Source organism: Alkalidesulfovibrio alkalitolerans DSM 16529 (assembly GCF_000422245.1).
Taxonomy (GTDB): Bacteria; Desulfobacterota; Desulfovibrionia; order Desulfovibrionales; family Desulfovibrionaceae; genus Alkalidesulfovibrio; species Alkalidesulfovibrio alkalitolerans.
In genome coordinates this window covers 56028-169203 of sequence record NZ_ATHI01000028.1, presented here as the reverse complement: position 1 = coordinate 169203, position 113176 = coordinate 56028, and the positions used below count along the sequence as shown (strand labels likewise).

Below are 113176 nucleotides of genomic sequence, written 5' to 3'. Positions count from 1 at the left end.
CGGGGCTGCCGCTCGCGCCCGAACGATTTCTCCCCTGGGGAGTCCGTCTGGCCGAACTCATGGAAGAACTCATGCGCCACGGCCTGCCGCCGAAAGACCTCTTCCTGGGCGAGGACGACGCCCTGCCCGAGGCGCAGGCGCTCCTGGGCCATCTGCGCGCCATCTACGACGCCTACGTCGAAGCCCTGGGCGAACACGGCCTGACCACGCCCGGCAACGACTGCCGCATCGCGCTCTCTCGCCTCGACGACCTTCCCGGGCTGCAGGGCGACGCCCCTCTCCTGGCGGCCGGATTCCACGCCCTGACCGGGGCTGAGGACAGACTGCTCAACGCGCTGTGGCGACGCGGCGCGGCCCGCATCCTGTGGCATGCCGACCCCGGCGTCGCGCACGGAGACGGCCACTGGAGCCTTCAGGAACTTGTTCGCTGGCGCGAGCGCTGGGGCGCAGACGCGGTGCTGCTCGAACCGGCGAAACCGCAGACGCATGCCGTCCCAAAAGTGCGCTTCATGGAGGCCTACGACCGGCACTCCCAACTCCTGGCCCTGCGCCGGGAACTCGAACGCCTGCCCGAGGATCAGGCCGCCGCCGTGGTCGTGCCCGATACAGGCCTGCTGCCGCCCGTCCTGCATCACCTTCCCGAGCGCGACTGCAACATCTCCATGGGCTACCCCCTGGCCCGCGCAAGCCTGTGGCAACTCGTGGAGATCATCCTCGCGCTCCAGGAAGAGGCCCGGGACGAGACGCCTCGCCGCTACCCATGGCGGAGGCTGGCGGCCTTGGCGCGCCATCCTTACCTGAAGATGCTCGGGATCGAAGAAGACGTCCGCCTGCGTCCGGTTTTACGCCAGTGGGAAAAATCCCTGCGCCAGGGAGGCGGCTTCGTCGATCCCCGCTCCTTCATTCCCGACTATCAGGCGCTGGGACTCGGTGATGCGGCCGCAGCGCTCGAAGCCTTGCGTCGCGCGGTGCTTTCCCGTTGCATCGACGGTTTCGCGAACGTGCGCACCCTGTCCGATCTGGGCCGCGCCCTGGCCGGACTCGTCGATCTCCTGGTGACGCACGGGGAAGGACTGTGGCGCGATTATCTGCTCGACGCGGAGTGCCTGTGCCGCCTGCGCGACGCGGTGCTGCCGGAACTGATGCGCTCACGCCTGGCCGAAACGACGCTGCCCGCGCCCGTGCTTTTCGCCATCCTGCGCCAAATCACTGCGCTTGAACGCGTGCCCTTCGAACCCGAACCCATCACCGGACTGCAAGTCGTGGGCATGCTGGAGACGCGACTGCTGCACTTCGGCCAAGTCTATCTGCTCGACGCCACGGAAGAGCGCCTTCCAGGCACGCCCGAACACGACCCCCTGCTGCCCGACTCCCTGCGCGCCCTCCTCGGCCTGCCCGACATCGCCGCACGCGACTCCGTGGCCGCAGCGACCTTCTTTCGACTCCTGGCCGGGGCCAAGGAAGTCGTGCTCCTCTACCGGCAGGGCGAGACCAAGGGCGTGCTCGATACCGCGCCGGTGCGCAGCCGCTTCGTGGAGATGCTGCTCTGGGAGGAGGAGAAGCGGCGCGGCCGCCTCATCGAGCCGGGCGAGCCGCCGCTTGAGCGTGTCACCTTGCCGCTTTCGCCCATCCCTCGCGACGTGGGGGCCGTGGCGAAGACCGAGGCAGTGCGCGAAGCGCTGTGGCGACGGCTGCTCGCGCACGGCCTTTCGGCCACGGCCCTGGACGCCTACATGCGCTGTCCAAAGTCCTTCTTCCTGCGCCAGGTCTGCCGTCTGACCCCGCCCGAGGAAGCAGTGGGCGACGCCGATCCGGCCGCCCTGGGCGACCTCGTCCACCGGGTGCTGAAGGATTTCCTCACGCCGTATCTCGGGCAGGAGGTAACGCTTTCCGAGCTTTCCGGCGAGGAACTCGGCGAACGGTTCGCCCTCGCCTTGAAAGCCGAGGAATTTTACGCCGTCATGCCCTACGACGCCCGCGTCATCCTGGAGCGCACCGGCAGGGTGCGCCTGGGGCGCTTTTTGGCGCGGCAACCACGCGCGACCATCCTGGCTTTGGAGGAAAAGCTGTCGCTGGACGTGCCCCATGACGGCCGGATCATAACCGTGCACGGCATCATCGACCGCCTGGACAGACGCGAGGCGGGCCTGGTGGTGGCCGACTACAAGACCGGCAAGCCGCGCACGGCCAGGACAGGCCTTTGGGAAGCGCCCGACCTGTGGGGGGCGGTGGAGACCTGGACGCCGGATTCGGCCGTGGAACGCGACCCCTTGCCGCGTCTGGCCGAAATGGCCCGCTCGCTGCAGTTGCCGCTGTACATGACGCTTTGCCGAAAAGAGCACGGCGAGCCGCCGGTTGACGGGCTCCTCATCGCCCTGGGGCAGGACGGCAAGGAAATCTCCTATTTCCCGGCGAAGTTCTCCATGGCGGCACGCGAGCGCGTGGTCACGGAACAGATGCCCTTGTTGCTCGGCTTCTTGCTCCGTCATCTTCTTGAAACGCCGGTCTTTTCGCCGTATCCAGGCGACATCTGCCGGTACTGCGACGTGCGTGGCCCCTGCGGGGCCTGAAAGATCGTTGGCGACTTCCACCTTAATTACCGCCAAGGAGGCCGTATGAGAGTGTCTGAAGGAAGCATCGGCCGGATATTCGTCATCCGCCTGGAAGACGGCGACAAGCTGCCCGACTCCCTGGAAGAGTTCGCCCGGGAGAAGAATCTCTCCTCGGGGCTGTGTCTGCTGCTCGGCGGCGCGGGCGACGGCACCCTCGTCACCGGCCCGGTGGACGGCGAGGCCAAAAAGATCATCCCCATCCTGCACGCCCTGGGCGAAGTGCACGAACTGGCCGCCGTGGGGACCATCTTTCCCGACGCCCAAGGCGCGCCCAGGCTGCACATGCACGGCAGCTTCGGACGCGGCAACACGGCCCGCGTGGGTTGCGTGAGGCGCGGGGTGGACATCTGGCGTCTGGCGGAATGCGTGGTCGTGGAGATACTGGGCACGAACATGCGCCGCGTGGTCGATCCCGCGTTCGGCTTCGAAGTGCTTTCGCCGGAATAGCGCTCAATTCTCGACGTATTTGGCAGGAAATGTCATGCAAAACGTCACGAACTTGTTCTTGAAACGAACAAAGTATGAGCGTTGCCGATTCATCAAGCACTCAATGATACGCAACCGTTTGCCAAGGCGACGCTTCTTCATGTGAAAAAACATTCTTGGCTCAAGCTGTAGCCATGGAGCCCTCTTCTGGGTATAGGAGCTAACGTACCCAAAGATTCTGTTTGCAAGGAGGGCCTCATGCGTATGCAGACGAGCCTTGGCCGCACTGTCCTTCCTCTCCTGGGCGGTCCATTTATGGACGCCGGAGAGGCCCGTTCCATTCGACCCTGTCCGGCCTGTGCGGTGGACGCCGTGGACGGCCTGGGCTGCTACGGCGCGCGCATCCGCATGACGGGCAACGCCTTCAGGCCCGGCGACAGGCTCCTGCTGCACGGATTCAGAAATCAATCCACGGGCGAAGAAAACGCCGTACGGGCCGAGGTCGTGCGCTGCGCGGACGATCTGGTCTGGCTGGCTTTCGACGAGGAACTGCCGGACGCGTTCCTGCCGATGCAGGATCTCATGGTCTCGCAGCTTCTGCCGCTTTGCCCCGGCATATAAGCCACCTGTCGGCCTACTTTTTCTTGTTTGCGACCGCTCCCTCATCCGGGGAGGAGTGTCCGGCCGTGCTGGGGTCGCGCTTGTCGCGCGCCTTGGGATGCGCCTTATCGTAAGTCTGCATCAGATGCTGCAGATTGAGGTGCGTGTAACGCTGGGTGGTGCTCAACCGCTCGTGGCCGAGCAGTTCCTGCACGCTACGTAGATCGGCCCCTGCTTCGAGCATGTGCGTGGCGAAGCTGTGGCGCAGAGTGTGCGGGCTTATGCGCTGCGGCAGCCCGGCCAGCCCGGCCAGATTCTGGACGATGCGCGCCGCCTGACGCCGATCCAGCCTGCCTCCGCGAAGCCCGAGAAACAGCGCCCGTTCCTTCGCATCGCCAAGCAACGCGCCGCGCTGTCCCACATACCGCGCAAGCCGCGACAGTGCAGTCCGGCCGAGCGGCGCAAGCCGTTCCTTGCCGCCCTTGCCCATGACGCGCACGAAACCCGACGCTGGATCGAAATCGTCGATGTCCAACGAAAGCGCCTCGCTCACGCGAAGGCCCGCGCCGTAAAGCATCTCGGCCAAGGCAAGATCGCGGAGTCCTTCCGGATCGGGCGAGAGCTTCGCCTCCAGAAGGGCCAGGGCCTGATCCACGTTCAGGGCCTTGGGGTGCCGCTTGTCCTGCTTGGGGTTGCGCAAGCCCGCCATGGGGCTTGCGGCGAGCGTGTCCTGCCGCACGAGGAAGTCGAAGAAGCCGCGCAGGCTCGAAAGCTTGCGGGCCACGGAGCTTTTCTTGACGCCCGCGCGGTGAAGCCCGGCCAGAAAACCCCGCACGTGGTCCTTGCCCACCGACTCGGGGACGTCGAGGTCGACTCCAAGCCTCTCCAGATGCTCCGCGAACTGCTCCACGTCCTTGCCATAGGCCCTGCAGGTGGCCTCGGCATAGCCCTTTTCCACCGCCAAATGGTCAAGGTAGCGCGCAAGCAGCCCTGCCCCGCGCCGGTCACTTTCCATCGGTTCCGGAGCATCCATTGATGTCGGGCGAACCCTCTCGTCGGTCGAGGACATAGCAGCTCTTGGGGTTTTCCTTGGCCTTTTTCTTGAGCGCGCCGGCGATGGCCGAGGCCTCGCCAAAGTGCTTGAGACGTCCGTCAAGGTTGAAGACAACGGCGATGGACACGGCCATCAGCGGGAAGTCGCGTACCTGCCCTTGCCTGTCCGTGGAGCGGATGAAACCTTGGGCGCGGTCGTCGTTGTCGTAAAAAAGAGGCACGATGTCGTCGAAACTCTTGATGATCCGCTTGCATGCTTCCTCCACGACGCCTGGAGGAGTGATGAAGACGAAATCGTCGCCGCCCACGTGCCCCACGAAGGTCTTGGCCTGGGCGAATCCGCGAATGGTGTTGACGATGACCCGCGCGGCCATGAGCAGCACCTCGTCTCCGCGGGAGAATCCATACTTGTCGTTGAAGGACTTGAAATAATCCAGATCGACGTAGGCCAGGGCGAAATCCTCCTGGCGGTCGATGAGTTCCTGGATGCGCTGGATGATGCTCGTGTTGCCCGGCAGCTTGGTCAGGGGATTGGCGTCCATGCCGCGCATGGCTCGCGAGAGCGTCAGGCACACGCGGCCGCGTACATCGTCCGCCTGGTAGGGGGCGACCAGGAAATCGTCGCACTCGATGCGCCCGAAATCCACGCCTTGCGCCAGATCCTCGGGCTTGAGGCAGACGATGACGGGCAACTGGCGGTAGACGTTCTCGCTCTTGACCAGCGCGGCGACCTCAAGCCCCGAGAGGTCGGGCAAGTCCTTGTCCACGATCAGAAGGTCCGGGGGTTCGTTGAAAAGGGTCTCGATGGCGGAGCGGCCCCGTTCGAAGAAGACCCATTCCATGTCCCCCGAACTCCAAAGCGATTGCAGAAGGATGCGCAGCCCGGCGTCGGAGGAGATGCAAAAGACCCGCTGACGCCGTTGGAATTTGCATGCTGCGGGGGTCATCATGCGGGCCTCAGGCGAAGTTCAGGTCGGCGACGTCCACGAGCTCGCGTCCCAGTTGGTCCATGATCTCTTCGAGATCCTGCGTCCGCAGCTTGAGCTGCTTGAGCGCCTCGGGCTTGAGCACGGGTACCTGATCGTCGCCACCCGAGCCGAACTCGAAGACCCTGACCAGGAAGTCGCCGATATGCACCACAGCGGCTATGTCTGGATAGAGTTGCGCGAGTTGGGGCTTATGATGGTAGGACATGCCTTCCTTGAGATTGGGCGGCAGGTGCCAGTTGTCCGAAAGCCAAGCGTTGATGCGGTCGTGGCCAAAACCCATGACGTCGCGCTCGGCTTCGAAATAGGACAAATCCTTGCTCGCCACGGTCTCCACCACGGCTCGCTCCATCTCGGGAAGCTGCACGGAGAGAACCACCTTGCCCAGGTCGTGCAGGAGTCCGGCCACGGAGTATTCCTCCGGGTCCTTGAAGCCCGCCTTGCGGGCAATGCAACTGCACGCCAGGGAGCAACCCACGCTGTGCTCCCAAAGGCCCTCCATGGACTTGACCATCATGTCGAAGACTGAGGTCGAGATGATGATGCCCCGGATGACGTTAATGCCCAAAAGCACAAGCGCGTGCTGCACCGTGCCGATGCGTCCCGGAAAGCCGTAGATGGGCGAGTTGACCATCTTCAAGACCTTGGCCGAGAGCACTTGGTCCGTGGAGATGAGCTTGGCGATGTCCTCGATGGAGGATTCGGGGTTGTCCAAAAGCTCGGTGACCTTGTCCAACACCTTGGGCAGCGTGGGCAGGCTCTTGACTTCGAGGACGATATCGCGGGTTTCGCTCTTCAGATCGTCGGCCACGTCGTCCTCGTCATTTCTGGCCGTTGCCGGTCCCATTTTTTTCCGCCGCCCGGGCTGCACCTTCGGCGGCTGCACGCAACTCGAAATAACGGGTCAGAAATTTCTTCACGCGCATCATCCATTCGTCATTCCCGTGCCTGCGAAAAAGATGGTCCAGCCTCTTGAGCCGTGTCGCGGCCGAGGTATCGGCGCCGATGCCCTCCAGAACCACGGGATTGCCTTCCACGGTGACGGCATCCACCTTCATGTTCTCAAGGCGGTAGATCAGGGAATCCGTGAGTTCCGCACCCTCGGCCACGATGACGATGCCGCCGTCCTTAAGGACCGGCTTGGCCAACTTCATGCCGGGCGCGGCAAGCTTGAGGGGTATCTTTTGCATGGCGTCGCGGGTTGTGAAAGGAGACGAAACATTCGTCCCGCATCTATGCCCGAGAATAATACATGCCCGGCCATTGCTTCACAAGCCCTGTGATCTCCAGCTCCATGAGCAACGCGCTGACCGAGGCCGTCTCGGCCCCGAGCCCGCGGATTACGGCGTCGATGTGCAGCCGTTCGCATCCGCCCAGCAGGTCGAGCACGGCCCGCGCCTCGCCGGAGATATCTGCCGGGATCTCGGTCTGTGCGGGGGACGCGGCGACAGACGCAGCCGCTGGCAGACCCTTACTTGATCCGCTCGCCTTGGCGAAGACCCTGGCCCGTTGCGCGTCCTCTCCCGCGCCCGGCCTCGGGGACTGTGCGGTTTGCCCTCCGGGTGCCGGAGACGCCGTGCCGGTTGCGGCCTCTGGCCGGTTGGCGGCAGGCGCTTCCGCCGCCCTGGCGAGGCGCGTCTCATCGAGCAGCAGATGGGCCAGATGATAGCGCAGGGCGCGCAGAATGCATTCCGCGCCGCTCACGGGGTGCGCGCCATGGGCAATGAGCTCGTTGCAGCCGGTGAAGGTGGGATCGTCGATGCGACCGGGCAAGGCGAAGACCTCCCTGCCCTGCTCCATGCCCTGGCGGGCCGTGATCAGGCTGCCGCTGCCCGGAGCGGCCTCCACGACCCAGACTCCGAGCGCGAGCCCAGCAATGATGCGGTTGCGCACGGGGAAATGCCCCGCCTTGGGCATGGTTCCCGGCGCGAACTCCGAGACCACCAGGCCCCGATCACACAAGGCCCTGTACAAATCGGCGTTGGTCTCGGGATAGATGCGGTCGAGCCCTGAGCCGAGCACGGCGATGGAGCCGCCCACTCCAGCCAACCCGCCCAGATGGGCCTGCCTGTCGATGCCGTAGGCCATGCCCGAGACGATGCAAAGCCCCGAGGCGGAAAGCTCGCCGCAGATGCGGCGGGCGACCTGCAATCCATAGCGCGAGCACATGCGGGCGCCGACCACGGCCAACGAAGGGGCGCACAGGAGCGACACGTCGCCGTCGTAATAGAGGATTGCGGGTGGATCGCTCATCTCCCGCAGCCGTTCTGGATAGCGCGCCTCAGTGAGCACCGTGCGGCGCATGCCTCTGGCCTTGGCGGCCTCGTATTCATCGTTCGCGCCGTCGCGCCAAACGCGCGAAGTGAACGCTGCGGCCACGGCGGGCCGGGCGAGTTTTCGCTCGGGCCATTCGACGGCCTTGCGCGCAGCCTCGACAAAGCTGCCATAGTTCTGCGCCAAGACAGCGCAGGTCGCAGGGCCGACTCCTGGCGTATGCCGCAAGGCGAGCGCGGCCCGGTATTCGTCGTGCGCGTCGAAACTCATGGGCCGGTAAGTCTGACCGTCCGCGTTACTGTGGCAACTGCCGCAACATGGCCTTGGCCTTGGTCGCGGAGTCGGCCTTCGGGTACTCGTCGAGCACGGCTTGCAGGTAGAAGCGGGCGTTGGGGATATCGCCAAGCTTCTCGTAAGCATAGCCGATCTTGAGCAGCGCGTCCGGGGCCTTGGGATGTTTGGGGTGTTTCTCCAGCACCTCTCGGAAGGTCAGGATGGACTGAGCGTAGCGCTTCTCGCCGTAATACGTTTCACCGAGCCAGTAGAGGGCATTGGGCGCAAGACCGCTGTCGGGATGGCGCTCCAGGAAGTTGGTCAGGATTTCCCGGCCCGAGGCGTAGTTCTCGCCCATAACCTGACGCACGCCCTGCTCGTAGAGGGCTTGCTCGTCCACGGCGGTCAGCCTGGGAGCAGGCGCTGGTTCGACGGATGGAGCAGGAGGCGTCACGGGCGTGGCGGGCAGCGTCGGCGCTTCAGGCTGCGGTGCGGGCGCGGCGGAAATCGCTCCCACGTCCGCCGCAAGGCGCATCCGCTCCTCAAGACGGCTTACGCGTTCTTCCAACACGGCGAGTCTGGCAGCGGTGTCCTTCTCCATACGCTGCAGGTCGGCGTCTTGGCGGCGCTGCTCTTCCTGAAACTGGAGAAAGCCGTCCTCGATATTACGCAGACGCCATTCCTCACTTCCAGGGGCGTCGTTTTTCGCGGCGGCGCATCCGCCGAGCATGGCAAGCATGGCAAACACAATCAGCACCCGGGGCATGCGTCTCCTCCCGCTGTCGCAAATTTTCACGGCCATGACCGCTAGTAGGGATAGGCGTAATCGCCTCACGAATCAAGTGCACACGGTCACACGCGCTGCCGATGAACGGTTTATCCCTTGCGCGGCGCGGCCTTTTGAGGCAGAACACCCCCCGTAACGCTGACACCAGAACCGGAGGCCGGGCATGCCCTTCTCCACTGCCGACATGCTGCTCGCGGCCAATGCGCTGCCCCTGTCCTTCAACCTGATCCTGTGCCTTGCGGCCGTTGCGCTGCCTGCCATGGCGGGCATCAACGAGCTGAGTGCGCATTCGCGCAGGCAAGTCTTCGCCAGGAGATCCGCCCAACAAACCTCGCCGCTGGGGCTTGTCCTCATTGGCTATACGAGTTTAGTGGCGGGTGGCGCGGCCTACATGATCGCCACCCGCAGCGGAGGCGACCTTCTGGAGGCGTTCGCCCTGCCCGCGCTCGCTCCTCTGGGCGCGTGGATACTGCTGGCAGTGATCCACGCCGTGACCTGGAAGTCCACGAAGGGTCAGCCTGTCGCCCATGCGTTCCTGGGCCTGCTGGCTGGGGCGAGCGGCCTTGTCGGCGTGCACGCCGTGGCGGCGCTGGCCCGGGCCTCGCTTGGTCCAGTGCATGCTGGATCGGATGGCGGCCCCGATGTGGGAATACTTTTGGCGCCAGCGATTGCCGATGCACACTGGCCGATCCTGGCACACCTGACCCTGGTGGCCTTTGCGGGTGCGGCGGCAATCTCCATCATCTGGCTCTTCCTGCGCCGCAACAAAGACGACTGGGGGCGCGACTATTATGTCTTCGCCATGCGGCTCGCATCGAGTCGGGCAAGCCTCGCCCTGTTCGCCGCCATCTGCGTGCAAGGCTGGCTCGTGGCCTCCCTGAAAAACGTTCCTCCCGCCATCCTGATGCGAAACGACATCGGCCTACCCTGGGCAGCAGGGCTCGTGCTCGGCGCAGTGGCGGCCTGGCTTTTCTTCAGACTGTCGCGCAGCGAACACCCTATGCGGGGCAAGGCCTCGGCTGCCGCAGCCATCGTCTGCTTGTGGCTTATGGTCGCAGGCGAGATATTCTCCCTGCTCCGCTATCTCCTGCTCATGTTCTGACCAACGAGATTCTGGCAACGAAAAAGCCCGGTGCAGCTTCTAGCGCGCCGGGCTTTTTCGTGAACATCGAACAGGACGAGCGGGACTACCGCGCGGTCTGGGCCGCGATGCCGTAAACCTCGTGCGGATCGAGGATCAGGACCACCGAGCCGTCGCCCATGATCGTCGCGCCGGAGATGCCCTTGAGGTCGAAGTCAGCCAGATAGGCCCCAAGCGGCTTGATGACGATCTCTTGGCGCTCCAGGAGCCTGTCCACGACCATGCCGAGTCTGCGGTCGTTGTCCTGGAGGATGACCATGGGCAGAATGGAGCGCTTTTCGCCCGTACGCTCAATGCCGAGCATCTCGGCCAATTCCACGACGCCGATGACTTCGCCGCGAAGCTCCAACGCCTTGCGCTTGTTCACGTCCGTAAGGCGGCGGGCCTCGATTTTCGTGGTCTCAGAGACCGCGTCGAGCGGGATGGCGAAGGTCTCTTTGCCGACCTTGACCATGAGCGCGTCGATAATGGCCAAGGTGAGCGGCAACGAGAGCGTGATCTTGGTGCCCTTGCCCACCTCGGAGGAGATGGCCACATTGCCCTTGAGATTCTTGATGTTCGAGCGGACCACGTCCATGCCCACCCCGCGTCCGGAAATGTCGGTGACCGACTCGGCAGAGGAGAAGCCCGGCGCAAACACCAGTTCGATCGCCTCACGATCATCGAGCAGCGCTGCCTGTTCGGCGGTGATCACACCCTTGCGCACTGCCACCTGCCGCATCTTCTCTGGATCGATGCCCCGGCCGTCATCCTCGACTTCGATGGCCACGGAATTTCCCTTGTGATAGGCGCGCAGATAGACGTGGCCGGTCGGGCTCTTTCCATTGGCCACACGCTCTTCCTCGCCCTCCAGGCCATGGTCCATGGAATTGCGGATCATGTGCACCAAGGGATCGCCGATCACCTCGACCACGCTCTTGTCGAGTTCGGTGTCCTCACCTTCCATGAACAGTTCGACGTTCTTGCCGGTCTTGCGGGAGATGTCGCGCACCAGACGAGGGAAGCGGGAGAACACCGTGCCCACCGGGACCATGCGGACGTTCATGATTGTGTCCTGAAGATCGTCGGAGATGCGGTTCATGGCGTCCGTGGTCTCGATGAGGCTCTGGGCCACCTCCTGGACGTCCACCTGCCCATCTTCCAGCGAACGGGCGAGCATGGCGAAACGGTTGCGGTTGATGATCAACTCGCCGATGAGGTTCATGAGGTGGTCAAGTTTTTCGTGGTCCACACGGATGGTAGACGAAGACTTGGGCGCGGCCGCGCCCTTGGTTGCCGCAGCCTGCTCGTCCGCATCCGATTTGGAAGCCTGGGGCCGTGGAGCCTGCGGTTTCGTCTCTTTAGACGTGATTTTCTTCTCGGGTTCGGGTGCGGGTCCTGCGGCAGCCCTCTTCTCTATCTTCCGCTCGGACTCGACATCGGGTTCTGGAGCGGATGTTTTCACGGCTGCGGTTTCGAGGGCGGGAACCTCGGGCAATGTCTCTTCCAGTTTTTCCCCAGTTAACTCAGAAATCTTGGCCTTGAGCATGTCCGCAAGGATGTCGCACTCCTGGTCCAGGATATCGATCATAAGGCCGAAATCCAGATCGGACTTGCGTGCCTGATCGACCAACCCGGCGGTCCTTTCGGCCGTGACCCGGATGTCTTCAAAGCCCATGTATCCGGCCGAATTCTGCACCGTGATCAGGCTGCGATACAGGCCGTCCACAAAGTCGGTGTTCGAGCTGTCATTGCGCAGGGTGTTCAACGCCAGAGCCATGTTCTCGATCTGCTGCTGGTTGGCCTGGGCGAAAATGTGCACATCTTCGGGATCGAACCCTTGGGCGGCAGCAGGAAGCGGGGCAATCTCGGCCTGCGGCGTTTCTTCGGGCTGAGGCTCCGGCTCGGCGGGCAGGATATCTTCGATGGTCAGCGTCTCGGCCGCGCCGTTCAGGAATTCGCCGGTTTCGGCCGCAATCTGTAGTTTGCGAACGATGAGCCGTGTGTCGGAGGGCGTCACGGAGGTGACCTGGGTGTCGATACCGCCGATGAGTTCGTCGATGGCGTCCACAGCCGCCAGAAGAAGATCGATCATGGGTTGCGACGGGGCGAGTTCCCCCTTGCGCACGCGGTTCAGGAGCGTCTCGGCCTCGTGAGTCAGGGCGTTCAATTCCTTGTAGCCGATGATCCCGCTGTTGCCCTTCAAATTGTGAAAATAACGGAAGATGTCGTTGACCAGATCCGAGCCGCTGTCCGGATCCTTTTCCAATTCCACCAATGCCCCGTTGACATTCTCGACGATCTCACGCGCTTCTTCCATGAAGTCAGCAAGGTGCCCCTCGCCGATGACGGTGAGCTTGTACGTTTCGGCTTCGTAGGGTGGCAGATCGGGCAGCGGCTCGGCAGCGGAAGCTTTCGGAGCCGGGGCTTCGTTCAAGCCGGACATATCGTCGTCTGACTGCTCGAAGGGCGCTTCAGGCCGCGCCGCAGTCGCCGGGGAGGTGACAGCGCTGGCGAGCAAGGCTTCGATGTGGGTCACGATGGGCTTGACGTCGATATCGCCCTCTGTTCCAGCGCTTTCGAGGCTTTCGATCATCACGCGCAAGGCATCCGTGGCGGAAAGGATGACGTCCATCATTTCCGTGGTCACGGAAAATTTTCCGTTGCGAAGCTCATCGAGAATATTTTCGGCCTTGTGAGCCAGACTGTTGATCTTGTTGAGCCCCAGAAAGCCGGACGCACCCTTCAGGGAGTGCATAGGGCGAAATATGTCGTTCAAGAGTCCGAGGTTGTCGGGAGCCTTCTCCAGTTCGAGCAGGTTCGGCTCGATGGTCTCAAGATGTTCCTTCGCCTCGACAATGAAGTCCGCGAAAATTTCAGGATCCATGAAATCCTGGCTCATTGAGGCTCCCTATGGGGTTTCGTGCCCGTTCATTTGCATATGCCTTGCCTACCAGGGCAACTCCTCGCACTTCTATCCTCGTCTGAAAAACTTGTCATCCCGGCGTGATGGCGATTGGCTACCGGAATGCTCCGGCATTGGCGCCTAGCCGAGCAACATCTTCACGTTTTTGACCAGTTTCTCGGGCTGCGCAGGCTTGACCATGTACAGGTTGGCTCCGAGGTTGAGGCCCATCTGGATGTCCTTTTCCTGTCCTTCGGTGGAAAGCACTATGATCGGGATATCCCGGTAGGCCTCCTGCTCGCGTACGCTGCGGATGAAGGTGAATCCGTCCATGCGAGGCATGTTCACGTCCGAGATGATGAGATCGAACTCGCTCGAATAGAGCTTTTCGAGACCGTCGAGTCCATCCTCGGCCGTAATCACCCGAAAGCCTTCCTTCTTCATGATGAAGGCCACGAGATTGCGCACGGTTTTGGAGTCGTCCACGATGAGGATGTTCTTGGACATGGCACCCCTCCCTATTTGGCCAGAACCCGCGCCACGAGTCGGTCGACCGAGATGATGTTGATGAGCCTGTCGTCCTTTTTCAAGATGCCCGCAAGATGATCGGCCCTGATGCCCACGCGGGCCTCGATGCCCCACTCGATCTCCGGCTGCGTCGCCCTGTACATGGTCACTACCGAAGTCACGATCATGCCCATCTGCAGCCCTTTGTGGCCGCAGACAATGATGAAGCGATCGCCCGAGACGTCGCCACCCATGCCGAGGAGGGCGCGCAGGGAGATGAGCGGCGTGACCCTGCCCCGCAGATTGATGACACCCTCCACGAACGACGGTGCGGCTGGAAGCCTCGTGGGGGGCACGGCACGGATGACTTCCTGGATGGTGATGATGGGTACGGCGAATTCCTGCTCGTCCACGCGAAAGCTGACGAGCTGCAATTCCGTTTCACGTTTGAGTTGATCGTCCAGGCCGGGGTCTTCGATATCCGTCACTTGCTTTCTGGCTGTGGAGGCGGCAACGGGCGCGACGAATCCCCCCACACTATCCGCGTCGCGTGGATCGTATCGTTTCAAGGACGAAACGTCGGGCGCGCCCGCCATGCCCAGGTATTTTTCCACGAAGGCCTGTTCGGCCGCCGTCAGTCCGCCTTGGCCTTTGTCGGCCTCGGGCGGCCGCACGCTTTCTTCGAGGTATTCTTCGGGTGTCTTCATGATTCCATGATTTCCTTGGCCAGAAGCGTATATTCGAGCGCCCCCCTGGCCGATGGGTCCACGTCGAAAATGACCTTGCCGCGGGCCGATGCCTCGCGGAATTTGGTGTCCACGCCGATTACCGTGGCGAACATGTTCCCCTTAAGCTTTCCGCGCACCAAGTGCAGCACCCTGCGGCAGGCACCCGCTCGTCTATCGAACATCGTCGCCAAAGCCTTGTAGCGCACCGGCTCGGGCATGACCCGGTTGATGGTACGCACCGTGTCGAAAATGAGCCGTAATCCGTGCAAAGCCAGAAAATCGGTCTGTACCGGAATTATCAAAAGATCGCAGGCAACCAAGGCGTTGACCAGCAGCACACCCACGTGCGGCGGACAATCAAGGAGCACGTAGTCGTATCGGTCGCCCACATCCTTCAAAGCTTCCTTGAGGATCAGCCCCTTGTTGGGTCTGTCTCGCGTATCGACTTCCAATTCGGAAAGACGGATGTGACCGGGAACCACATCCATGCCCGAATCCTCGTGCCGCACCACGATTTTGTCCCATATCGCCGGATCGTGAGTTTTTTCGGCAAACAGGTCGTGCAGCGTATGCGCGGTCTCTTCCGGAAAGAAGGCCATGTGGATGGAGGCGTTGGCATGCGGATCGAGATCCATGATCAGCACGCGCTTTCCAAGCCGCGAAAGCGCCGCACCCAGCGTAAGGGCCGTGGTGGTCTTGCCTACCCCGCCCTTTTGATTGGCGATCGCCAGCACCTTGGCCACAAGCGTTCCTCCTCCCTTGCCCGAACCGTAAAACGACGCGACTAGCTTTGTCCCTCACGCTCCTGCTGTTCTCGCATGAGTTTTTGAATGAGATTGCGCAATGCACGCCAGTCGTCCTGATCCACGTCGAGAAAGCGGATGCCCAGAGAATAGCCGGGAGCGTCAGTACGGTCCTCCACCCACATGATCTCGGCAATGGCCTGCAGATACTGCCCGGCATCGCATTCGAAAACCTTGAGAAATCCTGGATGATATTTATTCAGGCTCGGAATGAATATCTTCACCGTCACCTTGTCGCCTTGTTCGAAACGCTCCGAACATTCCACACGAATCCCGCCAGCGCTGATATCGCTGCACGAAACCTCATGCGTCTTTTGCTGCACCAGAGGAAACTTGAATTCCTTGACCTCGACCCGGAAGTTTTTCGGCAACCTGTCGTACTGCCTGCGCTCCGCCGCTGTCGGCATCCTATTCCTCCTTCCTGTAGACGATGGCTCCTGGATGATGCACGGGTTTGAACGCTCTCGTGATGTTGTGCAACGACTCCGAATGGCCGATTAGGAGATAGCCGCCGGAGACGAGGTTGTCGTAGAACGCGCCGATGACGCGCTTCTTAACTTCGTCGTCGAAATAGATGATGACGTTGCGACAAAACACAATGTGGGAACGCTCCAGGCGTTTGCATTGCGCCTTGTCGGAAAGGTTGATCTGCCCGAAGGTCACCAATTGCTTGATCTCCGGAACAATTCTGTACTTGCCGTCCTCGGCAATGAAGTAGCGCTGCACGATGTCTTTTGGCGTGGTGCGTAGCGAATAGTCTGTGTAAACCCCGCGGCGTGCGGAGAGAAGCACGGCCTCGGACAGATCGTTGGCCGCGATGCGGATGTTCCACTGGCCGAGTTCTCCCCGCAGCACTTCGTGCAGGATGATGCCGATGGTATAGGGCTCCTCACCGGTGGAGCAGCCCGCGGACCAAATGCGCAACGTCCTCGACCCTTTGGCCTTGATGGCATCAAGCACCTCGGGCAACACCTTGTCCTGAAAAACCTTCAGTTGCGGAGGATTGCGGTAGAAGCTCGTTTCGTTAGTGGTCGCCGCCTCGAAGAGTTTGTTCAGTTCCTGCTGGCGGCGGGGATCGTACTGCAAATAATGATAGTATTCGCCGAAATTCTTGAGATTCAGATGCTTGATGCGGTTGGCAAGCCGATTTTCGAGCAGGTACTTGCGATTGTCCGCGATGTAGATGCCGCTCTTGTCATAAACGAAATCTCGCAACAGCACGAATTCCTCGTCGGCGATCTTCAACTCTTTGCCGAGCGTGATGGACTTTGAAAACAACGACATTTATTGGTCCTCGTCCCGAGACCTGATGGCGGACACGGCTTCCTCGGCCGCGGCGGCGAGTTCCGGATCGTCGCCCCCGGTGGCGTCGAGGAGCGCCCGAAAGGCCGATTGGCCTCCGATCGCCCCCAGGCTCTCGATGACTTTCAGCGCCACGAGTTTGTTATCGCTCGACAAAAGCGCCACGAGACGGGGTACTGACCGCGATTCCTTGCGGGCTGCCAGGGCCTCCATGGCACGGATGCGCACCCAGTCGTCCTCGTCGTTCAAGGCGGCCAGCAGACGTTCGGACGCCTCGGGCATCTGCATGCGACCGAGCAGTTCGACCACGGCGAGCCTGACCGCGCCGTGCTCGTCGTTCAAAAGACTTATGACCGAGGGCAGGCATTTCTCTCCGTAAGCGCAAATCTCGGCGATGGATTCAACGGCCACCTTGCGGATGTCGGGAATGTCGTCGCGCAGGGCCGCATTCAGCTTGTCCAGGCTCTCGGCCCGTCCCATCTTGCCCATGGCGTAAACAGCCATCAGACGATGAATCGGATCGGGGTCCTCGAACAGGGCGTCAAAACGCGCCGCCATCTCGTCTCCGCCAAGGGCGATGCAAGCTTCGAGCGCGGCTTCCTTGACGTCGTTGTAGGGATGGTCGAGAAAACGGAACATGGCCTCGCCCGCTTCGCGCCTTCCGACGACGGTTCCCAGAAACTTCAAGGCGCCCTTGAGCACCGTGCCGTCCTGGTGCCGCGCCAGGACATCCACAAAGAAGTCTCCAGCTTCCATTCCAGCGACGCGCAAAAGTGCGAGCACGACCTCCCGTTGCAGATCACGATCCAGCCGCCAGAAAGCGTCCATGAGCAGTCGGCAGACTTCCTCGCCGCCGATGCGGGCCATGACGTCCACGGCGATGCGCACCTTCTGCGGTTCCCCCCCCTGCCTGACGGCAGCGGCGAGGGAACGCGTGAGTCCCATGCGAGCCAGACTTTCGATGGTCCGTTCAAGACGCTCGGGCTCGGCGTCGATGTTCATAGTTGAGGCAATGTCCAAAATCTCCGCCGAGCCTTGCTCCCCGCCCATGTAACCAAGGCCGAGGATGGCCGCGTCCTGAACGTCCGCCTCCTCGTCGCGCAGGGCCACAAGGAGATAATCGCGGAACTTGTCGCGGTCGCGTTCGGAGAGCAGGGACAAGGACTTGCCGCCCAAAATCTTGACGATGGCTTGGACGATCTTGTTGCGAAGGGCAGCCGGACTCTGGTCCAAACGTTTGAGTAGCATGGTCGACGCCTTGACGTTGCCCATTTCGCCGAGGGCTTCGACAATTATCGAAGCCACGAGGTCCGAAGCACTGTCGAGCGATTTGACGAGGACATCGATGCTCGATTCGTCACGAATCTTGGTCAACGCCTCGACGACAGCGAACTGCACCCATTCGTCATCACCCATGGCCTTGTTCAGGCACTTGGCTGCCTCCGGCATGGCCAGATTGCCCAGCGAGACGGCCGCCTGGTAACGCACGTTGACCTCGGGATCCTTGAGCAGGCTCTCGCACAACGGAGCCACGGCCAACACGCTGCTTGTCGAACCAAGGATGTCGGTGGCGAAGATCCTGATATCGGGATCCTCATCGTGCAGTATCTCGACCAGGGAAAGAAAATCCTGGTTGCCCACCTGGCGCAGGATGTCCATGGCCAAGTTGCGCACGGGCGGGTCTTCAGAGTGCAAAAGCGGGATCATGGCCCTCACCGTGACGCTACCGCCGATCTGGCGCAGCGCATGATCCACGGCTTCCTGAACGCCCAGATTGCTGCTCTTCAGTAACCCGGTCAGCAGGGGAACCGTGTCCTCGCACCCCGATTCCCCGGCCCGGTAAGCCGCCTCGCGCAGAACTTCATTGTCCTCGCTACGCAGCAACTCCAGAAGTTCGGGACAACCCGTCATGACTTCACCCCGCGTCTTGAAAACGGTCCGACGCCCGGCATTCGCACGCGACGCGGCGCGTTGGGCGGCGCATGGCATCGACCGTCATTTGTAGATGTTCGCCAGAATGGCTTCGGACATCTCTTCGATATCCACGATTTCGTCGGCAAGCCCCGCATCGACGATGGCCTTGGGCATGCCGTAGACCACGCAGGAGGCGTCGTTCTGGGCCAGGGTGCGCCCTCCCCTGCCCTTCAAGGCTCGAATTCCCTCCAGCCCGTCGTTGCCCATTCCGGTCATGATCACGCCAAGACCTCGCTTGCCAACGCCTTCGGCCACGGAGCGGATGAGTTCGTTGGCAGAGGGCTTATACAGCGCCTCGTGAGGCTCGGACGACACGACCAGATCGATGCGGCTGACCTTTTGGTCGATGCGCAGATGCCGTCCTCCAGGCGCCACGTAGGCCGTTCCGGGCGTCAGCCTCTCGCCATCCTCGGCTTCCTTGACAGTGAGCTGGCAGATACTGTCCAGTCGTTTGGCGAAAGGGCCGGTGAAGGCTGCAGGCATATGCTGGGCAATGAGTATCGCAGCCGGAAAGTTGCCGGGCAGCCCCGCGAGAACCTTCTGTACGGCGGGCGGTCCACCCGTTGAGACGCCGATGGCCACCACGTCGCGCACCACTGGTCCGGCTGGTCTCGGAGCCTCGCGTCGGGGGGACTCGGGTCGTGCGGCGGTTTCACGGGACGTCGGCGGCACCGGAGCGCGAGCGACAGGAGTGGGGCGAAGCGCCCGGATTCGCCGCTTGGCGACGTATTTGACCCGTTCGCGCAATTGATCCTCGATCTTGATGATGTCGAGGGAGACTTTGGAAAGCTGTTTGGGAATGAAGTCGACCGCGCCCAGTTCCATGGCCTTGAGTGTGGCCTCGGCCCCTTCGGTGGTCAGAGAGCTGACCATGAGCACCGGACGGGGCATTTCCATCATGATGTGTCGGAGGGCTGTCAGGCCGTCCATGACCGGCATCTCGATGTCGAGCGTCACCACGTCGGGCTGATGCCGCCGAATTTTCTCAAGCCCTTCCTCGCCGTTGCGGGCGGTATCCACGACCTTGATTTCTGGATCCTTCTCCAGCATGGCGCTGATGGCCTTGCGCATGAAGGCGGAGTCATCGACCACGACAACCGTTATCACAATTCGTTCTCCATCACGGCGTATGAGGGTGGCGGCCAGATTCTCGCTCGCCGGAAACGGCGTGAAAAACGGCCCAAATCCGCGCCACGCTGCTCATAGTGTGTACCAACTTGCTTCAAAAAACAAACGCAAATACGCACGGACGGAGCGGCCGAAACGTCGCCCCCCGCCGCCGAACGCAACGCCGAAGATAGCCGCAAAGTCGCGGTGTCTTCAAGCGCCTTGCCGCCGAACCCAAACCGCCCTGTGGGGGAAATGGCGGAGGATTTTGCGAAGGACTTCATTATCCCTTGCCAAAGGCCGCCAAATCGCATAATCAGACCTCCCTCACAAGCGGGATGTGGCTCAGTCTGGTAGAGCGCCGCGTTCGGGACGCGGAGACCGGAGGTTCAAATCCTCTCATCCCGACCAGAAATGCCAAAGGGCTGGGCCTTCTGCTCAGCCCTTTTTTCCGCCGATCAGAAATCCGGCAGGCTTGCAATCGCCCGGACGGCGGCACGACGCCACCTCACCCGACCTAGCTCCTCGTTCCGCCTCCAACGCCGAAAAACATACTGCAGAAGTCTGAATTGTTGCATATCATGAGAAAATCGCTGAAAAACATTCTTTGCCCACATTGATTTGCTTGTCAGTAATCCCCGTTCCAGGCTATCTTTCGGGTGGAGGGGTACAGTTCATGACAACACGTCCCGTGATACTTGGAGTTCTCGGCTCCACGCTGCTCTTCGCGCTTGCTGCGCTCGTGCTCGCGATCTTCGACTCGCCCATTCCGATCTGGCTCCTCGCCCTGCTCGCCCTGGCCTCGGCGGCATCGCTCGCCATGGCCGTCCATACGACGGGAGCGGTCGCCTCCTTGACGGCCATGCTCCCCGCCGCCCGCGAAGGCGCGCTCTCCCCATCGAAAGCAGCCGATTTCGCTGGCGACTATGGGCTCCTCGCCTCAGGGCTCGCCGAACTTTCCGGCTGCATCAAGGATTCCCGATCCTGCCTGGACGAAAAAGACAAAGCCGTGGCGACCCTGCGCCGCGCCAGTGAAGAAGCCGTGGCGCAGGCACGCGAGGCATCCCGCTTGGCTGAAAAATCGCGCGCCGACTATCTTTTGAATGCCGCGACCAAGCTCGAAAACGTGGTCAGTCGCGTCATGGCCTCGGCCGGAGAACTCTCCAACGAGATGGAACGCATTTCAGACGGCGCCGACGTTCAGCGCCAGAGGATGCTTGAAACCTCGACCGCCATGGGCGAGATGAACATGGCCATCGGCGACATCTCCAAGAGCTCTTCCGACGCCTCCGTAAGCGTGGAGCACGCCAAGGAGCAGGCCGGGCACAGTGCGCGGATCGTCGCCGAAGCCATCACCGCCATAGGCAAGGTCAACGAGGCCACCACAGCGCTCAAGCACAACATGACAAGTCTCGGCGAGAAGGCCAGCTCCATTGATCAAGTCATCAACATGATCAACGACATCGCCGACCAGACCAATCTTCTGGCGCTCAACGCCGCCATCGAGGCCGCCCGCGCGGGAGAGGCCGGACGAGGCTTCGCCGTGGTCGCGGACGAGGTGCGCAAACTGGCCGAGAAGACCATGAACGCCACCAAGGAGGTCGGCGCCTCGATCACGGCCATCCAGCAATCGATCCACGGAAGTGTGGAGCAGATGGAGCTGGCCGCCAAGCGTACTGACGAAGCTGCGGCCATGGCCCGCAAATCGGGCGATTCCGCTCAGGAAATCCTGCGTTTCGCCGAGGACAACACCATCAAGATTCACGCCATTGCCACGGCTTCGGAGGAACAATCCGCGAGCTCGGTGCATATCTCTAAGGCGATCGAAGAGACGGAAAAGGTCGCCCGCTCCATTTCAGAAGGCATCCACGAGTCCACGCGGGCCGTGCTTGAACTCTCGACTCTCTCCAGGGAGCTTTCCCAACTCGTGACCGACCTCAAGAGCGGCATGAGCGCGGACACCCTGATGCCCTGGAACAGCTCTCTCGCCACGGGCGTAAAGATCGTCGACCAGCAGCACAAGCAGCTCGTGGACATGATCAACAAACTCTACACGGCCATGAAAAACGGCCAGGGCAAGAGCGTGATCCAAAAGCTCCTTGACGACCTGGCAGCCTACACGGTCAAGCATTTCGACATGGAAGAGAGGTATTTCGAACAGTTCGGCTACAAGGAAACCGCCGCGCACAAGAAGATCCACGCCGACCTCAAGGCCACGGTCATGGACTTCATCGACAAGTTCAAATCCGGCAAGGTGGACGTCTCCATGGAACTGATGAACTTCCTGCGCGACTGGCTGGCGAACCACATCCAGAAGACCGACATGCGCTACGCCAAGCTGTTCCTGGACAAAGGGCTCGACCGGTCCTGACCGAATTTCCCTGGCGACGTCGACTCGGGATTGCACCACATCGCCCCGGGTGGCCAGAGTCCCTGTTGTGCCGCGAGATGGTTTCTGCTAGAGCCCGGCACATTCCGCTAGGGGAGCGCCCATGCATTCCGCATTTACATTGTTCATCGAGACGTACGTCACCCTCTTCTTCCTGCTTACGCCCTTCTTCGTGCTCTCGGCCTTTCTCTCGATGACCAGGGAGACCACGCCTGCGGATCGCCGCAAGCTGGCCCTGCGAGTCACCCTCGCCGTGGCAGTGGCGGGCTGCGTCCTCTCGCTCGCGGGCAACGCCATCTTTGGCGTCTTCGGCATCACCCTGGACGCCTTCCGCATTGGCGCGGGCGCGTTGCTGTTCCTTTCGGCCGTGTCGCTCGTGCGGGGAGGCAAGGCCGAAACGCCCACCGAGGCCGAAGGAGATATCAGCGTGGTGCCGTTGGCCATCCCCATCACCATCGGCCCGGCCACCGTGGGCGCGCTGCTGGTCATGGGCGCGCAGGCGGCCTCCACCGTCGAACGAGCCGTGACCATCGCCTCTTTCCTGGCGGCTAGCCTGACCGTGGGCCTGATGCTCATGGCGGCCACCTCCATCGAACGTCTGGTGGGTCGCATGGGACTGTCCATTCTCTCCAAGCTCACGGGCCTCGTGCTTGCCGCGCTCTCTGCCCAGATCGTCTTCACCGGCGTGCGCGGCATGCTGGCTTCCTGATCCCCGTCGAATCCCGAATTCGAGCGGCCTTGCCAACCCCCTGGCGATGCACTACGTATCGCAAAGACGTTTTGCAGGAATCACGAACAGCCATGTTGCCGCTCATCAATTCATCGTATTTTCAGAACCTTGTCGAAGGGTTCACCAATGGAGTGCTGATCGTCAACACAAACGGCGAAGTCTATGTGGCCAACACGGCGGCTGCGCACACCCTGGGCTGTACCGTGGACCAGTGCAACGGCAAGAGTTGGCGGGAACTGCTGAACGGCATCGTCTATTCCCTGCAATTCGAGGGTTTCATGCGCGACGCCACCTCGACCGACCGCTGCAACCTCCCCTTCTTCACCCCGTACATCCGGCCCGACGGTCAGACCCGATACCTGAACCTTTCCACCTCTCCGCTCGTAGAATGGAACAAACTCTTCGGCATCATGATTCTGATCACGGACGTAACACCGCTACACCATATGCACGAGCGAGAAAAGGCCATCCTCACGGAGAACAACAAACTTCAGCACGAGCGCTACGAAAGTCTGCAGAACATCTCCCAGGCCATCGCGCATCAGATCAGAAACCCCATGATGACCATCGGCGGTTTCGCGGGACTTTTGCTGCGCCGAAGCGGGAACGGCTCCAAAGGCTGCGACAGCGAATTCCTTGAGGGCATCCTCGACGCATCCCGACGGCTGGAGGAGATCGTCAACGCCGTCAGCCAATTCACGTCGCTCTCAATCCGCGATCCCAAGCCGCTCGAAATCGGCGGCATCCTGGACGAAGCTCGCGAAACGATAGCCGCACGCGTGGCGGAAAACGGCTCACGAATTTCCTGGGATGTACGACTCGAACCGGTGAGCATGGTGCTCGACCATGCATTGCTCGTAACCGCCTTGCAGGAAATCATGGAAAATTCCCTCGAGGCCTTTGAGAACGGCTCGGGCAGGATGAACGTTCGCGGCAGCAAGACGCAGGAGAACTACCTGCTCGTCCTGGCCGACAACGGCATCGGCATCGAGGCCGGGCACCTACCTTACGTCACTGATCCCTTCTTCACCACCAAGGCGGTGGGGGTGGGCATGGGGCTGACCAACGTGGAGCGCATCGTGCGCGAACACAAGGGCGGGCTCTTCATTTCCTCCCGCCAGGGCGTGGGCACCACGGTGTCCATCGAACTGCCCCTCGATTTCACCTCCTTGGGCTGAACCGCGCCCCCACAGCGCAGGCAAAAAAAGGTCGCCCCGGAAATCCCGGAGCGACCTTTTGCATCTTATCGAAAGGATGGCTATTTCTTCTTCAGCCAGGGCATCATGGAGCGAAGCCCGGCGCCGACCTTCTCAATCTGGTGCTCGGCGTTAATGCGGCGCAGCGCGGTCATGCGCGGCCGTCCGGCCTGGTTCTCCAGGATGAATTCCCGCGCGAAGTCGCCCTGCTGGATTTCCTTGAGGATGCGCTTCATCTCGGCGCGGGTCTCGTCGGTGATGACCCTGGGACCGCGCGTGTAGTCGCCGTATTCGGCGGTGTCGGAGATGGACCAGCGCATGTGGGCCAAGCCGCCCTCGTAGAGCAGATCGACGATCAATTTCAGCTCATGCAGGCACTCGAAGTAGGCCACCTCGGGCTGGTAGCCGGCCTCGACCAGGGTTTCGAACCCGGCCTTGATGAGTTCGGAAGCGCCGCCGCACAACACCACCTGCTCGCCGAAAAGGTCGGTCTCGGTTTCTTCCTGGAAGGTGGTCAGGATGACGCCCGAGCGCGTGGAGCCAATGCCCTTGGCGTAGGCCAAGGCGCGCTGCAACGCCTGTCCGGAGGCGTCCTGGTGCACGGCAACCAGGGCGGGCACCGCGCCCCCCTCGGTGTAGGTGCGGCGCACCATGTGCCCCGGCCCCTTGGGCGCGATCATGAAAACGTCCACATCCTTGGGAGGCACGATCTGACCGAAGTGGATGTTGAAACCATGACCGAACGCCAGGGCTTTGCCAGCGGTCAGCCCAGGCAGGATCTCGGCCTCGTACATGGAGCGCTGGTACTGGTCTTGGACAAGGATCATGATCACGTCGGCCGCCTTGGCGGCCTCGGCAGCGGAAACCGGCGTAAAGCCGTGCTCCACGGCCAGGGCGTGGTTGGGACCTCCGGGACGCTGGCCGATGATCACGTTGACGCCGGAGTCGCGCAGATTCTGGGCATGGGCGTGGCCCTGGCTTCCGTAGCCGATGATGGCCACGGTCTTGTTCTGCAAAAGGCCCAAATCCGCGTCTTGCTCATAATACACTTTCATCTGTATCCCCTTTTTTTCTCGGCGGCCCGAAGGCGACGTGAAGCGCGGACCGCTTCGTGCAGTCCGCGCTTCCACCGGTGATTGACGATTCGCTAGTCCTGAAGACTACGTTTGAGCGCCACCGTGCCGGTGCGCGCAATCTCCTTGACGCCGAAACGCGTGAGCATATTGATGATAGCCTTGATCTTGCCTTGGTCGCCCGTGGCCTCGACCGTAAGTTCATCGGGGCTCACGTCCACCACCTTGCAGCGGAAGATGTCCACGATGCGAAGGATCTCGGCCCGCCGGGAGTCCTCGGCGTTGACCTTGATCAGGACCATCTCGCGTTCCACGGACTTATGCTCCGTGAGATCCACAACCTTGATGGTCATGACCAACTTACGTAATTGCTTGACGATCTGTTCGATGATCACGTCGTCGCCCACGGTGGTGATGGTCATCACCGAAACACCCTTGTCCAAGGTCGGGCCGACGTTGAGGGATTCGATGTTGAAGCCCCGGCCGCTGAACAGTCCGGCCACGCGCGAGAGCACGCCGGGCTCGTTCTCGACCAGGATGGAGAGCACATGGCGTTTGTCGTTCACGGCTCCCCTCCTACACCAACAGCATTTCGCCCAGGGACTTGCCCGCGGGCACCATGGGATAGACGTTTTCTTCCGGAGCCACGCGCACGTCCACGATGACGGGCTTTGGCGTCGCGAAGGCCTCCTTGAGCACCTTTTCCACGTCGCGTGTGCGCGTGACGCGGAACCCGGCGGCCCCGTAGGCTTCGGCCAGCTTCACGAAGTCGGGCTGGGCGTCCATGCAGGTAGCGCAGTAGTTCTTCTTGTAGAAAAGCTCCTGCCACTGACGGACCATGCCGAGATACCCGTTGTTCAGGATGACGATTTTCACAGGCAGGTTGTAGCACACGGCCGTGGCCAGTTCCTGTATGTTCATCTGGATCGAGCCGTCACCGGCGATGTCGATGACAAGCTTATCGGGAAAGGCCATCTGCGCGCCAATGGCTGCGGGAAAGCCATAGCCCATGGTCCCGAGACCGCCTGAGGACAGGAAGGTACGCGGCCGTTGGAACCCGAAGAACTGAGCGGTCCACATTTGGTTCTGCCCGACCTCGGTGGCGATGATGGCCTCGCCCTTGGTCAGCTCGTAGATCTTCTCCACTACGTACTGCGGCTTGACCGGCTCGCCGCGTTTGGCGGGCACGTACTTGATGGGATGTTCGAGCTCCCACTCCAGTGTGTGCTTGACCCACGGCTCATGCACGGAAACGAAGTCGAAATCCGTCATTTCGTGCTCGATGATGGATCGCAGATCGGCCAGGGCGTGCTTGACGTCGGCCACGATGGGCACATGCACGAGCACGTTCTTCTGGATCGAGGTGGGATCAATGTCGATGTGCACGAGCTTGGCCTTGGGCGCGAACTCGGCGATCTTGCCGGTGACTCGGTCGTCGAAACGCGCGCCTGCGGCGATGATCAGATCCGAATCCTGAATGGCCCGGTTGGCGGCGTAGGTGCCGTGCATACCGAGCATGCCGAGCCACAGCGGGTCGTCGGCCGGAAAACAGCCAAGCCCCATGAGCGTGGCAGTGACCGGCATGTGCAGCCTGCGCGCAAGCCACGTCAGGTCATCGGACGCGTTCGCGGAGACGACCCCGCCCCCCGCGTAGAAGACCGGCTGCTTGGCGTTCTTGACCAGTTCGGCCACCTTTTGCAGCTGCCGTTTGTTGGGCTTGGAGGTCGGATTGTAGCTGCGCATTTTGATGGCCTCGTCGTCGGGCCAGATGAAGGGTGTCCTGGTTTGCAGGACATCCTTGGGAAGATCGACGAGCACGGGACCCGGTCGGCCCGAACGGGCCAGATAGAAGGCTCGCCGGATGGTCAGGGCGAGATCCCTGACATCCTTGACGAGGTAATTGTGCTTGGTGCAGGGTCGGGTGATGCCCACGATGTCCACTTCCTGGAAGGCATCATTGCCGATCAGGGGGGTGGGCACCTGCCCGGTGATGGCCACCAGGGGAATGGAATCCATGTAGGCCGTGGCGATTCCAGTCACGGCGTTGGTCGCGCCGGGACCGGAAGTCACCAGGCACACGCCGACCTTGCCCGAGGCGCGGGCGAAGCCGTCGGCCGCGTGGACGGCACCCTGCTCGTGACGAACCAGGATGTGTTTGAGCGGATGCCGAGGAAGTTCGTCGTAGATATCGATCACGGCCCCACCGGGGTAACCGAAAAGGACTTCCACTCCCTCCCTTTTCAGGCATTCGAGCAATATCTGAGCTCCAGTGAGCTCCATGGGGACGTCTCCTAGGATTTGTATTTTTCGATCAAGGCTTGCAGCTTCGTTTTGCCCGCAAGCTTCTTCTTCTTCAGTTCCTTGATATCCACCTCTTCGGAGGGGGTTAGGTAAGGCTTCTTGGATAGCTTATCCAGGCGACGCTCGTAATCGAGATGCAGGTCCCACAGCGCCTTGAGTTCGGCGTCTTCGACACAGTGCTTCTCAATGATGGCGATCTCTTGCGGTTCCATGCTTCCCCCATGAGGGTTTGAGGTTCAGCGGCCTGCGGCCGGAACGCCCGAAGGCCAGGACAGATCCCTATCCGTCCTGACGTGGAGCGTCTTCTTCCGACCGGTGAAGCCGCTCGCCAGCTCCACGTGGCTTGATTTCAGACCAAGAGTTTCCGCAAAAAAGGCGGCCAGAGTCTTGTTGGCCTTGTTGTCGTTGGCCGGAGCCGCGACCCGGACCTTGAGGCGTCCTTGGTATTCGCCGGCCAACTCGTTTCTGCTCGCCCCGGGCTGCACCCAGACGTCCACGCGATAAATGCCGCTTCCGGCCCGCGTGACGTAAAACGGCAGATCGTCCCCCACCATACGTCCCTAAGTCGCCTTCTTGAAGAACTTGAGCTTCGATTCCATGGAATCCAGTTCTTCCTGCTCGCGGCTTTCGAGCTCCAGCATCTTCTGGTGGGCGTCGAGCAGGCTCTTGAGCTTGACTTCGAACTGGGTGCGCTGACGCTTGAGCTCCACGATGTCGTCGTGGATCTGGGCCAACCGCAGGTGCGACTGGTTGAGCATGTCCTCGGCCCGAGCCTGGGCCTCGTCGATGATCAGTTGGGCTTCCTTGCGCGCGTTGGCCTTCAACTGGTCGATCATCTTCTGCGTGGTCATCAGGGTATCGCGCAGCGTCTGTTCACGTTGCTTGTGCTCGTCGAGAAGGTTTTCGAGACGGGCTACGCTTTCCTGAAGCCGCTGACGCTCGTCGGAAAGATCACCCATCTCCTCGGACACTTCTTGTAGAAAGGCGTCCACTTCGCGAGGGTCATAGCCCCTGAACGTCCGCCCGAAGCGTTTGTTGTCGATATCGATCTTGGAAATGGGCATGTTGCCTCCTTGGATCACATCCGCATAGCGAAGGACGCCAGCGACGCGACCACGAACCGTTCAAGAAACTGGATTCCCAGGATGACCACGATAGGCGAGAGGTCGATGCCACTGATCACCACGAACGGAAACGTGCGCCGGATGCGGTAGAAAACAGGCTCTGTGAGATTGCGCAGGGTGCGCACGATCGGATTGTAGGGGTCCGGATTCACCCAGGAAAGAACTGCGGAGATGATGACTATCCAGAAGTAGAGCGTCAGGACCATGCTAAGAACGCTCGCAATGGCCCCCAAGAAATTCCCGCCTAAAATATCCATCGAACCTCCTCAATGGAGCGCGGAGGGCGTAGCCCCGCTGTACGAGTTAGTGAACCATACCACAGGCTGCAAGGCAAGCCTTATTTTCCCTGCCGATTCCCCGTCCGCGCGACCTGCGCACGGTTGAAGCGCCGTCGCAGACAGGCCAGAAGATCCCAAAAACCGCCGACGTGCAGGTCGGCGCAAAGATTTTCGTTCTTGTAGGCCCAAAAGGGCACTCCGGCGGCCTGGGCCGTACGTTCGTCCACCCACGTGTCGCCGATGAAGGCCACCTCATGGGGCGGCAAGCCCCAGGTGTTCAGCACCTTGTTCAGGCTCTCGGGGTGGGGCTTCGGGTTCGTCACGTCCCCGGCCGTGACCACGGGCATGAAGAAACCGCGCAAACCGAAGTAGTCTATGACCCAATGCATTGTTGTGGTCCGGTTGGTGTTCACGGCCAACCGAAGCCCCACGCTTTTGCACCAGCCCAGCAATTCAATCAATCCCGGTTCCATGACCAGCGACGGAAGCACCTGGCGGTAATCGAGGCCTGCCCTGACTTCCTGGATGCGATGCGCCAGTTCGGGCGGCGTGATGCGCCTGAGCGAATCGTGCACCGCATGGGCGTGGACGTAGTCCTCTTCCTCCACGGACATGGGACCAAGCCCCAAGGCGGCCCTGTACACGTTGTAGTAGCTCACGTTCGCCTGGCGGGAATCGAGCATAACTCCGTCGCAGTCGAAGATCAGGCCCTTGAGCACGGCGGGCCTGAACTCGGCCAGGGGGGAGAAGCAGAAGGTCATGTCAAAATTCCTCGGACGTCGACGGCACTTACGCAGGGCACAGGATGCGGACGCTGCCCGAGATTTCTCCCGTCGAGCCGATCCCCTTGACGACCACGGATACGGGAACGTCGGCAGCGACAAGGTGCAACCCGAACGCCCCGGAGGGTAGTTCGGCGAACTTCACCCCTTCCTCTTCCAAGTCCTCGCGCACCGCTTGCTCGAAACTCACGAACCCTTGGGCTTCCGGAACAAGAGCCAGCATGGCACGCAATACGATTCTCCAAGAGGACACAGCCTCGCGTCTCGCCTCGTCTCCTTCGGACGCAGCGACAAGGTCTGCCGTGGCTGTGCGTTCTTCGTCGTCCATCTCGTCGTCAAGGCCAAGGGATGCACGAAGTCGCCCCATACCGACCTTGATGTCTTCCGAAAGGGCGTTCAATTCGATAAGCCGCTCCTCGAAGGCGTAGGCGAAAAGCAACGTGGCCTGGGCATTGGCGCGAGCCGCATCGGGGGCGTCCTTGGCCCTCTCATTCTCGATCCGCGAAAGTGCGCCCCTGATGGCTGTCCCCGACTCGTCATCGCGGCCTGCGTCGGCGCGCATGGCTGCGGCCATGTCTCCGGGACGGCTGAAATTCTCACCGAAAGCCAGCGACTCGGCCACGTACCGGTTTGCGCTCTTGGGTTCCAAGGGCAGGTCGGCAGGGGTAAACGCCTTTTCCTGTGTGGTGGCTAGGCCGGGATTGAGCAGCGAAATCCCCTCGGGCAGAGTTCCGCTCACGAGTTCGGCATGGAGAAACGGGAAGTAGAGGAACATGTGCTGTGTATTTCCTTATGCTTTCAATTCTTCATCCGTCTGCCGCGCGGCTGGAACCGGCCGCAAACTCCATCACAGGGCGGCAACGCGCACAGGCACAGGTCGCCCATCAGATGGACGCAGGCCAAAAGCTCGTACTCGCCGCCTCGCTCGAAGCGGTCGCAGGCCACGCCCGCCCGCATCATCTCGGCGAAACGACGCTCCCATATCGAGCCTGCGGCGTCGTCTTCGAGGCCGAAAGCCTCGGCGCGTTGCACGAACTCGTCGTATTCCCGCTCCCAGGAGCGGACCACGACACACCGCCAGGACCCGTTGTAACCCGGATTGAGCCGCTCCTCGTACAGGCAGCGGCCCGCCCGAAAGAATCGGCACGCGTTGCCCGGCATCTGACGAAGCTTGTCCGCCTGGCGGGCATCGCCTCTTTTCCGCGTGGAGCCCATCGTTACCCTCGCATCAGGCCAGCGCGCCGCTCGACTAGCGAACGTCCCAAAAAGAAAAAATAGCCAATGTCCGCCGCCGGGGCAAGTGCGGGCAGCACGAATCGCTCGCGACAAATCAGCCCTTGACCCGACAAGGCGCCGGGGTGTACACGCCTGCCATCGCAAACCGGAGGGTTGCCGTCATGATCGGTGGAATCGGTATATGGGAAATGCTCATCGTTTTGGTCATCGTGCTCGTGATATTCGGGGCCAACAAGCTTCCGGAGATCGGCGGGGGCATGGGCAAGGCAATCAGAAATTTTAGAAAGGCCACCTCCGAACCTGACGAGATCGACGTCACTCCTGGCAAAAAGACCGAGAAGAAATCCGAAGAAGCCGAAAAGAAGGATTCCTGATATTCCTCTCTAACAATGTCGACGGCCCCGCATGAAGAATCATGCGGGGCCGTCGACGTTCAGGCCGTCTCAAAAAACCTAGTTCCCAACCTCGTATTCGAGGCCCCTTCCCGACGTCTCGCGGGAAAGCCAATCTTCCAGACCGCGACGATCACGGACGCGCACCTTGAACGAGGCCGTCACCCCTTCGGGCGCGATCGTCAACGCCACGAGCCGGCTTTCCGCCACGGCGGGAGAAGCCCCCAATTGACGCACGAAGTGACGCGCCCCTTCGGCCGCACTCCAACCGCGAACGCTCACGAGCGTCATGGGGGACGAGTCGCGAACCCGCTCGAAGCGGGAGAAATACCCTCCCCAAGCCCTGAGCCAGATGGATTCGATGGTCTCCCCGGCGACTTCCCACTGTTCGCCTTCGGCGCTCAACACAGCCCGAAAGCCCCCGCTGACGGAACCGATCCGAAGATGCGGCGAGGAAACGCCATCCCTCCTTTCGAGCCCGGAAAGCTGTTCCATGGACTCGATCTCCCGGATGCTGGCTGAGACCTCGGGGGATACTTCGAGGGAGTAGGCCTGGGCGTGTTGCGCAGTGGCAAGCACGCCGGTCTGCCCAAGAAGTCGCTCAAGGCCTTGGCGATTGACCGTGACGTCGTAAGTAGCCACCCCTCCGTCCGGGCCGGTCTCCAGGGAAATCTCGGAGTAGCGTTGCACGAACTGCTGCGCCCTCGGGTTCAAAAAGGCGGAGAGCGCCTCCAGTCGTTGCGGCGGGAAGTCCACGCCGATCACCGTGAGCGCCTGCTCCATGACCGCCTTCTCGAAGGCCATGTTCAAAAGCGTCGCGCGGGGCGGATGCCTGCCCTCGGAGGTTTCGAGATCGTAAGTCACGCTCACGGGAAGGGCAGCACAGGGAGCCGCCGCCCAAAACACGGTGGCGAGAATCGTCATGAGGCCAATGCGGCCGCGAAAAAGCATTGAGATGTTGGTCACGCAATATCCTTTTGCCACCCCCACCGTCAGGGATGTCTCGTGTTTCTTTCAGGCTGCTTACGACCGCTCGAAGCAGCCGCTTTCATGCTCATATCCCGTTCCGGCATCCCCAGGCAAGACGCCCGTCAGACGCCTTCAATCGAACACAATGACGACGCGGCACCGGCTCAAGGCCTTCGATCCGCCAAGCCCTTCGCGCAACAGGGCGACCTCGGGGTCGGACAGGATCAGGTCGGTACGATTCGTTCCCACGGCGCGAACCGCGCGAACCTGAAGCGGCCTGCCACCGGCGCGGGCATCGAGCCGAGCTGCCTCCATGCCCAGATGATACACCGCCATCCCATGCTCCACGGCGGCTTGCCTCTCGGCCGACGTAGGCCCATAAAGCTCCCTCCCGCCTTCGTCGAGAATTCGAAGAACCAGGGCGGGTTTTGCCTGAAGTCCTCGCGCGTCGACGATAAGGCCGGTGTAGCCCCCGTGCGGCGCGACACCGCCCGAGGCGGCACCCATGACGCGCGGCAAGAAGATGTCCGCAAATTCGCCGTGCAGATCGAGCCCGACCACGACCATAGCTGAATTGTCGTCGCGCAGCGACGTCTCGACGATCCGGGAGTTTTGGAGCAACCCGAGCACCCGCTCCCTGAGCACATCGTTGGAGGACATGGCCTGGCCGACGGTCGTCGAAGCATCGATGAAGATGCTCGCAATCATTGCCTGGAGATTCTTCCGGGCGGCGACCTCGGCTGCGCGAATGGCCATCCCTCGCGCTTGTTGACCGGTGACGGCGAAAGGCGGCGGCACCCCGAGTCCCGATGCAACGGCCACCCCGAATCGCCAATCCAAGCCTTCTTCGGCTTGCGCGCCAGAGCCCAGTGCCTCCGAAAACGTCAGGGAATCCGCGAATTCCGACGCATCGTCCAAGGCTCGCGCATCCATAGAAGTCGAGAGCCCTTGCGCGTCAAGCGGAGCCACTGCCATCAGGACCACCGCGATGAGCATCGAAATGCCAAATTTCATACTATCTCCTTAAAAAAACAAAAAAATCGGCTAGGGCACAATACTGTTCAACAGGCGTCGCGCCTCATCGGCAAACCGTGCGGCCCGCTCGCGATTGCCAGATTCTTCAAGACGGCTGGCTGTGTCGAGCAACATCCAAGCCAGCGGCAACGCGGCTTCGGCCTCCAGTGGATCGAGCCGCAACGCCTGCCTGAAAGCGCTGTCCGCAAGCGACTCATCACCATCGGCCCAAAGCCTCCAGCCGAGATCCGCCACTGCGGCAGGGTCGCGTGGTCTGACCTGAACGACCCGCTCCTGTGCCAAACGAGCCGAATGCGCAAGCCCCATCCACGAAAAAAGATCCCGGGCCAGGGACGCCGCATCCGGATCGTCTAGCGTGGCGTCCAGAGCGAAAAAGAGATGCTCGAACGCGGCTTCATCCTCGTCCAGGGAAAGACACGCCACGGCCATGCCAAGATGAGCGTACGGCCGCGTCGGGTCATGAATCAGGACGGACGAGAACAGGGCGTGCGCCTCCTCCGTGTCGTCGCGGTCAAGGGCCGCCATGCCCAAAAGCTCCATGGCCAGGAGATTACCCGGATCGACAGTCAGGGCAGCTTCAAACCGCTCCGTGGCTTGGGTCTCGTTGCCTTCGAAGAGCAACAGCCGCCCCAGAGCGCACAGGACGTAGGCATCGTCGGGCCGTACGGCCAGGGCGCGTCCGTATTCGATGGCCGCCCGGTCGGGCTGTCCCCGTGCTTCCCACTCCGCCGCGCGAGCGAGGTGGTCCTCCGCGCCAAAGCCCGAGGCCGAAAGATGTTCGCAGGGCACGGCGATCCAGAGCAGAAAGAGAACAACGGCTATTCGGGCGTTCACGACGCCTCCCCGGATAGGACGCGCAAGCGCTGTACGGCCGCAGCCAGGCGCTCGGCCCATATATCTTCGAATTCCCTGGACATCCAGGGCACGATGATCAGGACAGAGGGAACCCGCGCCTGCGCCAGGATTTTGAACGGACCTGCGTGCCCCCCTCCCGCGCCAATCTCCTGGGCCAAAATCTGAGCCAAGGCGGCGGACACGGCTTGAACGCGCCTGCGCAAAGCCCGGCTGAAAAGCGCACCAACCCCCTGTCGATCCAAGGCCGTGGTTTCGAGTCGCAGCGCCGCGTTCTCTCGCGCGGTCGCGCGCAAGGCCGGGGAAGATGTCGCGGCCTCGCCCCAGATGTAGACTTCCGGCTCTTCGATGGACACGTCGCAGTGCAGCGACACAAACAGTCCAGCGGACAGCCGCTCGGCAGCGCCTACACGTTCGGCAACAGTCAGAAAACGGTCGGCGCGGCGCGTCAGAAACACACCGAGATCAGGCTCCACGGCTTTCAGCCTCCTGGCCGCCCTCAGCGACAAGGCCAGGGCGGCGTCCTTCTCGTACCTTCCCGCCGGTCCGGAACTGCCAACATCGCGCCCGCCATGCCCAGGGTCGATGACCACTCGCGCCATGGCTCGCCCAGCCAGGGCCGCCCGTGCTTCCTCCCTCGCCTTGCCTGCGTTCGCCTCCCCACGAACGGTCGCCTGTGGCTGTACGTCATCGGGCAACGGATGCATCGAAATCCGTTCAAGCATCATCTGCGCCTGGGCATCGGCAGGATTGAGACGAAGCACACGGCGAAAGCTTTCTCGAGCCTCGCCAAATCGACCGGCAAAAAACTGCGCCCGGCCCGCCAGCAACCATATCCATTCCTCGCGCGGCGCGGTCGCCGCTGCCGCGGCAAGGACATCGGCCGCCTCGGCATAGCGGCCTCGCGTCAAAAGTTCCTGTCCTCGAAAAGCCTCGGTGTGCGGATCGAGGCCTTGGGGGGATTCTCGCGCCAGGGCGGACATGGCCCACGGCAGGCTTGCAGCCGTAACCGCAGACACGGCCAGCAGTTGGACCGCAGCCCGTCTCGTCATGCGGGCAATGCTGGCGTCCCGGCTCAAGAGCCCCTTCAGTTCGTCGTATTGCATGGCCTTCCGTTTTGGTGCAGGACTGAAAAACATGATGGAGCCGTCGCTCCGTCAATGACCGGTGTACCAGGGTGCCCGATGGAACTCTACCTCATGCAACACGGTGCGAATCTTTCCTCGGACATCGATCCCGCCAAGCCCCTTTCCCCCGTGGGGATCGACGTCTCGGCAAAGGCCGCACGGATGCTCAAGAGCCTCGGCGCGGTTCCCGGCCTCATCGCAACGAGTCCGAAACTGCGCGCCCGGCAAACAGCCACGGTCGTGGCCCGCGAACTCGGCTATCCAGAATCCGCCATCGAAGTACTCGAGGCCCTTTCGCCGAGTGCCAAGCCCGAGACGACCTTCGAGTCGCTACGGCGCCGGGCCGATGTATCTCCCGCACTCGTCATCGGCCACATGCCGCACCTCGCCCACTTCATCAACCTCCTCGCCTGCCCCCAAGGCGGCGTGAACCTCGTTCTGGAACACGGCTCCCTGACCCGTCTCGACATCCCTCACGTGCTCCCAGGAAAGGGGCGGATCGTGTTGCACCTTCGCCCAGCGATCTATACGCTGCTTCGCTAGACAAGCTTGTTATTTAGTTCACATACAATTCTTTCGCCTTGACTTCATACTGGTTTTCGTTCAACACCATGCCAACGATCGGCATATCAGGGATCGTCGTCCGGGTTGATGGCGCTCCCTATGTTTCATCCTTATGGCGGCTCATGACTGTACTTACTTACAGGCATGGGCCGCTCCGTCGGGGAATACCCCCTGGCGGTGGTTTCCAACCTGAGGTGAGGGCCGCATGCTGGATTCGTTGCTCTTTCTCCTGATCGTGCTCCCAGTGTTGGGCGGGCTCGCGTGCTACGCGCTGCCGTCACGGCACCTGCGGGGCGCGGTGGTGGTCGGAACGTGCGTCGTTACGGCCGCCGCGTCGTTGGCGTTGCTCGGAAACGGGGCGTTCGCAACCACACCGGGCAGTTTGTTCTTCATTCCTGTCCGAGGGCTGGTCGTTCTGCTCGACTTCACCCTGCTGTTCGCGATTCTCGCAATCGCTTTCAAACTCAAGAACAAGCTTATCCAGTTGGTTTTCGCCGCACAAATCGTGCTGCTTGCCTGGTTCGAGCTGTTCATGGCCACCCCCACAGGCGCGCCGACCTTCTTCGCCGACACCTTGTCCATCATTATGGTGCTCATCGTCTCGATCGTGGGTTCGCTGATCTGCATCTACGCCATTCCGTACATGCAGGCCCACGAGGAACACCTGCACCTGGACAGGACGCGCCAGCCGCGCTTCTTCCTGTTCCTCGTCGGCTTCCTCGGCGCCATGAACGGCTTGGTTCTGGCCGATGACATCACTTTCTTCTACCTGTTCTTCGAAATCACGACCCTGTGTTCCTTCATGCTCATCGGACATGACGGCACGGACGAAGCCAAAAAGAACGCCAGCCACGCGCTGCTTCTGAACGGCGTCGGAGGTTTGGCCTTCGTGATCGGCATGATGTGGGCCTACTCCGCCGTGGGCACGCTCTCAATCCAGGAAATCGTGGCCGCCGGCCCCACCGCGCAGGGCCTGCTCTTCGCCCTGGCGCTGCTGTGCCTCGCGGGCTTCACCAAGGCCGCGCAGCTCCCCTTCCAGAGCTGGCTGCTCGGCGCCATGGTCGCGCCCACGCCCACCTCTGCGCTGCTCCACTCCGCCACCATGGTCAAGGCGGGCGTCTTCCTGGTGCTGCGCTTCGCCCCGGCCTATGCGGGAACCTTCCTGGCCACAGCCATCGCGGTTTGTGGTGCCTTCACCTTTGTGGCCACCGCCGCTCTCGCCGTGAGCCAGTCCAACGCCAAGAAAATCCTGGCCTACTCGACCATCTCGAACCTCGGCCTGATGATCTGCTGCGCCGGCATCGGCACGCCGCAGGCCATCACCGCCGGAGTTCTGCTGCTGATCTTCCACGCTGTCTCCAAGGGCCTTCTGTTCTGCTGCGTGGGCCACATCGAGCAACACATCCACAGCCGCGACATCGAAGACATGCGCGGACTTTCCGCGGTCATGCCCCGCGTGGCCATGATCACCCTGATCGGCCTTCTGACCATGATGCTGCCGCCCTTCGGCGTGCTGCTCGCCAAGTGGATGGCCATCGAATCCGCCGGCCACAACCTGTTCGTGATCGTCATGCTGGCCATCGGCAGCGCGCTGACCGTGCTCATCTACGCGCGTTGGGGTGGCAACATGATGAACGCTCCGCACAATGCCGAGCCCAAGCATCCGTCCATGCCCATCCTGACCAGCTTCCCTCTCCTGGCCATGGTCTGCGGCGCGCTCCTGCTCTCGCTCGCCGCACCGCTGCTCTACAGCCGCCTCGTCGAGCCGCTCCTGCCTATCGCCGCCTACGTCGTCGAGGCAGGCTCGCTGCGCAACCCGGTCGGCGCCTTCACGTTGTACCCGCTCTTCATCCTGCTCGGCTTCGGCGTCTTCTACGCCATGCGTCAGGTCATGAAGACCCGCGAGGCGCACCGTTCCACGCCGTACTTCGGCGGCGCGAACCTGCCCGACTCCACGGGCTTCACCGGTCCGCTGCGCGCGCCGGTGCCCTACCAAAGCGCCAACTACTACATGACCAACGTGTTCGGTGAGGAAAAGCTGACCATCTGGATCAACCTGGGTGCGGGCATGCTGCTCGCCATGCTGCTGGGAGGGGCGCTCTCATGACCGCAATCGTGCTCGGCCTCATCGGCATCATTCTGGCCCCGATTCTCGGCGGCCTCATCGCAGGCCTGGACCGCAGGGTCACCGCGCGCATGCAGTCGCGCTTCGGCCCCCCGATCCTGCAGCCCTTCTATGACGTCTTCAAACTCCTGGGCAAGGACGCCGCCGTCGTCAACGTCTGGCAAGTCTTTTGCGCCTACATGTACTTGGCCGCTGCGGCCGTATCCGTCGGCCTGCTCTTCGCGGGACAGGACCTGCTCCTGATCTTCTTCGTCCAGGCCGTCGGCGCCGTGTTCCTGGTTATCGGCGCCCTGGCCGCGCCCTCGCCCTACTCCCAGGTGGGCGCGCACCGCGAGCTTCTGCAGATACTGGCCTACGAGCCGCTGCTGATCCTCGTGTTCGTAGGCATCTACCTGAGCACGGGCTCGTTCATGGTTGCCGACATCTGGAACACGGACACCCCGCTGCTTCTCGAACTGCCGCTGCTCTTCGTGGTGCTCGGCTACGCCCTGACCATCAAGCTGCGCAAGTCGCCCTTCGACCTCTCCACCAGCCACCACGGCCACCAGGAAATCGTCAAAGGCGTGCTCACCGAATATTCCGGTCCGCACCTGGCAATCATCGAGATCGCCCACTGGTACGAGACCATCTTCGTGCTCGGCCTGTGCGCTCTGTTCTGGCACACCTCTCTCTTCGGCATGGCCATCCTGCTCATGGCCACCTACTTCGCCGAGGTGCTGCTGGACAACGTCACCGCGCGCATGACTTGGCGCTGGATGCTCGGCTCCGTGTGGGGCATTGGCCTCGCCATGGCCGCCGTCAATCTCGTCTGGATCACCTTCAAGGGGGCCTAAGATGCTGAAAAACATGATCCAAAACTCCAGGCTCAAATCGCCCTGGATCATTCACTTCGACTGCGGCTCCTGCAACGGCTGCGATATCGAGGTTCTTGCCTGCCTCACGCCGATCTACGACGTGGAACGCTTCGGCATCGTCAACGTCGGCAATCCCAAACACGCCGACGCGCTCCTGGTGACAGGTACCGTGAACCATCGCAACAAGCACGTGCTGAAAACCATCTACGATCAGATGCCCGGACCCAAGCTGGTGATCGCCATCGGCGCTTGCGGCCTTTCGGGCGGCGTCTTCCGCGAGGCCCCCAACGTGGTCGGTGGCGTGGACAAGATCATCCCCGTGGACGTCTACGTTCCTGGCTGCCCCCCCAAGCCCGAAGCCATCATCGACGGCGTCGTGGCGGGACTCGGCAAGCTTGCCGAACTGCAAAAACAGGCCGCGGGCTAAGGGAGAGGGACATGCAAGGAAACATCATCACCGTGACCCCCGAAAACGTGGTCGGCGAGGTCGTGAATCTCGTCAACTCCGGCTGGCGCATGGTCACCATGTCCTGCGTCGAGATCTCCGAGGAAAAATTCGAGCTGCTTTACCACTTCGACAAAGACCTCGCCCTGACGCACCTGCGCCTGACGATCGATCGGGGACAGGCCGTGCCGAGCGTCACGCCCGTGCTGTTCATGGCCGTGCTTGTGGAAAACGAAATCAAGGACCATTACGGCGTCTGCTTCGACGGGCTGCCTCTTGATTTCGACGGCAAGCTCTACCTGGAAGACGACATCAAGGCCACGCCGTTCTGCAAGTACGGCACGGTCCGCAAACAGTAAGCAGGCGGAGGAGAAAACATGCCCCGCACCATTATACCCTTCGGACCCCAGCACCCGGTCCTCCCCGAGCCCATCCACCTGAAGCTCGTGGTCGAGGACGAAATCGTGACCGAGGCGCTTCCGCAGCTCGGCTACGTTCACCGGGGACTGGAGAAGCTGACTGAAATCCGCGACTACAACCAGATGATCCAGATCGTGGAGCGCGTCTGCGGCATCTGCTCCAAGATTCACGCCATGTGCTACTGCCAGGGCATCGAGCAGATGATGGGCATCGAAATCCCCGAGCGCGCCAAGTACCTGCGCGTGATCTGGTCGGAATTGCACCGCATCCACTCGCACTTGTTGTGGCTTGGCCTCTTCGCCGACGCCTTTGGCTTCGAGTCGGTGTTCATGCAATTCTGGCGCATCCGCGAGAAGATCATGGACATCAACGAGGCCACGGCCGGCAACCGCGTCATCGTCTCGGTGAACGTGGTCGGCGGCACGCGCGCCGACCTCACCCCCGAACAGTGCAGCTGGATTCTGACCGAACTCGACAAGGTCGAGGCCGAGTTCAAGAAACTGCAAAAGGTCATGCTCGACGACTACACGGTCAAGAAGCGTACTGTGGGCATCGGCGTGCTGACCCGCGAACAGGCTTACTCCCTCGGCGCCGCCGGCCCCACGCTGCGCGGTTCGGGCGTGGCCCAGGACATGCGCCAACTCAAGTACGCGGCATTCGACAGCCTGGACTTCGAGCCGGTTGTCGAGACTGGCGGCGATTGCTACTCCCGCTCCAAGGTCCGCTTCCTGGAGACCCTGCAATCCATCGACTTGGTGCGCCAGGCCATTGCTCGCCTGCCGATGGGCGAGACCGCAGTCAAGGTCAAAGGCAATCCTGAAGGCGAAGTCGACATGCGCGTGGAGCAACCGCGCGGCGAACTGTTCTACTACCTGAAGGGCAACGGCACCAAGTTCATGGAACGGGTGCGCATCCGTACCCCCACATTCGCCAACATCCCGCCGCTCCTGGCAATGCTGCCGGGCATCGAACTGGCGGACGTTCCCGTGGTGGTCCTGTCCATCGACCCGTGCATCTCCTGCACCGAGCGCTAGGGAGGAAGACGACATGGCCTTCATGACCACAAACGTGCTCAAGAACCTCGTGGGCAGATACAGCACCCGACTGTATCCGATCACGACCCGGGCGGCCTTCGACGCCTACCGGGGAGAGCTGTATAACGAGATCGAAAAGTGCATCTTCTGCCAAAACTGCGCCCGCAAGTGCCCCTCGCAGTGCATCAGCGTCGACAAGGAGATCGGAACCTGGGTTTGCGATCCGTTTGCCTGCGTGTACTGCGGGCTGTGCGTGGAAGCGTGCCCCGTGAACTGCCTGCATATGAAATCCGCGTGGCGACATGTGGCCACCGGACGTGAAATGATCGAAATGCAGGGCACTCCGCCCAAACCGAAGAAAAAGAAGACCGAGGACGCCGCAGCGCCCGCCGAGGACGCAGAGGCCAAGGCGAAGAAGCCTGCCAAAAAATAAACTCGTCCTCGGCTTTTCGTCCGATCAAGGCCCCGGCGCCCAAACGCCGGGGCCTTTTGATTTGGCGATCAGGCTCGCGAAATATTGCCTGCGTGGATTTTGTGGGGTATAAAATAAACTCTTGCACAGGAGGTTTCATGAGCAACCAAGCCTATCCCAAAGGCTTTGTCCGAAAGGACATGTTTTTCGTCGTCGTCTTTTTCGCCCTGTCGCTCGGGTTCGCGGCGGGAGTGATTACTGGCTCAATGTACAACCCGCCGCGTCCTCAAATGCAGGCCGCTCAAGGCATGGGGCAAATGCCTCCACAGCAAATGCCTCCACAACAGATGCCGCCGCAAGCCGGGCCAGGCGGCATGACCGAGGCCGAACGGACCCGACTGCTAGCCCTGGAAACCGACGTGACCAAAAGGCCTGGCGACGTCGCCGCCTTGAACAACCTGGGGCATTTCTACTTCGATCACGGAATGCCGCAAAAAGCCGTGGAGACGTACCGAAAATCTCTTGAAATCAATGACAATCAGCCAGACATTTGGACCGACAAGGGCGTCATGCATCGCGAACTGAAGGATTATGAACAGTCTCTCGCTTCCTTCGAAAAAGCCATAGCCCTTAATCCGAAACATGAGCATGCGCGGTTCAATCGAGGCGTGGTGCTGATTTTCGACCTGGACCGAAAGGAAGAAGGGTTGGCCGCGTGGCGTGAATTGCTGGCCATGAATCCCAACGTCCGGGCCCCCAACGGCCAATTGCTCTCGGATATCATCGCCTCGATGCAATGATGCTCATTCACCCAACCGAGAGATAGACCGCTATATCACGAACAACATGTCTCGAATCCATCTTCGGGGGGAAGCGAGACAAAACCCTGGAGGGCACACATATGGGAGACACGACCCACACCGTTCAAGACGCGACGCCGAGCCGTTCCAGCCGTGACATTGCCGCTGCGGCTCTGCTGCTGGCCTTTTTGGCGCTGGCCACGGCCGGCGCGGTATTCTTTACACTGAAGAGCAACAACGGTCAGTTGCTGGAGGCGACCTCGGCCCTTGAAAAGCGCATCTCCGCATATGACGAGCGCCTCGCCGTCGTGGAAGCGTTGCCGGAGACCTTGCGCAGACAGGCTGCTCTGGCCACAGTCGAGGAAATGTCCTTGCGCGCCCGCCTGCTGACCGACCAGGCCGAAGGCGAGGAGAAGGAAAAGCTGGACCGCCTGAACACGATGCTGGAAGAAATCAAGCAGGTCTACGTCGAGTAGTTCGACCTGCCTTACACGCATCCGCGGAGCACCACCGGGTGCCACCGGAAAGAAACAGGCCCTGCGCGTAGTGAACGCACAGGGCCTGTTTCGCGTGCGGCGCGGATTTCACGTCAGCGGCCGCATCGAGGACACGTCTTCGAGATCATCCCGTCTCGAGCCAGTCGGCCACCAGCGCCGCCACCGCCTCGTGCTCGGAGGGGCTGAACCAGTGAATGTCGGGGTCCCGTTTGAACCAAGTCATCTGCCGCTTGGCGTAGGCTTTTGTGCGCTTGTGCCATAGTGTCTTGGCCTGCTCCAGGTCGAGACGGCCCCGGGCAAGCTCCAGCAACTCATGCGATCCGATACCGCTGAATCCCGGCGCATCGACCTTGGGACATGCCGCGAACGCCTCTTCCATCTCCCGCAGCGCACCAGCGGCGAGCATGGCCTCGATGCGCTCCATGAGGCGCGGCGAGAGTTTCTCCGTGTCCATGGACAAGCCGATCTTCAACGCATCGAAGCGGGGTGGCGCTCCCTCCTGCTGGTGGAAACTGGAAAAGACCCGCCCCGTGCTCTCGAAGACTTCCAAGGCACGAGTGATGCGCTGCCGGTCGTTGTGATGGATTTTGGCCGCGTAATCGGGATCGATCTGGCTTAGGAAATCATACATCGTGCGCGCGCCAAGCGCCTCCCAGCCCGCCTGAATTTGCTGCCGGACCACGTCGGGAACGTCGGGGATGGACGCGAGGCCGTACAAAAGCGCGTCGAGATACAGCCCCGTTCCGCCGACCAAAAGCGGCAAAAGGCCCTGTCCGGTGAATTCCGTCATGGCCTGCTCGGCCAAAACGGTGAACGTACCCGCGCTCATGGCCTGGCAGGGGTCGATGATCGCGTAGAGCCGATGCGGACATTTCGCCTGCTCCTCGGCCGTGGGCTGCGCCGTGACGATGCCAAGCCCCCGGTAGACCTGACGGGAGTCCGTGTTGATCACCCCGCCGCCGAACCGTTCGGCCAGATGCAGCGCGAGCCCGGTCTTGCCGACGCCAGTGGGGCCGAGGATGCAGACCGCGCGAGGCAGGGTCACGAGCGGCCCGCCGCGTCGAGTTCGGCGAAACGCGCATAAAGATGCGGCACGATCGCGTCGGGGATCATGCCCTTGATATTCGCGCCGTGTTTGGCCGCTTCCTTGACGATGGTCGAGGAGAGGTACATCCACTTGTAGTCGGTCATCAGAAAGACAGTCTGGATATCGCGGTTCAATCTACGGTTCATGAGCGCCATCTGAAACTCGTACTCGAAGTCCGAGACCGCTCGCAGCCCCCGCAGGATGACGCCCGCACCCTTGCGATCGACGTAGTTGACGAGCAGGCCCGCGAAATCCTCCACCTCGACGCCCTTGTCGAAGGCGAAGACCTCGCGCGCCATGGCCACCCTTTCCTCGATTGTGAAGAGAGGCTTCTTGGTTGTGTCGCGCGCCACGGCCACGATGATCCGATCAAAAACGCTGCACGCGCGCCTGACAAGGCTGACATGTCCGTTGGTCAGGGGATCGAAGGTGCCGGGGTAGATTGCTGTGGTCATTGTTCTCTCCGCCAGACGAGTATGCGGGTTTGTCCGTAGTCCCTGTCGGCCAGAAGTTCAAGTCCCGGCGCCACGCTTTGTGCATCGAACTCAAGCCCGGCCTCGACCTCCGCGACCAGGAGGCCGCCCTGCGCGAGCCAGCCTCCGGCGCGCAAGCGCGCGAGGGTGGGTGCAAGCAGCCCCTGGCCGTAGGGCGGATCGACGAAGACGAGCCCAAACGGCTCGCGGCAAGAGCCTGCCAGGGCCTTGCCCGCGTCCTCGGCCGACACGGCGAAACGTTTGCGTCCCACGCCGAGTTCGCGCAGGTTCTCGCGGATCAACCCGGCCGCCGCACGGCTCTTCTCGATGAACCTGCAAAAGACCGCGCCGCGCGAGAGGCATTCGATACCCAGGCTGCCCGATCCGGCGAACACGTCCAGAACGCGCAGGTCCGCAAAGACGAGCCCGCGCGCCGCAAGCATGCTGAACAGGGCCTCGCGCACCTTGCCGGTAGCCGGGCGATAGCCCGGCCCCTCTCCCGTTGCGATCCGCCTGCCCCTGAAGCTGCCGCCCGTTATGCGCATGACCTCAGTTCTCCGAAACGAGTTCCATCAAGGCGCGGTGCGCGTCCAAAAGCCGGTCGCGCATTTCGGTCTGGTCCACCCACGGCTTGGCCTGCACATCGCCAAGCTTGCCTTTGAAGCCCTCAAGCAGGCGCTCCGTCTCCCCAACCAGATAACCCCAGTCGATGCGGGGTCGGGCGCGCTCGGGATGCAGCTGAATGGCGGGAGCCTTGCCGGGCTTGAGTTCAACCTCTTCCAGATAGTCGGGAACGTGCACCGTCAGACCGTACCGCTCGCGGATCATCTCGGAAAGGATGGTCTGCGCCTTTTGCTCGCCATGCACCAAGAACACTTCCATGCCTGGATTGTCGAAGTTGCCAATCCATTCCATGATCTGGCTTTGCCCCGCATGGGCGGAGAAGCCGCCAATGGTGAAGACCTTGGCGTGAACAGCCACCTCTTCGCCCAGGAGGCGGATCTTCTTCGCGCCGTCCACGATGTGGCGGCCGGGAGTGCCCTGGGCCTGGAAGCCCACGAAGACGATGCTCGCGCCGTGCCGCCAGAGGTTGTGGCGCAGATGGTGCTTGATGCGACCCGCGTTGCACATGCCGCTGGCCGAAATGACCACGGCCGCACCCTTATGCTCGTTGATGCGCTGGGAATCGGCCGTGCTGCGCGTATAGACGAGGTTTGGCAGATCGAACGGGCTGTCGCCGTTCTGCATCAATTCACGCACCTCGTCGTCCATGTATTCGGGGTGCTTCTTGAATATCTCGGTTGCCCGGATCGCCAAGGGGCTGTCCAAAAAGACCGGCATCTCCTTGGGCAGCTTGCCCTCCTTGGCGAGCAGCCACAGCGTATAGATGATCTCCTGGCTGCGCTCAACGGCAAAGGCCGGGATGATGCACTTCTCGCGGTTCTTGTAAGCGTGGGCAATGGCCGCCGCCAATTCGTCGCGGCTGTTTTCCTCGTTCTTGTGGTCGCGGTCGCCATAGGTGGATTCCACGAAGAGATAATCCGCGCTGCGGGCCACTTCGGGATCGCTGACGAGCAGTTGGTTGGGACGGCCCAGGTCGCCCGAGAAGACCAGCGAGGTGCTGGAACCGTTGTTGACGGCAGTGACGTTGATGAAGGCGGAGCCCAGGATGTGGCCCGCGTCGCGGTACAGCACCTTGACGCCCGCCGCGGGTTCGAACTCGGCGTTGTATGCGACCGGCTTGATGAGCGGCAGAGTGCGGGTCACGTCGTCCTTGGTGTAGAGGGCCTCCACGGGCGGACGGCCGTGACGCAGTCGCTTCTTGTTTTCCCATTCAGCCTCCATCTCCTGGATGTGCGCGCTGTCGAGCAGCATGATCTCCAGCAGATCGGCGGTGGGTGGCGTGCAGTAGATAGGCCCCTTGAAGCCGTGCTTGACCAGCCTGGGCAAAAGCCCCGTATGGTCGATATGTGCATGGGTCACGAGCACGAACTCGATCTTCTCTGGCTCGTAGGGCGCCATGTCTCGGTTGCGTTTCTCGATATCCCTGTTGCCTTGATGCATGCCGCAATCAACGGCGAACCTGACTCCCCCCGCCTCGACGACGTAGCACGATCCCGTGACGGTCCGCGAGGCCCCCAAAAAATTTATCTTCACGCGCATCTCCTTTGACAAAACCACGCCGGACAAGTCCCGCGCGGCCGAATCTGCGGTGTTTACACCGCGACCGGCCGGGGGTAAACACCTCGGGCACGACACGAACCCGCCAAGGAGGTCTTTATGCAAGATTCCCGTCAATTCGTTATCGACAATCTCTCCACCAAGGAATCCTGGCGGCTGTTCCGCATCATGGCCGAAATCGTGGCTGGATTCGAAGACATGAACGACGTGGGGCCTGCCGTGTCCATCTTCGGATCGGCCCGTTCCAAAGAAGGCGACCAAGATTACGAAATGGCCAGAAAGCTCGCTAGGCTCCTCTCGGAGGCGGGCTACGACATCATCACCGGCGGCGGCCCAGGCCTGATGGAGGCTGCCAACAGGGGTGCGAAGGAGGGCGGCAAGGGCCGCTCCATCGGCCTGCACATTGAACTGCCGCACGAGCAGAAAAGCAACGACTACCTCGATCTGCGCGTCGATTTCCGCTACTTCTTCGTGCGCAAGGTCGTCTTCGTGAAGTACGCCATGGCCTACATCGCCCTTCCCGGCGGTTTCGGCACCCTGGACGAAGTCATCGAGGCTCTGGTGCTCATCCAGACCAAGCGCATCAAACCGTTCCCCGTCATCCTCATCGGCCGCGAATTCTGGGGCGGCATGGTGGAATGGTTCACCAAAGCGCTTCTCGACAAAGGCTTCATCGCTCCAGACGACATGGAACTGTTCACCATCATGGACACCCCTGAGCAGGCCGTCTCCTACATCAAGAGACACGTCATCGTCTGATGCGAAACCAGCGCAAGGCCATGGGCTTCGGCCTGGTCACGGTGCTCCTGTGGTCCACCGTGGCCTCGGCCTTCAAACTGTCGTTGGCGCACCTGGACGTGGCCCAACTCGTGCTGTGGTCATCCGTGACCTCGGCGCTGGTGATGCTCGCGGTGCTCGCGGCGCGCGGACGCCTCGGGCTGCTGTTCGCCTGCACGCCCCGCGAGTACCTGCGCTCCCTTGGCCTCGGGCTGCTCAATCCCTTCCTCTATTACCTCGTCCTGCTCACGGCCTACGACCTTTTGCCAGCCCAGGAAGCCCAGCCCCTCAACTACACCTGGGCCATCACCCTGACCATCCTCTCCGTGCCCATCCTGGGCCAGACCCTGTCCTTCCGCGACCTGGCGGCGACCTGCGTGTGCTGGTTCGGGGTGCTCGTCATCTCCACGCGCGGCGACCTGCTGGGCCTTGAGTTCGCAAGCCCCCTGGGCGTGGCCCTGGCGCTTGGCAGCACCGTCGTCTGGTCGCTCTACTGGCTGCTCGCGGCCAAGGACAAGCGCGACCCCGTGGTCGGTCTCGCGCTCAGCGTGCTTTTCTCCCTGCCCTTCTCCCTGGGCCTCGCCCTGTACGTCTCCTCGCCCTGGCCCGCCGATCCGGCCGGTCTTCTCGGAGCCGCCTACGTCGGTGTCTTCGAGATGGGGATCACCTTCATCACCTGGCTCGCGGCCCTGCGCTACGCCGAAAACACCTCGCGCGTGGGCAACCTGATCTTCATCTCGCCAATCATCTCGCTGTTCTTCATCCGCTTCGTGGTCGGCGAGGCCATCCTGCCCTCGACGATCGCGGGGCTGTTGTGCATTCTCGGCGGTCTCGCGCTGCAACAACTCGGCCGCCGGGCGCGCCTGTGACGGACACGGGCGCGACGGTTTGCAGAAGGCCCTTTTTCCTGTACCACTGACCGGCATTCAAACGGAACAATCATGCGCATCGCCATCACCACGTCCAGCTTCGCCCAGTTCGACCGCGACCCCCTCGCCCTCATCGAGCGGGCGGGCTTTTCCTTCGTGCTCAACCCCCACGGCCGAAAGCTCACGCGCGAGGAGACGATCTCCCTGTGCGCGGACTGCCAGGGCATCGTCGCGGGCACGGAAACCTACGACGCCGAGGTGCTCGACCGGCTCCCGGAACTCAAGGCCCTATCCCGCTGCGGCGTGGGTATGGACAGCGTAAACCAGGAGGTCTGCGCCGCCCGGGGCATAGCTGTGCGCAACACGCCTCTTGGTCCCACGCGCGCCGTGGCCGAGCTCGTGGCCGGACTGATCCTGGACATGCTGCGCAACATAAGCCGCATGGACCGGGAACTGCGCGGCGGAACGTGGAAAAAGCGCATGGGCAGCCTGCTTGAGGGCAAGAAAGTGGGCATCGTGGGCTACGGCCGCATCGGCCGGGCCACGGGCGATCTTCTGGAACGCCTGGGCGCGCGGGTGGCCTTTTCCGACCCCTTCGTGCGCGAGGCAGACCGCGAGCGCATGGAGTTACCCGACCTCCTGGCCTGGGCGGACATAATCAGCCTGCACTGCTCAAAGACCGCCGAGGCCTGTCATCTCCTGGACGGCGCCATGCTCTCCCTGATGCGGCCCGGCTCCTGGCTGGTCAACGCCGGGCGCGGCGGGCTCGTGGACGAGGAGGCCCTGGCCGGGCTCCTGCGCTCGGGCCATCTTGCGGGCGCGGCCATCGACTGCTTCGAGAAGGAACCCTACACCGGGCCGCTTCGCGAGATCGAAACCGCGATCCTGACCCCGCACATCGGCTCCTACGCGCGCGAAGGCCGCATCCGGATGGAGATCGACGCGGTGCGGAACCTGCTCGACGCGCTGGGAGTTTCCGCATGATCGAATGCGTGGTGCTCGACTGCGACGGAGTGATCCTCGAAACCGTCGAACTGAAGACCGAGGCCTTCGCCAAGAGCGCACGACACCTGGGGCCTGAGGCCGTGAGGACGCTCATCGACTTCCACCGCGCCCACGGCGGCGTGAGTCGCTACGAAAAGTACCGCCACCTGTGGCGCGAGGTCTTCGGGCGCGAAATCAGCGACGCGGAAATGGCGGACATGGTCGATCGCTTCATCGCGGCGGCGGCCGACGCCCTGGTCGAATGCCCGCTTGTGCCCGGCGTGCTCGACTTCCTGAACGAGTGGTCCGCACGGCTGCCCCTCTACGTGGCATCTGGCGCGCCGGACGAGGAATTAAAGTACATCCTGAAAGTGAAGAACCTTTCGTCCCACTTCAAGGGCATCCACGGCTCGCCCACGCCCAAGGCCGAACTCCTGGCCGCCATCGTGGCTTGCGAGGGCGTAGCCCCGGAACGCACGCTCATGGTCGGCGACTCGGGCACGGATCTCGACGCCGCCCGACGCGTGGGCACGCTCTTCTACGGCCGCGGCCCCTTCCCGCCTCCCCTGCCCTGGGGCGAGGATCTGCGTGGACTCTCCGCCTTCGTAGCCGAGCACGCCGCACCGGACTGAGGCCACACCGATCAGACGCGGTTCGGCATCCTAGAAAGGACGTGGCGCTCCAGCACTTCGGTCAATGGGGTGTCGTTGAACAGGTAGCGGTAGTCCATGTTCCGCTCGGTCAACTCCTCCGGCTTGATGTCCTCCAATTCGTCCAGGCGCACACGCCGGGCAAAGCCGTCCTTGATCATGTCGTCCAGCAGCCTGAATTCCGTTTCGAACACCCAGGTTTCCTTGCCGTACGGCAGCAGATCGAAAAGCAAGGTGGTCATGGCCCCGGCCACGACATTGATTTCAGCCATCAACTCGTCAGTTATTTCAAATACCTGGACAATTCGAGACCGATATTCCGGCGGAAGGCAATAGCTGTCGAGTTGGCGAAGGGGCCTCTCATCGGGTTTGAACTTGAAGAACACCGTGTAGCCAAGATCGATCAACTTTTGGATATACCGACCTATGAGCTGCGTATTGCCCCAGAATTCGTACGGTATGAGAATGTTCCGGGGCGAGAAGCGGGGGGATTCCAGACGACGATAGCCGTAGCTGTGCTTGTTCGCTCCTTGCAGGAAGTAGCCCTCGGGGAAAACGCGGCTGTGACGGCGGATGGCCGCCTCCCAGTAGGCCCCCCAGACGATGACGTTATCGAACCACTGATACTCGCCCGGCTCCCAGCCTTCCATGACATAGCCCGCCTGACGCCGGGCGTACATGCCCAGTTGGTAGCCAACGCTCGGAATACCGAGTTCCTTGCAGGCAAAAAGAATGGGGTAGACCTCATTGGCATCGTCGATACCGAAATAGACATCGGGCCGCAGGCTGGCCAAATGCTGCTTGTGCGATTCGAATTCCCGCACGGCCGACGACATGGTTTCCTCGATGGAACGGATGACGGCGGCATAAAAATCGCGCGTCAGGGGAGGAAAGGCGGAGAGGTCGTATTCGTTGTGAAAGATCGGCTCGCCCGGCACTGCCCGGTGCAGGAAATAGACGGGATGCGGCTGGACGTCCGCTTCCTTCAGGAGTTTGGCGCTGGGGGAATAATTGAAGACGAGGGGAACCTGTCTCTCCTCGAAGATTTTCAGCATCTCGCGCGTGCGGAAGTCGGAGGGACCGTAACGGTAAAAGAGCAGCCCACCGCGCGTGCGCCCGGCCACGGCGCGGTTGTGCGCCTCGACCTGCGCGGCGAAGGCTTCCTGCTTACGCCTCCTCAGGAGCGCAAAGGGCGGATGCATAAGGTCCCAGATGCGGCCAAAATTGAGCTTGTTGATGACCACCGGCCGGGTGCCGTTTTTATGCAAGCGCTCGATCAGTGGTCCATACTGAACGAAGCGGAACATACACCGCCAGAACAGGAAATTGACGCGAGAGGAAAGCCAGTTGAATCCCAAATGCCAATAGTTGTCTCGCAGCCGCTTGCCATTCGTGGCGCGCAGTTCGTAAAATGCGAAAAGATGGCTGAGGGCGGCTTCCAGATCGTTGTCCGGGAAGTACTTCTCGCGGCCGCGCAGACCACGCAATTCCAGGATGCCGCTGCTGCCTTCGGTTATGATAATCGGTAACATTTCTCCAGTCCCAGGGATATCCAAATTGATGTCCGCCCTGACCACGAAAGCGGACGTCGATTTTATCGCAACGGTTACGGATAGTCTTTCCGCAGCGGATCGTCGCGCATCAGTTCCTTGACCAGTTCGAGATCGGCGGGCGTGTCAACGCTCTTGGTGCGCACGGCGGTGTACACCATGCGCACGGGCTTGCCGTTCTCCAAAAGGCGCATCATGTCCACGGACTCGATGCGTTCAAGCGGCGTCTCGGGCATGGCGTTGAACTCGATCAGGGCCGTGCGGCGGAAGGGGATGATGCAGACCTGCTTGCGCATGGGCACGTTCAGGACGCCCTTCTTGCGCGAGGGGATGGGCTCGCGCGAGAAATAGAGCGCGTTGCCTGAAAGATCCGTGACGACCTTGACCTCGTTGGGGTCCTCGAACTCCGCGACGCTCGAAAGATCGGCCATCAGGTTGACCACGCCGCAGGAAGGGTCGTCCAGCATGGGAGAAACTGCCGCGCGGATCATGTCCGGCGTGACCATGGGCTCGTCGCCCTGGACCATGACCACGATGTCCACGTCCTCGCCGAGCTGCGCCTCGATCTTCTGCATGCACTCGGCCGTGCGGTCGGTGCAACGCTCGTGCGTGTCCAGGGTCATCACCGCCTTTCCGCCCACGGATTCGACCCACTCGGCGATCTCGCGGTCGCAGGTGGCGACCACGGTCTCGTCCAGAAGCTCGCACATGCGGGTGCGGAAATAGACGTGGCCCACCATGGGCAGGCCGTGGATATCGGCCATGGGTTTGCCCGGAAAACGAGAAGACCCCATGCGGGCCGGTATGACTGCGACGATCTTGCCCATTGCGGCGTGCTCCCGTGTCCTATTTCTTCATGTGTTGGTTGAAAGTCGCCACACCCTGGCGCGAACTCGCGTCCAGCATGCGGATGTCCAGGCTGTAGGCCACGAAACGATAGCCCTGGGCCAGACGGCGGGCGAACGTCTCCGGGTCGGGCTCTACCACGTGGATGCCCGGAGCCTTGCCCGAAAACGGCCCCTTGGCCTCGATCTCGGCCAGGGCCGCCTGAACCTCGGGCCGGTCGAACTCGCCGGGGAAGCCGAGCGAGGCCGAGAGGTCGTAGGGTCCCACAATGTAGCCGTCCACGCCGTCCACGGCCAGGATGGATTCGAGATTGCGCACGGCCTCGATGTGCTCGATCTGCACGATGCACACCGATTCCTCGGCCAGCCAGCGCTTGTATTCGGGAAAGCTCGCGCCGTAGCCCTGGGCGCGGAAAAGGCCCACGCCCCGCGTGCCGCGCGGCGGATAGTGCATGGCGGCCACTGCGGCCCTAGCCTGCTCCGCGTTCAAGACCATGGGCACGATGATGCCCTGCGCCCCGGCGTCCATGACCCGTTTGATCTGTATGGGATCGTTGTCCGAAAGGCGGACCAACGGCGTGGCCCCGGCCAGGGACGCGGCGCGCATGAGTTCCGCGCACTCCGAAAGCGTAAGCGAGGCGTGTTCGAGGTCGCAGGCCAGCCAGTCGTAGCCCGCGCGGGCCATGATCTCGGCGATGGCCGGGCTCGGCAGGGTCAGCCAGGAACCGAGCGCCGAACCGCCCGAAGTCAGTATTTTCTTGAGAGACGCCATGTTCATGCCTCCGTGAATCCAAGGATGGTGAAGAGTCTTTGGGCCGAGGCGGCCAGGGAAAAACGGGCCACGACCGCCTCGCGCGCGGCCAGCGCCATGTCCGCGCGGCGCGCGGGATCGTCCAGCAAAAGCGCCACGGCCTCGCGCCACTCGCCGGGCTCGCGGACCAGGAAACCCGTGCGGCCGTGCTCCACGATCTCTCGGTTGAAGCCCACGTCCGAGGCCACGGGCACCGCACCGCAGGCCATGTACTGCAAGAGCTTGAAGCCGCACTTGCCGCGTGTGTACTCGTCGTCGGAAAGCGGCATGAGGCCGATGTCCATGGCCTGAAGCTGCGCGATCTCGCGCGTGGGACTCCAGGCTTCGAAGTCCGCGCCTTCGCCCGCATACGGCTCGTCCGAGACGACGTGCAGGCGCATGCGCTCCGCCAAAGGACGAAGCGCCTCGAAAATCTCGGGCAGGAAAAACTGGTTGCAAGCCGTGCCCATCCAGCCCACCACAGGAAGCCCCGCTCTGTCTCGTCCGCCGGGAACGTAGACGTCGGTGTCGAGCGGCGTGGGCAGTATCTCCACCTTCGCGGCGAATTCCCTGGCCCGTCCGGCCAGGAACGAATTGCCCGCGATGACGAGGTCGGCGCGGCGGCACACGGCCTGAAAGCGCGGCTCCTGTTTGGCGCGTTCGCGCTCGCGCCGGGCCGGGTCCAAGACGTTCGGATGCGAGGTCCAGACCGCGTCATCGAAATCATAGACGAAGCGCCTGCCCACGCGCGCGGCCAAGGCCAGATCCAAGGGATTGAGCAGCTTTTTCTGCAGCACCAGCACGTCGGCGCGCGGCAGGCCGAAAAAGAAGGGGATCCGCGCCAGCGCGCCCTTGGGAATGACCCTGAACGAGGCCTCGATGCCGCGTTCACGCGCCTTGACCACGAACGGCGCGACCCGAAACCGCACCGAGGGGAGCGTCTCGCCCGATTGGGTCAGATACAGGAGGCTTGGCACGGCAATGCGCCTTCGCGGCTACAAAAAGTCGGGATCAATGCCCGCGCTGCCGCCGTGGAGCATGAGCTTTATGTAGCGCACGGTGCGTTCGTCCACGGGCACGATGGGAAATCCCTTGCGGCAGGCGTCGCATTTGGCCACGGCCGGGCTCGTGGGCGATATGACCGGCACCTCCCGGCCGCAGAAGGGGCAGGCGTAGAGGTAGATCAGTTCCAGGCCCGTGGGCTTGACCGGGGTGACGGGCTTTTGCGTCTCGCTCATGCTGCTCCCTTTTCGATCAGGCTCGTTCCGGTCATGGCCTGAGGCTGCGCAAGGCCCAGAATCGCCAGGGCCGTGGGCGCGATGTCGGCCAGCCGTCCGCCCGCGCGCAGGCGCGCCGTCGTCAATCCCTCCCCTGCCAGCAGGAAGGGCACGGGATTGACGCTGTGTGAGGTCTGCGGACCGCCGTCGGGGCCGATCATCTCCTCCGAATTGCCGTGGTCGGCCGTGAGCAGCAGGCAGCCGCCCCGCGCGAGCACGGCCTGGGCGATCTTGTCCACGCAGCCGTCCACCACGCGGCAGGCGGCCATGGCCGCCTCCATGACTCCGGTGTGGCCCACCATGTCCAGGTTGGCCAGGTTGCAGACCACAAGGTCGTACTTGTCCAGGTCCTCGATCAACCGCCGCGTGACCTCCGGGGCGCTCATCTCGGGCTTCAGGTCGTAGGTCGCCACCTCGCGCGGACTCGGCACCAGGATGCGCTCCTCGCCGGGAAAGGGCTCCTCGCGGCCGCAGTTGAGGAAGAAGGTCACGTGGGCGTACTTCTCGGTCTCCGCGATGCGCAGTTGCCTGAGTCCGGCCTCGGCCGCGACCTCGCCCAGGGTCGAGCGCACGTCCTGCGGCCCGAAGGCCACGGCGAGCGGAAAGGAGGCCTCGTAGCGGGTCATGGAGGCGAAGGCCGAAAGAAGCGGCCGTGTTGCGCGCGCAAATCCCTCGAAGTTCGGATCGAAGATGCTCTGGCTGATCTCGCGCGCCCGGTCCGCCCGGAAGTTGAAGAAGATCAGGGCGTCGCCGTCGCGAAGGCATTGCGGCTTCTGCCCCTCGGCCGCGATGGGCGTGGGCGGGATGAACTCGTCCGACTGGTCCGCGGCGTAGGCCCGGTCGATGGCCGAAAGCGCGTCCGGGGCACGCTCGCCAACTCCCTGCACAAGCATTTCGTAGGCCTTTTGCACACGCTCGAAGCGCTTGTCGCGGTCCATGGCGTAGAAACGGCCGCAGACCGAGGCCACGCTGCCCGCTCCCTCGCGCGCCATGAACTCCAAAAGCCGTTGCATGTAGCCGCGTCCGGCGCGCGGCGCGGTGTCGCGGCCGTCCATGAAGCAGTGAACCAGAGCCTCGACGCCTTCGCGTTTGGCCAGGCGCAGGAGCGCGAAAAGATGCTCGACGTGGCTGTGCACGCCGCCGTCGGAGAGAAGCCCCATCAGGTGAAGTCGCCCGCCAGAGGTCTTGGCCTTAGCTATGGCGTCGAGAAAGGCGGGGTTCTCGTAGAACGAGCCGTCCTCGATGGCTAGGTCGATGCGCGTCATGTCCTGATAGACCACGCGGCCCGCGCCGATGTTCATGTGGCCGACCTCGGAGTTGCCCATGAAGCCGGGCGGCAGGCCCACGTCGAGCCCGGAGCAGGCAAGCTCCGTGTGCGGCCAGCGGGCGAAAAGCTCCTTCACGGCCGCCATGTCCGCGCAGGCCACGGCGTTGCCCCGCCCTTCGGGCGCGATGCCCCAGCCGTCCAGAATGAGGAGGACGAGGGGCCTATGCGTCGCGCTCACCGCACAATCCCTCGGGCAACTCCACCCTCTGCCCTTCGGCCCACAAGCCTTCCAGGTCGTACAGGTCGCGTTTCTCCCCGGTGAAGAGGTGCACGAGCACGTCGTTCAGATCGACGAGTATCCAGGCGCCCTCCTTCTGCCCTTCCATGCCGAGGTATTCGATGTTCGCCTCGGCCGTTTGGTCGAGCACGTGGGCGGCCAGACCCTTGGCGTGGCGGGGGCTGGTGGCCGTTGCCAGGACGAGCATTTCAGCGATGGGGCAGACCCCGGCCACGTCCAGGACCGTCACGTCGGCGGCCTTCTTGTCGCTGAGCCACCGGGCCACGAGCGTGGCCTTCTCGTGCGTGGGGATGTCCAGATACGTGCCTCTCGAATTCTTCTTTTTCTTGACCATCAGGTGTCCGTGCCTTGCATGCCCTCGCGGGTCTATCCGGGCGTTGCGCCGGATTTTCGGGGCGTGGGGTTTTCGGCGACAAGGACCTCGGCCAGGGGCCGCTTGGGCACGTGGTGCCTGTCTTCCTCGTCGCGCCAGTATTTGATCGACCCGCCATGGGCCGCCTCTTCCAAAACGATCGTTTCCGCCGGTTCTCCCAGGGCCACGACCAGCAGCATCTCGAAATTTTCGGGCAGGCCAAGCGTACCGGAGAGCCCCACCTTGTCGCGCACCGAGCCGATCACGCAACCGCCAAGGCCCGCCGCCGTGGCCCCAAGCAGCAGGTTCTGGACCGCGAAGCCGTGGTCGCAGCCGGGCGAAGCGCTCACTAAGCGATCGTGCAGCACGATCACGTAGGCGGACGGCCGCTCGTCCTCGGCAGGCCCTTTCCAGTCCTTGAGATACGCCGCCCAGGCGAGATGCGCGAAGACCTCGGCGCACAGCGAGGGCTCGTTCACGATGACGTACTTGAGGGGTTGCAGGTTCGCGCCCGAGGCCGCGAGCCTGGCCAGGTCAACGAGATCGCGCAACGTCTGCAAGGGCACCTTCCGCTCCCGGCGGAAGCGGCGGCAGCTTCGGGTGCGCGTCACGAGCGAGCGAAAGTGCGGTTCTCCATCCATAATCCCGTTCATCCGCGCGGACTCTAGCCCAATCGCGGACGAGCCGCAATGAGCGCCATGAAATCGACCTCCCTCACAGCGCACGACTGCCCTTTACCGTGGTCGCGATTTGTGGAAGATTCCCCCGGCACGCCGCAAGGAGCCACAGAACAGATGAACGAACTCCTCCTCTTCCAGGTCGCGGGCGAGGACCGCCCCGGCCTGGCCGCCGCGCTCACGGAGCGCATGGCACGCTACGACCTCGAAATCCTGGACATGGGGCAGGCCATCATCCTGGACATGCTCTCCCTGGGCATCCTGGTGCGCGTGCCGAAAAGCTCGGAATCCGCGCCCGTGGTCAAGGATCTGCTCTTCCTGGCCCACGAGTTGGGCATGAACCTGAAGTGCATCCCCGTGACCGAGGACGAATACACCCGCTGGGCGGCGCTGGAAGAGCGGCAACGCCACATCGTGACCCTCATCGGCAGGTCGATCTCCTCCGGCCAGGTGGCCGCGCTGACCCGGGCCCTGCACGAGCACGGCATGAACATCGAGGTCGTGACCAGACTCTCTGGCCGCGCGCCACTGACCCAGGCCGCCGACGCCAAGCCCGCCTGCGTGGAATTCTTCGTTCAAGGCCGCCCTCGCGATCCCGAGGCCCTGCGCGGCGAGTTCCTGCGCATCGCCCAGGAGATGGGCGTGGACATCGCCCTGCAGGAGGACAACGTCTTCCGCCGCAACAGAAGGCTCGTGGCCTTCGACATGGACTCGACCCTGATCCAGGCCGAGGTCATCGACGAGCTGGCCAAGGAAGCCGGGGTGGGCGAGCAGGTCGCGGCCATCACCGAGGCGGCCATGCGCGGCGAGATAGACTTCCAGGAGAGCTTCCGCCGCCGCCTGCGGCTGCTCAAGGGACTGCCCGAAACGGCCCTGGCCCGCGTGGCCGAGCGCATTCCCATGACCGAGGGCGCGGAGCGACTGATAACCAACCTCAAGCGCTTCGGCTACAAGATCGCCATCATCTCCGGCGGCTTCTCCTGGTTCGGCAGGAAGTTGCAGCAACGCCTGGGCATCGACTACCTCTACGCCAACGAACTCGAAGTCCGCGACGGCGCTGTCACGGGCGAGGTGGTCGGCCAGGTGGTTGATGCGGCCAGGAAGGCCGAGATATTGCGCGAGATCGCCGAGCGCGAGCAGATCAGCCTGCAACAGGTCATCGCCGTGGGCGACGGCGCGAACGACCTGCCCATGCTGAACCTCGCGGGCCTTGGCATCGCGTTCCACGCCAAGCCGGTGGTCAAGGCCGGGGCGCGCCAGTCCATCTCCACCCTGGGCCTGGACTCGATCCTCTTCCTGATCGGCCTGCGCGAACGCGACACAATGTCTTAGAACCAGTTTCAAAACTCTCCCCTGCTGCGAACGGCTGCGGAAAACGATGGCGGCACCGGGAAGAAAAAAACGTCCTCGACGTGGCGCTGCCACGCCTCCGGGCGTTTCTCCCTCCCCGGCTTGCCCTCGCTTCCCTCGCGCGCTCTCGCAACGGGGTTATTTCTGAAACTGGTTCTCGCAGCCCGTCCCCAAAACAAGACATCTGGCGCTTTTTCAACGGACTGCGCAAATGCCGATTGAAGAGCCTGCTGTCTTCCCCTCAGGGACGGATAATCCAGAAGAGGTGTTCGCTGGCGCTTATGCGCGCCACGGGCAAGGTCTCGTCGCCTTCCTCGCAACCCGCAAGCGCGGCTTCCAGCGCCTCGCGCTTGCCCTTGGCCCCTGTGAGCACGGCCACGCGCCGCGCGGCCCGGATGCAGGGCAGGGTCATGGTCACCCGCTCCACGCGGGGGTCGAGATCGGGCGCGGCCGCGGCCACGAAGCAGCGATCCGTCTCCGAGAGCGCCGCCGAGCCTGGAAAGAGCGAGGCCGTGTGGCCGTCCGCCCCCATGCCCAAAAGCACGAGATCGAAGACCGGCATTTGAGGCGCGGCCACGCCGGTGAATCCGCGCACGTCCCGTTCGGCCGCGTCGGCCGCGTCCACGGCCCCACGTTCGCCCTGGATGCGGTGGACATTGCCCTCGGGCAGGGGAATCTTCGAGAGCAGGATATCTGCGGCCATGCGGTAGTTGCTGCGCTCGTCCTCGGGCGGCACGGCCCGTTCGTCGCTGAAAAAGACGTGGGTCGAGGCCCAGGGAATCCTGAACTCGCCGCGCGAAAGCTCGTCGTAAAGCGGCGAGGGCGTGCCGCCGCCCGAAAGGGCCAGGAGGAACCGGCCGCGCTCGGCCACGGCTGCGGCCGCCGCCTCGGCCACCACCTGGGCGGCCGCAAAAACGAACTCCATGCGCGATTCGCACAAATCGATGTGACGCTTCATGCCCGTGGAATCTCCCGTCGTTCGAGGAGCCGCGCCATCCGTTCCGGGCCGTCGGAGCCGGCCGGATAAACGAACAGGCGCTCCTTCATCTCGCATTCGTTCAGTATGGGGGTCAGAAAACTCCAGCACAATTCCACGCCATCCTGCCTCCAGAACAGCGTGTGGTCGCCCAACATGCAGTCGATGAGCACCTTTTCGTAGGCGTCCAGCGCGGGACCGGTGTAGCCCTGCCCGTAATCGAAGTTCATGCGCACCGTGCGCAGGCACATCTTGGGGCCGGGCGTCTTGGTCTGAAAGCTCAGGGTGATTTCCTCGCGGGGCTGAATCCCGAGAACGAGCCGGTTGGCCGAGATGTGGTCGCCCAGGATGTGCCGGAACATGGAGCACGGCACTTCCTTGAACTGCACGGCGATCTCGGTCCGCTTGGCCCGCAGGCGTTTGCCCGAAACGAGATGAAACGGCACCCCCTGCCAGCGCCAGTTGTCCACGAAGACCTTGAGCGAGGCCAGGGTCGGAATGCGCGAGTCCTTGGCCACACCCGGCTCATCGACATAGGCGACAACCTTTTTGCCGTCAATTTCCCCTGCCCCGTACTGGCCGAGCACCAGATGGTCGTCCAGCCGGTCCAGGGGAAAGGGCTTGAGCGACCGGTAGAGCTTGGTTTTCTCGTCGCGCACGCGCTCGCCCTCGAAAATGGAGGGCGGCTCCATGGCGGAAAGGGCCAGAAGCTGCATCATGTGGTTCTGGAACATGTCGCGCAGCACCCCGGCCTTCTCGTAGTATCCGGCGCGGTGCTCCACGCCCAGGCTCTCGGCGGCCGTGATGTGCACCGAGGCCACGTAATTTCTGTTCCACAACGGTTCGAAGATGGAGTTGGCGAAACGCAACATAATGACGTTTTGCACGGTCTCCTTGGCCAGATAGTGATCGATGCGGAATATCTGGTGCTCGCGAAACGACTCGTGCAGTGTGGCGTCGAGCGCCTTGGCCGTTTCGAGGTCGCTGCCAAAAGGTTTCTCCACGACGATGCGCGAGAAGCTTCTGCCGGGCAAGGTCTCCCTTGAGAGCCCCGAAGCCCCGAGGCCCCGTGCGATGTCTTCATAAGCCTCTGGCGGCACGGCCAGATAGAAAAGGCGGTTGCCGCCGAGCGAAAGCTCCCGGTCCTTGGCGTCCAAAAAATCCGCCAGCGGCCCGTAGGCCTCGGCCAAGCCGAAATCCGCCACCGGGCAGTAGAAGACCCGGCGGGCCATCTCGTCCCAGCCATCCATGTGTTTTTCGCCGTGCTCGCGCAGGGCCTCGCGCATGCGCTCCCGAAACGCCTCGTGCGTGAGATCGGAGCGGCTGGCCCCAACCACGAGGAAATTCTCGGGCAGCCCGTGGTAGCGAAAGAGACGGTACAGCGCGGGAAAGAGCTTGCGCGAGGTCAGATCGCCCGTGGCCCCGAAGATGACCACGGCCAAAGGCTCGTCCGCGTGCTCGAAGACGCACATGCCGCCCTGGGAATGCTCATAGGTCGTGGTCTCAACCCGCACGTCGCCGTTCATGCCTCGCCCTCCCCGCTCGGCTTCACGGCGTGGCCGCCAAACTCGCGTCGAAGCGCCGCAAGCATCCTGTCGGCGAAGGCGTCGTCCGTGCGCGAACGGAAGCGCTCCATGAGCGCAAGGGTGATGACCGGCGCGCTCACGCCCGACTCCACGGCCTGTTGCACTGTCCAACGGCCCTCGCCCGAATCATCCACGTGCCCGGCGATGGCCGAAAGGCGGGGGTCGTCGGCAAAGGCGCGCCCGGCCAGTTCGAGCAGCCAGGAGCGGATGACGCTGCCCTTGTTCCACAGCCGGGAGAGCGCGGCGAAATCGAGACCTTCGCCGTAAGGGGAGCGCTCCAAGAGCGCGAAGCCCTCGGCGTAGGCCTGCATCAGGCCGTATTCGATGCCGTTGTGGATCATCTTCACGAAATGTCCCGCGCCCGTGGGGCCGCAATGCATGTGGCCGTCCTCGGGAGCCAGGGCGTCCAAGGCGGAACGAAGCAGCGCCACTGCCTTTTCTTCGCCCCCGACCATCAGGCAGTAGCCTTCCGAAAGCCCCCACACGCCGCCGCTCGTGCCCACGTCCACGTAATGCGCCCCGATCGACGCGAGCAGCGCAGCGCGCCGGGCGTCGTCCTTGAAATGGGTGTTGCCGCCGTCCACGACCACGTCCCCGGCCGCGAGCCGGGGCAAGAGCCGCTGCAACGTCTCATCCACGACGGCTCCGGCGGGCAGCATCATCCAGAACAGGCGCGGGGCTTCGAGCGCGTGGGAGAGTTCCTCCAGGCTCTCAAAAGCCCGCACCCCTGGCTCCTTATCGGCCAGTTCCCTGGCCGTCTGAAACGTCCGGTTCCAGGCGGCGACCGAAAGTCCCTTGCGCGCCATCCGGCGAGCCATGTTCAGCCCCATGCGGCCAAGTCCGATCATGCCGATGCGCATCGCGTCCTCCTTCGCCTCTCGTCCCATTCCTCAACGCTATGGCCCTTTTCGCCATCCGGCGCAAGGCGGGAGCGCTCCATGAGACCAGTTTCATTCGGGAAAGGGTATTGACGCGGCGCGGCGGCATCGGGCAGTGAATGGGAAGCGGGCTGAACCGCCCGTTGAAGTATTGTTGACAAACCCCTTTTTTCAGGCTGCTCAAAAAGGCTCAGATGCAAGGCGCAAGAAAAGTTCAAGGCCGAAGCGTATTTGCAATACGCGAGGGTTTGGACTTTTCACAGCAACGCAGCAGATGGGGCTTTTTCAGCAGCCTGGAAGCGGGCTGAACCGCCCGCTTGGCATGTGTATCGTCAATGACGGCAGCAGAACGGTCAGGAGGAAGCGTTACGTGATCTTCGACATCAAACAGGAAACGATGCCGCGCGAGGAACTGCGTGAATTGCAACTGGCGCGCCTGAAGAATCAGGCCGAACGGGTCCATGCCCTGGTGCCGTTCTACCGCAAGCGGTTCGACGAGTTGGGCATCAAGCCCTCGGACATCAAGAGTCTCAAGGATCTGAGCCTCTTGCCCTTCACCGAGAAGCAGGATCTGCGCAACCACTACCCCTTCGGCATGTTCGCCGTCCCGCGCGAGAGCATCGTGCGGCTGCACGCCTCGTCCGGCACCACGGGCAAGGCCACCGTGGTCGGCTACACCCGGCGTGACATCGAGACGTGGGCCGATTGCATGGCCCGCTCCTTCGCCATCGCCGGAGCCACCCCAAGCGACACCATCCACAACGCCTACGGCTACGGGCTGTTTACCGGCGGCCTGGGTGCACACTACGGCGCGGAGCGGCTCGGCGCGACGGTGGTGCCTGTCTCGGGCGGTGGCACCAAGCGCCAGGCCATCCTGCTGCGCGACTTCGCCCCGGACGTCATCTGCTGCACCCCCTCCTACGCCCTGCACCTTTACGAGGCCGCGCTCGAAATCGGCATCGACATCAAGGAGTTGCCGCTTCGCATCGGCATCTTCGGCGCGGAGCCCTGGACAGAGGAGATGCGCCGCGATATCGAAGTCAAGCTCGGCATCAAGGCTCTGGACATCTACGGCCTTTCCGAGGTCTTGGGGCCTGGCGTGGGCATGGAATGCATCGAGGCCCAATCGGGCTTGCACCTGCAGGAGGACCACTTCCTGTTCGAGATCATCGATCCGGTGAGCGGCGAGCAGTTGCCCGACGGCGAGGTGGGCGAACTGGTCATCACCACGCTGACCAAGGAAGGCATCCCGCTCATTCGCTACCGCACGCGCGATCTGACCTCGCTCAATCCCACGCCGTGCGTCTGCGGCCGCACCTTCACGCGCATGAACCGGATCATGGGCCGCTCCGACGACATGCTCATCATCCGCGGCGTCAACGTCTTCCCCTCGCAGATCGAGTCGATCCTGCTGGAGACCCGTGGCCTCACCCCGCACTACCAGCTCATCGTGGACCGCCACGGCCCCCTGGACACCCTGGAGGTGCAGGTGGAAGTGGACGAGAAGCACTTCTCGGACGAAATCAAGAACCTGCAGCGCCTCGAGCGCCAGATCCAAAAGAATATCAAGGACTACCTCGGCGTCTCGGCAGCCATCAAGCTGGTCGAGCCGCGCTCCATCGCGCGCAGCGAGGGTAAGGCCAAGCGCATCATCGACAAACGGGTGAAATAGGTCGGCTCACACGCCGCCACGCCATACCCCGAAGCAAGAGAGGCAGCCATGAAAGTCGATCAACTCTCCATCTTCCTGGAAAATCGCGCTGGTCGCCTGGCCGAGGTGACCAAGGTCCTGAGCGACAACGGCATCAACATCCGCGCCCTGTCCCTGGCCGATACCTCGGACTTCGGCATCCTCAGGCTCATCGTCAACGACTTCGAAAAGGCCCGCGCCAAGCTCAAGGAAAGCGGCTTCACCGTGGGCCGCACCTCCGTGGTGGCCGTGGAGGTGGACGACACCCCCGGCGGCCTGCACCGTCTGCTCGAAATGCTTGGCGCGCAAAACGTGAACGTCGAATACATGTACGCCTTTGTGCACCAGAGCGGCCGCAACGCCATCATCATCTTCCGTTTCGACCGCACCGACCAGGCCATCGAGATCCTGCAGGCCAACAAGGTCACGATCATCCCCGGCGACCAACTCTACACCATGTAGCGCCGGGGCCGCCGCCCGGCCGGGCCTTTCCGCATGAAAGGCCCGGCCGCGAGCGCGGGGGAGGCAGCCATGACCACCCCGACCCTGACCCAGACCGGCGAGTATGAATGGCGGCTCGATCCGCTGCCCGGCATGCGCGCCGAGGCAGTGGTATTCGGCGGCCGCGAAATCGTCTCGAATCTCGAAGCGCATGCCCTTCGCCAACTGGCCAACGTGGCCTCCCTCCCCGGCCTCGCGGGCCGCGTCTGCGCCCTTCCGGACACCCATTCCGGCTACGGCTTTCCCATCGGCTGCGTTGCGGCCATGCGCCCGGGGAAAGGCGTCGTCTCGGCGGGCGGCGTGGGCTTCGACATAGCCTGCGGCGTGCGCACCCTGCTCACAAACCTCAGCGAGGAGGACGTTCACCCCCACCTTCCCGAACTGGCGGAACTCCTCTTCGCTGCCGTGCCCTCGGGAACCGGCCGGGGCGGCGGTTTTGGCCTCTCCCCTTCCGCGCTCGACGACGTGCTGATGAACGGTGCGGCCTTCGCCGTGGCGAAGGGCTACGGAGCCAGGGAGGATCTCGAACGCATCGAGGAAGGAGGCCGCTTCGAGGGGGCCGATCCATCCGTGGTCTCGGCCGAGGCGAGAAAACGCGGCCAGGATCAACTCGGTACGCTCGGGTCGGGCAACCACTACCTGGAAGTCCAAGTGATGGACAAAGTTTTCGACGCCCGTCTGGCCGACGGCTTTGGCCTCTTTCCAGGACAGGTCGTGGTCGGCGTGCACTGCGGCTCGCGCGGCCTGGGGCATCAGGTGGCCACCGATTTTATGGCGCGCATGAGGGCCGAGGCCCCGCGCCACGGTCTTTCCCTGCCCGATCCAGACCTCGCGTGCGCACCCCTGGCCTCTGAAACCGCCCTCGCCTACCTCGGGGCCATGCGCGCGGCGGCCAATTTCGCCCTGGCCAATCGTCAGGTCATCGCCCATCTCGTCCGCACCGTCTTCGGCGGGGCATTCCGGGATGCCGGGCCCATGCCGCTGCTGTGGGACGTGAGCCACAACCTGTGCCTGCCCGAGGAGCACCGCGTGGGCGGCCGCTCCATGCGCCTCTTCGTCCACCGCAAGGGCGCGACGAGGGCCCTGCCGCCCGGCCATCCGGCCCTGCCGCGTCACCTCTCGCGGTTCGGCCAGCCAGTTCCGGTGGGCGGCAGCATGGGTACGGCGTCCTACATCCTGGCTGGCGTGGCCACGTCCATGGAACGCTCCTTCGGCTCCGCCTGTCACGGCGCGGGACGGCTCATGTCGCGCGGCCAGGCCAAGAAGCGCTTCAAGGGCCGCGCGCTGGTCGATTCCCTGCGCGGCCAGGGCGTGGTGATCCGATCGGGCTCCTTGTCGGGCGTGGCCGAGGAGGCTCCAGGGGCGTACAAGGACATCGAGGCGGTGGTGGCCGCCACCCAAGGCGCGGGACTGGCCAAGGCCGTGGCGCGCCTTCGCCCGCTCGCCTGCGTCAAGGGATGAATCGAACACCGATCCGTGATCGACATTGCCATTGACGCAAACGTCATGCTATCAGGCCGTCTTAGCGTGGAGCGCCTGACAAGCATGAACGACCACACCATCCTTCTCATAGAACCCGACCAGGAAGACGCGCGCCGGATCATCTCCGCGTTGTCCACGCTTGAAAACGTCACGGTCCGCCACAGCCCTTCCCTCGACCATCTCCTGGAAACCAAGGAAGACGGCCCGTATCTCGCCGTCATCGTGGCCATGGGCATCGACGCCCCGGACTCGGGGAGGCTGCATACGCGCCTGATGTCCATGTCCCTGGAAGCCCCGGTCATCGCCCTAGCGCCCGAAGGCCGCGAGGACGTCAAGACCCTTGCCCGTGCCCTTGGCGCAGGGGACGTTCTTTACAAGGACGACACGCTCGGCCCCGAACTTTTGCGCATGGCGCGGCTCCTGCAGTCGCGCGCCAAGGCCAGGGAGACGGCGAACGCGCCCAAGCCGTCCGATCACTGGGTCGAGCGCATCATCGCCAACAACGCCGATGGCATTCTGATCATGGACCACGAGGGCCACTTGCTCTTCGCCAACCCGGCGGCGGAACGAATTTTCGGCATTTCCAGCGAGGAACTCGTCGGGCATGGCTTCGGCTTTCCTGTCATAGCGGGTGAATCCACAGAGATCGACATCTTCTCGAAAACCGGGTCGAAAATTGTGGAAATGCGCGTCGTGGAAATCGACTGGGACGGTCGCATGGCCTTTTTGGCCTCGCTGCGCGACATCACCGAACGCAAGCGCATGGAAATGGAACTGGCTAAGGCCAAAGAGGACGCAGAATCCGCAAACAGGGCCAAGAGTGATTTTCTTGCCAAGATGAGCCATGAGATACGCACCCCTATGACCGGGATCATCGGCATGACCGAGCTCGCCCTGGCATCCGGCCTCAATCCGCAACAGCGCGAATATCTGGAAATGGTTCGCCAGTCGGCCAACTCGCTCCTCTCCATCCTGAACGACATCCTCGATTTCTCCAAGATCGAGGCGGGACGGCTTGAGCTCGAAAACAAGCCGTTCGACCTTTTCAGAACCCTTGAGCTTTCCATTAAGATATTCAAAAACCTGTCGCACAAGAAAGGCCTACGCTTGGCCAGCCGCGTGGAAGGTTTCGTGCCGCGCCACCTCATGGGCGACGCCGGCCGCTTCCGCCAAGTCGTCAACAACCTGCTCTCCAACGCCGTGAAATTCACCGATCAGGGCGAGGTCGTCCTCTCGGTTCGTCTGGCGCGCCCCGAAGGGGCCTCGCGCGAAGACCTGCCGCCCGGTTCCGAGGTGACGCTACAATGCAGCGTCAGGGACACGGGCGTCGGCATACCCCGGGACAAGCTCGGCGTGATCTTCGACTCATTCTCCCAGATCGACAACACGGCCGGACGCAACGAGAATGGCACCGGACTTGGACTCTCCATCTCCAAGCAACTCGTGCAACTCATGGGCGGCGATCTCTCCGTTCAGTCCGAGGAAGGGCACGGCAGCATTTTCACCTTCACGACCGACTTCACCATCGCCGCCCCGCTGAGCGAGCCCGCCGACCGCAGCGCCTCCGGACAGCCCGACTCCGGCCCGTTACCCTCCCTGCGCATCCTCCTCGTCGAAGACAACGCCGTGAACCAAATCTACGCCACGGAAATTTTGCAGCAGGAGGGACACCACGTCACGCCGGTCACCAACGGCCGGACTGCCTTGTCGCTTCTGGCCGGTACGGATTTCGACCTAGTGCTGATGGACATCCAGATGCCGGACATGGACGGCATGGAAGTGACGCGTCAAGTGCGCGACGGGCGGGCCAAGGCCAGGAACACCGGGATTCCGATCATCGCCATGACGGCCCACGCCATGCAAGGCGACAGGGAGCGCTTTCTCGAAGCGGGCATGGACGATTACGTATCCAAACCGATGGAGATCGAGGAAGTGGTGGCCGCCATGAACCGCGCGCTCAAGCGCTTCGACGCTCGCCGCGCCACGTCTCCAACTCCTGCAGAGCCTTCCGCAAAAATGGAGGCGTCCCCCGGCGGAGCGGACGTCATGGACCCGCAGTGGTTCGACAAGATGTTCGCCACGCGTCGCGATTTTCTCGGGCGCATGTTCGAGGTTTTCGTGCGCGACGAGCCTGAGAGGCTGAACGAATTGAAAGAAGCCGTGGCCGCCGGAGACATGCGGCGCATCTCCTTCCTGGCCCACTCCCTGAAAGGCGCGACGGCCACGCTCGGCGCGGGTCCGGCGCGCGACGCAGCCGCGACCCTTGACCAAGCCGCCAAGACCGGAGATCAGAAAACGTGCGAACGAGCGCACCGCATCCTCGAACACGAGATGACCCGGCTCCTGTCCTTCATGCGCGACCACCTCGCAAACGCCTCCTGACGCAGTATTCCCGCCTTTGAAAAAGAGGCGCGCAGCCCCGTTCGACCGCGCGCCCGCTTGCATCCTTGTTCGCGAGGCGATCAACTCCGCATGCGTTCAATGACTTTCTGAAGCCGTTCGGCCAATTCCCGAAGCCCGGTCACAGCCCGCTCGGCCTGGTCCATGCCTGTGGCGGTTTCGGCGGAGATATGGCTGATGTCGTCCACGGCCCGGTTAATCTCCTCGCTCGCCGCCGACTGTTCCTCACTGGCTGTGGCGATGGAGCGGACCCGGTCCGCGCTGTCCTCGACCAGGGCGACGATTTCCACGAGGGCCTTGCCCGAGTCCTCGGCCAGCGACGTGCTGGTGGCCACCGCCTCGGAGGCGTCACGCACGGCCGAAAGACTCCTGCGGGTGCCTCCCTGGATGCTCTGGATGGCGGAGACGACTTCCTTTGTGGCGTTCATGGTCTTCTCGGCCAGCTTGCGTACCTCGTCGGCCACCACGGCGAATCCCCGTCCGGCATCGCCCGCCCTCGCCGCCTCGATGGCTGCGTTGAGAGCCAGCAGATTGGTCTGGTCCGCGATGTCTTCGATGACCGTGATAATCCGACCGATGCCTTCCGCCTGTTGCCCGAGATCTTCCATGATGGCAGTGAGATCGACGGCCTGGGCCTCGACCTTGGCGATGGAGCCGACCGCGTCGGCGACCACCGCCCGCCCCAAAACGGCCTTGTCGCGGGCCAACCCCGCCTTCTCGGCCGCGCTGGAGGCATTGCGCGCGACTTCGAGGACCGTGGCGTTCATCTCTTCCATGGCGGTCGCCGTCTCGGCGGCGCGATCATTCTGACGTTGAGCCCCCTGGCTGGCCACGGAGGTAACCGAGGCCAATTCGCGCGCCGACCGCGCCAGATCCTCGACGAGTTCCTGAAGCATCCCGGCAGCTTCGAGCATACCTTCCCGGCGTGCGTTCTCGGCCTTGCCGCGCGCCTCCTCGGCCTCGCGCATGCTGCAACGCGCCCGCTCGGCCTCCAGGTCCGCCTGACACTTCTTGTCGTCGGCCTCCTTCAGGCTGGCCTTGAGCGAAGTCACCATGCGCTCGACGGAGTCCTTGAGCACGGCCATCTCGTCCTTGAACCGCCCTTTTGGGGCGGCATCAAGATCGCCTTCCGCCACGCGCGAGGCGAAGGCCACGAGGCTCCCCAGAGGCAGCGTCAGAGCACGCCGGAAGTACCAAACCACAGCGGCCAGGGCGACTGCCAAGCCGACGAGCGATATAAATCCCGCCTGCCGCATCATGCCCGCCAGCGCGGTCGAGAACGCGGCATGGCGCTCTTCAAGCGCGACATCGATGTCGTCGATGTAAACGCCCATGCCAATGATCCATCCCCAAGGCTCGAAAAGCCTGACATAGGAAAGTTTTGGGAAATCGCCGGGTTGGCCGGGCTTGGACCAATGGTACTCGACGAATCCTTCGCCGGAGGCCCGGGCCTTTTCGGCCATCTCGACGAACAGGCGCTTGCCTTGGGTATCCGTGTAATCGGCCAGCGACTTTCCGTTCAGAGCAGGCACAGTGGGGTGCATGATCATGCGTGGTTCGAGGTCGTTGACCCAGAAGTAGTTGCCGTCTCCAAGGCGCAACCGCGCCACCTGGGCCAGGGCCTCGGCTTTCATCTCGTCGGCGATGTCCTCGATCCAGGATCCGGCACCGAATATCCAGCCCAGTTCGGGAACGAGCTTCACGTAGGAGACCTTGAGCTTGTCCGTGGTTTCTCCGGGCTTGGCCCACATGTATTCGACTATCCCTTCGCCGTCGCTTCGCGCGACCTCGGCCATACGCACAAAGAGCTTGGTCCCTTGCGGATCGGCGTAGGTGGAGAGGTCACGGCCGTCCATGTCGGGCCGAATGGGGTGCATGACCATGCGCGGTTCGAGGTCGTTGATCCAGACGTAGTTATCGCCCTCGAAACGGATGCCCCGGACCAGCGCCTTGATTTCACGCTCCATCTCCTCAGGGGTAAGGATATCCCTGTTTCGCTCGATATAGCTTCCGACTTGGCTGGTCACGGTTTCGATGATGCCTTGCAACTCGCGCGCCTTGTAAGCCTTGAGGCCCTCGATGTCCTGGGAGCGTTGGTGATAGCTTTCGACCGTGGCGTAGGCGAGCTGGACCAACTCACGAAGGTCCGCTTCCTCTTCCTGAAGCATCTGCCCTCGCTGCTCGGTCATCTGGGAGCGAGAGAACGTCTCGGCTCCCTGAAAGAGCGTCGCCAGCGCAATCGCCAAGGTGACCGTCAGCGCCAGGGCGACGAGCAGCAGTAACTTGAACGACAGTCCCTTTTTCATGCCCCCCCCTAGGTTGGATACATACAATAACAATTATTCTCCAAATGTAAATATCCGGAAACATTTTCCATATCCGTCCATAAAGCATGAATGCACAATCTCTTGAAGCGTACTATCGCGCAGATGATAGTACGGCGACAAACTTCGCGCCTAGTCCAGGGCAAATTCCAAAAACGCGGGGAGAATACGAGAAAACCTCGGAAAACAGCTGGAGGGGAACGCCCCAAAAAAAACCGCGTCCAGGCCGTCTTGGCTTGGACGCGGATGCGATTGGGATCGAAGCAGGGACTAGAAGATGTCCGACATGGAGTAGAGCTTGCCCGGCTGTTGGGTGGAGAGCCACTTGGCGGCCCGAAGCGCGCCCTGGGCGAAGGTTTCGCGCGAATGGGCTCGGTGGGTGACCTCGATACGCTCGCCCGGTCCGAAAAAATAGACCGTGTGGTCGCCCACCACGTCGCCGCCGCGCACGGTCATGACGCCGATCTCCTCCTTGGGGCGCGGCCCGATGATGCCGTGACGGGCGAAATTGCCCTTCTCCTCCAGCTTCCAGCCGCGCGCATCGGCGATGCACTGGCCGAGCTTGATGGCCGTTCCGCTGGGCGCGTCGGCCTTCTTGTTGTGGTGGATCTCTGTGATCTCCAGATCATAAGCCGGACCGAGCTTGGCGACCAGTTCGGGTAGCACCTTCAAGAGCACGTTCACACCCACGCTCATGTTTGGAGCCCAGAAGAGCCTAGCCGTAGCCGCCGCGCCACGCAGGGCCGCCTGCTGCTCGTCGGTAAGTCCCGTGGTACCGATGACCGCGCCCGCGCCATTGGCGGCCACGGTCCGGGCCACGCCGACGCTGGCCTCGGGAGAGCTGAAGTCCACGACGATGGCTCCCGGCGCCTGCTTCAGCACCTCGCCGAGATCGCTGCCCATGGGGCAGCCCCAGACCGCCAGCCGTTCCTCCGAACCGGAGCGGTCCACAACGCCAGCGAGGGTCAGTTCGGGATCGGCCTTGGCCAGCGAACACAGGGTCTGACCCATGCGACCGGCAGCACCGTGAATGACGACGGATACGCTCATGATGTCCTCCTTGCCCCTCACGCGAGGGGACGGCATAGGTGCATGAATTCGTCCTGGGAAATGATGCGTACTCCCAATTTTCTGGCTTTGTCGAGCTTGGAGCCGGCTTTTTCGCCCGCCACGAGATAGTCGAGCGTCTTGGAGACGCCGGAGGCCACCACTGCCCCCGCATCGCGCGCCGCACGCTCAGCTTCGGAGCGGGTCAGTCCATTGAGGGAACCGGTAAAGAGCACCTTCCTGCCCGAAAGAGCCGTGCGCGGTCCGGGCAGTTCCTCGGCGTCGAGGCGCGGCCACAGCCCAAGCTCCCGGAACCGCCCGAACAATTCACGATTCTGCTCGTTGGCGAAAAAATCGGTCACGGACTCGGCTATTTTGTCGCTGATGCCAGGGAGTGCGGTCAGTTCTCCTGCCGTGGCCTGCTGCAAGGCGTCCAGGCTGCGGAAATGTTCGGCCAGAACGCGAGCCGTCTCCTCGCCCACGAGCGGAATGCCCAGGGCGGCCAAAAGCCGATCGAGCGTGGCGCGCTCCTTGGCCGCCGCGATGCCGGAGACGAAATTCGCGGCCAGCTTCTCGCCCATGCGCTCAAGCGTCAGCAGTTGCGACGCTTCGATGGTGAAAAGATCGGCGGGCGTGGTCACGAATCCCTTGTCCACCAGCACCTCGACCCACTTCCTGCCCACGCCCTCGATGTCCAATCCCGCCTTGGAGACGAAATGGACGATGCGCTGCCTGCGCACCGCCGGACAGACGAGGTTCTGGCAGCGCCAGACGCGGTCGGACGAGGCGTGCACCTCGGAGCCGCAGGAGGGGCACGTCCTCGGAAACTCGAAGGGTTTCTCCGCGCCGACGCGCCGCTCCACAAGCGGCCGCACCACCTCGGGAATCACGTCACCCGCGCGCTGGATGAGCACGTGGTCGCCGACGCGCAGATCCTTTTCCTGGATCAGGCTCTCGTTGTGCAGCGTGGCGCTGGAGACGGTCACGCCACCCACTTCGACCGGCCTGAGTTTGGCCACGGGCGTGAGCACCCCGGTGCGCCCCACCTGGATATCGATGCGCTCGAGCACTGTCTCGGCTTGGTAGGCGGGAAACTTGAGCGCCAGGGCGAAGCGCGGCGCGCGGGCGGTGAACCCCAGCACCCGTTGCAGGGCCAGGGAGTCGAGCTTGGCAACCAGACCGTCAATCTCGAAGGGCAGCGTCTCGCGCTCGACGCCCAGGGACTCGAAGCGCCGCGCGACTTCCTCGACCGTTTCGCATGGCCCGGCCTGCGGCGGCACGGCAAAGCCCAGGGCCGCGAGCCCGGCCATGATCTCGCTCTGCGTGCGCCAGCCTTCACGGCCTTCCGCCCACTCGACCCGCCCCACGCCGTAGGCCATGAAGCGCAAAGGACGGCGGGCCGTGATGCGCGAATCGAGCTGACGCACCGATCCGGCCGCCGCGTTACGGGGATTGGCGAAAACCTTGCCGCCCACCTCGGCCTGCCGGACGTTCAGGGCATGAAAATCCGCCTTGCCGATGATGACCTCGCCGCGCACGTCGATCAAGCGTGGCGCGGGGCCCTGGCTCTCGTCCAGGGTCAGGGGAAGGTTGCGCACGGTGCGCAGGTTGACGCTCACGTCCTCGCCCCGCTCGCCGTCGCCGCGCGTGGCCGCGAGGACGAATCTCCCGTTCTCGTAGACGACCTCCACGGCCAGCCCGTCGAGCTTGGGGTCGGCCCAGTAACGCCTGAGCGCGCAAGGGAGATCGCGCCAGACGTCCTCGGCAAGATCACGCAGCAGGGAGGGGGAGTAGCCCTCCAGGAGCAGGGGCGCGGCATGGCCCACTGCCGCCCGGGCCGCGAGCCGGGCCGCGCGGGCGAACTCAAAGGCCGGATCGGCCACGGGCGTCACCCCATCCGAGGGCGGGCGCGTCAGATCCTCTGCGGCCTTCTTGACCTCACGCCGGGCTTTTTCCAACGTTTTCTGATCCAGTTTGCCGCCCGCAAGGCGAGAAATCTCCTCCACCACCCGCCTGGCCGCCTCGTCCGCGAAGAAGCGCGGCACACGGGCCGCGAACTCGCGCCACTCCTCAAGGGACATGGCGTTGTCCAGCGAGTACATGGGGAGCGCATGGACGTATTCGGCGAATCCCTCCAGAACCTCGCCGCCCACGCGGCGGGTGGGCGAATCCGGCACGGCCAATTCGGGATGGCGCGCCTCCAACTCCTGCAACTCGCGAAACAGCAGATCGTATTCGGCGTCGGAAATCTCCGGCGCGTCCAGCGTGTAGTAGAGGCGGTTGTGCCGCTCGATCTCGCGGCGCAAAAACGCTGCTCGCTCCCCCGGCATGTCAGGGTCGGTGCTGTCCATGGGCTTCAGCCTAGCTCCAAAAGGATTTCACGCAAACGCAGAACCTTGTCGCGCAGTTCCGCCGCCTTCTCGAAAGCCAGTTCCTGGGCCGCGGCGCGCATCTCGCGTTCGAGCTTCTTGATCTCTTTGGTCACGTCCTTGGGGTTGCGGCCGTAGATCGCCGCCTCCTCGGCGGCCAGGGCCAGACGCCGCGCCCCCTCGTCCGCCGTGGAGTACTGCTTTTCGAGTATGTTTTCCAGGCTTTTGCTGATGGTGCGCGGCGTGATGCCGTGCTCCTCGTTGTGGGCGGTCTGCAAGGCCCGGCGACGCTCGGTCTCCTGAACGGCCTGGGTCATGGATTCCGTGATGCGGTCGGCATACAGGATGACCTTACCCTGGACGTTGCGGGCGGCCCGGCCGAAGGTCTGGATGAGCGAGCGCGTCGAACGCAGAAAGCCTTCCTTGTCCGCGTCCAGGATGGCGACCAGCGAAACCTCGGGGATGTCCAGGCCCTCGCGCAGGAGGTTGATGCCCACCAGCGCGACGAACTCTCCGCGCCGCAAGGCCGAGATGATCGCCATGCGTTCCAGGGTGTCGATGTCCGAGTGCAGGTAACGCGCGGCAAGGCCCATCTGGTTCAGGTACTCGGTCAGATCCTCGGCCATGCGCTTGGTCAGGGTCGTGACCAGCACGCGCTCTTCGCGCGCCTGGCGCGCCTTGCACTCGGCGAGCAGGTCGTCCATCTGGCCGCTCACGGGCCGGATGTCCACTTCCGGGTCCACAAGCCCCGTGGGCCGGATGATCTGCTCCACCACCCTGCCCTTCACGCGCTCCATCTCCCACGGCCCGGGCGTGGCCGAGACGTGGACGCACTGTCCCACGCGCTGCTCGAACTCGGCGAAGGACAACGGCCTGTTGTCCAGGGCCGAGGGCAGGCGGAAGCCGTAATCCACCAGCGTCTGCTTGCGCGAGCGGTCGCCGTTGAACATGCCGCCCACCTGGGGGATGGTGACGTGCGACTCGTCCACGAAGAGCACGAAATCCTCGGGAAAGTAGTCGAGCAGCGTGGCGGGAGGCGAGCCTGGCTCACGGCCGTCGAGATGGCGCGAATAGTTCTCGATGCCCTTGCAGGTGCCTACTTCCTCGATCATCTCCAGGTCGAGCATGGTGCGCTGCTCCAGGCGCTGGGCCTCCACGAGCATGTTGCGCTCCTTGAACCAGCGCAACCGCTCGGCCAGTTCCTCGCGCACGGCCTCCCTGGCCCGGTCCAGGTTCACGCGGTCCGAGACGTAGTGGCTGGCCGGAAAGACCAGGGTTTTTCGCAACGTGGCCTTGATCTCGCCGGTCAGGGGATCGAGCTCGTGCACCGCGTCCACCTCGTCGCCGAAGAACTCCACGCGCAGCGCGGTTTCGCGGGTGTAGGCCGGGATGATCTCCAAAACATCGCCGCGCACGCGGAAGGTGCCGCGCGTGAAGTCGTACTCGTTACGCTCGTAGTGGACCTCCACGAGCCGCTCGACGAGCTTTTCGCGCGAGAGCCGCTGGCCCGTCTCGATGGGCACGACCATGCGCGCGTAGTATTCGGGCGAGCCCAGGCCGTAGATGCAGGACACCGAGGCCACGATAATCACGTCGCGCCGAGTCAAGAGCGCGTGCGTGGCGGCGTGGCGCAGCTTGTCGATGTCGTCGTTGATCTGCGAGTCCTTCTCAATGTAGGTGTCTGTGCGCGGCAGGTAGGCTTCCGGCTGGTAGTAGTCGTAATAACTGACGAAATACTCCACGGCGTTCTTGGGGAAGAGCCCCCGGAACTCGCTGTAGAGTTGCGCCGCCAGGGTCTTGTTGGGGGCCAGGATCAGGGCGGGCCGCCCCGTCTCGGCGATGACATGGGCCATGGTGAAGGTCTTGCCCGATCCGGTGACGCCGAGCAGCACCTGATCGCGCAATCCCGCGTCCAGGCCCTCGACAAGGGCCGCGATGGCGCGTGGCTGGTCGCCCGTGGGGGAGAAGTCGCTGACAAGTTGAAAATTATCGCTCATGGACGTATGCAGAAACGCCGCCTTGGCATGGGGCCTTTGGCGGCCTGTCTCTCCTCTCTCCGATTCAAGGAGTTTAGCATGGAACTGGACATCATTGAATACGATTTTCCGCCCGAAATCGACCGGGGCTTTTCCGTATCCATGATCATCAAAAGCTTCAAGGGCCGCCGCAACGTCGAAGTGCACCTTTTCCGTCCCGAATGGGACGAGGCCGAGGAGGCCGACTACCGTTGGGACCAATTGCTCGGCGATCCTGTGAGCCCTGACGTCGTGGCCGACCCGGCGGGAAGCAGGAAAGTCTTCATGGAAAGCTTCTCGCCCGGCGAGCGCGACGCCATCATCGCCTTCCTCAAGAAAACCTACGCGGAAAAGCTCGTCTCCATCGCCTCCCGGCCCCTTTCCTTCCCCATCCCCCTCGGCCTCGTGCCGCTGTCGGCCATCCCGGAGGGCAAGGACATCGGCATCATCCGCTTCGAGAAGATCCCGAGCTACAACCTGGGCATTCCCATGCACGGGCTCTACGATCTCTCGCAGCACGAACCCATGGCCTGAGCCGTTCGGACGTGACCGCGCCGCTGCCGCTCTCCTTCGCGAAGATCCTGGTCTGCCAGTTGCGGCAGATCGGCGACGTGCTTCTGGCCACGCCATCCGTGGAGCTTTTGCGCCGCCGCTATCCGGAGGCGGAGATTCATTTCTTCACGGAAAAGAAGTGCGCGCCCATGCTGGCGAACAATCCGCATCTCGCCAAGGTCTTCGCCCTGGACAAGAAGGAATTGTCGTCGCTGCGAAAGGAGCTGGCCTACTACCGGAGCGTGGCCCGTGAGGGCTACGATCTGGTGGTGGATTTCCAGCAGTTGCCGCGCATACGCTGGGTAGTGGCCTTTTCGCGGGCCAGGGTGCGGCTTTCCTACGACGCACCCTGGTACACCCGCTGGCTCTACACCCACAGCGTGCCCATGCGCGGCGGATACGCGGCCATGAGCAAAGCCTCGGTGCTCGCGCCGCTGGGCATCGAGTGGAACGGAGAGCGGCCGCGCATCTACCTCTCCAAGGTCGAGCGCGCCTGGGCGGCGCATTTCTTCCAGCAGCACGGCATCGGCGATGGGCACACGGTGGTCACCATCGACCCCACCCACCGCCGGGCCACTCGGCGCTGGCCCGTCGGGCACTGGGCCGGGCTCATCGACCTCGCGGCCGAGGCGCGGCCCGATCTGCGCTTCGTGGTTCTGGTGGGTCCCGGCGAGGAAGAAGTGGCGGCCGAACTGAAGGCGCGCGTGCGGCACGGCGGAAATCTCGTCGTCCCCGCGCGGCTGCTTTCGCTGCGCGAACTTGCGGCCGTGATCGACGCGGCCGCGCTGCACGCGGGCAACTGCTCGGCCCCGCGCCACATTGCCGTGGCAGTCGACACGCCCTCGCTCACGGTGCTCGGCTCCACATCCGACGCCTGGACCTTCCCCGCGGCCGAGCACGAGGCCGTGAAGGCCTGCCTGGACTGCCAGCCCTGCAACGAGAACGTCTGCCCCAAGGGCACGGACGAATGCCTGACCGGCCTTTCGCCGACGACCGTGGCCGAGAGGCTGTTGGAGCGGCTGCCCTAGCCGAACAGGATCACTTGAGGGCTTCGAGAAAGGCCTGCCAGGCCTTGCTGCGGATCTGGGACTGGAAGGCGTCCTGGGCCTGGGTGGCCCGGTTGGCGTCGTCCAGAAGGGAGCGGTAGCGATTCAGATCCTCGCCCCGGGCGAAGGTCAGGGTCTTCTCGGGAATGGTCCACCGGCCGCGCGTCTCGGCCAGGAAATCCACCACGGCCGCAAAGGCGTCCAGCACCTTGGCCTCCAGCCGCCAGCCCTCGGCCACGTCCGCGCGGGCCTCGGCCTCGTGCCGCCCGAAAGCCGCAAGCAAGCGTTTTTGCGCCGCCTCGTCCCCGGTCAACTCCTTGATCCGCTCCTCGCCGCGCGAAAGCATGGCTAGGCTCCTTTCGCGATACTGGTCTGCGAGCGCCGCCGCCTCGACCGCGATGACCCGGCCGCGCGAAAGATCCGGATCGGCGCGCAGCCGCTCGGCGTTCAGGAGCCTGTACCAGCCGATGCGCTCAAGATCGCGCTCGTAGGCCTTGGCTAGTTCGTCGGCTTCCAGGGCCACCTGGGCATAGAGCCGGGCCGCGAGAAGCGAGGCCCAGGCCCGGCTGCCGACTCCTTGCGACGGCTCATCCGCGGCCTGAGCCGTCGCATCGCCCGGCGAGCCGTTCCCAGCGGGAGGCGCAGCCAACGCCACGCCCGGCGAAAAGCACAAAAAGGCCACGGCCGCAGCCAGCGCGGAAAACTTCAGCAAGCCTGAAATGCAGGGATGGCGCGTCATGTCGTCTCTTCCTCGCCGGTCCGGCTTCTTCGCTCTAAGAGAGGCACGCCACAGCCTGGGGCGCGGCCTCGGTCCACGATCCCTTGAGCGTGGGGTGCTCCAGGGCGCTTCGCAAGCGCGTGCGGAACTCGCTGCGCGGCGTGCTCACCGCGCCCAGGGCCTGCATGTGCGGCGTGACCTGCTGGCAGTCGATGAACTCGAACCCCCAGGCGTACAGCACGCGGCACAACTCCACGAAGGCCACCTTGGAGGCGTTGGGCTCGCGGTAGAACATGGATTCGCCGAAAAAGGCCCGGCCAAGGGCGACGCCGTAGAGCCCGCCCACCAGGCGGCCGCCTCGCCAGGCCTCCACGCTGTGCGCCAGCCCCTCGTCATGCAGGCGGCAGTACGCCTCCACCATGTCCCATACCAGCCAAGTGCCGTCGCCCAGAGGCCGGGGCGTCTTGGCGCAGCCGCCGATGACAGCCTCGAAGTCCGTATCGAAGGTGATCTCGAAATCGCCCCGGTTGCATGCCCGGCGCAGGCTGCGCGAGACGTGCACCTGGCCGGGCTCGATGAGGGGTCGTGGATCGGGCGACCACCAGAGGATGGGCGTGTTCGTGCCGTACCAGGGAAAGATGCCTTGGGCGTAGGCGCAGATCAGGCGTTCGCTGCTCAGATCCCCACCCACGGCCAAAAGCCCGTCGGGCTCGGCCAGGGCGGGATCGGGAAAGCACAACTCGTCGCCCAGAAGGAAGACCGGCATGGCTACTGCGGCAGCGCCTTGGCCGCTCCTCCCGCCAGGGCCTTGGGACCGTGCCCCTCGGCCCGGATGACGAGCTTCTCGCCGCCCTTCTCGTCCTCGCCCAGGTCGATGACGGCCGTGCCGCCCGCCTTGAGCGAGCCGAAAAGAATTTCGTCGGCCAAGGGATCCTTGATCTCGGACTGCACCACGCGCGAGAGCGGCCGCGCTCCAAAGGCCGGGTCGAAGCCCTTTTGAGCCAGCCAGGCGCGTGCCTTGGGCGTCAGTTCCAGGCCGATCTTGCGCGCCTTCATCTGGGCGGCGACCTCGGCCATGAACTTGTCCACGATCATCTCCATGATCTCCTGCGAGAGCGGGCCGAACTGGACCACCGCGTCCAGGCGGTTGCGGAATTCGGGGCTGAAGAGGCGCTCGACCTCCTTCATGCCCTTCTCCACGTCCGCCTCGCGGCCCTGGCCGAAGCCCATGCTGGCCTTGCTCATCTCGCGCGCGCCCGCGTTGGAGGTCATGAGAATGACCACGTGGCGGAAGTCGGCCTTGCGGCCGTTGTTGTCGGTCAGCGTGGCGTAGTCCATGACCTGCAGCAGGATGTTGAAGACGTCTGGATGGGCCTTCTCGATCTCGTCGAGGAGCAACACGCTGTAGGGATTCTTGCGCACGTCGTCCACGAGCAGGCCGCCCTGGTCGAAGCCCACGTAGCCCGGAGGCGAACCGATGAGGCGCGCCACGGCGTGCTTTTCCATGTACTCGCTCATGTCGTAGCGCAGGAAGGAGACGCCGAGCACGGCGGCGAGCTGCTTGGCAAGTTCGGTCTTGCCCACGCCAGTGGGACCCATGAGCAGAAAACTGCCCAGGGGGCGCGACTCGTTGCCCAGCCCCGCGCGCGAGCGCTTGATGGAGCGGGAAATGATCTCCACGGCCTTGTCCTGGCCGTAGACAAGCTTTTTAAGCTCCGCCTCGAGGTCCTTGAGCTTGCCCCGGTCCCCGTGACTCACGCGACGCTGCGGGATGCGGGCCATGCGCGCGATGACCTCCTCCACGTCTTTCACGGAGATGACCTTGTTCTTGCAGGACGTGCGTTCGAGCTTGCACAGCGCGCCGGACTCGTCGATGACGTCGATGGCCTTGTCGGGCAGGAAGCGATCGTTGATGTAGCGGGCCGAAAGCTCGGCCGCCGCCTTGAGCGCGCCGTGGGTGTAGCGCACGCCATGGTGGTCCTCGTAGTAGGGCTTGAGGCCCTTGAGGATTTCGACGGCCTGCTCCACGGTCGGCTCGGCCACCTCGATCTTCTGGAAGCGACGCGACAAGGCGCGGTCCTTCTCGAAGACGTTCTTGTACTCTTCGTAGGTGGTGGAGCCGATGCAGCGGATCTCGCCCGAGGCCAGCATGGGCTTGAGGATGTTCGAGGCGTCCAGCGTGCCGCCCGAGGTCGCGCCCGCACCAATGATGGTGTGGATCTCGTCCACGAAGAGGATGGCGTTCTCGCGCTTCTTGATGGCCGAGACCACGCCCTTCAGGCGCTGCTCGAAGTCGCCGCGATACTTGGTTCCCGCCAGCAGCGAGCCCATGTCCAGGGCGAATATCTCCACGTCGCGGAAAGATTCGGGCACGTCGCCAGAGGCGATCTTCAGGGCCAGCCCCTCGGCCATGGCCGTCTTGCCCACGCCCGCGTCGCCCACGTAGATGGGGTTGTTCTTGCGGCGGCGGGCCAGCACCTGGATGGTGCGCTTCATCTCGGGATCACGGCCGATGAGCGGGTCGATCTCGCCCTTCTTGGCCTTGTCGGTCAGGCAAACCGTGAATTGCTCCAGAAACTTGGCGTCCTTGTCGTTCTCGGCGGCGGGCTTGGCCTTGCCCTGACGGATCTCCTCGTTCAGGTCGGTCAGCCCCTCACCCGCCTCCTCGACGCCGTGGGATATGTATTCCAACACGTCCAGGCGCGTCACGCCCTGGGCCTTGAGGAAGTAGACCGCGTAGGAATCGTCCTCGTCGAACAGAGCGGCCATGACGTCGCCGACCTCGACCTTGGACTTGCCTGCGGACTGCATGTGCATGATGGAGCGTTGCAGCACGCGTTGTACGCCCAGTGTCTGCACCACCTCGGTGGGATGCGACTCAGGCAGGATCTCCATGTGGTCGATGAAGAACCGTTCGAGCTGAAGCTTGAGCTTGTCGGAATCCGCCCCACAGGCGGTCAGTATCTCCTGCCCGGACTCGTCCTGCACCATGGCGTAAAGCAGGTGCTCCAGAGTCAGAAATTCGTGGTTGCGGCGTTTGACTTCCCGTACCGCGCTGGTCAGGACGCTCTCCAGTCGCTTGCTGAGCATATCTAAACCTCTTCCATGCTGCTGCGCAGCGGATATCCGGCCTGTTTGGCCAGGTTGTGCACCATGTTGACCTTGGTTTCGGCAACCTCGGCTGTATAGATGCCGCACACGCCTTTGCCCTGGTTGTGGACGCTGAGCATGATGCGCGTCGCCTGGGCCTCGTTCTTGTGAAAGACCTCGACCAGAACGCGCACCACGAATTCCATGGTCGTGTAGTGGTCGTTGTGCAGCAATACCTTGTATCTCCTGGGCTCCCGGATCTCGTCGTCCAGGAGCGTGTCGGCGTCGCGCCGTTCCAGGGGCATTTTGTCTGACATCGTCTCCAATCTCCGCATCGATCGCCGAGTTTTCAGGTAAGCCCTGCGTCGCGTTTGTGAAGGGGGAATCCTCGGTGCCTTTCCCCCATATTTCAAAAATAGCCGCTTGCGGCGTCAGGGTAAAGGGTCAAGGGGAGAGAAAATAGCCGGACAAAGTTCCCGCGCGGCTTGTCTGGCCTCGCCCGCAAAGACGAAGGAATCCTCGGGCAAAAGACCTCGTCCCTCGCGCCATTCGGTATACAAGCGGTGATAGTTGGCGGTGCTCGAATCCTTCCAGTCGAGCCCAAGTTCTGCCGCGCAGGCGCGAATGGCCTCCGGCTGCCCCTCTATCTCGCAGAAATCACCAAAGCTCAGATGGTCGAGGCAGACGTGGCAATCCCCAAGCAGCCATTCCTCGCGCACCTTCTCGTAACGCAAGGCCTCCTCGTAGCCCAAGGCGCGAAGGCCAGAACGCAGGGCCGCGAAATCGGAGACCTCGCTCTCATACTCCGTGCGAATTTTAAATCCAGGCGGCGGCGGAACGTCGGGCGGCGCCTTGACGGTCAGGATGAAGCGGCCGTCGTCACGCAGCCGCAGGAGCACGCCGCGCGCGCGCAGAGTGCGGGCGGCGTCGTCGAAGACGATGTTACGCTCGAATCTGCAGCCCAGGAATTTCCCCCCCCGGGCATGAACGATTTTGCGCAGATCGGCGAGGTCGACGTTTTTGAACTTGACCTCGATCTCCTGCCTCATGTTTGATAGGGATTCGCTCATGTGTAGATAATACTGCAAGGATGATCCGATTGCAAAAGCTCGCCCTCATCGCATTGGCCGGTTCGCTCGGCGCGCTCTCGCGCTACGGTTTGGCCTCTCTCGTGCATCGTCTGGCCGGAACGGGATTCCCCCTTGGAACCTTCGTGGTCAACGTCACGGGATGTCTGGCTTTCGGACTGTGCGTCGGACTCTTCGAGGGACGGGTTTCCATCTCGCCGGAGACGCGCTTCGCCGTGCTGACCGGATTTCTGGGCTCCTACACCACCTTCTCCACCTACGCCTTCGAGAGCGCGGCCCTCATGCGCGACGGCCAGTGGCTCACGGCAAGCGTGAACATCGGCGGCCAGATAGTGCTCGGCCTCGTGGCCGTGGTCATCGGACTCAACATCGCACGGGCGCTTTGAACCCCAACCCCAGGAGACGACCATGCGCCTTCCCTCGAAAGCAAAACGGCTGCGCATCTACTCCGGTGAAATGGATCGACTAGGCACGCGTGCGCTCTCCGACGCCATCGTGGAGGAGGCGGCCCGCCGCGGCCTGGCCGGAGTCACTGTGCTGCGCGGCATGTCGGGCTACGGGGCCAACAGCCGCGTGAAGTCGGACAAGATCCTCGTGCTTTCGCAGGATCTGCCGATCATCGTCGAGATCGTGGACGCGGCGGAGAAGATCGACGCCTTCCTTCCCTGGCTCGACGAATCGGTCAAGGAAGGGCTCGTGACGCTGGACGACGTGGAGGTCATCGCCTATCGCCACTCCAAGGGCGAAAAAGGCTGACCCCGTCCCGAAACCTTTTGGCTACAAGCTATCCGGCGCAGACCCTGACGACCTCGGCCGCGATGCGCGAGAGCGGCAGGATCTTTCGAGCCGCGCCGAGCTTTACGGCCTCGCCGGGCATGCCCCAGACCACGCAGCTTTCCTCGTCCTGGGCGATGGTGTACGCCCCGGCCTCCTTCATCTCCAACAGGCCGCTCGCCCCGTCGTCGCCCATGCCGGTCATGATCACGCCCACGCCGTTTTGCCCGGCATAGCGCGCGGTGGAACGGAAAAGCACGTCCACGGACGGGCGGTGGCGCCGCACCAGCGGTCCGTCCTTGACCTCCACGTAGTAGCGCGCGCCGCTGCGCTTGAGCAGCATGTGGCGATTGCCCGGCGCGATCAGCGCCTGCCCGCGCAGCACAGTATCCCCGTCGCGCGCCTCGCGCACGGTCACACGACAGGTGGTGTCCAAGCGCGCAGCGAAAGCGGCCGTGAACTTCTCGGGCATGTGCTGAACGATGACCAGCCCTGGGCTGTTCTCAGGCAGAGCTTCCAGGAATGTACGTAAGGCCTCGGTGCCCCCGGTCGACGCCCCCACGGCCACGACCTTGTCAGTAGTTTCGGTGAGCACGGGCTTGGCGCGGGCCAGGACGGCGTCTGCGGTGAGCGCCTTCTCCACCTGCAAGGAGAGCTGCGAAATCTTCTTGAGCTTGGCACGGGCCGCAGCCTTGACCGCATCACAAAAACGGATTCGCGACTCCTCGAAAAACTGCCGCGTGCCGACCTTCGGCTTGGCGATGATGTCCACGGCTCCGTATTCCATGGCCTTGAGCCAGGAATCAGCACCCTTCTCTGCCAGGGTCGAGCAGATGATCACCGGAATGGGATGCTGCGACATAATCTTGCGCAGGAAGGTCAGCCCGTCCATGCGCGGCATCTCGATATCCAGGGTCATGACGTCGGGAACTTCGCGCTCGATGCGCTCGGCCGCGATGAAAGGGTCGGCGGCAGTGGCCATGACCTCGATGTCGGGATCCGTGGACAGTATATCGGCGATGGTCTGCCTGACCAGGGCCGAGTCGTCCACCACCAGGACGCGTATCTTTCCGTCTTTGACCATCCTCCGCCTCCTATTCCCTTTCATAAACCGTGGGCGCGATCTGTTTCAAGGGAAGAGTCAGGCCGGTCAGACTCTCGGAGTGGCCGATGAACAGATGCCCGCCACGCCGCAGATTGGCGCAGAATTTCCGCAGCAGTTCCTCCTGCGTCGCACGCTCGAAGTAGATCATCACATTGCGGCAGAAGATCATGTCCATTGGAGTTTCCAGGCTGATGGGCTCCATGAAATTCAAGCGCTGAAAGGCGACCAGCCTGCGCACTTCGGGCGCGATGCGCACCAACTCGCGGCTGCGGTCCTTGCTGCGCAGGAGAAACCGTTTGCGGTAGGACTCGGAGACGGGCTTGATCTTGTCCATGCTGTAGATGGCCCGGCGCGCGTGTTCGAGCACCCGCGTGGAGATGTCCGTGGCCAGGATGGAGAAGGTGAAGCCCTGTGCGCGGGAGGCGAAATCCGAGAGGACCATGGCCATGGTGTAGGGCTCCTCGCCGGAGGAACAGCCCGCGCTCCAGATGCGGAAGGCGCGCGAGCCGCCATGCCGGGTGCGCCAGCGCGGCAGGAGCGTGTTCAACAACAGGTCGAAATGACGGGGTTCGCGGAAAAAATCCGTGGTGTTGGTGGTCACCACGTCGAGGAGATGGACGAGTTCAGTCTCCATGCCCGCCGGGCTGAAGAGATATTCGCAATAGCTGCCGTAATCGTCCAGGTCCAAGGCGCGAAGGCGTTTTTGCAGCCGCGCCTCAAGCATGGTCTTCTTGCCCGGCGGCATCTTGATGCCGCATTCGGTGTGGATGAATTCGCCAAAGCGAGCGAAATCCCGCGCGCACATCGAACGCGTAAGCCCGGCCCGAGGGCCGTCCTTCGCACTTCTCTTCCCGGTCTCGGCCACCTCGTCCTCGTCAGGCGGCCCTGCCCTGCACGACGCGGATCAAACGCGCGACGTCCAGAATCAGCGCCAGGCTGCCGTCACCCTTGATGGTCGCGCCGGAAATGCCTTCCACGTCGCGGTACACGCGGCCAAGGGACTTGATCACGGTCTGGTGCTCGCCGATGACCTCGTCCACGACCACGCCAGTGCGCTGGTCACCCATGCGCGTGACCACCACCTGCTCGATGAGCGGCGCGCGGCCTTCCACCAGGAACCATTCGCGCAGCCGCACGTAGGGGACGATCTCGCCGCGCAAGACCACGGTTTTGCGGCCCAGGCTCTCGGCGGCCTCGTCGCGCCTGAGTTCGACGCACTCCTCGACCACGGACAGCGGCAGGATGTAGAATTCGCGGCCAACGCGCACCTGGAGCCCGTCGATGATGGCCAACGTGAGGGGCAGCTTGACGGTGATGACCGTGCCCTTGCCGAGCGCGCTTTCGACATCCACCGTGGCCCTGAGTTCCTCCATGGCGCGCTTGACCACGTCCATGCCCACGCCCCGGCCCGAGACGCTGGTCACGGCCTCCGCCGTTGAGAAGCCCGGCTCGAAGATCAGGGCGAAACATTCCTTGTCGGAAAGCTCCGCGTCGGGAGACACGAGTCCGCGCTGCACGGCCTTGGCCTTGATTTTCACGGGATCGAGCCCCCGTCCGTCGTCCTCGACCCTGAGGATGACCTCGCCGCCGGAGTGCTCGGCCACAAGCCGGATGACGCCCTGCCGGGCCTTGTTCGCGGCCAGTCGTTGCTCGGGCATCTCGATGCCGTGATCTATGCTGTTGCGCAGCAGGTGGACCATTGGATCGCCCAGCCGCTCGATGACCGTCTTGTCGAGTTCGGTTTCCGCGCCCTCGGTGACGAGTTCGATCTCCTTGCCGAGTTCGGCCGAGAGGTCGCGCACGAGACGACGGAACCGGCTGAACGTACTGCCGATGGGGAGCATCCGAATGCCCAGGGTGGCATCGCGCAGTTCGTCGGAAAGTCGTTCCAAATCCTCGGTCAGGGAGGTCAGGACCGGGTCCTCGCGCCCGGCCACCACCTGCGAAAGCCGCGCCTGCACAGTGACCAATTCGCCCACCAGGTTCACGAGATGGTCGAGTTTCTCGGCCGCGACGCGGATGCTCGCGGTCTGGGTCTCCGTTGCCTTGGCGCGATTGGCGCGAAGTTCGCGGACTTCCTTTTGCTCGACGAGGGCGGATTCGACCTTGGCACGGCTGGCGATGCCGTGCTCGGCCAAAAGTTCGCCAAGCTTCTTCTGCCCCGCGAGCACCTTGGCCAACGCCTCCTCGTCCACGTCGCCGCGCTCGACAAGGATTTCGCCGAGCTTCTTGTAGCCGTCGGGCACGTCGTCGAGGGTTATGGGCGTTATCGTTATCTGGCAGTCGTCCTCGACAAAGATGAAGACGTCGCGGATGGCCCGCTCGTCGGCGTCGGTAGCCAATATCACGTCCCAGGAGACATGGCAGGACTCGGCCTGAAGCTCGGCCAACAACGGAACGGATTCGAGGTCCAGATGCACCTTGGCGTGTCCGAGTTCGACCAGTTCCTCGATGAGCCCGAAAGGATTTGTTCCCGAGAGAAAAATATCCTTGTGCGGTGTAAAACGGATGCGAAACGCACGCGAGGGAACGCCACCGAACTCGTCGCTACCCGCCGAAACGACGCCGGGAGTCGGCTCCGCCCTCTTCTCGGCAACCGGGATGAAGCAACGCATGCGGGCCAGCAGCCCGGCGCTACGCTCGGGGTTTGTGTCGTGGCCACGTCCCGGGCCGAAGAGTATGTCCTGGATGCAGTCGCGGCAGGAAAGCGTCAGAGAAAGCAGTTCCCTGGTCACGGAGATCTGGCCGTTGCGCACGAGGTCGAAGACCGTTTCCACGTCGTGGGTAAAATTGGCCACGTCGTCGAAGCCGAACATGGCTCCGGAGCCCTTGATGGTGTGCATGGCCCGAAAGACGCGGTCGATCTGTTCAGGATCGTCGGGCACGCCTTCGAGTTCCAGCAGGGCAGATTCCAACTCGGTGAGAAGATCCTGCGCCTCTTCCAGATACGCCTGGCGACTCGTGTCCTCTTTCATGGCCCCTCCCCCGCGTCGCGCGGGGCTACTTGAGCACCTTCTGGACCACGGCCAGCAACTGGTCGGGTTTGAAAGGCTTGACGATCCATCCCGTGGCCCCGGCTGACTTGCCCTCGGCCTTCTTGTCCGCCTGCGACTCGGTAGTCAGCATGACGATGGGGATGAAGCGATATTGGGCCATGGCCCGGACGTTCTTGATCAGGCTGATGCCATCCATGTTCGGCATGTTCAGGTCGGTGAGGATCATGTCCACCGGCCCGCCGAGCTTGGCCAGGGCGTCCTTGCCGTCCGAGGCCTCGATCACCGTGAAACCGGCGTTCTTCAAGGTCATCGAGACCATCTGGCGCACGCTTGCAGAATCGTCCACCGTCATTATCGTCTTTGCCATTATATCCTCCGCATCGATGACCCGACAAATCCGCGCCCTCTCAGGCACAGGCCCGTCAGACCAGAAATCCGCCAAGTCTGCTCGTGCCCGGCGCCACGCCCATTTTCCGCGCGATCTCTCGCAGGCAGACGGGCGGCTCGCCGTGCAGAACCACCTGCTTGCCAAGAGACTCGGCGCTTTTCAAGAGCGATTCGAGCACCTGCAGGAAGGTGACGTCAGCGCCCTCCACTCCCGCCATGTCCAGTTCGATCCGCTCGGCCGAAATCAAGGCCGCGAGAAGCTCCTTGCGCGCCGACTCGGCCGTCTCCACCGTGAACCTTCCGGCAAAGGCCGCGCGCGCAGCGTTGCCCTGGCATTGCACGTCAATGGCGCCCATGCCCCCTCCCTAAAAAAGCTCCACGTTGTCGCCCAGGCCGTCATCCGCCGGGGCCGGAGTCTCGGTCTCGTCGCCCCACAGGTCGGGAAACACGTCGTCGTCACCTTCCTGTCCGGGGCTTTCCCCGAAGGTCCGGCGATAGATGTCGCGCTCCGCCTCCATGGTATAGCGGGCCAAAAGTTCCCGCAGCCGCTCGGGCTGCCTGCCCTGGTCAACGTGAGGCACCTCGCGGCGGATGCGGGCCGTCATCTCGCCGATGCGTTCCATGACCGCGTCCAGTCCGCTGATGACCGGGACGTGAAATTCTATCACTTCGGCCTTCTCACGCATCTCTCCGCCCAGGCGATCGCCGATGGCCGAAAGCCGCCCGAGCATTTCCGACTCCCGGGCGCTTTCGCGGCCGATGGAATCGGTCAGTCCCGTCAATTCCGCAAGCAGTTCGCGCACTTCCTCCGAAGGCATGTACGTCGCCGCATTCTCCTGAAGCCGCGCTGAAACTTCGCTGATCGTCCCGAGGATGCCGGAAACCTTCTCGGTCTGTTCGCGCGCCTCCACGGAAAGCGTCTGGATGGCCATGGCCAGCACGCCCAGGGCCGCGCCTTCCGCGCCGGTATGCGCGGCCTTGATGGAGGCGTTCAAGGCGATGAGTTCGATCTCCGAACCGACCTCCTCGATTTCGACCACGAAGGCGGCCATGTCCTGCACGGTGGCGGCCACGTCGCGCATGGTCTCGGCCATGCCCTGCCCCTGCGCGGTGAACTGCCGGATTCCCTCCATAACCTGGGCGATTCCCGAGCCGACGCGGGCGAGCGACTGCCCCCCTTCGCCGCCCGAAGCCACGGACGCGAGGTCAGCCACCAAGCCTTCGACCTCCCCCGCCACGTCGCGCAAATTGCGGCGGATGCTTTCCACGGCCTCGTCGAAACGCTCGCGAGCGTTCGCGACCTGGGAGAGCTGCACCTCGGCCATGTCGGAGCTGAAGGAGGCGAGGCGCACGGCCTCGTCCTTGTCTATATCGTCCGGCGTGCCCCTAATCTCGTTCTCGACGTCCGCGAAGGCCTGGGCCACGTGTTCGAGTTGCTGGCGCACGATGTCGTGGAATTGCAGGCTCTGAACGATGTCGCCAAGACCCCGCGAGATGGCCGCCACGCGCTCCGGCAACTCGGCCACAAGCCTGTGGGAACGTTCGGAAAGACGCGTAAGTTCGTCGAGGTTGCCGCGCACGGCGGCGAATATCTCGGCCGAGCAGCGTTCCTGGCTCTCACGGATGAGAACGGTGCGCTCCCTGGCCTGCCCCAGATGGGAAAGCAGCACGCCGGAGCGCTCACGTATGCGGGCCGAATGGTCCACGATGGTCAGACCAAGCTTCTCCACGTCGTCGGATAGGGTGCTGAAACCGCGACCGGCCGCGCCGAGCCGGGCCGACTCTATGCGCGTCGAAATGCCGAGCATTTGCAGCTTGCGGATGATGCGCTTGAACTCGCCAAGCACCGTATCGAGCCCGGATACGACCCCTACGATCCTGTCGAGCTGTTTCAGACTCTCGGAGCTGACCTCCAGGTTGCAAAGCCCGGTCAACCGGTCCAATTCACGCCTGAGATCCGTGATCGTCCTGTCCACGGCCTCGCCCGAGGCGGCTGCGGCGCATTCGCGGGCCAAGTCCGTCAGTTCGCTCGACTTGGCCCAGAAATCCTGCAGGGAACCGCCCAGATCAAGGAATTCCCGCTCCGAGGAGGGCACGAGAACATCGGTCTCCTCACGCAGGGCGTCGGCCTCCCTGCGCAGATGGTTCAACAGTGATGATGCGTCGTTGCCCATGAATGCTTTCCATGTAAGGGCGGTTTCGTACAAACGTGCTTGGGAAAATTAGCACGTCATCCCGGGGTGCGCCATGATAAATTGGCTGACATGCGGCGTGGGAAAAAGCCTTTTTTCGCGCGGCTACGACCATTCCACTCCGGCATCGTCCCCCCTTCTGGAAGGCTTGGGGATCATTTTCTCTGGACATCGGGCCTAGCCCGGCGCAAGACTCCCGGCATTTCCGCTTGGAGGAAAGCATGAACACGGACGTCCTGCTGCGCGAGGTCGTGGAAAGGCTGGCCGGTCTGGGCCCCGATAGGGTCTGGCGCACGGTGCGTGCGCCAGGCGGTGCGGTTCTGGCCGAGGGCACCGGCTGGGACGAAGACGGGCTGCCCGAGGACATGGGCGGCGTCGATTTCACCGGCAAGAGCGTCGTGGACGTGGGCTGCAACCTCGGCCACCACTGCTTCATGGCGGCGCGGCACGGTGCGGCCCAGGTGCTCGGCATCGACATGGACCCCGAGGTCACGGCCTGCGCCACGGCCCTGGCAAAGCTCTATGACCTCCCCCAGGTCCGCTTCGAGACGGCCGACGCCCTGACCGGGATTGGCGGTCGTACCTTCGACATCTCCATGATGATCGATATCATCGGCCGGGGAATCATCCTCAAAGGCAAGGCCGGAGACTTTCTCGACGCAGCCGCGGCCCTCGCCACGAGTGAGATGCTGCACACCATGCGGCCCATCTACTCGCTTGAACGCGATCTGGACTGCCCGGCCGGATTCCTCGAACGCCTCTACCCGGAACGATTCATCCGCGACGGCCGCTTCCACCTGCTGGAATTCGCCCTGGACCGGCTCAACGCCGACTGGTCGGCCACAGTGCTTACGCCCGAGGCCGATCTGGGCCACAAATACAAGTACCTGGTGCGGTTCACCCGTCGTTGAGGCAGGGACCGCGTGTCTTCTCGAACAGCCCGAGCCAGCCGGTGGTTCGGCCCACTACCTTCCCACTCACGGCGAACAGTCCGGCCAGGGCCAGATTGGCGAGCCTGGGCGCAAAATCGCCACGCTTAAGAAGCAGCCGACGCGAATAGGTGACGCGCAACGGCGAGCGCCTGAACTCCACGTCGCGGAGCTTGAGCGTGTGCGGCGAATATGCCTGCACCTGCTCGTCGTCTTCTCCGAAGAAAAGCTTAAAGGATTGGGGAGGATAGGGCTTCACATGGTCGAAGTCGATCCAAAAGCGCGGATGCATGAGCGGCGCCATGACGAACAGATGTCCGCCGAGGCGAAGCAGCTTCAGGTTTTCGTCCAGAAATTCCTTCAATTCTTGCCAAGCGAAATGCTCCACGACGTGGGCCAGGACGAGCACGTCCGCTGGCCGTCCGCCGAGCGTTTTTTGCAGATCCTCGGGCGAAACGACCCGGTGTCCCTTGGCCCTGGCCGACTCGGCCACCATCGGATTGCGCTCCACACCCAAGATGTCCGTGAAGCCCATGCCGCGCAACAAGTCGAGCTTTGCGCCCTTGCCGCAGCCGATCTCAACGACGCGGGACAGGCGGGGCACGTCTGCGAGCATGCGGCGCGCCCGGGCAGATTCGTCTTTGGACAGGGCCTTGGTCCAGGCGGCGACGGGATCGCGCGGCTCGACAGTCATCACTTCTCCATTTCGCGTGCGGCGCGGGCCATCTCGGCCAGAACGTCGGCCGCGCGGGCCGCGCCGTCGAGGGGGACGGGACTTTTGATCGGGACATCGTGAGCCATGACGCCGCGCAAGGCGTCGGCGAGATCGGCTGCGCCGAGCCCATCGGCGGGCAACAGCGTGATGCCGGGGCGGACCCCGGCTAGTCTGCGGGCGTGGTCTTCCTGCTCCTGATCGCGCATGCCGCGCAGCAGCACCACAGCCGGAAGCCCGGCCGCCAGGATATCGGTCAGGCTGTTGTAGCCGCCGTAGACCACGGCGGCACGCGCGCTCATGAGTGCATCGCCATAGCCTTCGCCGAACTCCTCCAGGCGCAAGTGAGGACAGGCGCGAACGACATCGAGGACTTGCGAGCGCAGTGCGTCTGCTTCGCCGTCCTGGCCGTTGCCGGAAAGATCGCAGAAGACGCGCCACGGGGAAAGACCGGGAAATTCGTTCGCGGTTTCGGTCACAGCCTGCAATAGATCAAGAAAACCGGCATCGCGCCAGGAGAGCCCCACGACCACGCCCTCGCGCATGCCTTGGGCCACTCGCCCAGCCGCCGCAAGCTCCAAAAGGCGGGAAACGTAGCCGCAGGCCACGGGCTCACGTCCGAAATGGGTGAAAAGCCGCGCCGCCTCGTCCCCGCACAGGGCCGCATCGCCGTACCACAGGATGCCGGAGTAGGCGGAAGCAAAGACCGAGGCTGCGAGATCGGACCAGACCTTGTCCACGCCGCCCACCACCGCGCGCACGCCGAGTACGAAGCGCGTGTCGCCGCGTTCCTCGATGGCGGGCAAAAGCTCGCGGTGCTTTCCCTGGGGGGTATGGTCGGCCACGAAGACGCGGGGCCTGAAGATGCGCACGCACGAAGCGATGAGTTCGGCGCGCGCCTCGCCCAGGTCGGCGTCGGAAAGCCCGCAGTCGCCCGCCGCCCCGCTGGAGCGGCCGTCCCTGACGGACGTGGCGTAGGACGGCATCTTGATCCATTCCAGCGGCAGGCCGCGCAACAACGACGCCACCCGACGCTCGCCGGTGAGCATGGCCACGCGCATGGCAGGATGACGGCGCACGAGCGCAAGACCGAGCGCGGCCACCCGGCTCGCGTGGCCGACCCCTCTGCCGTCGTGGGCGTAGAGCAATATATCCAGACGTTTCATGAGCGGTCTGCGAAACCGACTTTGTTAACAGCCGGGGCACCAAAGCATATTTTTTCGATTTCAACAATCGTGGGCTTTCCTCCAAGATCATTGCGTCGTCGGAAAATTGCGCGTATGTGGTGGCTGTCGTCATGCGCCCCAAAAGGCAAACGATTCCTGGAACGCCGCACGAAACTCTGCACGAGCCCCGACCTCCCCATGACCGATTCCAAGACCTTCAACATCCTCATGTATTCCCATGACACCTATGGGCTCGGTCATATCCGGCGAACCATGGCCATCGCCTCGCAGCTTCGCCTGCCCGGCGTGAACATCCTCATTCTCACCGGTTCCCCCATCGTCGGCCGCTACGACTTTCCCGAACAGATCGACTTCGTGCGCGTCCCCGGAATGATCAAAAAATCCAACGACCAATACATCCCGCACACGATCAAAATCGATCCCGATCACGCACTGCTCATCCGCCAAAACATCATCAAGGCCACGGCCAAGGCATTCGAGCCGCACCTTTTCGTTGTGGACAAGGCGCCACGAGGCCTGAACTCCGAGATCGTGCCCACCCTGAAGATGCTCAAACGATCCAAGCGCCACTGCCACACCGTGCTCGGCCTTCGCGACATCATGGATGACGCCGAGAGCACCATCCGCGACTGGCGCAACAAGCGGATATACTCCATCCTCGACAAGTATTATTCTGAGATATGGGTCTATGGCGAGCAGCGCCTCTACGACCCCATCAAGGAGTACCGGATTCCGGACCACATCAGCCGCAAAATGGTCTTCACCGGCTACATCCCCCGCTTAGCCAAGCGCGGCATGGAAATGCGCAAGGAACAGCGGGTGGACTGCAAGGAAAAACTTGTGCTCGTGACCACAGGCGGAGGAGGCGACGGCTACGGGGTGCTCGACACCTATCTGCGCATGCTGGAAAAGGCCCCGCCGCTCGTGCCCGTGCGCACCATCATGATCTCCGGCCCGTTCATGCCCAAGAACGAGCGCTCGGAGATCGCCTGCCGGGCCAAAAAACTCGGCGTGAAATTCTACCACTTCAGCCGCCAGATGGAGAACCTCATCGCCGCGGCCGATCTCGTGGTCAGTATGGGCGGCTACAACACGGTCTGTGAGATACTCTCCCAGCGCAAAGTTTCGCTGGTCATCCCGCGCGAGACGCCCCGCCTTGAACAACGCATCCGGGCCGAGGTCATGAAGCGCCACTCGCTCATGGACTACCTGCCTTGGGGTGAACTGACGCCGGAAAACCTGCGCGACCGGCTCGAACGGCTTCTTTCCGACATCGACCCCTGCCGCACGGCAGTACGCGAACTCCCGCTCACCGGCCTGGACGTCATGCGCCAGCGGCTGGTTAAATTCCAATCCGAGCTGACATGACCGAAAAGACACCCGCCGGGGTTCTGGGCATGGTCCTCAAGGGCTACCCCAGGATCTCGGAAACGTTCATTTCGAATGAAATCCGCCTCCTCGAACGCCTGGGCTTCAGTATTCGCATCATCTCCATGCGGGCTCCGCGCGAGAAGTTCCGTCATGCCTCGGTGGACGAAATCACGGCCCCGGTGGACTACCTTCCGAGCGAGATTTCGGGCAACTGGGGGCGAATACTGCGGGCCAACTGGCGGGCGTTGCGGCTGCACTCCAGGCGGTATCGCTCTGCTCTCGCGAAAACGCTTGCGCGTTTCGCACGCACCCGCCGCCTGGCCACGATTCGCCACTTCCTTCAGGCAGGCGTGGTGGCGGGCGAGATGCTGCCCGGCTCCGGCGTGACGCATTTGCACGCCCACTTCGCCCATTCTCCGGCCTCGGTGGCCTCGCTCGCGGCCCGTATCGCGAACATCGGCTTCAGCTTCACCGGCCATGCCAAGGATATCTGGACGCAACGCCCCGAAAGCCTACAGGAAAAAATCGACCAGGCGGCCTTCGTCGTGACCTGCACCGGCCACAATCGCGACTACCTCGCCAGCCTGAACAATACGGGACGGCCGCTGCACACCGTGTATCACGGCATCGACCTCGACCTCTTCTCCCCGCGCCCGAAACAACGCGATCCCGGCGTTCCGCACCGCATCCTGACCATCGCCCGCTTCGCTCCGAAAAAAGGGCTGCCCACGGTCTTCCGAGCCCTCAAGCGTCTGGCCGACGACGGGGTGTCCTTCGATTATTGCCTGATCGGCGATGGCGAGGAGCGCGAACGCATCCTCTCGGAATTACAAACCTTGGGGCTGGCCGAACGCACCCAGTGGCTCGGCACCCAGGCCCACGACGAAGTGCTCAGGCAGTTCGAACGGGCCGACGTCTTCGCTCTCGGCTGCGAGATCGCCCGCAACGGCGACCGCGACGGCATTCCCAACGTCCTGGCCGAGAGCATGGCCATGGGCGTGCCCGTGGTGGCCACCCGCGTCTCTGGCATCCCGGAACTCGTCGTGGACGGCGAGACGGGACTTCTGGTCGAGCCGGGGGATGTGAAGGCCATGGCCGAGGCCATCAGAACGATTCTTGAGGACCGCTCCCTGGCGGAGCGCTTCTCGCAGGCCGGACGCGCCCGCGTCACCGAAATCTTCGACGCCTCACGATGCATCCTGGACTTGGTGGAAGTCTATCGCGCCAACGGCCTTGGCCCATCTGAGTGATGACAACCCCCTCTTCGCAGGCCGCATGATGCGGCCTGCAAGCTCGTGACTGCGCGGCCGATCCAGTGTAGATGACGCCATGCGCGTCGCCTTCCATATGCCCTTCAAGGATCCCGACGATCCCCGCCCCTCGGGCGATCTCGTCATCGGGCGGGGCATTGCGGACATGCTCCACGACCGAGGACACGAGGTGCGTTTTGTCAGCCGCTTCCGCACGCGCTGGATATTCTGGCAGCCCCTGCGCCTGGCCCGGCTGCCCGCCGCGCGGCGCGAGGCCCTGGCAGCCTGCGCGGCCTTCTCCCCAGACGTTTGGCTGACCTACCACGCCTATTGGAAGGCCCCGGACATGCTCGGCCCGTACTGCTGCGCAAAGCTCAATCTGCCCTACGCCGTGGTCCAGGCATCCTACGCCACCAAATACCGCAAGCGTCTCGTCTCCTGGCCTGGATTCATGCTCAACCGGGCCGCGCTGCTCGCAGCCGACATGGTGGTGGCCAACAAACGCCGCGACTTCGAAAACCTCTCCCGCCTCCTGCCGCCCGAACGACTCGTCTACACGCCCGTGGGTCTGGACGCCGCAGCCTTTGTCCGCGATGAGTCGGCCCGCGCCCGGCTTCGCGCCGAATGGGACATCCCGGCCGACGCGCCCGTGGTCCTCACGGCGGCCATGTTCCGGCACGGCGTGAAGACCGAGGGGATTTTGCTGACCATAAAGGCCTGCCGCCGCCTGTTCGAACAAGGTCTCGATTTTCGCCTGCTCATCGTGGGCGATGGCCCTGAGCGGTCGCGCATCGAGACTGCTCTGGACCAACTTCCTTCCGGCCGGGCTCGATTGTTGGGTCTTATGCCTCGCGACCGAATGGCCGAGATGTATTCCTCGGCCGACGTCTTCGCCTTTCCCGGCCTGGAAGAGGCCCTGGGCATGGTCTTCCTGGAGGCCCAGGCCTGCGGGCTTCCCGTGGCGGCCATGAACGGCTGGGGCGTACCCGAGGCCGTGGCCGACGGAGAGACGGGCCTTTTGAGTCCCGTGGGCGACGTTTCGACCTTCGCCGAGAACATCGCGCGGCTCGTCACGGACGAGGCTCTTCGCAGCCGAATGGGCGAAGCCGGGGCCGCGCGGGTGCGCGAGCGCTTCGACCGCAGCGTCGCGGCCGAGCGCATCGAGGCGGCGCTCGTCGCCGCTGTAGCCGCGAACAAGGTCACGCAGGGCAACGAAAGGACGGCCGCATGAGCACGCGCTTCACCCTCGTCCGCCACGCGGTCACGCCCTGGAACGCCCAGCGCCGCATCCAGGGACAAAGTGACATTCCCCTCGCGCCCGAAGGAATCGCGCAGGCCACGGCTTGGGCTGCCGCCCTGTCCGGCTTGGACGCGACCCTGATCGTGTCGAGCGACCTGCGCCGGGCCGTGCAGACGGCCCGAATCCTGAACGAACCGCATGGGCTTCCCGTGCGCCCGGACGAACGGCTGCGCGAACAGGACTGGGGAACGTGGGTGGGCCTGACCGCCTGCGACATCGACCGCGACCACGCGGCCGAACTCGCGGCCCAGGCCGAATTGGGCTGGGATTTCCGCCCTCCGGGGGGAGAGTCGCGGCGCGAGGTGCTCGCGCGCTCCCTGGCGGCGCTTGCCGACGCGGCCGTGGCCGCGCCCGATGGCCACGTCCTCGTGGTGGCCCATCTGGGCGTGGTCAAATGCCTGTTATACCACCTTCTGGACTGCGACTTCCTGCCCGGCCAGACCCCTTTCGTCGCTTCGCGCGCCCTGCACCGGCTGCGCCTGGAAAGCGCCCAACTGAGCATCGAAACCATGAACGAGGCGCTGCCATGAAGATCCTGCTCTACAGCCAACACGTGCTCGGCATGGGGCATCTGTTCCGCAGCCTGGAGTTGACCCGCGCCTTCGCACCCGACGAGGTGCTGCTCGTCAGCGGCGGCCGCGAAACCTCTGCCAGACACCCGGACAACGTGCGCGAGATCGCCCTGCCCGCCCTGTCCATGGATGCCGCGTTCCAGGGGCTGCACGCGCAGGACGGCGCGGACGTGGAGGAGGTCAAGAACGCCCGCCGCAAGGCCCTCCTCGACGTCTTCGCGCGGGAGCGGCCGGACGCGGTGCTCCTGGAACTCTTCCCCTTCGGCCGCAAGAAATTCCGCTTCGAGCTCGAACCACTGCTTGCGGCCTGCCGCGCCGCACCCTGGGGCCGCCCGGTGGTGGCCTGCTCGCTGCGCGACATCCTCGTGGAGCGCCACGACGGCGAGAAATACGAGCGCCGCGTGCTCGAAGCGCTCAAGGCCTGGTTCGATGTCGTGCTGGTCCATTCCGACCCGGCCGTGCAACGGCTCGAAGAGACTTTTCCCGCCACGGACAAAATCCCCGTGCCCGTCGTCCACACCGGTTTCGTGGCGCAAAAGCCCTCGCCCGACGCACGCGAAAGAATCCGTAGACATCTGAAACTCGGGCCCGACGACAAGTTGATCATCGCCAGCGCAGGCGGCGGACAGGTGGGCTTCCCCCTGCTTTCGTCCGTGGTCGAGGCCTTCGATCTGTTGCGCGACAGGCCCGACCTGCACCTTCGCCTGTTCACCGGCCCCTTTATGGACGAAACCGAGGCCGCGCGGCTCATGGCCCGCGCCCGCCGCATCCCGCGCCTGCACGCCGAACGTTTCTCGCCCGATCTGCTCAATCATCTGGCCGCGGCCGACCTCTCCATCAGCCAGGCAGGCTACAACACCTGCATGAACATCCTCGCAGCCAAGGTTCCGGCCCTGACCCTGCCCTTCGCGGCCAACGCGGAGCAATCCTCGCGCATCGCCAAACTCTCGGCCCTGCACCCCGTCCGGGAACTCTTTCCGCACGACCTCTTCCCGCAGGGACTTGCCGCGCTGATCTGCGAAACCCTGACCAAGACCGTCCGCACCACACATCCTGCCGTGGACCTGAATGGCGCGGAGGCCACCGCGTGCCTTGTGCGGCGCATGGTCGCGGAGTGCGCGCCGTGAAATACGCGCCCTGCGATCTGTGGCGCGACCCGCCGCGCAACGCCCTCGCCAGACTGGACGCGATCCTTGCTGCCACAACGCCTCCGGGTCCCCTTACGACCTTCTGCCGGGCCGACGACGTGGGCATGGGCGGCCAAAAATTCATACAGATGACCGACTGCTTCAAAAAGCACGGCGTGCCCCTTGCCCTGGCCGTGGTGCCGTCGTGGCTCCCCCTTGGCCACGCGCGCCTTGGCCGCGACATCGACTTGGCCGACCCCTTGTTCAGCCCCCACCAGCATGGATTTTCGCACCGGAACACGGCCTGCGAAGGCAAGAAGGCGGAATTCGGCGACGGACTCGACGAGGAGGAGACGCGCCGCCGCATTCGAAGCGGCCGCGATCTTTTGCGCCGCCTGCTGGGCGCGGCTTTCGTCCCACTCTTCACCCCGCCCTGGAACCGCAGCTCAGCCGCGACCCTGCGCATCCTAACCGAGGAAGAATTTCGCGGCGTCTCGCGCTTCGCCGGGGCAACTCCGGCCGCATTGCCGGGACTCCTGGAGCTACCGGTGAACGTGGATCTGCACATCAGAAAGGAAGCCGGAGTTGAAATGCAGTTCCAAGGATTGCTGAACGAAATCGGCCGGGCCGTCGCGTCCGGCCATCTGGGGCTGATGCTGCATCACCAGCGTGCCACGCCCGGCTCGGCCGCGTTCCTGGACGCCCTGCTTTCCCGCCTCGCAGGGCGGAAGGACACGCGATTCTTGTGCGCCCGTCGCGTTCTCGGGTCTTCCTGAACGTGACGGATTCATGAATTTTTCAGTCGACGTTTGCAATTTGTCCGGATTCGGGTAACTTGTCGAACATGTCCGGACGTACGCCCTTTTTCCGCTACGCAACGATTGGGAAAACGACATGACGCCCCCAGACGCGCACTCCCAAACCGGACAAGGCGGCATCCGCAAGCAGGTGGTGCTGCCTTTCGGCAAGTCCCTGCGCATCAGCATCCAAAGCCTGCGCGTGCGCTTCTTCCGCAACTGCGTCACGGTCATGACCCTGGTGCTGGCCGTGGCCTTCCTGGCCTTCATATTGATCAGCGCCAACATCGCCTCGGGCCTCCTCGAAAGCGGCGGGGCCACGGCGCGACAAATGCTGATTCGTGCTGGCTACGACCTCGCGGAGGATGCCCTGCGCGTCGGCTCATCCCCAAAGGATCACTGGATCGTCGGCCTTTCGCTTCTCGTGTGCACCGTGGGCATCGTCAACGCCCAACTCATGTCCGTGACCGAGCGCTTCCGGGAAATCGGGACCATGAAATGCCTGGGGGCGCTGGATAGTTTCATCCTCAGGCTTTTTCTGCTTGAGGCATCCATCCAGGGAGTGATCGGAGCCGCCACCGGGTGCCTGCTCGGCGTGCTCGCGGCGATTTCGGTCGGCCTGATCCGTTTCGGCTTTCCCGCCCTCACGTCCCTGCCCGTGGCGGAGGCGCTCGCCTCGCTCGCGCTGTCGGCCGTGGTGGGACTCGTGCTTTCCATGATCGGGGTTCTCTATCCGGCCATCATCGCCGCGCGCATGCAGCCCGTGGAAGCCATGCGGGCGGAGGAATAACAGGGAGGGGGCAGTGGCCAAGGCCCATACCATCGTCCGCGTGAGCGGCGTGACCAAGCTCTTCCGCATGGGCAAGCACCAAGTGCAGGCCCTGCGCGGCGTGGACCTCGAAATCTCCACCGGGGAATACATTTCCATCATGGGCCCGTCCGGCTCGGGTAAGTCCACACTCTTCAACATGATCGGCGGCCTGGACAAACCCACAGAGGGCAAAGTCTTCATCGACGAGGTGGACATCGCCCAACTCGACGCCTTCGAACTCGCCTGGCTCAGAAACCGCAAGATCGGCTACATCTTTCAGACCTTCAACCTGATCCAGGTCATGACGGCCCTGGAGAACGTGACGCTGCCCATGACTTTCGGCGGCATGAGCCACGACGACGCCGTCGAGAAAGGCATCGAACTTCTGAAGCTCGTGGGGCTCGAAGGCCGCTACAACCACAAGCCGCAGGAGCTTTCCGGCGGCCAGCAGCAGCGCGTGGCCGTGGCCCGCTCCCTGGCCAACTCCCCGGCCATCATCCTGGCCGACGAGCCGACCGGCAACCTCGACCTCTCCACGGGCGCGGAGATCATCGAACTGCTCAAGAGCCTCTCCGTGGAACGCCAGGTGACGATCATCACCGCCACCCACGACTACAAGATGCTCAACGTCTCAGACCGCGTGGTCTGGATCGTGGACGGCCGCATCGACCGCATCGAGAACCGCGCCGACCTCGACATCCAGGTGGGCGAGATCAAGCGCGAGGAGGCCAGGGCTTGAGGCGGACGGCGGCCTTGCTCTTCACGCTGGCGGCGCTGCTCCTCGCCGCCGCCGCGAACGCGGCCCCGCTCGACACCGTGCGGGCCCTCGCCGCGTATGGCGACCGCAGCACGGGCACGGAAGGTGCTAGGCTCGCTGCCGAGCACATTGCCGCGACGTTCCGGGATCTCGGTTTCGAAACGGACCGTCAGGTCGTCCTGCTCCCCAGACGAGTGTACGGCGAAAGCAGGCTCGACTTCGACGCCCAGGGAATCTCCTTGAATCTCATGCCTCTCGAAGCCAATTCCATCCATCCTCAGGCCACGCCACCCGGGGGCGCGTCCGGTCCCCTGGTTTGGACCGGAGGCGGCTCGCTGGCCGAAATGGAAGGCCGTCCCATTGCCGGAGCCGTGGTCCTCATGGACATCGTCTCCGGCAAGAACTGGATGAACGCCGCAAGCCTCGGGGCCTCGGCAGTGATCTTCGTGGACCCTGGGGAAAGCCCGCGCGGCTTCTTCACGGACAAGCGCGAACTCACGCCGCTCGATCTGCCGACCTTCATCATTTCCGCAGCGGACCTCGAAAGCGTCATCCCCGGATTCAGGGACGCCCCGGACGGCATCGTCAGCGAAACCGTGCGCCTGACCTGTCACTCCCAATGGCAACAAGTGCGGGCCGAAAACATCTACGCGCTCGTGCCCGGGACGTCGTCCGCTCTTTCCGAACAACTCCTGGTGGTCGAGGCCTTCTACGACTCCGAGGCGCTTGTGCCCGGCCATTCGCCCGGCGCGGACGAGGCCGCCTCCATCGCGGCGCTCCTCGATATCGCGCGGCGTTTAAAGGACACGCTGCCAAGCCGCAGCGTCCTTTTGGTGGCCACGGCCGGTCACGCCCAGGGGCTTGCCGGGGTGCGCGAGTTCGTCAGCAACGTCCGGGCCAAGGGCAAACGGCTCATGGATCTGGAGCGCGACCAGCAAAGCCGAAGCGAGACCGCCAAGGCCACGCTCGCGGTGCTCGAGGAAATCGCGGCTGGCCGCCCCATGACAGCCCTCTCGCCCTTTGAATCCACGCTCGTGGCCGAGGCCTTGACGGTCCGGATCAAGGATCGCATCGACCAGATATCTACGCGGCTGATGCGCCTTCGGCTCGAAGAACGCGACGGCGACGATGCGCTTATCCGCGAATTGGCCTCGCGCCGCATCCGCCTGCGCAATCTCTCGGAGACTCCGGACTTCACCCGTCTCGACCCGGAATCGCTCGGGATGCTGCGCGAATTCGTGGACGAAGCCATCGCCAATCAGCAGGCCGTAGCCACGGACGCCGACGAACAACTCGAATCCATCCGCTCCGGGCGCAAAGCGCGGTCCTTGATGGTGCAGCACGATGTGTCGGCCTGGATTTCGCTGCATCTCTCCACGCAAGGTAACGGCGTAGGAGCCTTCAACTATGGATTTTTCTACGACATCAGGCCCGACCGCAACCGCAACCCCGCCTACAATCTCATCGAACGAGTACTGACTCAGACGGCCGACGCCCTGGCCACGGAACGGGGACTCGATCTCTTCCGCGACACCCTGCGGCCGAGCCGCATCCGCCCCTGGCAGACGTGGTTCCTCGACCGGCCGGGACTTGGCGGCGAGGTGGCGGCGCTCGGCGGCATGCTCGGCCTGACCCTGGCCACGGTGGAGGACGCGAGGCCTTACTGGGGAACGCCCTACGACGTTCCCGAGCGAGTGGACGAAGAGGCCCTGCAGAACCAGACTGAGCTCGTGGCCGGGCTCGTCCAAGGGCTCGCCGATCATCCGGACCGCCTTTTTTCGAGCCTGCCACGCGAGGGACTGGCCGAGGTGGAAGGCCGCGCCCGCTTCATCCGCCAGGGCGAGCTTTTTCCGGACCAGCCTGCGCCCGGCACCATCGTCCAGGTCTCCCTGGCCTCGGCGATGATGTTCGCCATGGTGGACGCCTCGGGGAACTACCGCTTCAACGGTCTGTGCGACCGCAAGAACACCTACCACAACGCCGTGATCGAGGCCTACCGCTTCGACCCCGAGAGCGGGCGGATCATCTGGGCGGCGGACAAGACCCAGACCGGCAGGCGCACCTACCGCCTGCGTATCGTACGCCAGTTCATGCAGGCCGACCTGATCATGTTCGCGGCCGCCCCCATTACGCTCTTCAATCTTTTGGAGCCGCGCACCTTCGCCTACATGACGCGCATCAACCTCTTCGACGGCCGCCGCGATGCGGAACCGCTGAAGTATTGGTTCAGCCGCATCGACAGCCGCGACTCCACCCTGGCCTCCATATTCCTCGAAAACACCACGTCGCTCAAAATGACTCTTTCTGACAGCGTCCTGACCCGGAAGCTGATCCTCACGGGCGCACTCGGCGACGACCCCGAGGGCGATGGCTATTCGCCCGTCGAATGGCCACGCATCCTGGCCACGGAATTCAGGGTCGCCTCGGATATGTGGGCGCTGCTCGCCCCACGCGTCGAGAACCTGGAGACCCATGGCATCGTCAACGAGCGCATCCGTGCCATGCAGGAAGAGGGCGTAGCCGCGCTCAAGGCGGCGGGCCAAGCCTTCGAAGAGATGCGCTGGAGCGATTTTCTGGAACAGTCCCGGGCATCCTGGGCGCTGGCGAGCCGCGTCTATCTCGATGTCGAGAAGACGCAGCGCGACGTTTTGCTAGGCGTGCTCTTCTACATCGCCCTGTTCATCCCCTTCGCCTACTGCGTAGAGCGCATCGTCTTCGCCTTCGCGGACATCCACAAACGCATCCTCGGCTTCCTGGGGGTCCTGGGCGCGACGATATGGGGCATCTACCTGGTTCATCCGGCCTTCAAGCTGACCTACGCCCCGCTGGTGGTCATCCTGGCCTTCTTCATCGTGGGACTTTCAGCGCTCGTTTCCATCATCATCTTCCTGCGCTTCGAAAAAGAGATGGAGAAGCTGCAACGCCGCTCGCAACACGGGCAAGCCTCCGAGGTCAGCCACCTCAAAGCCTTCGGCGCGGCCTTCGTCATCGGCGTGACCAATCTTAGGCGACGGCGCGTGCGCACGAGCCTCACCGTGGCCACTCTGGTCATCCTGACCTTCACGATCATGAGTTTCACGGCGGTCAAATCGGTCCGCCAGACCGGCGCGGTACACTTCAGCGACTCGGCCAGCTATCGCGGCATCATGATGAAGAACCTCGGTTGGACGAATCTGCCGCCGGAGGCCGGGGCCATCGTGACCAACGCCTTCACGGGCCGGGCCGTGGTCGCGCAGAGGGTCTGGCTCGAAAACGAGGATCGCACCACGAGCGAGGTCGTCCCGGTCGTGCGCGAAGGAATCCGCGACGAGGCCCTGGGACTTATCGGCCTCACCGCCCAGGAACCTGCGATCAGCGGCCTCGATTCCGTACTCGTCGGAGGGCGCTGGTTCGCGCCGGACGAGACCAGGGCCGTGCTCCTGCCCTCCTCCCTTGCGAAACGGCTTGGAATAGACCCCGAAAACCCCCGTCAAACGGAAGTGCTGCTCTGGGGAATGCCTTTCGCCGTAGTCGGCTGCTTCGACGGTCAACGCCTCGACCAATTCACCGACCTCGATGGGGAATCGCCCACGCCCGTGGTATTTCCCTCGGAGAGTCTGGCCGATCTCGCGGCCATGCAGACCGAGGACCTGGACAGCGAGGGACTTTCGTCCTTCCAAGGGCGCTACCAGCACATCCCGGGCGAACAGGTGGCCATCGTGCCCGCGAGCATGGCCATGGCGCTCGGCGGCAGACTGAAATCGCTGGCCCTGGCCCCGGACCTGACAGACCAGAGCGTCAAGACGCTCGCGGCGAGCCTCGTGGATCGCTTCGGCCTTCCGCTCTTCGCGGGCGACGCGAGCGGCACCTTCGTCTATTCGGCCTCGGACAGCATCGACTACTCCGGCGTGCCCAACATCGTCATTCCCGTGTTCATCGCCGTACTCATCGTGCTGAACACCATGATTTCGAGCGTTTACGAGCGCAAACGGGAGATCGGCGTCTACACCTCCGTGGGCATGGCTCCCACACACGTCTCCTACCTCTTCATCGCCGAGGCCGTGGCCTTCGCGGTCATAAGCGCCGTCCTGGGCTATCTGCTGGCCCAGGGAGCGGCCGCACTCCTCTCGGGAACGCCGATCTGGTCGGGCATGACCGCGAACTACTCGTCGCTCGCAGGCGTCTCTGCCATGCTTCTGGTGATCGGAGTGACGCTTCTCTCCGTCGTCTATCCGGCCAAGGTCGCGGCGGACATTGCCATCCCCGACGTGAATCGCTCCTGGACCATGCCTGAAGGCAAGGGCAACGAGATATTCATCACCCTGCCCTTCCTGCTCAAGCAACCCGAGCAGGGGTGCGTGGGCGGCTTCCTCCTGGACTACTACCAGGCACACCAGGACGTGACGCACGGCCTGTTCTGCACCGACGACATCGCCTGCACCTTCGCCTGCCCCATGCTGCCGGTGAAGGGATCCGGCACGGCCGTGGCGGACGAGGAGGCGGACAAATGTCTGAACCTGCGCGCCGACGTCTGGCTCGCGCCCTTCGATTTCGGCGTCAAGCAGACCACGGAGTTGATCTTCTGTCCTTCCGAGGAACAGCCCGGATTCCTTGAAATCCGCATCCGCATCGTACGCCAGACGGGCGAAGCGAGCATCTGGAAACGCCTGAACAAAAACTTCCTCAACGATCTGCGCAAGCAACTCCTCGTCTGGCGCTCGCTCGGGGACGAGGAACGCACCGGCTACGAGACAATGCTTACGGAATTCATGAACCGGCAACACGCGCAAGGGTAGGCGGACATGGCCGCACAAGTGAACATTCGTGGCCGGGCGATCATCCTGGGCATCCTCTTCGGACTCTTCGTCTGCGCCTTCACGCCCACCAATAACATGCTCCTGCGGGCCACACTGCTCGGCGGCGGACATTTCCCCCTCGCGCCCTTCATCATCCTCTTCGTGCTCACACTCCTCGTGGGAACGAGCATGTCGGTGTTCAAGCGCACCGTGCTCACGGGCAAGGAGATGCTCACCACGTGGCTCTTGACGGTGCTCGTCTCCGGCATCCCCTACACGGGCTTCGTGCGCACCTTCTTCATCAACATCACCGCGCCCCAGGCCTTCGCCACACCAGGCAACCGCTGGACCGAGGCGTTCGGGCCGCTCCTTCCGGCCGAGATATATCCCTCGGACGAGGCGGCGCTGAACGCCATTTACGAAGGGCTGGACGGCGCTCTGGGCCAGGACAGCCTGACCGTGCTCTCGCGCATCGACTGGTCGGCGTGGACCGTGCCGCTCGCCTGGTGGGGAGGTTTCGTCATCCTCTCTTTCCTGGTCATGGTCTGCATGGTCACGCTCTTTTCTCGCCAGTGGGTGGAAAACGAGCGCGTCAATTTCCCCCTGTTGCGCCTGCCCCAGGCCATGGAAGAGGCCGTGGACGAAAACAGGCTGTGGGCGTTCCTGACCGACCGCTGGCTCTTGGTGGGACTGTGCCTGCCCGTGTTCCTGCATACCCTGAACGGCCTGAGCACCTACTATCCCGAGGTCCCCAAGCTCGACACGATCTATTTCGTCGGCAGATATTTCACTCCCCACGGGCTCTTTTCCGGCTTCTCCAAGCTCACGATCTATATCTATCCGGCCTTCATCGGCTTCGCCTTCCTGGCCTCGCGCCAGATATCTCTAAGCCTCTGGATCTTCTTCCTCCTCGGCGCGTTGCTGTTCGGCGTTCTCGACGTCCTGGGGGCAGCCATGCCCGCCTCGGCCCTGGGCGTGACCTTCGGCCCCACCCTGACCGCCGTCGAGGAAACGCAGATGATCGGGGCCTACGGCGTCTTCTTTCTCTTCCTCATCTGGCTTTCGCGGGCGCACCTGGGGCTCATCGCGCGTTGCGCCCTGGGCCTCACTGGGGCCAAGGCCAGCGAGAGCGAATGGTTTTCTCTGCGTGCCGCGTTCTGGGGGGGCTTGATCGCGCTCGCCTTGCTCGGCGGCTGGTGCGTGCATTTCGGCATGAGTCCCGTAGCCGCAGGTGCGGTGCTGCTCATGTTCTTCATCGTCTCCTTCGTAGCCGCGCGTATCATCTGCCAGGGCGGCATAGCCTACTTCACTCTCACGGCCGCGCCGCTCGACGGTCTGATCGCCCTCTTCGGCTCGGGATTCTTGGGTTCCACCGGCCTGCTCGTGGCCGCCGCGGCCCAGAAGGTACTCTTCGTGGACCTGCGCGAATCCTTGCTCCCTTCGCTCTTCCATGGAGCCAAGGTGGGCGAGGGCATCCGCAACAAAGGACTCTTCGTGGCCGGCGTTATCCTGGTCATCGTGCTTGGCGTGATCGTGAGCATCGGGGCCATGATGGTCCTGGCCCACACCCATGGCCTGCGCGACTTGGAACTTGAATGGGCCACGCGCACGACCCTCAACGTTTATGACAACGTCAAGCGTCTTTTAGACGCACCGCTGGGAACCCAGCCGCAGATACTGAGTTGGGCGGCCGTGGGAGCCCTTGTCATGGCCGCGCTGGTGGCCTGTTACCACCGCTTCACCTGGTGGCCGCTGCACCCCATCGGCTATCTTGCCACCTACAGTTCATCCATGCGCATCCTGTGGTTCAGCTTCTTCGTGGGCTGGCTGGTAAACCAGATCTGCCTGCGTTACGGCGGCGTGGCGCTGTTCAAGCGCGTCCGCTACTTCTTCTACGGACTCATCCTGGGCGATTTCCTCATGGGCGGCTTCTGGGCCGCTGTGGGTCTCAATACCGGGCTGGCCTACCAAGTGCTGCCGGACTAGTCCGGGCAAGGCGGAAAGGGCATGTACAACGATAAGGAACTTAAAGAATACCGCGACCTTCTGAAGCCGCCCGAGAAATTCGAGGAAGGCTTCGACTGGAAGACCCTCGTGGGAGCCGTGTTCATCGGCTTCCTGATGATGCCCGGCTCCATGTACCTGCAACTCGTCATCGGCCAGGGCATAGGACCGGCCGCACGCTGGGTGACGATCATCCTCTTCGCGGAGATCGCCAAGCGCTCCTACACGCATCTCAAGCAACAAGAGATATTCCTGCTCTACTACATGGCCGGTGCGGCCCTGGCCTCGCCTTTCCAAGGACTCTTGTGGCAGCAGTACTTGGTGCAGTCCGACGCCGCCCGCATGCTCGGTCTCACGGAGTTCATCCCGGATTGGATCGCCCCAGCCATCACATCCGAATCCCTGCTCGAACGCACGTTCTTCCACACGGACTGGCTCATACCGGTCCTCCTGCTCTTCGGTGCGCAACTCATCCAGCGCATCGACCAGTTTGGCCTGGGTTACGCCATGTACCGCATCACCTCGGACATCGAGAAGCTGCCCTTCCCCATGGCTCCGGTGGCAGCGCTCGGCACCATGGCCCTGGCTGAGTCCACGGACGAACGCGACAAAGGATGGAAGTGGCGGGTCTTTTCCATCGGCGGGGTAATAGGCTTGGCCTTCGGCGCGATTTACGTGCTCCTGCCAGCCATCTCGGGGCTCATCTTCACCGAGCCGGTGCGGCTGATCCCCATCCCATGGATCGAGCTCACGCCCTATACGGAAGACGTACTGCCCGCCGTGGCCACGGGCATCCAACTCGACCTGGGCCTACTGTTCCTGGGCATGGTCCTGCCGTTTTGGGCCGTCATCGGCAGCTTCCTCGGCGTGATTTTCACCATGACGGCCAACCCGTTCCTTTATGAAGCCGGCTTCCTGCATCGCTGGCATCCCGGCATGCGCACGGTGGAAACGCTCTTCGCCAACAACTTCGACTTCTACATGAGCGTCTCTATCGGCCTGGGCCTGTCCATCGGCGTCATCGGCATCTGGCAGGTGGTGCGTTCGCTCCGCAAGACCAAAGGCGCGGGCGGAGCCTCGTGGAAGGATCTGATTCGTGGACGGCCAGAGCGCGGCGACATAAACTTCTGGTTGTCAATCGCCATCTATTTCTTCTCTACCTTGGCTTACACGCTGATCTGCGTAGTCCTCGTGCCGGGCTTTCCCTGGCTCTTCTTCGTCCTGTACGGCTTCGTCTACACGCCGTTCATCTCCTACGTCACCGCGCGCATGGAGGGCATTGCGGGACAGGTGGTCAACCTGCCGCTGGTGCGTGAGGCGAGCTTCATCGCGGGAGCCAAATACTTCGGCTATTCCGGCATCGAGATCTGGTACGCGCCAATCCCCATGCACAACTATGGCGAGGCCACGGTGCAGTTCCGCCAGATCGAGCTGACGGGCACGAGTCTTCGCGGCATCATCAAGGCCGAGGTGGTGGCTTGGCCCGTGGTCTTCATCGCCTCGCTGCTTTTCTCACAATTCCTGTGGCGGCTGGCACCCATACCGTCCGTGCATTTTCCCTACGCCCAAGAAATCTGGCATTTGCAGGCGCTCAACCAGTTGCTCATGCAGACCTCGACCCTGGAGGGCAATTCCGCATTCTTCCAGGCGCTTTCTCCGATCATCGCCGGGGGAGCCATGGTCGCTGGCCTTTTGCTCTACGGCGTACTCTCGATCTTCGGACTGCCCGTGATGCTCATCTACGGACTTGTGCGCGGCCTGGGACAGACTGCGCCGCACGGCCATCTGCTCGAATTCATTGGGGCGCTGCTCGGCCGCTACTACTTCCTCAAACGCTACGGCGCGCAATGGCGGCAATATGCTCCGGTCTTGCTCGCAGGCTTTTCCTGTGGCATGGGCCTGACCGGCATGTTCGCCATGGGCTGCACACTCATTCTGAAATCATTGGGGAAACTGGCGTACTAGGTGGATACCGAGCTCAAGCGCGTCGCATGGAACGGCATCGCCTGCGAGGTTCCAGCCGATTTCGATCCGTTGGCCCTGGGAAGGGCCGAGATCCGGCTCGGTCCTCCGGGCGAGGCCATCCTCTCGCTCAAGTGGCGGCCCATCAACGGCCGTTTTTCGCCCAAGAAGCACTTCGCGCGAGTCAAACGGGCCTTTTCCGGAGACGGCGAGGCCACGCAGGAAGACTGGACCGAAGGGTTCGCCCCATCGGACGGACGAACCATTCTCCCCTATGTCTGGCGAACGACCTCGGAAGCCGGCCTGGGCGCGGTGCTGCATGATTCTTCGGCGCGCGCCGGGGCGCTGTTTCAAGCCCGCACGGACGATCGCGAAGCCGCCCTCGCCTGGCTCGATTCGCTGCGCCTGATTCCCCGAGACCAGCCCCTGTCTTTCGACCTCTTCGACATCACGGCCACAATTCCAGCCGGATTCGTCCTGGAATCGTTCTTCTTCAAACCCGGCCATTTCGGCCTGACCTTCGCCCGCAAGCGGGCACAACTGGTCCTGGAACGGCTGGGGCCTGCGGACGTGATCCTCGAGGTGACCGAACTCGCCGACCTGGGGATGATCCGCTGGCCCGATCTGACCAAAGCCGTGACGCCCCAGGAGTTCGAAGCCGGGGACGGACCAGGGGTGAACTGGAGCAAGGCCCCCGCATCCCTTGCCGGACGACTCATCTCGCGACTCTTCAGGCGTCGCGCCCACCAGTGCCTGCGCATCTGGCGCGAGATGTCCGCCAATCGCATCCTGGCCGTGGCCGTGCGCGATTCCGGCCCCTTGAACCAAGACATGATCGAGGCTATCTGTCGCGACTATGCCACTGTTCGGTCGTAAGAAAAAAGCTGCGCCCCACGCGCCCGGTCCAAGCCGCGAGGAATCGCTGGCCGCCGTGCCGGTACGAAATCCCGAGGTTCGCGAGGAACAGCGGGAAGGAAGCTTCCTCTTGACCTATCCGGCCGTGCCAAACCTCTGGTTCGGTCGCATGGCCTACCGCCTGGGCATATGGGACGGCTCGCCGCTCATCAAACGCCTGCAACTCGACGGTATGGGCGGCACGGTCTGGGAATGGATCGACGGCCGCAACAGCGTACGCGACCTCTCCGAGATGCTCGCCAAACGCTACAGCATTCTGCCGCGCGAGGCCGAGGCCTCCATAAGCGCGTTCCTGCGCGAGCTTGGCCGCAGGGGCATCATCGCCTTGCGGCACCCGCCAAGCTCGCTCGGCGCAAGCCTTCAGGGCCGCACATAGACGTCCAACGCCACGCCGTCCCAGACCGGACTCGACCAGTAGGCGATCGCCCAGACCATGAGAGCGGCGGCACGAGTATCATCCAAACGTTCGAGCTTTCTTTCGAGAGAGGGCCAGCTTGCGCCGTGCACAAGATGCACGCTCTCATCGGCGCAGGCTTCGCGCATGCGGAGCAGGAAATAGGATTGGCGGCACTGTTCCGGGAGCAGACGGCTGACTTTCTTGTAGGCCTCGACGATAGTCTTCAATTCGGACGCCGAAAATTCGGTTTTCAATTGCCCCAAGGCGCGGCCAAACGTCTGCATGGCCCAGGGAAGGAGAAACTCCGCCCCGGCACTCTTAGTCCGGAACAATGCCTTGAGCTGCCTCTCCAGTTCTGCACCGATGCGCGCCGCGACCTGCGCCATACCCCTCTCCCAACTTTCACCTTTTTTCCAGCTTACCTGCTATCACCCCTCAAACACTAATCTATCAAATTAATCAAGAGCGAATCTAGATTTTAAATAGAACCAATTTCACGACGCTCTTGCTGCAAGCGGCTGCGCAAAGCGATCGCGACGCCGGGTCAAAGGCCTCAGGCCAAACGCGCGGGTCAGTTGCCTGGCTGCGAAATGGTTCAGAGCTTGCTGACACAATCTATCGTCCAGGCTGCTCAAAAAGTCACAAATGCAAGGCACAAAAAAGTTCACGCCACGCGCAGCTTGACCTGCACGAGGATTTGAACTGTTCGCGGCAACCCAGCAGATGGGGCTTTTCCAGCAGCCTGAAACGGGTTTACGTCTTGATCCGGGCAAGCAGATCCGTGGTGCTCTTGCCCTGGACGAGGGGGATGATCTCTACGCTGCCGCCGCGACCCAGGACGAGTTCATGGCCCACGACCGTCTCCACGGTGTAGTCACCGCCCTTGACGAGCACGTCGGGTTCGAGCGCGGCGATGAGATCGAGCGGCGTGTCGGCATCGAAGAGGACGACCAGATCCACGCATTCGAGCGCCGCAAGCAGGGCGGCCCGTTCGTGTTCGGGAAGAATGGGTCTGGCGTCACCCTTCAGGCGGCGCACCGAGGCGTCGGTATTGAGACCCACAATCAGGCGCTGTCCGAGCGCGGCGGCCTTGTGTAAAAGGTCGATGTGCCCCACATGCAGGAGATCGAAACAGCCGTTGGTGAAGACGATACGCGAACCTTGCCCACGCCAAGTCTCGACCATGGCCCGCGCCCGTTCCTGGGGCTTGATCTTGTGGGCCGTGCCGAACTCCCGGCGCACCAGGGTTTCCTCAAGCTCAGAACGCAGAATGGGCTGCGTGCCGAGCTTTCCGACCACGACGCCTGCGGCGGCGTTGGCCAGGGCTGCGGCGTCGCGCGGCAAAAGGCCGGCGCCGAGCCCGGCCGCGTAGGTGGCGATGACAGTATCCCCCGCGCCCGAGACATCGAAGACTTCGCGCGCCTCGGCCTTGATACGCCAAGGCTCCTGGCCCCGCACGAAGAGCGAAAGCCCCTTCGCGCCGCGCGTTACGAGCAGTTGATCGAGGCTGAAGGCGTTGATGGCCGTGCCCGCCCGGGCATCGAGATCCTTTTCGTCGGTGGGGTCGAACTGGGCGACCTGAAGGAACTCCGCCGTGTTGGGCGTGATGCAGGTGGCCCCCTGGTAGCGCGTCCAATCGCCGCCCTTGGGGTCTACAAGGACGGGAATTCCCCGCGCCTTGCACGCGGAGATGATGTCGTAGGCGAGCATCCCGGAAAAGACGCCCTTGCCGTAATCGGAGCAGATCACCGCATCGACCGAAGGCAGATACGTCATGAACTCCTCAAGAATGCGCGACGCCGTAATGTCGTCCACCCGGGCCGTATGCTCCTCGTCAAGCCTGAGTAGCTGCTGCCCACGCCCCATGACCCTGGATTTGACGGTGGTCGGCCTGCCATCCTCCTCGAAAAGACACACCGCGATGGGCAGGTCAGCAAAAGTCCTGCGCAGTTCGCGACCCGGCTCGTCCGAGCCGCAAAGCCCGATGCAGACGCTGCGGCATCCAAGCCCTGCAAGGTTTGCGGCTACGTTGCCCGCGCCGCCCAAAGTATAGGTCTTGCGCGCCACGCGCACGATTTGCACGGGAGCTTCGGGCGATATACGGCTGACCTCCCCCCAAATGTACTGATCGAGCATCACGTCGCCGATGACGATGACGGTGACGGCGCTTAGGTCGGGAACGGCCGGGACGGTTTGTTTCGTTGTCATGCGCGGCTTCTTCGTTTGGACGTGGAAAGGCCCCGTCCTCTTACGTCCTTTTCGTTCCGGGTTCAATATGCCAAAGGTCCGAGACCGAAACGCACCTGCTCGCACCGCCGCAGATCAGGTCTTCTCATGTTCCGGCTTCTGGTGTAACGGTTTCGAAAACGAACGGGGCCGCCTTCCCCCCTAAATCCGGATTTCTCCGCGGCGAAAGGATGCAGAACACGACCGTGACGCCCCAGGAACAAGACGCCTCCCCTCCAGCCGAAATCCACGACCGGCTAGCGGCCTATCTGCGTAAGCTCGCGCTGCTCAAGGAAAGGGGTGCATTGCGCGACGTCATGGAACGCGAGATGCTCCTTGAGTTCATCCGCATCAACAAGAACCGCATCAACGAATTCCCCCTGCTCCAGGTTCAACAAAACGGCGTCATCAACACCCTGGGCTACCGCTCGAACGCCCACCCGGCACATGAATTCGTAAAGCGCTGTACAGCGACCTTCCTGCATTTGCTCACCCAGTACGGCAAGGCCGGGCAAGGACGGGATGCCGCGCTGGCCGATTCGCTCCGGGCCCAGATCGTGAACAATGAGGCGGTCCTCATCAAATGCGCTCAAGGAGCGGTCTATTCCGCCGCGCTGATCCACGACAATTTCGAGGAAGCCCTCATCTCCTTTTTCGGAGAGGGCGCCATCGAGATCATGGACGAGGCCACAGAGCGCCTGGAAATGAACGATCGCTACTGGAAAGAGCTTTTGGACGGTTTCATCGCACGACGGGTCGACGAAAGTCACGAGCGAATGATCCGCGAAGAGCGCTACAGCTTACGCAAAGAGCAAAACACGCTCGTTGTGCAGTTTCCGTTCGACAGCATGTTGGACCAGATCAAGGGCGATGGCCGAAAAATTGAAAAAACGCGTGTCCAAAAGGCGTTCGAGGAGATAGGCGAGAACCCTCAGGGAGTGTTGGCGCGAAAACTCGTCTTCGAGGCCCTGGCCTCGGAGCAGGATGTCTTCGGCGACCGCATGACGCGGGAGCAAAGACTGCACACGGCGGCGATCGTGTGCATGGATGTCGTGGCCGAACAGTTTCTGGAAATCATCAAGGAACGCGCCGCTGCGGGAAACGACGGGGTCTCCCCCGAAGAGACCGCCCGCCTCGAATTCGTCCGAGAACAGGTCACGGCAATGGCCGTGGGCTGCGTTTTGATCCACGACATCGTCCGCGACGACTTCACCGCGGGCATTGGCACGCTTGGCATCACGGACCCCAGACCTTACCGGGAGACGGTGCAGAACTTCGAGGCGGAGAGTCTGTATCGGACCATTCACGCCCTGCTTGAAGGGCGGTTTTTGTCCATCCTCAAGGAACGG

At 63.2% G+C, this 113176-nt stretch carries 107 protein-coding genes and 1 tRNA gene (2 of these 108 only partly in view); 46 read left to right on the top strand and 62 right to left on the bottom strand.

The features are described 5' to 3' along the window. From DSAT_RS11320 to DSAT_RS11310, 3 genes are all read left to right on the top strand, one after another. On the top strand, window positions 1-2570 hold the 3' portion of the coding sequence (locus DSAT_RS11320; protein ID WP_020887654.1) for a PD-(D/E)XK nuclease family protein. The gene continues 334 nt to the left of window position 1, outside the view; only the last 2570 of its 2904 coding nucleotides appear in the window; its start codon lies beyond the left edge, outside the window; it ends in the stop codon at window positions 2568-2570. Window positions 2571-2615: 45 nt separating this feature from the next. Continuing rightward, on the top strand, window positions 2616-3059 hold the full coding sequence (locus tag DSAT_RS11315) for a PPC domain-containing DNA-binding protein (RefSeq protein ID WP_020887653.1): 444 nt from the start codon (window positions 2616-2618) through the stop codon (window positions 3057-3059). A 237-nt stretch (window positions 3060-3296) separates the two neighbouring features. After that, window positions 3297-3659, top strand: a complete 363-nt coding sequence (locus DSAT_RS11310; protein ID WP_020887652.1) for a PilZ domain-containing protein — start codon at window positions 3297-3299, stop codon at window positions 3657-3659. Window positions 3660-3672: 13 nt separating this feature from the next. Here DSAT_RS11310 and DSAT_RS11305 read toward each other — a convergent pair whose 3' ends face one another. Genes DSAT_RS11305 through ybgF form a run of 6 tightly spaced genes read right to left on the bottom strand, consistent with a single transcriptional unit; the run spans window position 3673 to window position 8990 of the window. Further along, the gene (locus tag DSAT_RS11305) at window positions 3673-4653 is read right to left on the bottom strand and encodes a tyrosine recombinase XerC (RefSeq protein ID WP_020887651.1); all 981 of its coding nucleotides are present in this window, start codon (window positions 4651-4653) and stop codon (window positions 3673-3675) included. Then, window positions 4643-5641 (bottom strand): GGDEF domain-containing response regulator, encoded by a 999-nt coding sequence (locus tag DSAT_RS11300; RefSeq protein ID WP_020887650.1) that lies wholly within the window; start codon window positions 5639-5641, stop codon window positions 4643-4645. The genes DSAT_RS11305 and DSAT_RS11300 overlap by 11 nt, the downstream gene beginning before the upstream one ends. Window positions 5642-5648: 7 nt before the next feature. Next, window positions 5649-6524, bottom strand: coding sequence for an HDOD domain-containing protein (locus DSAT_RS11295; RefSeq protein ID WP_020887649.1), 876 nt, complete (start codon window positions 6522-6524; stop codon window positions 5649-5651). Further along, window positions 6499-6867, bottom strand: a complete 369-nt coding sequence (locus DSAT_RS11290; RefSeq protein ID WP_020887648.1) for a hypothetical protein — start codon at window positions 6865-6867, stop codon at window positions 6499-6501. The genes DSAT_RS11295 and DSAT_RS11290 overlap by 26 nt, the downstream gene beginning before the upstream one ends. Before the next feature lie 43 nt (window positions 6868-6910). Continuing rightward, window positions 6911-8221 (bottom strand): DNA-processing protein DprA, encoded by a 1311-nt coding sequence (gene dprA, locus DSAT_RS11285; RefSeq protein WP_020887647.1) that lies wholly within the window; start codon window positions 8219-8221, stop codon window positions 6911-6913. A 25-nt stretch (window positions 8222-8246) separates the two neighbouring features. Further along, window positions 8247-8990 (bottom strand): tol-pal system protein YbgF, encoded by a 744-nt coding sequence (gene ybgF, locus DSAT_RS11280; RefSeq protein ID WP_020887646.1) that lies wholly within the window; start codon window positions 8988-8990, stop codon window positions 8247-8249. Window positions 8991-9174: 184 nt separating this feature from the next. On the opposite strand from ybgF, the gene DSAT_RS11275 reads away from it, so the two are divergent. Beyond that, entirely contained in the window at window positions 9175-10113 is a 939-nt protein-coding gene (locus DSAT_RS11275; RefSeq protein ID WP_020887645.1) for a hypothetical protein, read from the top strand. Between the two features lie 85 nt (window positions 10114-10198). Here DSAT_RS11275 and DSAT_RS11270 read toward each other — a convergent pair whose 3' ends face one another. The 8 genes from DSAT_RS11270 to DSAT_RS11235 all read right to left on the bottom strand — a co-directional run bounded on the left by DSAT_RS11270 (window position 10199) and on the right by DSAT_RS11235 (window position 19457). Further along, window positions 10199-13033, bottom strand: a complete 2835-nt coding sequence (locus DSAT_RS11270; protein WP_020887644.1) for a chemotaxis protein CheA — start codon at window positions 13031-13033, stop codon at window positions 10199-10201. Between the two features lie 144 nt (window positions 13034-13177). Next, window positions 13178-13543 (bottom strand): response regulator, encoded by a 366-nt coding sequence (locus tag DSAT_RS11265; protein WP_020887643.1) that lies wholly within the window; start codon window positions 13541-13543, stop codon window positions 13178-13180. Between the two features lie 11 nt (window positions 13544-13554). Next, a complete protein-coding gene (locus DSAT_RS11260) occupies window positions 13555-14250 on the bottom strand; it encodes a chemotaxis protein CheW (RefSeq protein WP_020887642.1) in 696 nt (231 codons plus the stop codon). After that, window positions 14247-15014, bottom strand: coding sequence for a ParA family protein (locus DSAT_RS11255; RefSeq protein ID WP_020887641.1), 768 nt, complete (start codon window positions 15012-15014; stop codon window positions 14247-14249). The genes DSAT_RS11260 and DSAT_RS11255 overlap by 4 nt, the downstream gene beginning before the upstream one ends. Window positions 15015-15055: 41 nt before the next feature. After that, complete coding sequence (locus DSAT_RS11250) at window positions 15056-15481, bottom strand: PilZ domain-containing protein (protein ID WP_020887640.1); 426 nt, start codon at window positions 15479-15481, stop codon at window positions 15056-15058. A 1-nt stretch (window position 15482) separates the two neighbouring features. Beyond that, a complete protein-coding gene (locus DSAT_RS11245; protein WP_020887639.1) occupies window positions 15483-16358 on the bottom strand; it encodes a CheR family methyltransferase in 876 nt (291 codons plus the stop codon). Then, a complete protein-coding gene (locus DSAT_RS11240; RefSeq protein WP_020887638.1) occupies window positions 16359-18287 on the bottom strand; it encodes a HEAT repeat domain-containing protein in 1929 nt (642 codons plus the stop codon). Window positions 18288-18371: 84 nt separating this feature from the next. Beyond that, window positions 18372-19457, bottom strand: a complete 1086-nt coding sequence (locus tag DSAT_RS11235) for a protein-glutamate methylesterase/protein-glutamine glutaminase (protein WP_020887637.1) — start codon at window positions 19455-19457, stop codon at window positions 18372-18374. 334 nt (window positions 19458-19791) lie between these two features. Here DSAT_RS11235 and DSAT_RS11230 point away from each other — a divergent pair. The 4 genes from DSAT_RS11230 (at window position 19792) to DSAT_RS11215 (ending at window position 23754) form a co-directional block, all read left to right on the top strand. Then, a tRNA-Pro gene (locus DSAT_RS11230) sits at window positions 19792-19868 on the top strand. A 265-nt stretch (window positions 19869-20133) separates the two neighbouring features. After that, complete coding sequence (locus tag DSAT_RS11225) at window positions 20134-21828, top strand: bacteriohemerythrin (RefSeq protein WP_020887636.1); 1695 nt, start codon at window positions 20134-20136, stop codon at window positions 21826-21828. Window positions 21829-21949: 121 nt separating this feature from the next. Continuing rightward, window positions 21950-22555 carry a MarC family protein gene (locus DSAT_RS11220; protein WP_020887635.1) on the top strand — a complete coding sequence of 202 codons (606 nt, stop codon included), beginning with the start codon at window positions 21950-21952 and terminating at the stop codon, window positions 22553-22555. 92 nt (window positions 22556-22647) lie between these two features. Continuing rightward, window positions 22648-23754: a two-component system sensor histidine kinase NtrB gene (locus DSAT_RS11215; protein WP_020887634.1), complete on the top strand. Its 1107-nt coding sequence runs from the start codon at window positions 22648-22650 to the stop codon at window positions 23752-23754. Window positions 23755-23834: 80 nt separating this feature from the next. On the opposite strand, the gene ilvC is transcribed toward DSAT_RS11215, so the two are convergent. The 10 genes from ilvC to DSAT_RS11165 all read right to left on the bottom strand — a co-directional run bounded on the left by ilvC (window position 23835) and on the right by DSAT_RS11165 (window position 30545). Continuing rightward, window positions 23835-24827, bottom strand: coding sequence for a ketol-acid reductoisomerase (gene ilvC / locus DSAT_RS11210; protein ID WP_020887633.1), 993 nt, complete (start codon window positions 24825-24827; stop codon window positions 23835-23837). 92 nt (window positions 24828-24919) lie between these two features. Then, entirely contained in the window at window positions 24920-25411 is a 492-nt protein-coding gene (gene ilvN / locus DSAT_RS11205) for an acetolactate synthase small subunit (RefSeq protein ID WP_020887632.1), read from the bottom strand. Window positions 25412-25421: 10 nt separating this feature from the next. Further along, on the bottom strand, window positions 25422-27125 hold the full coding sequence (gene ilvB, locus DSAT_RS11200; RefSeq protein WP_020887631.1) for a biosynthetic-type acetolactate synthase large subunit: 1704 nt from the start codon (window positions 27123-27125) through the stop codon (window positions 25422-25424). A gap of 11 nt (window positions 27126-27136) precedes the next feature. Beyond that, window positions 27137-27358, bottom strand: a complete 222-nt coding sequence (locus tag DSAT_RS11195) for a DUF465 domain-containing protein (protein WP_020887630.1) — start codon at window positions 27356-27358, stop codon at window positions 27137-27139. 24 nt (window positions 27359-27382) lie between these two features. Continuing rightward, on the bottom strand, window positions 27383-27700 hold the full coding sequence (locus tag DSAT_RS11190; RefSeq protein WP_020887629.1) for a DUF167 domain-containing protein: 318 nt from the start codon (window positions 27698-27700) through the stop codon (window positions 27383-27385). A 6-nt stretch (window positions 27701-27706) separates the two neighbouring features. Continuing rightward, the gene (locus tag DSAT_RS11185; protein WP_020887628.1) at window positions 27707-28210 is read right to left on the bottom strand and encodes a DivIVA domain-containing protein; all 504 of its coding nucleotides are present in this window, start codon (window positions 28208-28210) and stop codon (window positions 27707-27709) included. Between the two features lie 14 nt (window positions 28211-28224). After that, a complete protein-coding gene (locus DSAT_RS11180) occupies window positions 28225-28527 on the bottom strand; it encodes a YggT family protein (RefSeq protein WP_020887627.1) in 303 nt (100 codons plus the stop codon). A gap of 80 nt (window positions 28528-28607) precedes the next feature. Next, entirely contained in the window at window positions 28608-29309 is a 702-nt protein-coding gene (locus DSAT_RS11175) for an HAD family hydrolase (protein ID WP_020887626.1), read from the bottom strand. 28 nt (window positions 29310-29337) lie between these two features. Continuing rightward, a complete protein-coding gene (locus tag DSAT_RS11170) occupies window positions 29338-30105 on the bottom strand; it encodes a hypothetical protein (RefSeq protein ID WP_020887625.1) in 768 nt (255 codons plus the stop codon). A gap of 23 nt (window positions 30106-30128) precedes the next feature. Continuing rightward, window positions 30129-30545, bottom strand: coding sequence for a hypothetical protein (locus tag DSAT_RS11165; protein ID WP_020887624.1), 417 nt, complete (start codon window positions 30543-30545; stop codon window positions 30129-30131). 182 nt (window positions 30546-30727) lie between these two features. On the opposite strand from DSAT_RS11165, the gene DSAT_RS11160 reads away from it, so the two are divergent. After that, window positions 30728-30940 (top strand): twin-arginine translocase TatA/TatE family subunit, encoded by a 213-nt coding sequence (locus DSAT_RS11160; RefSeq protein ID WP_020887623.1) that lies wholly within the window; start codon window positions 30728-30730, stop codon window positions 30938-30940. Between the two features lie 78 nt (window positions 30941-31018). On the opposite strand, the gene DSAT_RS11155 is transcribed toward DSAT_RS11160, so the two are convergent. From DSAT_RS11155 to DSAT_RS11140, 4 genes are all read right to left on the bottom strand, one after another. Further along, window positions 31019-31924: a hypothetical protein gene (locus DSAT_RS11155; RefSeq protein ID WP_020887622.1), complete on the bottom strand. Its 906-nt coding sequence runs from the start codon at window positions 31922-31924 to the stop codon at window positions 31019-31021. Between the two features lie 135 nt (window positions 31925-32059). Next, window positions 32060-32941, bottom strand: coding sequence for a TP0624 family protein (locus DSAT_RS11150; protein ID WP_020887621.1), 882 nt, complete (start codon window positions 32939-32941; stop codon window positions 32060-32062). 30 nt (window positions 32942-32971) lie between these two features. Further along, entirely contained in the window at window positions 32972-33796 is an 825-nt protein-coding gene (locus DSAT_RS11145; RefSeq protein ID WP_020887620.1) for a tetratricopeptide repeat protein, read from the bottom strand. Then, window positions 33793-34920 carry an N-acetylmuramoyl-L-alanine amidase family protein gene (locus DSAT_RS11140; RefSeq protein WP_020887619.1) on the bottom strand — a complete coding sequence of 376 codons (1128 nt, stop codon included), beginning with the start codon at window positions 34918-34920 and terminating at the stop codon, window positions 33793-33795. Before DSAT_RS11140 ends, DSAT_RS11145 begins: the two co-directional genes overlap by 4 nt. Window positions 34921-34998: 78 nt before the next feature. Here DSAT_RS11140 and DSAT_RS11135 point away from each other — a divergent pair, with 78 nt between their 5' ends. The 9 genes from DSAT_RS11135 (at window position 34999) to DSAT_RS11095 (ending at window position 42071) form a co-directional block, all read left to right on the top strand. Continuing rightward, window positions 34999-35484 carry a SixA phosphatase family protein gene (locus DSAT_RS11135; protein ID WP_020887618.1) on the top strand — a complete coding sequence of 162 codons (486 nt, stop codon included), beginning with the start codon at window positions 34999-35001 and terminating at the stop codon, window positions 35482-35484. Window positions 35485-35710: 226 nt separating this feature from the next. After that, window positions 35711-37612, top strand: a complete 1902-nt coding sequence (locus DSAT_RS11130) for an NADH-quinone oxidoreductase subunit 5 family protein (RefSeq protein WP_020887617.1) — start codon at window positions 35711-35713, stop codon at window positions 37610-37612. Further along, window positions 37609-38463, top strand: coding sequence for a respiratory chain complex I subunit 1 family protein (locus DSAT_RS11125; RefSeq protein ID WP_020887616.1), 855 nt, complete (start codon window positions 37609-37611; stop codon window positions 38461-38463). Before DSAT_RS11130 ends, DSAT_RS11125 begins: the two co-directional genes overlap by 4 nt. A 1-nt stretch (window position 38464) precedes the next feature. Continuing rightward, on the top strand, window positions 38465-38911 hold the full coding sequence (locus tag DSAT_RS11120; protein WP_020887615.1) for an NADH-quinone oxidoreductase subunit B family protein: 447 nt from the start codon (window positions 38465-38467) through the stop codon (window positions 38909-38911). Window positions 38912-38922: 11 nt separating this feature from the next. Beyond that, window positions 38923-39288 (top strand): NADH-quinone oxidoreductase subunit C, encoded by a 366-nt coding sequence (locus tag DSAT_RS11115; protein ID WP_020887614.1) that lies wholly within the window; start codon window positions 38923-38925, stop codon window positions 39286-39288. A gap of 18 nt (window positions 39289-39306) precedes the next feature. Continuing rightward, a complete protein-coding gene (locus DSAT_RS11110; protein ID WP_020887613.1) occupies window positions 39307-40383 on the top strand; it encodes a hydrogenase large subunit in 1077 nt (358 codons plus the stop codon). Window positions 40384-40396: 13 nt separating this feature from the next. Beyond that, window positions 40397-40816, top strand: coding sequence for a 4Fe-4S binding protein (locus DSAT_RS11105; protein WP_020887612.1), 420 nt, complete (start codon window positions 40397-40399; stop codon window positions 40814-40816). 137 nt (window positions 40817-40953) lie between these two features. Continuing rightward, complete coding sequence (locus DSAT_RS11100) at window positions 40954-41595, top strand: tetratricopeptide repeat protein (RefSeq protein WP_020887611.1); 642 nt, start codon at window positions 40954-40956, stop codon at window positions 41593-41595. Window positions 41596-41696: 101 nt separating this feature from the next. Next, window positions 41697-42071, top strand: coding sequence for a hypothetical protein (locus DSAT_RS11095; RefSeq protein WP_020887610.1), 375 nt, complete (start codon window positions 41697-41699; stop codon window positions 42069-42071). Between the two features lie 145 nt (window positions 42072-42216). Here the strand turns inward: DSAT_RS11095 and miaA are convergent, their stop codons facing one another. Genes miaA through DSAT_RS11075 form a run of 4 tightly spaced genes read right to left on the bottom strand, consistent with a single transcriptional unit; the run spans window position 42217 to window position 45809 of the window. Continuing rightward, complete coding sequence (gene miaA / locus DSAT_RS11090; RefSeq protein ID WP_020887609.1) at window positions 42217-43137, bottom strand: tRNA (adenosine(37)-N6)-dimethylallyltransferase MiaA; 921 nt, start codon at window positions 43135-43137, stop codon at window positions 42217-42219. Next, the gene (gene coaD, locus DSAT_RS11085) at window positions 43134-43634 is read right to left on the bottom strand and encodes a pantetheine-phosphate adenylyltransferase (RefSeq protein WP_020887608.1); all 501 of its coding nucleotides are present in this window, start codon (window positions 43632-43634) and stop codon (window positions 43134-43136) included. The genes miaA and coaD overlap by 4 nt, the downstream gene beginning before the upstream one ends. Next, window positions 43631-44197: a 16S rRNA (guanine(966)-N(2))-methyltransferase RsmD gene (rsmD, locus tag DSAT_RS11080; protein WP_020887607.1), complete on the bottom strand. Its 567-nt coding sequence runs from the start codon at window positions 44195-44197 to the stop codon at window positions 43631-43633. Before rsmD ends, coaD begins: the two co-directional genes overlap by 4 nt. A gap of 4 nt (window positions 44198-44201) precedes the next feature. Beyond that, window positions 44202-45809, bottom strand: a complete 1608-nt coding sequence (locus DSAT_RS11075; protein WP_020887606.1) for an MBL fold metallo-hydrolase RNA specificity domain-containing protein — start codon at window positions 45807-45809, stop codon at window positions 44202-44204. A 123-nt stretch (window positions 45810-45932) separates the two neighbouring features. On the opposite strand from DSAT_RS11075, the gene DSAT_RS11070 reads away from it, so the two are divergent. The 4 genes from DSAT_RS11070 to DSAT_RS11055 all read left to right on the top strand — a co-directional run bounded on the left by DSAT_RS11070 (window position 45933) and on the right by DSAT_RS11055 (window position 49095). After that, window positions 45933-46592 carry an LOG family protein gene (locus DSAT_RS11070; RefSeq protein ID WP_020887605.1) on the top strand — a complete coding sequence of 220 codons (660 nt, stop codon included), beginning with the start codon at window positions 45933-45935 and terminating at the stop codon, window positions 46590-46592. Then, window positions 46592-47479 carry a DMT family transporter gene (locus DSAT_RS11065; RefSeq protein WP_020887604.1) on the top strand — a complete coding sequence of 296 codons (888 nt, stop codon included), beginning with the start codon at window positions 46592-46594 and terminating at the stop codon, window positions 47477-47479. Before DSAT_RS11070 ends, DSAT_RS11065 begins: the two co-directional genes overlap by 1 nt. A gap of 72 nt (window positions 47480-47551) precedes the next feature. Continuing rightward, window positions 47552-48463 carry a phosphoglycerate dehydrogenase gene (locus DSAT_RS11060; RefSeq protein WP_020887603.1) on the top strand — a complete coding sequence of 304 codons (912 nt, stop codon included), beginning with the start codon at window positions 47552-47554 and terminating at the stop codon, window positions 48461-48463. After that, on the top strand, window positions 48460-49095 hold the full coding sequence (locus DSAT_RS11055; RefSeq protein ID WP_020887602.1) for an HAD family hydrolase: 636 nt from the start codon (window positions 48460-48462) through the stop codon (window positions 49093-49095). The genes DSAT_RS11060 and DSAT_RS11055 overlap by 4 nt, the downstream gene beginning before the upstream one ends. 11 nt (window positions 49096-49106) lie before the next feature. Here the strand turns inward: DSAT_RS11055 and DSAT_RS11050 are convergent, their stop codons facing one another. From DSAT_RS11050 to DSAT_RS11015, 8 genes are read right to left on the bottom strand one after another with little or no spacing between them, the layout of a single operon-like run. After that, window positions 49107-50690 carry a hypothetical protein gene (locus DSAT_RS11050; RefSeq protein WP_235695948.1) on the bottom strand — a complete coding sequence of 528 codons (1584 nt, stop codon included), beginning with the start codon at window positions 50688-50690 and terminating at the stop codon, window positions 49107-49109. Window positions 50691-50719: 29 nt separating this feature from the next. Next, window positions 50720-51490: a 3-deoxy-manno-octulosonate cytidylyltransferase gene (locus tag DSAT_RS11045; RefSeq protein ID WP_020887600.1), complete on the bottom strand. Its 771-nt coding sequence runs from the start codon at window positions 51488-51490 to the stop codon at window positions 50720-50722. Between the two features lie 19 nt (window positions 51491-51509). Further along, window positions 51510-52280, bottom strand: a complete 771-nt coding sequence (locus tag DSAT_RS11040) for an HpcH/HpaI aldolase family protein (protein ID WP_020887599.1) — start codon at window positions 52278-52280, stop codon at window positions 51510-51512. 2 nt (window positions 52281-52282) lie between these two features. Further along, a complete protein-coding gene (locus tag DSAT_RS11035; RefSeq protein ID WP_020887598.1) occupies window positions 52283-53275 on the bottom strand; it encodes a glycosyltransferase family 4 protein in 993 nt (330 codons plus the stop codon). A gap of 18 nt (window positions 53276-53293) precedes the next feature. After that, complete coding sequence (locus tag DSAT_RS11030; protein ID WP_020887597.1) at window positions 53294-53536, bottom strand: hypothetical protein; 243 nt, start codon at window positions 53534-53536, stop codon at window positions 53294-53296. Then, on the bottom strand, window positions 53533-55080 hold the full coding sequence (gene gpmI / locus DSAT_RS11025; RefSeq protein ID WP_020887596.1) for a 2,3-bisphosphoglycerate-independent phosphoglycerate mutase: 1548 nt from the start codon (window positions 55078-55080) through the stop codon (window positions 53533-53535). Before gpmI ends, DSAT_RS11030 begins: the two co-directional genes overlap by 4 nt. After that, the gene (gene rsfS / locus DSAT_RS11020; protein ID WP_020887595.1) at window positions 55064-55474 is read right to left on the bottom strand and encodes a ribosome silencing factor; all 411 of its coding nucleotides are present in this window, start codon (window positions 55472-55474) and stop codon (window positions 55064-55066) included. The genes gpmI and rsfS overlap by 17 nt, the downstream gene beginning before the upstream one ends. A gap of 32 nt (window positions 55475-55506) precedes the next feature. Continuing rightward, window positions 55507-56133: a nitroreductase family protein gene (locus tag DSAT_RS11015; protein ID WP_040371174.1), complete on the bottom strand. Its 627-nt coding sequence runs from the start codon at window positions 56131-56133 to the stop codon at window positions 55507-55509. Between the two features lie 153 nt (window positions 56134-56286). Between DSAT_RS11015 and serB the strand changes: the two genes are divergently transcribed. Next, window positions 56287-57501, top strand: a complete 1215-nt coding sequence (gene serB / locus DSAT_RS11010; protein WP_020887593.1) for a phosphoserine phosphatase SerB — start codon at window positions 56287-56289, stop codon at window positions 57499-57501. A gap of 259 nt (window positions 57502-57760) precedes the next feature. Here serB and pgl read toward each other — a convergent pair whose 3' ends face one another. From pgl to gnd, 3 genes are read right to left on the bottom strand one after another with little or no spacing between them, the layout of a single operon-like run. Beyond that, on the bottom strand, window positions 57761-58477 hold the full coding sequence (pgl, locus tag DSAT_RS11005) for a 6-phosphogluconolactonase (RefSeq protein ID WP_020887592.1): 717 nt from the start codon (window positions 58475-58477) through the stop codon (window positions 57761-57763). Next, window positions 58474-60021: a glucose-6-phosphate dehydrogenase gene (gene zwf, locus DSAT_RS11000; RefSeq protein WP_020887591.1), complete on the bottom strand. Its 1548-nt coding sequence runs from the start codon at window positions 60019-60021 to the stop codon at window positions 58474-58476. Before zwf ends, pgl begins: the two co-directional genes overlap by 4 nt. Next, window positions 60018-60941, bottom strand: a complete 924-nt coding sequence (gene gnd, locus DSAT_RS10995; RefSeq protein WP_020887590.1) for a phosphogluconate dehydrogenase (NAD(+)-dependent, decarboxylating) — start codon at window positions 60939-60941, stop codon at window positions 60018-60020. The genes zwf and gnd overlap by 4 nt, the downstream gene beginning before the upstream one ends. 388 nt (window positions 60942-61329) lie before the next feature. Here gnd and DSAT_RS10990 point away from each other — a divergent pair, with 388 nt between their 5' ends. The 4 genes from DSAT_RS10990 (at window position 61330) to DSAT_RS10975 (ending at window position 67014) form a co-directional block, all read left to right on the top strand. Beyond that, window positions 61330-62631: a phenylacetate--CoA ligase family protein gene (locus DSAT_RS10990; RefSeq protein ID WP_020887589.1), complete on the top strand. Its 1302-nt coding sequence runs from the start codon at window positions 61330-61332 to the stop codon at window positions 62629-62631. A gap of 48 nt (window positions 62632-62679) precedes the next feature. Continuing rightward, window positions 62680-63111: an ACT domain-containing protein gene (locus tag DSAT_RS10985; protein ID WP_020887588.1), complete on the top strand. Its 432-nt coding sequence runs from the start codon at window positions 62680-62682 to the stop codon at window positions 63109-63111. Window positions 63112-63180: 69 nt separating this feature from the next. Continuing rightward, a complete protein-coding gene (locus tag DSAT_RS10980) occupies window positions 63181-64611 on the top strand; it encodes an RtcB family protein (protein WP_020887587.1) in 1431 nt (476 codons plus the stop codon). Between the two features lie 84 nt (window positions 64612-64695). Then, the gene (locus DSAT_RS10975) at window positions 64696-67014 is read left to right on the top strand and encodes a response regulator (RefSeq protein ID WP_152490310.1); all 2319 of its coding nucleotides are present in this window, start codon (window positions 64696-64698) and stop codon (window positions 67012-67014) included. Window positions 67015-67094: 80 nt separating this feature from the next. On the opposite strand, the gene DSAT_RS10970 is transcribed toward DSAT_RS10975, so the two are convergent. From DSAT_RS10970 to uvrB, 4 genes are all read right to left on the bottom strand, one after another. Continuing rightward, window positions 67095-69338: a methyl-accepting chemotaxis protein gene (locus DSAT_RS10970; RefSeq protein WP_020887585.1), complete on the bottom strand. Its 2244-nt coding sequence runs from the start codon at window positions 69336-69338 to the stop codon at window positions 67095-67097. Window positions 69339-69626: 288 nt separating this feature from the next. Then, window positions 69627-70406, bottom strand: coding sequence for a 4-hydroxy-tetrahydrodipicolinate reductase (dapB, locus tag DSAT_RS10965; RefSeq protein ID WP_020887584.1), 780 nt, complete (start codon window positions 70404-70406; stop codon window positions 69627-69629). 17 nt (window positions 70407-70423) lie between these two features. Continuing rightward, the gene (ligA, locus tag DSAT_RS10960) at window positions 70424-72754 is read right to left on the bottom strand and encodes an NAD-dependent DNA ligase LigA (protein ID WP_020887583.1); all 2331 of its coding nucleotides are present in this window, start codon (window positions 72752-72754) and stop codon (window positions 70424-70426) included. Between the two features lie 5 nt (window positions 72755-72759). Next, on the bottom strand, window positions 72760-74769 hold the full coding sequence (gene uvrB / locus DSAT_RS10955; RefSeq protein WP_020887582.1) for an excinuclease ABC subunit UvrB: 2010 nt from the start codon (window positions 74767-74769) through the stop codon (window positions 72760-72762). Window positions 74770-74847: 78 nt separating this feature from the next. Here uvrB and DSAT_RS10950 point away from each other — a divergent pair, with 78 nt between their 5' ends. Both DSAT_RS10950 and DSAT_RS10945 read left to right on the top strand, forming a co-directional pair. After that, complete coding sequence (locus DSAT_RS10950; RefSeq protein ID WP_020887581.1) at window positions 74848-75321, top strand: hypothetical protein; 474 nt, start codon at window positions 74848-74850, stop codon at window positions 75319-75321. A gap of 11 nt (window positions 75322-75332) precedes the next feature. Then, entirely contained in the window at window positions 75333-76367 is a 1035-nt protein-coding gene (locus tag DSAT_RS10945) for a glycosyltransferase family 9 protein (RefSeq protein ID WP_020887580.1), read from the top strand. Between the two features lie 10 nt (window positions 76368-76377). Here DSAT_RS10945 and DSAT_RS10940 read toward each other — a convergent pair whose 3' ends face one another. The 5 genes from DSAT_RS10940 to DSAT_RS10920 all read right to left on the bottom strand — a co-directional run bounded on the left by DSAT_RS10940 (window position 76378) and on the right by DSAT_RS10920 (window position 81263). Further along, window positions 76378-77124 (bottom strand): hypothetical protein, encoded by a 747-nt coding sequence (locus DSAT_RS10940; RefSeq protein ID WP_020887579.1) that lies wholly within the window; start codon window positions 77122-77124, stop codon window positions 76378-76380. 34 nt (window positions 77125-77158) lie between these two features. Then, complete coding sequence (gene aat, locus DSAT_RS10935; protein ID WP_020887578.1) at window positions 77159-77869, bottom strand: leucyl/phenylalanyl-tRNA--protein transferase; 711 nt, start codon at window positions 77867-77869, stop codon at window positions 77159-77161. Window positions 77870-77871: 2 nt separating this feature from the next. Next, window positions 77872-80193: an ATP-dependent Clp protease ATP-binding subunit ClpA gene (gene clpA / locus DSAT_RS10930; RefSeq protein ID WP_020887577.1), complete on the bottom strand. Its 2322-nt coding sequence runs from the start codon at window positions 80191-80193 to the stop codon at window positions 77872-77874. A 2-nt stretch (window positions 80194-80195) separates the two neighbouring features. Further along, a complete protein-coding gene (gene clpS, locus DSAT_RS10925; RefSeq protein WP_020887576.1) occupies window positions 80196-80510 on the bottom strand; it encodes an ATP-dependent Clp protease adapter ClpS in 315 nt (104 codons plus the stop codon). Between the two features lie 114 nt (window positions 80511-80624). Continuing rightward, window positions 80625-81263 carry a class IV adenylate cyclase gene (locus DSAT_RS10920; protein ID WP_020887575.1) on the bottom strand — a complete coding sequence of 213 codons (639 nt, stop codon included), beginning with the start codon at window positions 81261-81263 and terminating at the stop codon, window positions 80625-80627. A 29-nt stretch (window positions 81264-81292) separates the two neighbouring features. Between DSAT_RS10920 and crcB the strand changes: the two genes are divergently transcribed. After that, on the top strand, window positions 81293-81667 hold the full coding sequence (gene crcB / locus DSAT_RS10915) for a fluoride efflux transporter CrcB (RefSeq protein WP_040371172.1): 375 nt from the start codon (window positions 81293-81295) through the stop codon (window positions 81665-81667). Window positions 81668-81689: 22 nt separating this feature from the next. Beyond that, window positions 81690-82037 carry a DUF190 domain-containing protein gene (locus DSAT_RS10910; protein WP_020887573.1) on the top strand — a complete coding sequence of 116 codons (348 nt, stop codon included), beginning with the start codon at window positions 81690-81692 and terminating at the stop codon, window positions 82035-82037. A gap of 28 nt (window positions 82038-82065) precedes the next feature. Here the strand turns inward: DSAT_RS10910 and DSAT_RS10905 are convergent, their stop codons facing one another. From DSAT_RS10905 to DSAT_RS10880, 6 genes are all read right to left on the bottom strand, one after another. Further along, window positions 82066-83139, bottom strand: a complete 1074-nt coding sequence (locus DSAT_RS10905) for a protein-glutamate methylesterase/protein-glutamine glutaminase (RefSeq protein ID WP_020887572.1) — start codon at window positions 83137-83139, stop codon at window positions 82066-82068. Between the two features lie 10 nt (window positions 83140-83149). Further along, window positions 83150-83965: a CheR family methyltransferase gene (locus DSAT_RS10900; protein WP_052167396.1), complete on the bottom strand. Its 816-nt coding sequence runs from the start codon at window positions 83963-83965 to the stop codon at window positions 83150-83152. A gap of 70 nt (window positions 83966-84035) precedes the next feature. Next, window positions 84036-86135, bottom strand: a complete 2100-nt coding sequence (locus DSAT_RS10895; RefSeq protein WP_020887570.1) for a chemotaxis protein CheA — start codon at window positions 86133-86135, stop codon at window positions 84036-84038. 25 nt (window positions 86136-86160) lie between these two features. Beyond that, the gene (locus DSAT_RS10890) at window positions 86161-86523 is read right to left on the bottom strand and encodes a response regulator (protein WP_020887569.1); all 363 of its coding nucleotides are present in this window, start codon (window positions 86521-86523) and stop codon (window positions 86161-86163) included. 55 nt (window positions 86524-86578) lie between these two features. Beyond that, complete coding sequence (locus tag DSAT_RS10885) at window positions 86579-86899, bottom strand: STAS domain-containing protein (RefSeq protein ID WP_020887568.1); 321 nt, start codon at window positions 86897-86899, stop codon at window positions 86579-86581. Between the two features lie 9 nt (window positions 86900-86908). After that, the gene (locus DSAT_RS10880) at window positions 86909-88717 is read right to left on the bottom strand and encodes a methyl-accepting chemotaxis sensory transducer (RefSeq protein ID WP_020887567.1); all 1809 of its coding nucleotides are present in this window, start codon (window positions 88715-88717) and stop codon (window positions 86909-86911) included. Window positions 88718-88956: 239 nt separating this feature from the next. Between DSAT_RS10880 and DSAT_RS10875 the strand changes: the two genes are divergently transcribed. Further along, window positions 88957-89646 carry a class I SAM-dependent methyltransferase gene (locus DSAT_RS10875; RefSeq protein ID WP_020887566.1) on the top strand — a complete coding sequence of 230 codons (690 nt, stop codon included), beginning with the start codon at window positions 88957-88959 and terminating at the stop codon, window positions 89644-89646. On the opposite strand, the gene DSAT_RS10870 is transcribed toward DSAT_RS10875, so the two are convergent. Continuing rightward, window positions 89633-90358 (bottom strand): class I SAM-dependent methyltransferase, encoded by a 726-nt coding sequence (locus DSAT_RS10870; protein ID WP_020887565.1) that lies wholly within the window; start codon window positions 90356-90358, stop codon window positions 89633-89635. The genes DSAT_RS10875 and DSAT_RS10870 overlap by 14 nt on opposite strands. Continuing rightward, window positions 90358-91542, bottom strand: coding sequence for a hypothetical protein (locus tag DSAT_RS10865; protein ID WP_020887564.1), 1185 nt, complete (start codon window positions 91540-91542; stop codon window positions 90358-90360). The genes DSAT_RS10870 and DSAT_RS10865 overlap by 1 nt, the downstream gene beginning before the upstream one ends. Before the next feature lie 198 nt (window positions 91543-91740). Here DSAT_RS10865 and DSAT_RS10860 point away from each other — a divergent pair, with 198 nt between their 5' ends. From DSAT_RS10860 to DSAT_RS10800, 13 genes are all read left to right on the top strand, one after another. Next, window positions 91741-92931, top strand: a complete 1191-nt coding sequence (locus DSAT_RS10860; RefSeq protein WP_020887563.1) for a glycosyltransferase family protein — start codon at window positions 91741-91743, stop codon at window positions 92929-92931. Then, complete coding sequence (locus DSAT_RS10855) at window positions 92928-94184, top strand: glycosyltransferase family 4 protein (RefSeq protein ID WP_020887562.1); 1257 nt, start codon at window positions 92928-92930, stop codon at window positions 94182-94184. The genes DSAT_RS10860 and DSAT_RS10855 overlap by 4 nt, the downstream gene beginning before the upstream one ends. A gap of 79 nt (window positions 94185-94263) precedes the next feature. Next, window positions 94264-95415 (top strand): glycosyltransferase family 4 protein, encoded by a 1152-nt coding sequence (locus tag DSAT_RS15890; RefSeq protein WP_020887561.1) that lies wholly within the window; start codon window positions 94264-94266, stop codon window positions 95413-95415. Continuing rightward, window positions 95412-96014 (top strand): histidine phosphatase family protein, encoded by a 603-nt coding sequence (locus tag DSAT_RS10845; RefSeq protein WP_020887560.1) that lies wholly within the window; start codon window positions 95412-95414, stop codon window positions 96012-96014. The genes DSAT_RS15890 and DSAT_RS10845 overlap by 4 nt, the downstream gene beginning before the upstream one ends. After that, a complete protein-coding gene (locus tag DSAT_RS10840) occupies window positions 96011-97183 on the top strand; it encodes a glycosyltransferase family protein (protein WP_020887559.1) in 1173 nt (390 codons plus the stop codon). The genes DSAT_RS10845 and DSAT_RS10840 overlap by 4 nt, the downstream gene beginning before the upstream one ends. Beyond that, on the top strand, window positions 97180-97959 hold the full coding sequence (locus tag DSAT_RS10835; RefSeq protein ID WP_040371171.1) for a polysaccharide deacetylase family protein: 780 nt from the start codon (window positions 97180-97182) through the stop codon (window positions 97957-97959). The genes DSAT_RS10840 and DSAT_RS10835 overlap by 4 nt, the downstream gene beginning before the upstream one ends. A gap of 118 nt (window positions 97960-98077) precedes the next feature. Further along, window positions 98078-98770: an ABC transporter permease gene (locus tag DSAT_RS10830; RefSeq protein WP_020887557.1), complete on the top strand. Its 693-nt coding sequence runs from the start codon at window positions 98078-98080 to the stop codon at window positions 98768-98770. A gap of 13 nt (window positions 98771-98783) precedes the next feature. Then, on the top strand, window positions 98784-99530 hold the full coding sequence (locus DSAT_RS10825) for an ABC transporter ATP-binding protein (RefSeq protein ID WP_020887556.1): 747 nt from the start codon (window positions 98784-98786) through the stop codon (window positions 99528-99530). Beyond that, window positions 99527-104323: an FtsX-like permease family protein gene (locus DSAT_RS10820; RefSeq protein ID WP_020887555.1), complete on the top strand. Its 4797-nt coding sequence runs from the start codon at window positions 99527-99529 to the stop codon at window positions 104321-104323. Before DSAT_RS10825 ends, DSAT_RS10820 begins: the two co-directional genes overlap by 4 nt. Window positions 104324-104329: 6 nt before the next feature. Then, complete coding sequence (locus DSAT_RS10815) at window positions 104330-106309, top strand: DUF6785 family protein (protein WP_020887554.1); 1980 nt, start codon at window positions 104330-104332, stop codon at window positions 106307-106309. 21 nt (window positions 106310-106330) lie between these two features. Beyond that, a complete protein-coding gene (locus tag DSAT_RS10810; protein WP_020887553.1) occupies window positions 106331-108292 on the top strand; it encodes an OPT family oligopeptide transporter in 1962 nt (653 codons plus the stop codon). Further along, window positions 108293-109165, top strand: coding sequence for a hypothetical protein (locus tag DSAT_RS10805; RefSeq protein ID WP_020887552.1), 873 nt, complete (start codon window positions 108293-108295; stop codon window positions 109163-109165). Between the two features lie 55 nt (window positions 109166-109220). Further along, a complete protein-coding gene (locus DSAT_RS10800) occupies window positions 109221-109580 on the top strand; it encodes a PqqD family protein (RefSeq protein WP_235695945.1) in 360 nt (119 codons plus the stop codon). Here DSAT_RS10800 and DSAT_RS10795 read toward each other — a convergent pair. Beyond that, window positions 109565-109987: a hypothetical protein gene (locus DSAT_RS10795; protein ID WP_020887550.1), complete on the bottom strand. Its 423-nt coding sequence runs from the start codon at window positions 109985-109987 to the stop codon at window positions 109565-109567. The genes DSAT_RS10800 and DSAT_RS10795 overlap by 16 nt on opposite strands. Before the next feature lie 367 nt (window positions 109988-110354). Then, entirely contained in the window at window positions 110355-111809 is a 1455-nt protein-coding gene (gene rfaE1 / locus DSAT_RS10790) for a D-glycero-beta-D-manno-heptose-7-phosphate kinase (RefSeq protein ID WP_020887549.1), read from the bottom strand. 209 nt (window positions 111810-112018) lie between these two features. Between rfaE1 and DSAT_RS10785 the strand changes: the two genes are divergently transcribed. Continuing rightward, window positions 112019-113176, top strand: partial view of a hypothetical protein gene (locus DSAT_RS10785; RefSeq protein ID WP_020887548.1) — the 5' portion only. The gene runs 375 nt beyond the window's last position; only the first 1158 of its 1533 coding nucleotides appear in the window; its start codon is at window positions 112019-112021; the stop codon falls past the right edge of the window.

What these genes read in the sequence shown, in the direction of transcription:
- DSAT_RS11315 (WP_020887653.1), top strand. Translation starts at nt 2,616, where the DNA reads ATGAGAGTGTCTGAAGGAAGCATCGGCCGGATATTCGTCATCCGCCTG.
- DSAT_RS11310 (WP_020887652.1), top strand. Translation starts at nt 3,297, where the DNA reads ATGCGTATGCAGACGAGCCTTGGCCGCACTGTCCTTCCTCTCCTGGGC.
- DSAT_RS11305 (WP_020887651.1), bottom strand. Translation starts at nt 4,653, where the DNA reads ATGGAAAGTGACCGGCGCGGGGCAGGGCTGCTTGCGCGCTACCTTGAC.
- DSAT_RS11300 (WP_020887650.1), bottom strand. Translation starts at nt 5,641, where the DNA reads ATGATGACCCCCGCAGCATGCAAATTCCAACGGCGTCAGCGGGTCTTT.
- DSAT_RS11295 (WP_020887649.1), bottom strand. Translation starts at nt 6,524, where the DNA reads ATGGGACCGGCAACGGCCAGAAATGACGAGGACGACGTGGCCGACGAT.
- DSAT_RS11290 (WP_020887648.1), bottom strand. Translation starts at nt 6,867, where the DNA reads ATGCAAAAGATACCCCTCAAGCTTGCCGCGCCCGGCATGAAGTTGGCC.
- dprA (WP_020887647.1), bottom strand. Translation starts at nt 8,221, where the DNA reads ATGAGTTTCGACGCGCACGACGAATACCGGGCCGCGCTCGCCTTGCGG.
- ybgF (WP_020887646.1), bottom strand. Translation starts at nt 8,990, where the DNA reads ATGCCCCGGGTGCTGATTGTGTTTGCCATGCTTGCCATGCTCGGCGGA.
- DSAT_RS11275 (WP_020887645.1), top strand. Translation starts at nt 9,175, where the DNA reads ATGCCCTTCTCCACTGCCGACATGCTGCTCGCGGCCAATGCGCTGCCC.
- DSAT_RS11270 (WP_020887644.1), bottom strand. Translation starts at nt 13,033, where the DNA reads ATGAGCCAGGATTTCATGGATCCTGAAATTTTCGCGGACTTCATTGTC.
- DSAT_RS11265 (WP_020887643.1), bottom strand. Translation starts at nt 13,543, where the DNA reads ATGTCCAAGAACATCCTCATCGTGGACGACTCCAAAACCGTGCGCAAT.
- DSAT_RS11260 (WP_020887642.1), bottom strand. Translation starts at nt 14,250, where the DNA reads ATGAAGACACCCGAAGAATACCTCGAAGAAAGCGTGCGGCCGCCCGAG.
- DSAT_RS11250 (WP_020887640.1), bottom strand. Translation starts at nt 15,481, where the DNA reads ATGCCGACAGCGGCGGAGCGCAGGCAGTACGACAGGTTGCCGAAAAAC.
- DSAT_RS11245 (WP_020887639.1), bottom strand. Translation starts at nt 16,358, where the DNA reads ATGTCGTTGTTTTCAAAGTCCATCACGCTCGGCAAAGAGTTGAAGATC.
- DSAT_RS11240 (WP_020887638.1), bottom strand. Translation starts at nt 18,287, where the DNA reads ATGACGGGTTGTCCCGAACTTCTGGAGTTGCTGCGTAGCGAGGACAAT.
- DSAT_RS11225 (WP_020887636.1), top strand. Translation starts at nt 20,134, where the DNA reads ATGACAACACGTCCCGTGATACTTGGAGTTCTCGGCTCCACGCTGCTC.
- DSAT_RS11220 (WP_020887635.1), top strand. Translation starts at nt 21,950, where the DNA reads ATGCATTCCGCATTTACATTGTTCATCGAGACGTACGTCACCCTCTTC.
- DSAT_RS11215 (WP_020887634.1), top strand. Translation starts at nt 22,648, where the DNA reads ATGTTGCCGCTCATCAATTCATCGTATTTTCAGAACCTTGTCGAAGGG.
- ilvC (WP_020887633.1), bottom strand. Translation starts at nt 24,827, where the DNA reads ATGAAAGTGTATTATGAGCAAGACGCGGATTTGGGCCTTTTGCAGAAC.
- ilvB (WP_020887631.1), bottom strand. Translation starts at nt 27,125, where the DNA reads ATGGAGCTCACTGGAGCTCAGATATTGCTCGAATGCCTGAAAAGGGAG.
- DSAT_RS11195 (WP_020887630.1), bottom strand. Translation starts at nt 27,358, where the DNA reads ATGGAACCGCAAGAGATCGCCATCATTGAGAAGCACTGTGTCGAAGAC.
- DSAT_RS11190 (WP_020887629.1), bottom strand. Translation starts at nt 27,700, where the DNA reads ATGGTGGGGGACGATCTGCCGTTTTACGTCACGCGGGCCGGAAGCGGC.
- DSAT_RS11185 (WP_020887628.1), bottom strand. Translation starts at nt 28,210, where the DNA reads ATGCCCATTTCCAAGATCGATATCGACAACAAACGCTTCGGGCGGACG.
- DSAT_RS11180 (WP_020887627.1), bottom strand. Translation starts at nt 28,527, where the DNA reads ATGGATATTTTAGGCGGGAATTTCTTGGGGGCCATTGCGAGCGTTCTT.
- DSAT_RS11175 (WP_020887626.1), bottom strand. Translation starts at nt 29,309, where the DNA reads ATGACCTTCTGCTTCTCCCCCCTGGCCGAGTTCAGGCCCGCCGTGCTC.
- DSAT_RS11170 (WP_020887625.1), bottom strand. Translation starts at nt 30,105, where the DNA reads ATGTTCCTCTACTTCCCGTTTCTCCATGCCGAACTCGTGAGCGGAACT.
- DSAT_RS11165 (WP_020887624.1), bottom strand. Translation starts at nt 30,545, where the DNA reads ATGGGCTCCACGCGGAAAAGAGGCGATGCCCGCCAGGCGGACAAGCTT.
- DSAT_RS11160 (WP_020887623.1), top strand. Translation starts at nt 30,728, where the DNA reads ATGATCGGTGGAATCGGTATATGGGAAATGCTCATCGTTTTGGTCATC.
- DSAT_RS11150 (WP_020887621.1), bottom strand. Translation starts at nt 32,941, where the DNA reads ATGAAATTTGGCATTTCGATGCTCATCGCGGTGGTCCTGATGGCAGTG.
- DSAT_RS11140 (WP_020887619.1), bottom strand. Translation starts at nt 34,920, where the DNA reads ATGCAATACGACGAACTGAAGGGGCTCTTGAGCCGGGACGCCAGCATT.
- DSAT_RS11135 (WP_020887618.1), top strand. Translation starts at nt 34,999, where the DNA reads ATGGAACTCTACCTCATGCAACACGGTGCGAATCTTTCCTCGGACATC.
- DSAT_RS11130 (WP_020887617.1), top strand. Translation starts at nt 35,711, where the DNA reads ATGCTGGATTCGTTGCTCTTTCTCCTGATCGTGCTCCCAGTGTTGGGC.
- DSAT_RS11125 (WP_020887616.1), top strand. Translation starts at nt 37,609, where the DNA reads ATGACCGCAATCGTGCTCGGCCTCATCGGCATCATTCTGGCCCCGATT.
- DSAT_RS11120 (WP_020887615.1), top strand. Translation starts at nt 38,465, where the DNA reads ATGCTGAAAAACATGATCCAAAACTCCAGGCTCAAATCGCCCTGGATC.
- DSAT_RS11115 (WP_020887614.1), top strand. Translation starts at nt 38,923, where the DNA reads ATGCAAGGAAACATCATCACCGTGACCCCCGAAAACGTGGTCGGCGAG.
- DSAT_RS11110 (WP_020887613.1), top strand. Translation starts at nt 39,307, where the DNA reads ATGCCCCGCACCATTATACCCTTCGGACCCCAGCACCCGGTCCTCCCC.
- DSAT_RS11105 (WP_020887612.1), top strand. Translation starts at nt 40,397, where the DNA reads ATGGCCTTCATGACCACAAACGTGCTCAAGAACCTCGTGGGCAGATAC.
- DSAT_RS11100 (WP_020887611.1), top strand. Translation starts at nt 40,954, where the DNA reads ATGAGCAACCAAGCCTATCCCAAAGGCTTTGTCCGAAAGGACATGTTT.
- DSAT_RS11095 (WP_020887610.1), top strand. Translation starts at nt 41,697, where the DNA reads ATGGGAGACACGACCCACACCGTTCAAGACGCGACGCCGAGCCGTTCC.
- coaD (WP_020887608.1), bottom strand. Translation starts at nt 43,634, where the DNA reads ATGACCACAGCAATCTACCCCGGCACCTTCGATCCCCTGACCAACGGA.
- rsmD (WP_020887607.1), bottom strand. Translation starts at nt 44,197, where the DNA reads ATGCGCATAACGGGCGGCAGCTTCAGGGGCAGGCGGATCGCAACGGGA.
- DSAT_RS11070 (WP_020887605.1), top strand. Translation starts at nt 45,933, where the DNA reads ATGCAAGATTCCCGTCAATTCGTTATCGACAATCTCTCCACCAAGGAA.
- DSAT_RS11065 (WP_020887604.1), top strand. Translation starts at nt 46,592, where the DNA reads ATGCGAAACCAGCGCAAGGCCATGGGCTTCGGCCTGGTCACGGTGCTC.
- DSAT_RS11060 (WP_020887603.1), top strand. Translation starts at nt 47,552, where the DNA reads ATGCGCATCGCCATCACCACGTCCAGCTTCGCCCAGTTCGACCGCGAC.
- DSAT_RS11055 (WP_020887602.1), top strand. Translation starts at nt 48,460, where the DNA reads ATGATCGAATGCGTGGTGCTCGACTGCGACGGAGTGATCCTCGAAACC.
- DSAT_RS11045 (WP_020887600.1), bottom strand. Translation starts at nt 51,490, where the DNA reads ATGGGCAAGATCGTCGCAGTCATACCGGCCCGCATGGGGTCTTCTCGT.
- DSAT_RS11040 (WP_020887599.1), bottom strand. Translation starts at nt 52,280, where the DNA reads ATGGCGTCTCTCAAGAAAATACTGACTTCGGGCGGTTCGGCGCTCGGT.
- DSAT_RS11030 (WP_020887597.1), bottom strand. Translation starts at nt 53,536, where the DNA reads ATGAGCGAGACGCAAAAGCCCGTCACCCCGGTCAAGCCCACGGGCCTG.
- rsfS (WP_020887595.1), bottom strand. Translation starts at nt 55,474, where the DNA reads ATGGTCAAGAAAAAGAAGAATTCGAGAGGCACGTATCTGGACATCCCC.
- DSAT_RS11015 (WP_040371174.1), bottom strand. Translation starts at nt 56,133, where the DNA reads ATGGATGGAGAACCGCACTTTCGCTCGCTCGTGACGCGCACCCGAAGC.
- serB (WP_020887593.1), top strand. Translation starts at nt 56,287, where the DNA reads ATGAACGAACTCCTCCTCTTCCAGGTCGCGGGCGAGGACCGCCCCGGC.
- pgl (WP_020887592.1), bottom strand. Translation starts at nt 58,477, where the DNA reads ATGAAGCGTCACATCGATTTGTGCGAATCGCGCATGGAGTTCGTTTTT.
- zwf (WP_020887591.1), bottom strand. Translation starts at nt 60,021, where the DNA reads ATGAACGGCGACGTGCGGGTTGAGACCACGACCTATGAGCATTCCCAG.
- gnd (WP_020887590.1), bottom strand. Translation starts at nt 60,941, where the DNA reads ATGCGCATCGGCATGATCGGACTTGGCCGCATGGGGCTGAACATGGCT.
- DSAT_RS10985 (WP_020887588.1), top strand. Translation starts at nt 62,680, where the DNA reads ATGAAAGTCGATCAACTCTCCATCTTCCTGGAAAATCGCGCTGGTCGC.
- DSAT_RS10980 (WP_020887587.1), top strand. Translation starts at nt 63,181, where the DNA reads ATGACCACCCCGACCCTGACCCAGACCGGCGAGTATGAATGGCGGCTC.
- DSAT_RS10975 (WP_152490310.1), top strand. Translation starts at nt 64,696, where the DNA reads ATGAACGACCACACCATCCTTCTCATAGAACCCGACCAGGAAGACGCG.
- DSAT_RS10970 (WP_020887585.1), bottom strand. Translation starts at nt 69,338, where the DNA reads ATGAAAAAGGGACTGTCGTTCAAGTTACTGCTGCTCGTCGCCCTGGCG.
- dapB (WP_020887584.1), bottom strand. Translation starts at nt 70,406, where the DNA reads ATGAGCGTATCCGTCGTCATTCACGGTGCTGCCGGTCGCATGGGTCAG.
- ligA (WP_020887583.1), bottom strand. Translation starts at nt 72,754, where the DNA reads ATGGACAGCACCGACCCTGACATGCCGGGGGAGCGAGCAGCGTTTTTG.
- uvrB (WP_020887582.1), bottom strand. Translation starts at nt 74,769, where the DNA reads ATGAGCGATAATTTTCAACTTGTCAGCGACTTCTCCCCCACGGGCGAC.
- DSAT_RS10950 (WP_020887581.1), top strand. Translation starts at nt 74,848, where the DNA reads ATGGAACTGGACATCATTGAATACGATTTTCCGCCCGAAATCGACCGG.
- DSAT_RS10940 (WP_020887579.1), bottom strand. Translation starts at nt 77,124, where the DNA reads ATGACGCGCCATCCCTGCATTTCAGGCTTGCTGAAGTTTTCCGCGCTG.
- aat (WP_020887578.1), bottom strand. Translation starts at nt 77,869, where the DNA reads ATGCCGGTCTTCCTTCTGGGCGACGAGTTGTGCTTTCCCGATCCCGCC.
- clpA (WP_020887577.1), bottom strand. Translation starts at nt 80,193, where the DNA reads ATGCTCAGCAAGCGACTGGAGAGCGTCCTGACCAGCGCGGTACGGGAA.
- clpS (WP_020887576.1), bottom strand. Translation starts at nt 80,510, where the DNA reads ATGTCAGACAAAATGCCCCTGGAACGGCGCGACGCCGACACGCTCCTG.
- DSAT_RS10920 (WP_020887575.1), bottom strand. Translation starts at nt 81,263, where the DNA reads ATGAGCGAATCCCTATCAAACATGAGGCAGGAGATCGAGGTCAAGTTC.
- DSAT_RS10910 (WP_020887573.1), top strand. Translation starts at nt 81,690, where the DNA reads ATGCGCCTTCCCTCGAAAGCAAAACGGCTGCGCATCTACTCCGGTGAA.
- DSAT_RS10905 (WP_020887572.1), bottom strand. Translation starts at nt 83,139, where the DNA reads ATGGTCAAAGACGGAAAGATACGCGTCCTGGTGGTGGACGACTCGGCC.
- DSAT_RS10900 (WP_052167396.1), bottom strand. Translation starts at nt 83,965, where the DNA reads ATGTGCGCGCGGGATTTCGCTCGCTTTGGCGAATTCATCCACACCGAA.
- DSAT_RS10895 (WP_020887570.1), bottom strand. Translation starts at nt 86,135, where the DNA reads ATGAAAGAGGACACGAGTCGCCAGGCGTATCTGGAAGAGGCGCAGGAT.
- DSAT_RS10890 (WP_020887569.1), bottom strand. Translation starts at nt 86,523, where the DNA reads ATGGCAAAGACGATAATGACGGTGGACGATTCTGCAAGCGTGCGCCAG.
- DSAT_RS10885 (WP_020887568.1), bottom strand. Translation starts at nt 86,899, where the DNA reads ATGGGCGCCATTGACGTGCAATGCCAGGGCAACGCTGCGCGCGCGGCC.
- DSAT_RS10880 (WP_020887567.1), bottom strand. Translation starts at nt 88,717, where the DNA reads ATGGGCAACGACGCATCATCACTGTTGAACCATCTGCGCAGGGAGGCC.
- DSAT_RS10875 (WP_020887566.1), top strand. Translation starts at nt 88,957, where the DNA reads ATGAACACGGACGTCCTGCTGCGCGAGGTCGTGGAAAGGCTGGCCGGT.
- DSAT_RS10870 (WP_020887565.1), bottom strand. Translation starts at nt 90,358, where the DNA reads ATGACTGTCGAGCCGCGCGATCCCGTCGCCGCCTGGACCAAGGCCCTG.
- DSAT_RS10865 (WP_020887564.1), bottom strand. Translation starts at nt 91,542, where the DNA reads ATGAAACGTCTGGATATATTGCTCTACGCCCACGACGGCAGAGGGGTC.
- DSAT_RS10860 (WP_020887563.1), top strand. Translation starts at nt 91,741, where the DNA reads ATGACCGATTCCAAGACCTTCAACATCCTCATGTATTCCCATGACACC.
- DSAT_RS10855 (WP_020887562.1), top strand. Translation starts at nt 92,928, where the DNA reads ATGACCGAAAAGACACCCGCCGGGGTTCTGGGCATGGTCCTCAAGGGC.
- DSAT_RS15890 (WP_020887561.1), top strand. Translation starts at nt 94,264, where the DNA reads ATGCGCGTCGCCTTCCATATGCCCTTCAAGGATCCCGACGATCCCCGC.
- DSAT_RS10845 (WP_020887560.1), top strand. Translation starts at nt 95,412, where the DNA reads ATGAGCACGCGCTTCACCCTCGTCCGCCACGCGGTCACGCCCTGGAAC.
- DSAT_RS10840 (WP_020887559.1), top strand. Translation starts at nt 96,011, where the DNA reads ATGAAGATCCTGCTCTACAGCCAACACGTGCTCGGCATGGGGCATCTG.
- DSAT_RS10830 (WP_020887557.1), top strand. Translation starts at nt 98,078, where the DNA reads ATGACGCCCCCAGACGCGCACTCCCAAACCGGACAAGGCGGCATCCGC.
- DSAT_RS10815 (WP_020887554.1), top strand. Translation starts at nt 104,330, where the DNA reads ATGGCCGCACAAGTGAACATTCGTGGCCGGGCGATCATCCTGGGCATC.
- DSAT_RS10810 (WP_020887553.1), top strand. Translation starts at nt 106,331, where the DNA reads ATGTACAACGATAAGGAACTTAAAGAATACCGCGACCTTCTGAAGCCG.
- DSAT_RS10795 (WP_020887550.1), bottom strand. Translation starts at nt 109,987, where the DNA reads ATGGCGCAGGTCGCGGCGCGCATCGGTGCAGAACTGGAGAGGCAGCTC.
- rfaE1 (WP_020887549.1), bottom strand. Translation starts at nt 111,809, where the DNA reads ATGACAACGAAACAAACCGTCCCGGCCGTTCCCGACCTAAGCGCCGTC.